The organism is Alteromonas lipotrueiana (genome assembly GCF_019249245.1).
In the GTDB taxonomy this organism is placed as follows: Bacteria; Pseudomonadota; Gammaproteobacteria; order Enterobacterales; family Alteromonadaceae; genus Alteromonas; species Alteromonas lipotrueiana.
The window spans coordinates 1-115,343 of record NZ_JAESDK010000012.1 but is presented as its reverse complement, the minus strand read 5'-3'; the positions used below and the strand labels follow the sequence as shown (position 1 = coordinate 115,343).

At 46.6% G+C, this 115,343-nt stretch carries 102 protein-coding genes, 1 other RNA gene, 3 pseudogenes and 1 riboswitch (1 of these 107 running past the window's edge); of the genes and pseudogenes, 62 read left to right on the top strand and 44 right to left on the bottom strand.

Features of this window, described 5'->3' with window-relative positions; translation table 11 throughout:
- The 5 genes from JK130_RS09795 to ung form a co-directional block, all read left to right on the top strand.
- A protein-coding gene (locus tag JK130_RS09795) for an ATP-binding protein (protein ID WP_218354137.1) crosses the window boundary here: on the top strand, positions 1–78 show its end. 3,321 nt of this gene lie to the left of the window's left edge; 78 of the gene's 3,399 nt are visible here — the last part of the coding sequence; its start codon lies beyond the left edge, outside the window; it ends in the stop codon at positions 76–78.
- Positions 79–462: 384 nt separating this feature from the next.
- Positions 463–2,928: a bifunctional aspartate kinase/homoserine dehydrogenase I gene (gene thrA / locus JK130_RS09790; RefSeq protein WP_218354136.1), complete on the top strand. Its 2,466-nt coding sequence runs from the start codon at positions 463–465 to the stop codon at positions 2,926–2,928.
- A 16-nt stretch (positions 2,929–2,944) separates the two neighbouring features.
- Positions 2,945–3,880 (top strand): homoserine kinase, encoded by a 936-nt coding sequence (thrB, locus tag JK130_RS09785; RefSeq protein ID WP_218354135.1) that lies wholly within the window; start codon positions 2,945–2,947, stop codon positions 3,878–3,880.
- A 17-nt stretch (positions 3,881–3,897) separates the two neighbouring features.
- On the top strand, positions 3,898–5,190 hold the full coding sequence (thrC, locus tag JK130_RS09780; protein WP_218354134.1) for a threonine synthase: 1,293 nt from the start codon (positions 3,898–3,900) through the stop codon (positions 5,188–5,190).
- Positions 5,187–5,843: a uracil-DNA glycosylase gene (ung, locus tag JK130_RS09775; protein ID WP_218354133.1), complete on the top strand. Its 657-nt coding sequence runs from the start codon at positions 5,187–5,189 to the stop codon at positions 5,841–5,843. Before thrC ends, ung begins: the two co-directional genes overlap by 4 nt.
- A 130-nt stretch (positions 5,844–5,973) precedes the next feature.
- Here ung and JK130_RS09770 read toward each other — a convergent pair whose 3' ends face one another.
- The 3 genes from JK130_RS09770 to tal all read right to left on the bottom strand — a co-directional run bounded on the left by JK130_RS09770 (position 5,974) and on the right by tal (position 9,067).
- Complete coding sequence (locus JK130_RS09770) at positions 5,974–6,150, bottom strand: DUF3545 family protein (protein ID WP_218354132.1); 177 nt, start codon at positions 6,148–6,150, stop codon at positions 5,974–5,976.
- A 219-nt stretch (positions 6,151–6,369) separates the two neighbouring features.
- Positions 6,370–8,016 (bottom strand): glucose-6-phosphate isomerase, encoded by a 1,647-nt coding sequence (pgi, locus tag JK130_RS09765; RefSeq protein WP_218354131.1) that lies wholly within the window; start codon positions 8,014–8,016, stop codon positions 6,370–6,372.
- A gap of 91 nt (positions 8,017–8,107) precedes the next feature.
- The gene (gene tal, locus JK130_RS09760) at positions 8,108–9,067 is read right to left on the bottom strand and encodes a transaldolase (RefSeq protein WP_218354130.1); all 960 of its coding nucleotides are present in this window, start codon (positions 9,065–9,067) and stop codon (positions 8,108–8,110) included.
- Positions 9,068–9,403: 336 nt separating this feature from the next.
- On the opposite strand from tal, the gene yaaA reads away from it, so the two are divergent.
- Positions 9,404–10,180, top strand: a complete 777-nt coding sequence (yaaA, locus tag JK130_RS09755; RefSeq protein ID WP_218354129.1) for a peroxide stress protein YaaA — start codon at positions 9,404–9,406, stop codon at positions 10,178–10,180.
- Positions 10,181–10,237: 57 nt separating this feature from the next.
- Here the strand turns inward: yaaA and JK130_RS09750 are convergent, their stop codons facing one another.
- From JK130_RS09750 to JK130_RS09735, 4 genes are read right to left on the bottom strand one after another with little or no spacing between them, the layout of a single operon-like run.
- Positions 10,238–10,669 (bottom strand): DUF4426 domain-containing protein, encoded by a 432-nt coding sequence (locus JK130_RS09750; protein WP_218354128.1) that lies wholly within the window; start codon positions 10,667–10,669, stop codon positions 10,238–10,240.
- Positions 10,670–10,690: 21 nt separating this feature from the next.
- The gene (locus tag JK130_RS09745) at positions 10,691–11,233 is read right to left on the bottom strand and encodes a YggT family protein (RefSeq protein WP_218354127.1); all 543 of its coding nucleotides are present in this window, start codon (positions 11,231–11,233) and stop codon (positions 10,691–10,693) included.
- A gap of 19 nt (positions 11,234–11,252) precedes the next feature.
- Positions 11,253–12,071, bottom strand: a complete 819-nt coding sequence (gene proC, locus JK130_RS09740) for a pyrroline-5-carboxylate reductase (RefSeq protein ID WP_218354126.1) — start codon at positions 12,069–12,071, stop codon at positions 11,253–11,255.
- A gap of 43 nt (positions 12,072–12,114) precedes the next feature.
- Complete coding sequence (locus tag JK130_RS09735) at positions 12,115–12,804, bottom strand: YggS family pyridoxal phosphate-dependent enzyme (protein ID WP_218354125.1); 690 nt, start codon at positions 12,802–12,804, stop codon at positions 12,115–12,117.
- 29 nt (positions 12,805–12,833) lie between these two features.
- Here JK130_RS09735 and JK130_RS09730 point away from each other — a divergent pair, with 29 nt between their 5' ends.
- Genes JK130_RS09730 through JK130_RS09720 form a run of 3 tightly spaced genes read left to right on the top strand, consistent with a single transcriptional unit; the run spans position 12,834 to position 15,348 of the window.
- Positions 12,834–13,871, top strand: coding sequence for a type IV pilus twitching motility protein PilT (locus tag JK130_RS09730; RefSeq protein ID WP_218354124.1), 1,038 nt, complete (start codon positions 12,834–12,836; stop codon positions 13,869–13,871).
- A gap of 11 nt (positions 13,872–13,882) precedes the next feature.
- On the top strand, positions 13,883–14,989 hold the full coding sequence (locus JK130_RS09725; RefSeq protein ID WP_218354123.1) for a PilT/PilU family type 4a pilus ATPase: 1,107 nt from the start codon (positions 13,883–13,885) through the stop codon (positions 14,987–14,989).
- 2 nt (positions 14,990–14,991) lie between these two features.
- Entirely contained in the window at positions 14,992–15,348 is a 357-nt protein-coding gene (locus tag JK130_RS09720) for a putative signal transducing protein (RefSeq protein WP_218354122.1), read from the top strand.
- A gap of 8 nt (positions 15,349–15,356) precedes the next feature.
- On the opposite strand, the gene ruvX is transcribed toward JK130_RS09720, so the two are convergent.
- The 5 genes from ruvX to JK130_RS09695 all read right to left on the bottom strand — a co-directional run bounded on the left by ruvX (position 15,357) and on the right by JK130_RS09695 (position 18,460).
- Entirely contained in the window at positions 15,357–15,788 is a 432-nt protein-coding gene (ruvX, locus tag JK130_RS09715; RefSeq protein WP_218354121.1) for a Holliday junction resolvase RuvX, read from the bottom strand.
- Positions 15,781–16,347: a YqgE/AlgH family protein gene (locus JK130_RS09710; protein ID WP_218354120.1), complete on the bottom strand. Its 567-nt coding sequence runs from the start codon at positions 16,345–16,347 to the stop codon at positions 15,781–15,783. Before JK130_RS09710 ends, ruvX begins: the two co-directional genes overlap by 8 nt.
- A gap of 3 nt (positions 16,348–16,350) precedes the next feature.
- The gene (gshB, locus tag JK130_RS09705; protein WP_218354119.1) at positions 16,351–17,310 is read right to left on the bottom strand and encodes a glutathione synthase; all 960 of its coding nucleotides are present in this window, start codon (positions 17,308–17,310) and stop codon (positions 16,351–16,353) included.
- A gap of 136 nt (positions 17,311–17,446) precedes the next feature.
- The gene (locus JK130_RS09700; protein ID WP_218354118.1) at positions 17,447–18,175 is read right to left on the bottom strand and encodes a 16S rRNA (uracil(1498)-N(3))-methyltransferase; all 729 of its coding nucleotides are present in this window, start codon (positions 18,173–18,175) and stop codon (positions 17,447–17,449) included.
- 108 nt (positions 18,176–18,283) lie between these two features.
- Positions 18,284–18,460 (bottom strand): hypothetical protein, encoded by a 177-nt coding sequence (locus JK130_RS09695; protein ID WP_218354138.1) that lies wholly within the window; start codon positions 18,458–18,460, stop codon positions 18,284–18,286.
- A 431-nt stretch (positions 18,461–18,891) separates the two neighbouring features.
- On the opposite strand from JK130_RS09695, the gene JK130_RS09690 reads away from it, so the two are divergent.
- Entirely contained in the window at positions 18,892–19,764 is an 873-nt protein-coding gene (locus JK130_RS09690) for a mechanosensitive ion channel family protein (RefSeq protein ID WP_218354117.1), read from the top strand.
- Positions 19,765–19,890: 126 nt separating this feature from the next.
- Here the strand turns inward: JK130_RS09690 and JK130_RS09685 are convergent, their stop codons facing one another.
- Positions 19,891–20,691, bottom strand: a complete 801-nt coding sequence (locus JK130_RS09685) for a M48 family metallopeptidase (protein ID WP_218354116.1) — start codon at positions 20,689–20,691, stop codon at positions 19,891–19,893.
- Positions 20,692–21,223: 532 nt separating this feature from the next.
- Between JK130_RS09685 and JK130_RS09680 the strand changes: the two genes are divergently transcribed.
- The 3 genes from JK130_RS09680 to prsR are packed head-to-tail and all read left to right on the top strand — an operon-like array spanning position 21,224 to position 25,809.
- Positions 21,224–22,348: a beta-ketoacyl-ACP synthase III gene (locus JK130_RS09680; RefSeq protein ID WP_218354115.1), complete on the top strand. Its 1,125-nt coding sequence runs from the start codon at positions 21,224–21,226 to the stop codon at positions 22,346–22,348.
- Between the two features lie 37 nt (positions 22,349–22,385).
- Positions 22,386–24,410, top strand: coding sequence for an XrtA/PEP-CTERM system histidine kinase PrsK (gene prsK, locus JK130_RS09675; RefSeq protein WP_218354114.1), 2,025 nt, complete (start codon positions 22,386–22,388; stop codon positions 24,408–24,410).
- Positions 24,411–24,447: 37 nt separating this feature from the next.
- A complete protein-coding gene (gene prsR / locus JK130_RS09670) occupies positions 24,448–25,809 on the top strand; it encodes a PEP-CTERM-box response regulator transcription factor (RefSeq protein WP_218354113.1) in 1,362 nt (453 codons plus the stop codon).
- Positions 25,810–25,818: 9 nt separating this feature from the next.
- On the opposite strand, the gene JK130_RS09665 is transcribed toward prsR, so the two are convergent.
- From JK130_RS09665 to JK130_RS09655, 3 genes are all read right to left on the bottom strand, one after another.
- A complete protein-coding gene (locus JK130_RS09665) occupies positions 25,819–27,984 on the bottom strand; it encodes a tetratricopeptide repeat-containing diguanylate cyclase (RefSeq protein ID WP_218354112.1) in 2,166 nt (721 codons plus the stop codon).
- A gap of 115 nt (positions 27,985–28,099) precedes the next feature.
- Positions 28,100–28,435, bottom strand: coding sequence for a ribbon-helix-helix domain-containing protein (locus tag JK130_RS09660; RefSeq protein WP_218354111.1), 336 nt, complete (start codon positions 28,433–28,435; stop codon positions 28,100–28,102).
- Positions 28,395–29,090 carry an AAA family ATPase gene (locus JK130_RS09655; protein WP_218354110.1) on the bottom strand — a complete coding sequence of 232 codons (696 nt, stop codon included), beginning with the start codon at positions 29,088–29,090 and terminating at the stop codon, positions 28,395–28,397. The genes JK130_RS09660 and JK130_RS09655 overlap by 41 nt, the downstream gene beginning before the upstream one ends.
- Positions 29,091–29,162: 72 nt before the next feature.
- Positions 29,163–29,260: riboswitch (cyclic di-GMP riboswitch) on the bottom strand.
- A 232-nt stretch (positions 29,261–29,492) separates the two neighbouring features.
- Between JK130_RS09655 and JK130_RS09650 the strand changes: the two genes are divergently transcribed.
- A complete protein-coding gene (locus JK130_RS09650; protein WP_218354109.1) occupies positions 29,493–30,569 on the top strand; it encodes an alpha/beta hydrolase in 1,077 nt (358 codons plus the stop codon).
- A gap of 87 nt (positions 30,570–30,656) precedes the next feature.
- On the opposite strand, the gene JK130_RS09645 is transcribed toward JK130_RS09650, so the two are convergent.
- Positions 30,657–31,859: a dipeptidase gene (locus JK130_RS09645; RefSeq protein WP_218354108.1), complete on the bottom strand. Its 1,203-nt coding sequence runs from the start codon at positions 31,857–31,859 to the stop codon at positions 30,657–30,659.
- 419 nt (positions 31,860–32,278) lie between these two features.
- Between JK130_RS09645 and JK130_RS09640 the strand changes: the two genes are divergently transcribed.
- From JK130_RS09640 to mutT, 21 genes and pseudogenes are all read left to right on the top strand, one after another.
- Entirely contained in the window at positions 32,279–33,067 is a 789-nt protein-coding gene (locus tag JK130_RS09640) for a SapC family protein (RefSeq protein ID WP_218354107.1), read from the top strand.
- A 439-nt stretch (positions 33,068–33,506) separates the two neighbouring features.
- The gene (gene mraZ, locus JK130_RS09635) at positions 33,507–33,965 is read left to right on the top strand and encodes a division/cell wall cluster transcriptional repressor MraZ (protein WP_218354106.1); all 459 of its coding nucleotides are present in this window, start codon (positions 33,507–33,509) and stop codon (positions 33,963–33,965) included.
- The gene (gene rsmH, locus JK130_RS09630; RefSeq protein WP_218354105.1) at positions 33,962–34,894 is read left to right on the top strand and encodes a 16S rRNA (cytosine(1402)-N(4))-methyltransferase RsmH; all 933 of its coding nucleotides are present in this window, start codon (positions 33,962–33,964) and stop codon (positions 34,892–34,894) included. Before mraZ ends, rsmH begins: the two co-directional genes overlap by 4 nt.
- On the top strand, positions 34,891–35,232 hold the full coding sequence (ftsL, locus tag JK130_RS09625) for a cell division protein FtsL (protein WP_218354104.1): 342 nt from the start codon (positions 34,891–34,893) through the stop codon (positions 35,230–35,232). The genes rsmH and ftsL overlap by 4 nt, the downstream gene beginning before the upstream one ends.
- The gene (locus tag JK130_RS09620) at positions 35,229–37,004 is read left to right on the top strand and encodes a penicillin-binding transpeptidase domain-containing protein (protein WP_218354103.1); all 1,776 of its coding nucleotides are present in this window, start codon (positions 35,229–35,231) and stop codon (positions 37,002–37,004) included. The genes ftsL and JK130_RS09620 overlap by 4 nt, the downstream gene beginning before the upstream one ends.
- Entirely contained in the window at positions 36,994–38,523 is a 1,530-nt protein-coding gene (locus JK130_RS09615) for a UDP-N-acetylmuramoyl-L-alanyl-D-glutamate--2,6-diaminopimelate ligase (RefSeq protein ID WP_218354102.1), read from the top strand. The genes JK130_RS09620 and JK130_RS09615 overlap by 11 nt, the downstream gene beginning before the upstream one ends.
- Positions 38,520–39,923, top strand: coding sequence for a UDP-N-acetylmuramoyl-tripeptide--D-alanyl-D-alanine ligase (locus tag JK130_RS09610; protein WP_218354101.1), 1,404 nt, complete (start codon positions 38,520–38,522; stop codon positions 39,921–39,923). The genes JK130_RS09615 and JK130_RS09610 overlap by 4 nt, the downstream gene beginning before the upstream one ends.
- Positions 39,917–40,999 (top strand): phospho-N-acetylmuramoyl-pentapeptide-transferase, encoded by a 1,083-nt coding sequence (gene mraY, locus JK130_RS09605; protein WP_218354100.1) that lies wholly within the window; start codon positions 39,917–39,919, stop codon positions 40,997–40,999. The genes JK130_RS09610 and mraY overlap by 7 nt, the downstream gene beginning before the upstream one ends.
- A 5-nt stretch (positions 41,000–41,004) precedes the next feature.
- The gene (gene murD, locus JK130_RS09600; RefSeq protein WP_218354099.1) at positions 41,005–42,315 is read left to right on the top strand and encodes a UDP-N-acetylmuramoyl-L-alanine--D-glutamate ligase; all 1,311 of its coding nucleotides are present in this window, start codon (positions 41,005–41,007) and stop codon (positions 42,313–42,315) included.
- Complete coding sequence (gene ftsW, locus JK130_RS09595) at positions 42,309–43,586, top strand: cell division protein FtsW (protein WP_218354098.1); 1,278 nt, start codon at positions 42,309–42,311, stop codon at positions 43,584–43,586. The genes murD and ftsW overlap by 7 nt, the downstream gene beginning before the upstream one ends.
- Positions 43,573–44,667, top strand: a complete 1,095-nt coding sequence (murG, locus tag JK130_RS09590; RefSeq protein WP_218354097.1) for an undecaprenyldiphospho-muramoylpentapeptide beta-N-acetylglucosaminyltransferase — start codon at positions 43,573–43,575, stop codon at positions 44,665–44,667. Before ftsW ends, murG begins: the two co-directional genes overlap by 14 nt.
- Positions 44,657–46,099: a UDP-N-acetylmuramate--L-alanine ligase gene (gene murC, locus JK130_RS09585; RefSeq protein ID WP_218354096.1), complete on the top strand. Its 1,443-nt coding sequence runs from the start codon at positions 44,657–44,659 to the stop codon at positions 46,097–46,099. Before murG ends, murC begins: the two co-directional genes overlap by 11 nt.
- Before the next feature lie 2 nt (positions 46,100–46,101).
- Complete coding sequence (locus JK130_RS09580) at positions 46,102–47,049, top strand: D-alanine--D-alanine ligase (protein WP_218354095.1); 948 nt, start codon at positions 46,102–46,104, stop codon at positions 47,047–47,049.
- Positions 47,050–47,067: 18 nt separating this feature from the next.
- Complete coding sequence (locus tag JK130_RS09575; RefSeq protein WP_218354094.1) at positions 47,068–47,796, top strand: cell division protein FtsQ/DivIB; 729 nt, start codon at positions 47,068–47,070, stop codon at positions 47,794–47,796.
- A 19-nt stretch (positions 47,797–47,815) separates the two neighbouring features.
- A complete protein-coding gene (ftsA, locus tag JK130_RS09570) occupies positions 47,816–49,045 on the top strand; it encodes a cell division protein FtsA (RefSeq protein ID WP_218354093.1) in 1,230 nt (409 codons plus the stop codon).
- 111 nt (positions 49,046–49,156) lie between these two features.
- Positions 49,157–50,329 (top strand): cell division protein FtsZ, encoded by a 1,173-nt coding sequence (gene ftsZ / locus JK130_RS09565; protein ID WP_218354092.1) that lies wholly within the window; start codon positions 49,157–49,159, stop codon positions 50,327–50,329.
- A 140-nt stretch (positions 50,330–50,469) separates the two neighbouring features.
- Entirely contained in the window at positions 50,470–51,381 is a 912-nt protein-coding gene (gene lpxC / locus JK130_RS09560; protein ID WP_218354091.1) for a UDP-3-O-acyl-N-acetylglucosamine deacetylase, read from the top strand.
- 188 nt (positions 51,382–51,569) lie between these two features.
- Positions 51,570–52,445: a M23 family metallopeptidase gene (locus tag JK130_RS09555; RefSeq protein ID WP_218354090.1), complete on the top strand. Its 876-nt coding sequence runs from the start codon at positions 51,570–51,572 to the stop codon at positions 52,443–52,445.
- Positions 52,446–52,590: 145 nt separating this feature from the next.
- Positions 52,591–55,182 (top strand): annotated as a pseudogene (gene secA, locus JK130_RS09550) (preprotein translocase subunit SecA); the annotation flags it as partial.
- 60 nt (positions 55,183–55,242) lie between these two features.
- A pseudogene (locus tag JK130_RS16825) lies at positions 55,243–55,329 on the top strand (SEC-C metal-binding domain-containing protein); the annotation flags it as partial.
- A complete protein-coding gene (gene mutT, locus JK130_RS09545; RefSeq protein WP_218354088.1) occupies positions 55,329–55,721 on the top strand; it encodes an 8-oxo-dGTP diphosphatase MutT in 393 nt (130 codons plus the stop codon). The pseudogene JK130_RS16825 and the gene mutT, both read left to right, overlap by 1 nt.
- A gap of 104 nt (positions 55,722–55,825) precedes the next feature.
- Here the strand turns inward: mutT and JK130_RS09540 are convergent, their stop codons facing one another.
- From JK130_RS09540 to JK130_RS09500, 9 genes are all read right to left on the bottom strand, one after another.
- Positions 55,826–56,695 carry an aspartoacylase gene (locus JK130_RS09540; RefSeq protein ID WP_218354087.1) on the bottom strand — a complete coding sequence of 290 codons (870 nt, stop codon included), beginning with the start codon at positions 56,693–56,695 and terminating at the stop codon, positions 55,826–55,828.
- 10 nt (positions 56,696–56,705) lie between these two features.
- Positions 56,706–56,939: a DNA gyrase inhibitor YacG gene (yacG, locus tag JK130_RS09535; protein ID WP_218354086.1), complete on the bottom strand. Its 234-nt coding sequence runs from the start codon at positions 56,937–56,939 to the stop codon at positions 56,706–56,708.
- A 37-nt stretch (positions 56,940–56,976) separates the two neighbouring features.
- Positions 56,977–57,729, bottom strand: coding sequence for a cell division protein ZapD (zapD, locus tag JK130_RS09530; protein WP_218354085.1), 753 nt, complete (start codon positions 57,727–57,729; stop codon positions 56,977–56,979).
- A gap of 69 nt (positions 57,730–57,798) precedes the next feature.
- A complete protein-coding gene (gene coaE / locus JK130_RS09525) occupies positions 57,799–58,401 on the bottom strand; it encodes a dephospho-CoA kinase (protein ID WP_218354084.1) in 603 nt (200 codons plus the stop codon).
- Between the two features lie 34 nt (positions 58,402–58,435).
- Complete coding sequence (locus JK130_RS09520; protein ID WP_218354083.1) at positions 58,436–59,356, bottom strand: prepilin peptidase; 921 nt, start codon at positions 59,354–59,356, stop codon at positions 58,436–58,438.
- 198 nt (positions 59,357–59,554) lie between these two features.
- Positions 59,555–60,763, bottom strand: coding sequence for a type II secretion system F family protein (locus JK130_RS09515; protein WP_218354082.1), 1,209 nt, complete (start codon positions 60,761–60,763; stop codon positions 59,555–59,557).
- Between the two features lie 60 nt (positions 60,764–60,823).
- Positions 60,824–61,261 carry a pilin gene (locus JK130_RS09510; RefSeq protein WP_218354081.1) on the bottom strand — a complete coding sequence of 146 codons (438 nt, stop codon included), beginning with the start codon at positions 61,259–61,261 and terminating at the stop codon, positions 60,824–60,826.
- A gap of 259 nt (positions 61,262–61,520) precedes the next feature.
- A complete protein-coding gene (gene nadC / locus JK130_RS09505) occupies positions 61,521–62,378 on the bottom strand; it encodes a carboxylating nicotinate-nucleotide diphosphorylase (protein ID WP_218354080.1) in 858 nt (285 codons plus the stop codon).
- Positions 62,379–62,412: 34 nt separating this feature from the next.
- Positions 62,413–62,919 (bottom strand): retropepsin-like aspartic protease family protein, encoded by a 507-nt coding sequence (locus tag JK130_RS09500; protein ID WP_218354079.1) that lies wholly within the window; start codon positions 62,917–62,919, stop codon positions 62,413–62,415.
- Positions 62,920–63,025: 106 nt separating this feature from the next.
- Between JK130_RS09500 and ampD the strand changes: the two genes are divergently transcribed.
- From ampD to lpdA, 6 genes are all read left to right on the top strand, one after another.
- Positions 63,026–63,568: a 1,6-anhydro-N-acetylmuramyl-L-alanine amidase AmpD gene (gene ampD, locus JK130_RS09495; RefSeq protein WP_218354078.1), complete on the top strand. Its 543-nt coding sequence runs from the start codon at positions 63,026–63,028 to the stop codon at positions 63,566–63,568.
- 19 nt (positions 63,569–63,587) lie between these two features.
- Complete coding sequence (gene ampE / locus JK130_RS09490; protein WP_218354077.1) at positions 63,588–64,403, top strand: regulatory signaling modulator protein AmpE; 816 nt, start codon at positions 63,588–63,590, stop codon at positions 64,401–64,403.
- Between the two features lie 274 nt (positions 64,404–64,677).
- Positions 64,678–65,424, top strand: a complete 747-nt coding sequence (locus JK130_RS09485) for a GntR family transcriptional regulator (protein WP_218354076.1) — start codon at positions 64,678–64,680, stop codon at positions 65,422–65,424.
- Positions 65,425–65,596: 172 nt separating this feature from the next.
- Positions 65,597–68,263: a pyruvate dehydrogenase (acetyl-transferring), homodimeric type gene (gene aceE, locus JK130_RS09480; protein WP_218354075.1), complete on the top strand. Its 2,667-nt coding sequence runs from the start codon at positions 65,597–65,599 to the stop codon at positions 68,261–68,263.
- A 19-nt stretch (positions 68,264–68,282) separates the two neighbouring features.
- Positions 68,283–70,430: a dihydrolipoyllysine-residue acetyltransferase gene (gene aceF, locus JK130_RS09475; protein ID WP_218354074.1), complete on the top strand. Its 2,148-nt coding sequence runs from the start codon at positions 68,283–68,285 to the stop codon at positions 70,428–70,430.
- A 145-nt stretch (positions 70,431–70,575) separates the two neighbouring features.
- A complete protein-coding gene (lpdA, locus tag JK130_RS09470; protein WP_218354073.1) occupies positions 70,576–71,997 on the top strand; it encodes a dihydrolipoyl dehydrogenase in 1,422 nt (473 codons plus the stop codon).
- 147 nt (positions 71,998–72,144) lie between these two features.
- On the opposite strand, the gene JK130_RS09465 is transcribed toward lpdA, so the two are convergent.
- Positions 72,145–73,194 (bottom strand): LysR family transcriptional regulator, encoded by a 1,050-nt coding sequence (locus tag JK130_RS09465; RefSeq protein WP_218354072.1) that lies wholly within the window; start codon positions 73,192–73,194, stop codon positions 72,145–72,147.
- 152 nt (positions 73,195–73,346) lie between these two features.
- On the opposite strand from JK130_RS09465, the gene JK130_RS09460 reads away from it, so the two are divergent.
- From JK130_RS09460 to JK130_RS09435, 6 genes are all read left to right on the top strand, one after another.
- A complete protein-coding gene (locus JK130_RS09460; protein ID WP_218354071.1) occupies positions 73,347–74,576 on the top strand; it encodes an efflux RND transporter periplasmic adaptor subunit in 1,230 nt (409 codons plus the stop codon).
- The gene (locus JK130_RS09455) at positions 74,576–77,713 is read left to right on the top strand and encodes an efflux RND transporter permease subunit (RefSeq protein ID WP_218354070.1); all 3,138 of its coding nucleotides are present in this window, start codon (positions 74,576–74,578) and stop codon (positions 77,711–77,713) included. The genes JK130_RS09460 and JK130_RS09455 overlap by 1 nt, the downstream gene beginning before the upstream one ends.
- A 205-nt stretch (positions 77,714–77,918) precedes the next feature.
- Entirely contained in the window at positions 77,919–78,197 is a 279-nt protein-coding gene (locus JK130_RS09450; protein WP_218354069.1) for a DUF1289 domain-containing protein, read from the top strand.
- 30 nt (positions 78,198–78,227) lie between these two features.
- Positions 78,228–79,073 carry an HDOD domain-containing protein gene (locus JK130_RS09445; protein WP_218354068.1) on the top strand — a complete coding sequence of 282 codons (846 nt, stop codon included), beginning with the start codon at positions 78,228–78,230 and terminating at the stop codon, positions 79,071–79,073.
- 54 nt (positions 79,074–79,127) lie between these two features.
- Positions 79,128–79,943, top strand: a complete 816-nt coding sequence (locus tag JK130_RS09440; RefSeq protein ID WP_218354067.1) for a DUF481 domain-containing protein — start codon at positions 79,128–79,130, stop codon at positions 79,941–79,943.
- 123 nt (positions 79,944–80,066) lie between these two features.
- Positions 80,067–80,813, top strand: a complete 747-nt coding sequence (locus JK130_RS09435; protein ID WP_218354066.1) for a DUF481 domain-containing protein — start codon at positions 80,067–80,069, stop codon at positions 80,811–80,813.
- Between the two features lie 149 nt (positions 80,814–80,962).
- Here JK130_RS09435 and JK130_RS09430 read toward each other — a convergent pair whose 3' ends face one another.
- The gene (locus JK130_RS09430; RefSeq protein ID WP_218354065.1) at positions 80,963–82,789 is read right to left on the bottom strand and encodes a S8 family serine peptidase; all 1,827 of its coding nucleotides are present in this window, start codon (positions 82,787–82,789) and stop codon (positions 80,963–80,965) included.
- Positions 82,790–83,002: 213 nt separating this feature from the next.
- Here JK130_RS09430 and JK130_RS09425 point away from each other — a divergent pair, with 213 nt between their 5' ends.
- Both JK130_RS09425 and JK130_RS09420 read left to right on the top strand, forming a co-directional pair.
- Entirely contained in the window at positions 83,003–83,356 is a 354-nt protein-coding gene (locus JK130_RS09425) for a Fis family transcriptional regulator (protein WP_218354064.1), read from the top strand.
- Between the two features lie 90 nt (positions 83,357–83,446).
- A complete protein-coding gene (locus JK130_RS09420; protein WP_218354063.1) occupies positions 83,447–84,220 on the top strand; it encodes a sulfite exporter TauE/SafE family protein in 774 nt (257 codons plus the stop codon).
- A gap of 52 nt (positions 84,221–84,272) precedes the next feature.
- On the opposite strand, the gene serA is transcribed toward JK130_RS09420, so the two are convergent.
- The 7 genes from serA to ssrS form a co-directional block, all read right to left on the bottom strand.
- Positions 84,273–85,502, bottom strand: coding sequence for a phosphoglycerate dehydrogenase (gene serA / locus JK130_RS09415; protein WP_218354062.1), 1,230 nt, complete (start codon positions 85,500–85,502; stop codon positions 84,273–84,275).
- Between the two features lie 170 nt (positions 85,503–85,672).
- Positions 85,673–86,329 (bottom strand): ribose-5-phosphate isomerase RpiA, encoded by a 657-nt coding sequence (gene rpiA, locus JK130_RS09410; RefSeq protein ID WP_218354061.1) that lies wholly within the window; start codon positions 86,327–86,329, stop codon positions 85,673–85,675.
- Between the two features lie 35 nt (positions 86,330–86,364).
- A complete protein-coding gene (locus JK130_RS09405; protein WP_218354060.1) occupies positions 86,365–86,997 on the bottom strand; it encodes a 5-formyltetrahydrofolate cyclo-ligase in 633 nt (210 codons plus the stop codon).
- A 6-nt stretch (positions 86,998–87,003) separates the two neighbouring features.
- A complete protein-coding gene (locus JK130_RS09400; RefSeq protein WP_218354059.1) occupies positions 87,004–88,593 on the bottom strand; it encodes a GAF domain-containing hybrid sensor histidine kinase/response regulator in 1,590 nt (529 codons plus the stop codon).
- A gap of 381 nt (positions 88,594–88,974) precedes the next feature.
- On the bottom strand, positions 88,975–89,916 hold the full coding sequence (locus tag JK130_RS09395; protein ID WP_218354058.1) for a nucleoside hydrolase: 942 nt from the start codon (positions 89,914–89,916) through the stop codon (positions 88,975–88,977).
- Positions 89,917–89,932: 16 nt separating this feature from the next.
- Positions 89,933–90,826 carry a ribokinase gene (locus JK130_RS09390; RefSeq protein ID WP_218354057.1) on the bottom strand — a complete coding sequence of 298 codons (894 nt, stop codon included), beginning with the start codon at positions 90,824–90,826 and terminating at the stop codon, positions 89,933–89,935.
- Positions 90,827–90,849: 23 nt separating this feature from the next.
- Positions 90,850–91,032, bottom strand: a non-coding RNA gene (gene ssrS, locus JK130_RS09385) — 6S RNA.
- 386 nt (positions 91,033–91,418) lie between these two features.
- On the opposite strand from ssrS, the gene JK130_RS09380 reads away from it, so the two are divergent.
- The 5 genes from JK130_RS09380 to JK130_RS09360 all read left to right on the top strand — a co-directional run bounded on the left by JK130_RS09380 (position 91,419) and on the right by JK130_RS09360 (position 97,192).
- Positions 91,419–91,985, top strand: coding sequence for a UPF0149 family protein (locus JK130_RS09380; protein WP_218354056.1), 567 nt, complete (start codon positions 91,419–91,421; stop codon positions 91,983–91,985).
- Positions 91,986–92,000: 15 nt separating this feature from the next.
- Positions 92,001–93,311, top strand: a complete 1,311-nt coding sequence (gene pepP / locus JK130_RS09375) for a Xaa-Pro aminopeptidase (RefSeq protein ID WP_218354055.1) — start codon at positions 92,001–92,003, stop codon at positions 93,309–93,311.
- A gap of 4 nt (positions 93,312–93,315) precedes the next feature.
- Positions 93,316–94,569, top strand: a complete 1,254-nt coding sequence (locus JK130_RS09370; RefSeq protein WP_218354054.1) for an FAD-dependent monooxygenase — start codon at positions 93,316–93,318, stop codon at positions 94,567–94,569.
- A gap of 4 nt (positions 94,570–94,573) precedes the next feature.
- Positions 94,574–95,746 carry an FAD-dependent monooxygenase gene (locus JK130_RS09365; RefSeq protein ID WP_218354053.1) on the top strand — a complete coding sequence of 391 codons (1,173 nt, stop codon included), beginning with the start codon at positions 94,574–94,576 and terminating at the stop codon, positions 95,744–95,746.
- Between the two features lie 156 nt (positions 95,747–95,902).
- Entirely contained in the window at positions 95,903–97,192 is a 1,290-nt protein-coding gene (locus JK130_RS09360) for a M24 family metallopeptidase (protein WP_218354052.1), read from the top strand.
- Here the strand turns inward: JK130_RS09360 and JK130_RS09355 are convergent.
- Complete coding sequence (locus JK130_RS09355; protein ID WP_218354051.1) at positions 97,185–98,048, bottom strand: LysR family transcriptional regulator; 864 nt, start codon at positions 98,046–98,048, stop codon at positions 97,185–97,187. The genes JK130_RS09360 and JK130_RS09355 overlap by 8 nt on opposite strands.
- Positions 98,049–98,186: 138 nt before the next feature.
- Between JK130_RS09355 and gcvT the strand changes: the two genes are divergently transcribed.
- The 3 genes from gcvT (at position 98,187) to gcvP (ending at position 102,687) form a co-directional block, all read left to right on the top strand.
- The gene (gcvT, locus tag JK130_RS09350) at positions 98,187–99,266 is read left to right on the top strand and encodes a glycine cleavage system aminomethyltransferase GcvT (protein ID WP_218354050.1); all 1,080 of its coding nucleotides are present in this window, start codon (positions 98,187–98,189) and stop codon (positions 99,264–99,266) included.
- 27 nt (positions 99,267–99,293) lie between these two features.
- The gene (gene gcvH, locus JK130_RS09345; RefSeq protein WP_218354049.1) at positions 99,294–99,683 is read left to right on the top strand and encodes a glycine cleavage system protein GcvH; all 390 of its coding nucleotides are present in this window, start codon (positions 99,294–99,296) and stop codon (positions 99,681–99,683) included.
- 106 nt (positions 99,684–99,789) lie between these two features.
- A complete protein-coding gene (gcvP, locus tag JK130_RS09340) occupies positions 99,790–102,687 on the top strand; it encodes an aminomethyl-transferring glycine dehydrogenase (protein ID WP_218354048.1) in 2,898 nt (965 codons plus the stop codon).
- Positions 102,688–103,070: 383 nt separating this feature from the next.
- Here gcvP and JK130_RS09335 read toward each other — a convergent pair whose 3' ends face one another.
- The 4 genes from JK130_RS09335 to JK130_RS09320 form a co-directional block, all read right to left on the bottom strand.
- On the bottom strand, positions 103,071–104,036 hold the full coding sequence (locus tag JK130_RS09335; protein WP_218354047.1) for a S41 family peptidase: 966 nt from the start codon (positions 104,034–104,036) through the stop codon (positions 103,071–103,073).
- A 59-nt stretch (positions 104,037–104,095) separates the two neighbouring features.
- Positions 104,096–104,458, bottom strand: coding sequence for a hypothetical protein (locus JK130_RS09330; protein ID WP_218354046.1), 363 nt, complete (start codon positions 104,456–104,458; stop codon positions 104,096–104,098).
- Between the two features lie 314 nt (positions 104,459–104,772).
- Positions 104,773–105,894, bottom strand: coding sequence for a serine hydrolase domain-containing protein (locus JK130_RS09325; RefSeq protein WP_218354045.1), 1,122 nt, complete (start codon positions 105,892–105,894; stop codon positions 104,773–104,775).
- A 119-nt stretch (positions 105,895–106,013) separates the two neighbouring features.
- The gene (locus JK130_RS09320; protein ID WP_218354044.1) at positions 106,014–106,964 is read right to left on the bottom strand and encodes a GlxA family transcriptional regulator; all 951 of its coding nucleotides are present in this window, start codon (positions 106,962–106,964) and stop codon (positions 106,014–106,016) included.
- A gap of 1,298 nt (positions 106,965–108,262) precedes the next feature.
- Between JK130_RS09320 and JK130_RS09315 the strand changes: the two genes are divergently transcribed.
- The 3 genes from JK130_RS09315 to JK130_RS09305 all read left to right on the top strand — a co-directional run bounded on the left by JK130_RS09315 (position 108,263) and on the right by JK130_RS09305 (position 109,601).
- On the top strand, positions 108,263–108,562 hold the full coding sequence (locus JK130_RS09315) for a DUF6881 domain-containing protein (RefSeq protein WP_218354043.1): 300 nt from the start codon (positions 108,263–108,265) through the stop codon (positions 108,560–108,562).
- A gap of 125 nt (positions 108,563–108,687) precedes the next feature.
- The gene (locus JK130_RS09310) at positions 108,688–109,068 is read left to right on the top strand and encodes a hypothetical protein (protein WP_218354042.1); all 381 of its coding nucleotides are present in this window, start codon (positions 108,688–108,690) and stop codon (positions 109,066–109,068) included.
- Between the two features lie 110 nt (positions 109,069–109,178).
- A complete protein-coding gene (locus JK130_RS09305) occupies positions 109,179–109,601 on the top strand; it encodes a hypothetical protein (RefSeq protein WP_218354041.1) in 423 nt (140 codons plus the stop codon).
- Positions 109,602–109,733: 132 nt separating this feature from the next.
- On the opposite strand, the gene JK130_RS09300 is transcribed toward JK130_RS09305, so the two are convergent.
- The 3 genes from JK130_RS09300 to JK130_RS09290 all read right to left on the bottom strand — a co-directional run bounded on the left by JK130_RS09300 (position 109,734) and on the right by JK130_RS09290 (position 112,361).
- A complete protein-coding gene (locus JK130_RS09300) occupies positions 109,734–110,966 on the bottom strand; it encodes an IS110 family RNA-guided transposase (RefSeq protein WP_218354040.1) in 1,233 nt (410 codons plus the stop codon).
- A gap of 316 nt (positions 110,967–111,282) precedes the next feature.
- On the bottom strand, positions 111,283–111,978 hold the full coding sequence (locus JK130_RS09295) for an RES family NAD+ phosphorylase (protein WP_218354039.1): 696 nt from the start codon (positions 111,976–111,978) through the stop codon (positions 111,283–111,285).
- Positions 111,972–112,361, bottom strand: a complete 390-nt coding sequence (locus JK130_RS09290) for an antitoxin Xre-like helix-turn-helix domain-containing protein (RefSeq protein WP_218354038.1) — start codon at positions 112,359–112,361, stop codon at positions 111,972–111,974. Before JK130_RS09290 ends, JK130_RS09295 begins: the two co-directional genes overlap by 7 nt.
- 499 nt (positions 112,362–112,860) lie before the next feature.
- On the opposite strand from JK130_RS09290, the gene JK130_RS09285 reads away from it, so the two are divergent.
- Positions 112,861–113,706, top strand: coding sequence for an acyl-CoA thioester hydrolase/BAAT C-terminal domain-containing protein (locus JK130_RS09285; RefSeq protein ID WP_218354037.1), 846 nt, complete (start codon positions 112,861–112,863; stop codon positions 113,704–113,706).
- 207 nt (positions 113,707–113,913) lie between these two features.
- Complete coding sequence (locus JK130_RS09280) at positions 113,914–114,381, top strand: GNAT family N-acetyltransferase (RefSeq protein ID WP_218354036.1); 468 nt, start codon at positions 113,914–113,916, stop codon at positions 114,379–114,381.
- Positions 114,382–114,969: 588 nt separating this feature from the next.
- Here JK130_RS09280 and JK130_RS09275 read toward each other — a convergent pair.
- Positions 114,970–115,343: pseudogene (locus JK130_RS09275) on the bottom strand (hypothetical protein); the annotation flags it as partial.

Genomic DNA, 115,343 nt, shown 5'->3' with positions numbered 1-115,343 from the left:
AAAGCCGCTGGTTTTAACATACATTTTGTGAAGCCGGTTGATATTGAGGCCTTACGCACCTTTGTGAATGAAAGTTAGACGTGCAAATAAATGTTGAGTTTTTGGTCGGCGACCGCCGTCGACCAAATGAAATAGCTAACACCCATGTTACCCATTCTTTCGTGTTGCCAGATTTAAACGTAAAGCCTCACAAACCTTCGTGGTCTAGATCGCGCTTGTTAATTCTTACCCCAGATTTCCGCAATTGCGGGTTGACATATAGACGTCTATACGTCAAATTGGATTCATGAGCATAAAGATTCGCACCACCGGCATGATTATGATGACCACCCCGAAGAGGGCGGCAGTTGGTTAGTGCGCAAAAAGCACCGATACCAAAAACCCGCCCTCACCGAGAGCGGGTTTTTTTTTGCAAAAAATTTTAAACGTTATGTGGTTAACCCCCAATAAAAGGAGCAACAAATGAAAGTGTTAAAGTTTGGTGGATCTTCTCTGGCCGACGCGCAACGTTATTTACGTGTTGCCGAGATTAGCATGTCCACCCACCAAACCGACGGCGCAGCCGTTGTGCTCTCAGCGCCAAAAGGGGTGACTAATGCGTTAGCGTTGTTATGCGAGCAGGCTTCAGGTGGGGGGGAATATCAGGCGCTACTAGATAAGCTGGCGGCGTTAGTCAATGGTATTACTGAAAACTTACAAGCAACATTGCCTAATTTTGATGGCAAAAAAGTTTCGGTATTCATTGAAAGCCAACTTATGCATCTGCAAAAGCAATTGCAGGGAATTCAATTGCTTAAATGTGTCCCAGACGCTGTGGCGGCCAGTATTTTAAGCATAGGTGAATACATCAGTGTCACGTTGTTCAACGCAATCTTGAGTGCGAAGGGGGTGGCGTCTCAGATAATTGACCCTACCACCTGTATTGTGGCTGAAGGAGACTGGCTTGACAGCATCGCAAATGTGGCTGTCAGTAAACAGCGATTTTCTGATGTACGCGCAAACCCCGATACCTTACTGGTAATGCCAGGCTTTGTCGCCGCCAATGAAAAGGGCGAAAAAGTGACATTAGGACGTAATGGTTCTGATTATTCGGCCGCCATACTGGCCGCCTGTATTGATGCTACAACCTGTGAGATCTGGACCGACGTAGATGGGGTTTATAATGCTGACCCAAATCAGGTTGAAGGTGCGGTATTGCTGGACAAACTGACCTATCAGGAAGCCATGGAACTGTCATATTTTGGCGCTAAAGTCTTGCACCCCAAAACCATCGGACCTATTGCGCAGCACCACATACCCTGTCGAATCAGAAATACGCTTAATCCTGAGGCGCCCGGCACATTGATATCAAATGAGCCCAGCGAAACCTGGACTTCAGTGAAAGGGATTTCGCAGCTTGATAACATCACTATGTTTAATGTAGCCGGACCCGGATTAAAAGGCATGGTAGGTATGGCCAGCCGGGTATTTGAGGTTATGTCCAATGCCAATATTTCAATTTCACTTATTACGCAGTCTAGTTCCGAGTACAGCATCAGTTTTTGTATTCAGGACAAAGACGCCGACAAAGCATTAGCTTTATTAGAAGATGCTTTTGCTCTGGAGCTGCAAAACCAGCTATTAGATACCATCGAGCTTAGACGAGAGCTGGCGATAGTCACGCTGGTGGGCGATGGCATGCGTCATACTAAAGGCTTGGCAGCTCGGTTCTTTGTATCTCTGGCCCAGGCGCGGGTGAACAATGTTGCGATTGCTCAGGGGTCTTCTGAGCGTTCTATTTCCACGGTCATTGAAGCCCGACATGCGAAAAAGGCGGTGCGGGTGATTCATCAGAATTTTTTCTCAAACCGCCATACTATTGATGTATTTTTGGTAGGGTGTGGCAATGTAGGTAAAGAGTTGCTCAGGCAAATCGCCCGCCAGCAGCCCGCTTTGTTAAAGCGCAATGTCCAGCTGCGCGTCTATGGTATTGCCAATAGCCGGCAATTATTGCTTGACCCGCAAGGCATTGATATTAGCAATAATTGGCAACACGCTTTACAACAGTCAGCCGAACACTTTTCGGTAGAAAGGCTACATCAGTTTGTGAGCCATAATAGTTTGGTTAACCCGGTGATTGTTGACTGTACCAGTAATGCCAATATTGCCGGACAGTATGTGGATATGCTGGAACAGGGGTTTCATGTGGTAACGCCTAATAAAAAAGCCAATACCGATTCGCTTGAGTACTATCGAAAATTGCAAAAAACCGCCTTGCAGACAAATCGTCAGTATTTGTACGAAACCACGGTAGGCGCAGGGTTGCCGGTTATCGATAATCTTCAAAAGCTGTTTAGCGCAGGCGACACCCTACACCGGTTTGAAGGTATTTTATCAGGAAGCCTGTCGTATGTGTTCGGTAAGCTTGATGAGGGCATGAGCTTGTCACAAGCGACCAGTACCGCCAAACAAAATGGCTTTACCGAACCTGATCCACGGGATGATCTCAGCGGCATGGATGTAGCCCGCAAGCTATTAATTATGGCTCGCGAAGCCGACCTGGAGCTGGAGCTTAGCGATATTGAAATTGAGTCAGTACTACCAGAAGGGTTTGCCGCTGACTGTTCGGTTGACGAATTTATGTCACGCCTGCCAGAGTTAGATGATAACTTTGCCACCAAAGTCGCTCAGGCCCGTGAGCAAAACAAAGTATTGCGATACATAGGCAGCATTGATGAAAACAAATGCCGGGTTACTATTGAGGCGGTCGCTGAAGATCATCCCTTAGCGGCGGTCAAAGAAGGCGAAAATGCACTGGCAATCAGTAGTGATTATTATCAGCCTAGCCCCTATATTATAAGAGGCTACGGCGCGGGTTCAACCGTCACGGCTGCAGGGGTTTTCGCAGATATTCTGCGTACCATGCCCTGGAAACAAAACGCAGGCTAAAAGACAAGGATATATCATGACTATAACAGCGTATGCCCCAGCCTCAATAGGAAACCTCAGTTTAGGTTATGATGTTCTGGGTGCGGCAATTGAACCTATTGATGGCGCGGTATTAGGGGATGTGGTCGAAATTAACCGGGCTGAACAGTTTTCACTTACCATCGCCGGACCTTTTGCGCATAAATTGCCTGCCGACGAAAACGCCAATATCGTTACTCACTGCTACGAACATTTTATCGAAGCAATGGTAAAGTACGGTCAGCCTACTCACCCGGTAGCGCTGACGTTGCAAAAAAATCTGCCGATAGGCAGTGGTCTGGGCTCAAGTGCCAGCTCTATAGTGGCGGCCTTGCACGCGTTAAATGTCTATTTTGAACATCCTTTTACCAAAAATGAGCTGTTGCACATGATGGGTGAGCTGGAAGGACAGATAAGCGGTAGTGTTCATTACGACAACGTGGCCCCATGCTATTTAGGTGGCATTACGTTAATGACCGGCCAAAAAGCGCCTTTAACCGTGTCATTGCCGGCAATAAACAGCTGGTACTGGGTGGTTTGTTATTCAGGTATCACCGTATCGACTGCGCAGGCCAGAGACATCCTGCCTGCCTCGGTGCCTTTGTCTACCGGACTGACATTTGGTCGCCAGCTTGGGGTTTTTGTGCATGCATTGCATACTCAGGACGAAACTTTGGCCGGGGTGGTAATGAACGATGTTATCGCCGAGCCTTATCGTAAAGCCTTGCTACCCGGGTTTGATGAAGCAAGAAGTTACTGCATTGATGCCGGCGCGTTAGCGTTTGGTATTTCCGGGTCAGGCCCCACAGTTTTTGCTGTGTGCCAGAAGCTACAACAAGCGCGTGATATGGCTGCATGGCTTGATAAAAATTACATTCAAAACAGTGACGGTTTTAGCCATGTTTGTCGCATTCCCGCTAAAGGCGTTAAGTAACTGTAAAGGTATTTATTGTGAAATTAGAAAATTTAAAAGACCTCAGTGATACCGTATCGTTTTCGCAAGCGGTGACCAAGGGTTTAGGAAAACACCAGGGGCTGTATTTTCCCACTGATATTCCCAAAGTTGATAACATTGAAGCCGTCTTACAGATGCCGTTTGTAGAACGCAGTATCTTTTTGTTGCAGCAACTTATTGGCGATGAGCTGGGTGAAGGAGTACTGGATGACATAGTACAAAGTGCCTTTAACTTCAGTGCGCCGGTTACGCAGGTAAGCGACAACATCTTTACTTTAGAGCTGTTTCATGGACCCACTCTGGCCTTTAAAGACTTTGGTGGCCGTTTTATGGCCCAGTGTTTATCGCGGATTGCCAAAAACAAACCCGTTACTATATTAACGGCCACCTCGGGCGATACCGGCGCTGCCGTTGCTCATGCTTTTCATGGCATACAAAACATTGATGTGGTTATTTTATTTCCTAAAGGCAAAATCAGCCCGCTGCAGGAAAAGCTTTTCTCTACTTTGGGTGACAATATTCATACTGTAGCGGTTGAAGGCGATTTTGATAGTTGCCAGGCGCTGGTGAAAAAGGCTTTTGATGATCCTGAGGTACGCGACGATCTGCATCTTAACTCGGCCAATTCAATTAATATCAGTCGTCTGCTAGCACAGGTTTGCTATTATTTTGAAGCGGTTAGCCAGCTTTCGGCCAAGCAACGTGAAGCACTGGTAGTGTCTGTGCCCAGCGGAAATTTCGGTAATTTGACCGCGGGCCTTATCGCCAAAGCAATGGGTTTACCCGTAAAACGTTTTATTGCGGCAACAAACAGCAACGACACGGTTCCACGTTTTTTAAAAACGGGAAAATGGGATCCTAAAACTACCGTAGCGACAATTTCAAATGCCATGGATGTAAGCCAACCTAATAACTGGCCGCGCATTGAAGCATTGATAGAAAAAGGCTATATCGATAAGGACATAGTTCACGGTGAAGCCGTAGATGAGCAATACACGCAAATGGCGATGCGTCAGTTAGCACAGGCGGGTTATACCAGCGAACCGCATGCCGCCGTTGCCTATCGGGTGTTAAGTCACTCATTGGAGCAAGGCGAAACCGGCTTGTTTTTGGGTACCGCACATCCCGCGAAGTTTCGTGAAACCGTAGAAAACGTATTAGGACAGCCAATTAGCTTACCTCGTGAACTTGCTGCGGTGGTGGGTGAAGATAGTCTGTCTGTGGATTTAAGCGCAAGTTACGACGACTTGAAAGCGCATATGCAGCAACTATTAAAAGATAAAAAATGAACTGGCACGACGTACTGGGCGAAGAAAAAACCAAGCCGTATTTTAACACTTTGATGAACCGGGTAGAGCAGGAGCGGGCCACGGATAAAAATATCTACCCGCCGCGAGAAGATGTTTTTGCTGCGCTTAAAGTTACCGAGCTTGATAACGTAAAGGTGGTTATTTTAGGGCAAGACCCTTATCACGGTCCTGACCAGGCGCATGGGTTAAGCTTTTCGGTATTGCCTGGGGTTAAAACACCGCCCTCACTGGGCAATATTTATAAAGAATTAGCCAGTGATATTGATGGATTTACTGTTCCTTCCCACGGCACGCTAACGTCGTGGGCTGAACAGGGCGTTTTATTGCTTAATACCGTGCTTACGGTAGAGCAGGGTAAAGCCCATAGCCATGCAAAGTTTGGCTGGGAAACATTTACCGATGCCGTCATTGATGCCGTTAATACACACTGCAAGGGTGTGGTATTTTTGCTTTGGGGCAGCCATGCCAAAAAGAAGGGAGCAGCCATTGATACGCAGCGGCATCATGTATTGACTGCACCGCATCCATCGCCGTTGTCTGCACATCGGGGCTTTTTAGGGTCGCGGCACTTTTCTCAAGCCAATTCGTTACTTGAGGCGCAAGACAAAACGCCCATTCATTGGCAGATATAACGTGGCAATACTCACCCGCGCGTTATTGGCAAAGCTTTATAACTAAACAATTCGTTCAGACATGCCAGGCAAGCGAAGTTGCACTCTTTAAACAAAAACGACCACCGGTTAAAAGGTGGTCGTAGTGTTTTCAGCGTTCCATCGTTTCAAGTTCATACTCAAAACTATAATCTAAATCGGCAAGTTCTTTTTCTAATGCGAAGCGGTCTTGCAATGCTTCAATTTCTCGCCATTTGCGTTTTTTGCTTTTAGTTTTCGCTGGCGTTGCTTCTATATTTAGCATGGTAAATAGATCTGACTTGTCCACGAGGATCTCCTTAATGTTACCACTTACAACAATTACTAAGTATACGCATTATCCTTTAGACTAATTTTTAGCACAGCTACGCAAGAATTAAAATAAATATTTACCTTCTGTTAACACTCTTTCTCGTTTATTTAATTATTCCAACGATTTATGCGCAAAAAAAACGACCTGTTAAGGTCGTTTTAGCGGGTTATGTTGTTATCTGATAGTTTGGCTGAACTAATCTATTGAGTTAGCCCGTCGAAACTTGTCAATTAACTGAGACGTAGATAAATCAAACTGGTCAGGCTGTGCGTTGCCCTGAATGCCGTCTAATACTTCATTCCCTAATTGTTTTCCTAACTCAACGCCCCATTGATCAAACGAATTCACGTCCCAGATTACGCCCTGAACAAATACTTTATGCTCGTATAATGCTACTAAAGCACCCAGTGTTTCTGGGTCTAGTTCATTAAATAGCAGCGTATTGCTGGGCTTATTGCCCGGCATTGTTTTATGCGCAGCTAGTTCTGAACGACGCTCTTCGTCGGTTTCATTTGCAAGGTCGGCATAACATTCATCAAAGGTTTTGCCCTGCATTAAAGCCTGGGTCTGCCCAAAGCAGTTTGATGCCAGCATTGCATGGTGAGTGTCATTTTGATTAGGTACGTTTAAAGGCAACATAAAGTCAGCCGGAATTATTGACGTGCCCTGATGAATCAATTGATGAAAACTATGTTGACCATTAGTGCCTTCACTGCCCCAGATAATTGGACCGGTTTCATAGTTAACCGTTTCACCTGCTAAGGTTGTACGTTTGCCATTACTTTCCATATCGAGCTGTTGAACATACGCTGGCAACCCTCTTAAATAATGATAGTAAGGCAACAGAACATGCGACTGAGCGTCGAAAAAGTTGCGATACCACACACCCAGCATTGCCATAATTACCGGCAGATTTTGCTCTAGTGGTGCCGATGAAAAATGCTCGTCCATCTGATGAGCACCTTTTAACAACCGATGAAAATTATCGTAGCCCAGGGCCAGACAAATAGGCAAACCAATTGCTGACCAAAGTGAATAGCGGCCACCTACCCAGTCCCACATAGGAAAAATATTGTCTTCTGTAATACCAAATTCTGTAGCCGCGGAGACATTTGATGATACGGCCACAAAATGCTGGGCAATATCAGACTGACTTCCTCCTGCCGCTAAAAACCATTGCTTGGCAGACACGGTATTTTGTAATGTTTCCTGGGTAGAAAAAGACTTTGAAGACATAACTATCAATGTCTCTTCATGATCCAGAGCGCTTAATACATCGTGAATATGGCAACCATCAACATTGGCCACAAAGTGTACCTGTACCGCTTCACTGCGATAGGGTTTAAGCGCCTCAGTCATAATCTTTGGTCCCAGAAATGAGCCGCCAATACCAATTGCCACTACGTGCTTTATCGGTTTGCCGGTATAGCCGGTATGCGTTTGATTATGAATAGACTGGGTAAAATCACGCATTTTGTCTAATGTTGCCTGAATCTCAGGCATAACATCTTCGCCATCTAACTTAACCGGACGATTAGAAAGATTACGTAATGCGGTATGTAAAACACTGCGCTGCTCGGTTTTATTGATAGGCGCACCTGAAAACATACGCTCACGCGCCTCTTCTAACCCCTGGGCACGCGCTAAATCAAATAGAGAGGTCATTACCTCATCGGTTACCCGGTTTTTAGAATAATCTAAAAAAATACCACAGGCTTCAGCTTGCATAGACTCAGCGCGCTGAGAATCGTTAGCGAATAAATCACGCATATGCGTTTGTTTAACCGATTTTGCTAATTCGGTAAGCTGCTGCCATTGAGGCTGACCGGTCAAAGTGGTCATGTAACACTCCTTTATCTGGTTTTCTTAAAAGCAAAAGGTTATGCAATAAACATAACCTTACTTAAACATAGCGATTTGCGTCCTAGACGAATTACATATCAAGCTTTTCTTTCAAAGTGACTTCAAGTTTGACCTGGTCAGCAGCAAAATTACGAATACCTTCGGCCAGTTTCTGGGTGGCCATAGCATCTTCATTCATATCCCAACGAAATTCACTTTCACTTAACTCTGTAGACGGTGTCTCACTGGCGCCCTTGTCTTTTAACACAGTTTCAAGCGGCGCTGTTTCATTGGCCAGTTCTTCAAGTAACGCCGGGCTAATGGTAAGACGATCGCACCCTGCCAGAGCTTGTATTTCGCCGATATTGCGAAAGCTAGCACCCATGACAATGGTTTCGTAACCATATTGCTTGTAATAATCGTAAATTTGAGTCACCGACTGTACGCCCGGATCTTCATGCGGCGCATAATCCTTTTTGTCACTGTTCGCTTTGTGCCAGTCTAAAATACGGCCAACGAATGGCGATATAAGAAACGCACCGGCTTCGGCGCAGGCCCGAGCCTGGGCAAAGCTAAATAACAATGTCAGGTTACAGTTGATGCCCTTTTTTTCTAATACTTCAGCAGCGCGTATTCCTTCCCAGGTTGAAGCAATTTTTATTAAGATACGTGATTTATCAATACCTTCATCGGCATAAAGTTCAACCAGCCGTTCTGCCTTAGCAATGGTCGCTTCGGTATCAAACGATAAACGTGCGTCTACCTCTGTAGAAATGCGACCCGGTACTGAACCTGAAATTTCTTTACCAATCAGAACCGAAAGTTTATCGGCGGCATCGGTAAGTTGTTGCTCATGATCTTTTGATTGTAGCTTCGCCCACGCAACGGCATCGTCAACAATCTGTGCGTAGTGAGGAAGGCTGGCGGCTTTCAAAAGCAAAGAGGGATTGGTGGTTGCATCGACAGGCTGATACTTCTTAATCGCTTCAATATCGCCGGTGTCAGCCACTACTGTGGTTATCTCGCGTAATGCTTCTAACTGATTAGTCATATATCTCTCTGAATTTTTAATTAATAAAGCGTATGTTAACCGGTTATCCGGGAAAACCCTTCACCAACCGGTTAAAAGAAAATAGGGGCGGCAACAATAATCTTGCAAACTAAGGCGATTAATAAACGCCAATACTGCGGCCCAAAGGAGAGGGTTTACCTCTATTGCATTGCCTTGACCACTGTATGAAAAACCGCGATACATTGCCACTAGTAATCATTGGGGTGGTTTGTCATTATTCAATCGATATATTGATTAAGCTGATGCAGTTATTCAATTTGCCAATGAGCAGCAGTTCTATACACTTGCGTTATTCGTTTTCTTGTTGGAGCTATTATGTTGGTTGTTGTTTCCCCCGCAAAAAACCTTGATTTTGAGTCGCCACTTCCTACCGACTCTTATACTCAACCTGAACTGCTTGATGAAGCCAAAAAGCTGATTGAGCGGTGTCGCGAATTATCTCCTGCGCAGGTGGGGTCATTAATGAATATCAGCGATAAACTGGCAATGTTAAATGCCCAACGCTTTAACGAATTTGCTACCCCTTTTACCCCCTCTAATTCGCGTCCGGCGATGTATGCGTTTAATGGCGATGTATATACCGGTTTAGATGCCTACAACCTAAGCCCCAAGGCGGTAGATTATGCGCAGCAGCATTTTCGTATATTATCGGGGCTTTATGGGGTTTTACGACCGTTAGATTTAATGCAAGCGTACCGACTTGAAATGGGCACCAAACTGGATAATAGTCAGGGCAAAGACCTTTATCAGTTTTGGGGCAGTCTTATTACCAGTAAGCTTAATAAGGCGATGGCAGATCAAGGCGATAATGTTTTGGTTAATCTGGCGTCAAATGAATACTTTAAAGCCGTGAAGAAAAAAGAGCTGGATGGTGCAATTGTTACCCCACAATTTAAAGACAAAAAAAATGGCACCTATAAAGTCATCAGTTTTTATGCCAAAAAAGCCCGCGGCATGATGGCGCGCTTCATACTGGAAAATCAGATTGATGAGGTGGAAGGATTACACAAATTCGATGTAGCGGGATATTACTTTAGTGAAGAACAAAGTAGCGGAAACGATTTAGTGTTTTTACGCGAAGAGCAAAGCTAGCTCAGATTTGCTAACGTAAACATCAAAAAATAGCCGGGTATAAACCCGGCTATTTTTTTATTCTGTATACAACTTTTGCTGAAATTTCAGAGTATGGCGTGCGTCACCCTGACGAATATCTATGGCAAAGCGGAAGGTTTCTAAGTTATCAAACGACAACACCGCCAGGTAATAAATTGCCTCACCATCTTCAATGCGCCTAAACGTTAGCTTATGTTTTGTACCTAACAGGTTAGTAGCGCTGCCGGTCACATCTGCCAGTTGCGCCTTTTGATTATCTTTGTTTAGCACTGAAATATTAACCAGCGCAGAATATTTGCTTCTGACAATATCATAAGCGTTAGCCACATCGGGCGTTAAAAAAGCAGTGTTCACTACCATGTAGTGAACATCCCAGTTGCCCAGGGTTTTCTTTTGCTCAGCACTGGCAAAAAAGGTGGCCATTACCATAAGCAAAAAACCGGTTACTGTCTGCTTTACGCTAATCATCGTCTGCCTTTTAAATGACGCTCAATACAAACCAAAGGTGTCTTGCAATAACAGCTGAATAAACTGCAAGGCAACAATGGCGACCAAAATAGAGAGATCTAATCCGCCAATAGGAGGAATGATTTTTCTGATAGGTGCCAAAAATGGCTCGGTTAGCTGGTGTAATACGTATTCTATAGGGTTATTGCCTTGCGACACCCAACTTAAGATGGCTCGTAGAATCAATACCCAGAATACGAGAGAAAAGGCTTCTTTAAACACGTCTATCACAGCAACAAAGAACATAACCAAAGGGTTAAGTATTCCTGAGCCAAAAATCAGCGATATAGTGGCCAATTTGGCAAAAGAAACAATTACCGCCAGCACAAAAGTGGCGGTGTCAAACCGACCCAATGAAGGAATAACCCGACGCATCGGACCCACAATAGGGTGGGTGGCTTTTACAACAAACTGGCTCAGAGGATTATAAAAATCGGCCCGAACCAGTTGCAGCCACAAACGTAAAATCACTACCATTAAATAAAGATTGAACAGTGTAGAGATTAAAAATACCGATGCGTTCATCTAAATCTTTCCTGCTGGTTTAAAATTCTTTGGCCATTTCTTCGGCTCGTGATACGGCCGCTCGCATAGCTTTGGCTACGGTATCTTCTAAGCCTTCATCAATAAGAGTATTGACCGCAGCGGCAGTGGTTCCGCCTTTTGAAGTAACTTGTGCACGTAATTCACTTAATTCAAGGTCTGGATTTTGACAGACCATTTCTGCGGCCCCCAGCATGGATTGCTGCACCATAATACGCGCGGCTTTTTTGTCAAAGCCCATCTTAATCGCTTCTTCTTGCATTGCCTGTAAAAATAAGAAGAAATACGCCGGGCTACTACCTGCAGCGGCAATAACACCATTTATTTCATCTTCTTTTTCGGTCCAGACTGTAGCGCCGACGCCGTTCATCATGTCTTCGACAAACTGACGGTTTTCGCTGGAAATATTTTCTTCAGCAAACAAACCCGACATGCCTTTACCCAAAAGACTTGGGGTATTTGGCATAACGCGTACTAATGCGACGTCGCCGCCCAGCATTTCTTTAAGACGACTTACCGTAAGACCGGCAGCAATAGAGATAAACAATTTATTTTCAAAACCGTCTTTGTTCAGGGCGTCGCACATTTTACCCATAATCTGAGGTTTTACAGACAGCACCACGGCATCAGCAAAGGCGCAAGCTTCATCATTAGACTGTGAGGTCTTAATGCCAAATTCCTGCTCCATTGCGTCCAGTTCTTCTGTGGTTGGATTACTGGTCATAATCAGGTTTTTGTCATAGCCTGACTGAATAAGTCCGCTGATAATGCTCCGGCACATATTGCCGGCACCGATAAAGGCGAGTTTTTTCTGTTGCATGAGTGTCCTATTAGTTTTATTTAAAAAAATAAGCGGTAAAAGGTTACGGATTTCGGGCGCCAAAAATAGCCGTACCAACACGGACCATATGTGAGCCGTGAGCAATGGCTACTTCTAAATCGCCGCTCATACCTACGGACAGGGTATCAAAATTGCTCAGCTTTGTATGGTATTGGCTAAATAATTCTGCCAGTTGAGTTAGTGTCTGGTGTTGCTGAGCGGTATCTGTGGTCGCTTTGGGAATAGCCATAAGTCCGCGTAAACATAGCCGATCATAGCCCTCAATCGCCTCGACAAGCTCAGGTAGCTGTGCCGCTGTAACCCCAGATTTAGACGACTCGTCATCAATATTTACTTGTATGCAGACATTAAGAGGAGGCAGTTCGTCGGGGCGCTGCTCATGCAGGCGACGGGCAATTTTGATGCGGTCGAGCGATTGCACCCAGGCAAAATTTTGAGCAACCAGGCGGGTTTTATTAGATTGCACGGGGCCAATCATATGCCACTCAATATCGGCAAGCTCACACAGTGCCTGAACTTTCTCTACGCCTTCCTGAATGTAATTTTCGCCAAACAAACGTTGTCCGGCTTCATACGCTAGCCTGATATCAGATACCGGTTTTGTCTTTGATACCGCTAGTATTTGGACAGATTTTAAAGGACGATTAGCCTGCGCAGTCGCCTGATCTATACGTGCATAGGTGGTTTTCAGTCGTTCTGCTATTGTTTGCATAGAGCACCTAACGATATGGAGATATTTTCGTGGATATTACCGAACTTTTGGCTTTCAGTGTTAAGAATAACGCATCAGATTTACACCTTTCAGCAGGCTTACCGCCAATTATTCGGGTCGACGGCCAAATGCGCCGGCTGAATATCCCTGAGCTTAATCATGAGCAAGTTCATGCGTTAATCTATGAGATCATGAATGACAGCCAGCGTAAGGAATACGAAGAAAATCTGGAACTCGATTTTTCTTTTGAAGTAAAAGATTTGTCACGGTTTCGGGTTAACGCATTTGTTCAAAATCGCGGCGCGGCGGCGGTGCTCAGAACCATTCCTTCCCGGGTACTGACGTTAGATGAACTGGGTGCGCCTGAAATATTTAAAGATATTATCAATCAGCCCACCGGGCTGGTATTGGTTACCGGTGCCACCGGCTCGGGTAAAAGTACCACATTGGCGGCAATGGTAGACCATATCAACTCGCAAAAACGCGACCATATTTTAACCATCGAAGACCCTATTGAGTTTGTACACCAGAATAAAACCAGTGTGATTAATCAGCGTGAGGTGCATCGTGACACGCATAGCTTTAATAACGCGCTACGCTCAGCACTGCGTGAAGACCCTGACGTAATTTTGGTGGGCGAGCTGCGCGACTTAGAAACCATTCGCCTGGCCATGTCAGCTGCTGAAACCGGCCATTTAGTTTTTGGTACACTACACACAAACTCTGCCCCAAAAACCATTGACCGGATTGTCGATGTATTTCCGGCCGCTGAAAAATCGATGATTCGTTCTATGCTATCCGAGTCGTTAAGAGCCGTAATTTCGCAGGCTCTACTTAAAAAGATTGGCGGCGGGCGTGTTGCTGCTCACGAGATTATGCTTGGGGTGCCGGCTATCAGAAACCTGATACGCGAAGACAAAGTACCGCAAATGTACTCTGTTATTCAGACCGGACAAGCCATTGGTATGCAAACCATGGATCAGTGTTTGCAGCGTTTGGTTGCAAAAGGAATTGTCTCTCAACAAGATGCTGCCGCTAAGTCGGTAGACAAACAAAATACCTTTTAAGGACTTCGCTCGTGTTAATTGACTTTTTACGCCAGGCTACTGATAAAGGCGCTTCTGATGTTTTTATAACCGCTGGTTTTCCGATTAGTGCCAAAATTAATGGTGAGCTGACCAGCCTGGGCGGCGACAAATTGTCTGCGTTTCAGGCCAAAGAACTGGTTCATAGCATTATGGAGTCGCGTTATATTGAAGAACTGAACTCGCTGAAAGAGGCCAACTTTGCAGTGGGCATTAGCGGTCTGGGCCGGTTCAGGTGCTCGGCCTTCTGGCAGCGCGACTCGGTAGGAATGGTAATACGGCGCATTGTTACCGAAATTCCTAAAGTTGATGACCTGGGACTGCCGGCGGTGCTTAAAGATGTGATTATGAGCAAAAGAGGGCTCATATTAATGGTGGGCGCTACCGGTACAGGTAAATCAACCTCGCTGGCCGCTCTAATTGACCATCGAAATCATAATTCTTCAGGCCATATTTTAACCATTGAAGACCCGGTAGAGTTTATCCATCGTCATGGTAAGTGCGTGGTAACCCAACGTGAAGTGGGTATTGATACACACTCATTTGAAGATGCCCTTAAAAGCTCGCTGCGTCAGGCTCCCGATGTCATTTTGTTAGGCGAGATACGCTCTATGCAAACCATGGAATACGCCATGTCTTTTGCTGATACCGGCCACTTGTGCGTGGCTACCCTGCATGCAAACAACGCCAACCAGGCTATCGAACGTATTATGCATTTAGCGCCAAAAGAGCTGCATAAAAAATTACTGTTTGATTTGAGCCTGAACTTACGTGCCATCGTGGCCCAACAGTTAGTGCCTACTCAGGATGGCTCCCGAACGGCTGCTATTGAAGTATTGTTAAATACGCCTTTTGTCAGTGAGTTGATTCAAAACAATCGCATTGGCGAGTTAAAAGAGGCCATGAACAAAAGCCGCGAGTCTGGCATGCAGACCTTCGACAGAGCGTTGTATGACTTGTATAAGCGCGGAGATATTGACCTGGAGCAGGCATTGCATCATGCTGACTCTCCAAATGACTTACGCTTGATGGTCAAACTTGATGCAAGTGAGGGTACCGATCTGGGCTCACTAACTAATGTATCTATTGATATGGATTAATTATGGAAAAACTGTTTGGCAGTGACGATCGATTTCTAATTCAGCGGCTGCGTAGCGAGTTAGAAACGGCGGGTATCCCATATTTAATGAAGAACGAATATGTAGCCGGGGCGGTTGGCGAATTACCCTGGCAGGATGTTCAGCAACAGGTATGGTTACTTGATGAAAGCTGGTCACAACAAGCAGGTAAACTGGTGCATACTTTACAAGAAGATGACCGCAACAGCGGTGAAAAGACAGACTGGCAGTGTCAGCAATGTGGTGAAGCAAACGAAGGTGAATTTGCCATTTGCTGGCAATGTCAGGCACCTAAGCCTGAATCTGACTGCCCGCAGTGTTCACCCCTGCCTACGCCCTGAATCAGGCGTTATTGATATTGGTTTTCAGCCCAGCTGGTAAAAATGACACAGGCAGAAACACTATCAACTTTTTCTTTTGTCAGCTTTTTAAAGCCGCCCAGTTCAAATAACATCGATTTAGCATCGACGGTAGACAACCGTTCATCCCATGTATCGACCACGACTTTAAACCGCCCGTTTAGCCGATTGGCAAATTTTCGGGCGCGCTTGGTGACTTCCTGTTCAGTACCATCCATATTTAAGGGCAGCCCGACTACAGCCAGGTCGGGCGCCCAGTCGGTAAATAGCTGGCCGACTTTTTCCCAGTCCGGAATGCCATCGTTGGCTTTTAGCGCCGCTAAAGGCGAGGCGGTGCCGGTAATTTCCTGACCCACAGCCACCCCAATACTTTTTGTACCAAAATCAAACGCCAGCACAGTACGCTGGCCAGCTTCACGCATGGCCAACATCCGGGGTTAATTGCCACACATCAATACCAAGTTTGTTTACCGCCGCTTGCCATTTTTCGCCGATAGGGGTGTTAAACAATATATCGGGGTCAGCTTCAATGGTGAGCCAGGTATTATCCTGCAGCTCTTTTTCTAACTGACCGGCGGTCCAGCCTGCGTACCCAAGAGCAATCAATGATTTATCCGGCCCCGCGTTGGTACCAATGGCAGACAAAATGTCTTTTGATGTGGTAATAACAATATTGTCAGCCAGCGTCAGGCTTGAGCTCCACTGGCCCTGATCAGAGTGCAACACAAAGCCACGCTCCTGATTTACCGGGCCCCCGGTCAGCACAATCTGTTCTTGTTTATTTTCAGCAACGGCCAGGTCTTTATCAGTTTGTTCTAGCAATTGCTGCAAATTCATTGACGAAGGCTGGTTTATTACAATGCCCATAGCGCCTTCGTCGTTGTGCTCACAAATGTAGGTAAGCGAACGCTCAAAAAACGGGTCATCAAGTGACGGCATCGCAATGAGCAAATGATTTTGTAAGCTTTTTAGCTCGGTCATGCATTACTCCGGTGTAGACTTCAAACGACGCTCTATCGCATCAAATAGCATCGCCATAATATTAATATCGTAACTGGCTTCTATCTCTCTTACGCAGGTGGGACTGGTAACGTTTATTTCTGTGATTTTATCGCCGATAACATCTAAACCCACAAACAAAAGCCCGTGGTCTTTTAAAACCGGGGCAATAGCACGGGCGATGTTGTGGTCGGACTCACTTAATGGTTGCGGGCGACCGGTACCACCTACGGCAAGATTACCCCGGGTTTCGCCTTTGCCGGGCAAACGTGCTAATGCGTAAGGCACCACTTCGCCATCAACAATTAAAATGCGTTTATCGCCGTCTTTAATCTGCGGCATGTAGCGCTGCGCCATCATAAAACGCCGGCCATGCTGGGTAAGGGTTTCTATAACCACTCCCAGATTATTGCCATCTTCTTTAATTCTGAAAATTGACGCACCGCCCATACCATCGAGCGGTTTACAAATAATGTCTTTGTGGGTTGCGTGAAACTCTTTAACTTTAGCGGCATTGCTAGTTACCAGCGTATCCGGGATTAAGTCGCCGAACCAGGCGGTAAATAGCTTTTCATTATAATCGCGCAGCGCCTGCGGATTGTTGACGACTAATGCGCCGTCTCGCTGGGCTAAAGAGAGCACCTGCGTTGAATATAAAAATTCGCTGTCAAAGGGTGGATCTTTGCGCATCAGCAGCACATCAATCTGCCCTAAAGCCACGGTATAACGTTCACCTAGCTGATAAAAGTCTGTGTTAGTGTCTTGTACCGTAATGTTACGTGCCAACCCCATTGGCTTACCGTTGTCCAGGTATAGATCGCCAGGTTCAAAATAAACCACAGTAGCGCCACGGCGTTGAGCCTCAAGCATCATGGCAAAGCTGGTGTCTTTGTGCGGTTTGATATTGGCGATGGGGTCCATCACCACGCCCACGGTATAGGTCATGGCAGTCTACTTTTATCTGATAAGAGTGTTTTTTGAATATGGCGCCCGGCCGCCATTTTTCAAGGTCGGTTTGGCTAATTTATCAATCTGTACGCGCAGTTATGAATATTCAGTAATACCGCGCAGCCAACAACTTTTAGATATCGCCGTGGATACCCTGAAGTAAGCTCAAGCTGGCAATAGCTGCGGTTTCAGTGCGTAAAATACGTGGGCCCATACTGACCGCCTCATAGCCTGACTCGGTTGCCTGTCGAATTTCACTGGCAGACAGCCCTCCTTCAGGGCCTATCAACAAACGATACCCGTGGGTGCAATACGCGGTACGGCTGAAAATACTGCTGGCGCCGGGGGCCAAAACCAGCCGCTGTTGTCGGGTAGAGCCGGCCAGCAATTGATGTAACGTCTGTACCCGGTGAAGGGTAGGCAGGGTGTTACGGCCGCTTTGTTCACAGGCGCCGATAATAATTTTTTGCCACTGCTGAAACTTTTTCTCCCAGCGTTTTTCGTCCAGCTTTACCGTACAGCGCTCAGTAATAACCGGCGTAATTTCGGTGACTCCCAGCTCGACACTTTTTTGCAACACTGTGTCCATTCGATCGCCTTTAGAGACCCCCTGAGCAAGGTGTAGAGTCAGCGCCGATTCGACATTCAGCGACAAGCAGGCATCCATCTCAACCGTGACCTCTCGTTTGGCCACGCTGATAATCTGACCGCTGTATTCGTTGCCGTCACCATTAAATAAAACAATCGGCTGATTGGCTTTTACTCTTAATACAGTGCTGGCATGATGCGCTGCTTCAGAAGTTAAAGAAAACTCAGTGTCGGTGGCGATAGGGCCGTTATGGTAAAAGCGAGGAATGCGCATGCAACATACTTCTTGTTTAGAGTAAGTATAATGATAACGAGTTTAGCCCGGCAGAAGCAATGCCTGTCAGCCCTTCAAAAACCAACCTCAACCCCGGTAGCGACCGGATTAAGAACTGATGGATACCACCTTGGGTGAGGATTTCTTCGATATACGGCTTAGTGAACGAGGAGCAGGGGACGGCGCGTTACGACGCGCATGAATGGTGTTTTTGCCTTTGTCTGAAGCTAGTGCATAGGCAAACAACACTACTACAATGACAAAAAGCACTGTAAGAAATAACATTGTCTGATCCTTGGTTTCGTCAGGTTAAAGCCAACCGCTTAGAGACACTTGAAAGTCAGAAGTCTAAGGGTTACTGAGATCTTCCCCGAGGCGTGATACAGCTTGATCCGTTAGCATTCGGAGCAGGGAAGCATCCATGATAGTAAGTTTGGACAGGCCATGTCACCTTAAATAAGCACGTATTTGGTTTTATTTTCTAAATAATATTGAAAACAGCTACTTGCATTAAGCGTAATTTGTAACAATATGACAGTGCCCACCGTCCTGAGTGGTTGGATACGTTAAATAAATCGATTCTGGTCAATCAGTGGTATAACCCTCTGAGCTTTTTGCACACCGGGGTTGTGCGCCAGAATCATTGCATCGGCCCAAGCTAACCTGTTAGCGTATAATTATCAGTGAGTTGTCAAACCATACTGCGGGAGTGAAAAATGGAAAATATAGACCTGGTATCTACCGAAGATATTCAGATGTACTTCAACGAATATGCGGTGCCATGGGCTATCAATGTTGCCATGGCCATTATCATCTTCGTTATTGGTCGTATTGTTGTTAGCTTTATAATGTCGATGTTTCGTCGCCTTATGGCGAAATCAAAACATGACGAAATGCTGATAAACTTTTTAGAATCGATCATCAGCGCCATATTAATGTTGTTTGTTATAGTGGCTTCGTTAAATGAGTTAGGGGTAGACACGACTTCTCTGGTCGCTATCGTCGGTGCTGCGGGTCTGGCAATTGGTTTGTCATTGCAGGATTCTTTGAAAAACTTTGCTGCCGGTGTAATGCTGCTGGTCTTCAAACCGTTTAAATCCGGTAACTTTGTCGAAGCGGCTGGCACTACGGGTATCGTCCAGAAAATCGGTATCTTTCATACCATCATGACCTCCCTGGATAACAAAGAAATCACAATCCCGAATGGTAAAATCTATAATGACAATATCACTAACTATTCGGCCAAAGAGACACGTCGTTGCGATATGGTATTTGGTATCGGCTACGACGATGACTTACTTAAAGCCAAAAGAATTCTGGAAGAATTGGTGCACGCTGACGAGCGGGTGCTAAAAGAGCCAGCGCCGCTTGTTGCAGTATCTGAGCTAGGTGAGAACAGCGTTAACTTTATTGTTCGTCCGTGGGTGAGCACGGCAGACAACTTTGCGCTGCGACTCGATTTCACCGAAAAAGTGAAACTTCGTTTTGACGAAGAAGGCATTACGATACCTTATCCACAAATGGATGTTCATTTTTACAAAGAAGATAACGGTGACAAAGACGCAACCGCCAAAGAGGCCAGAGCGTAATAAGTTTGTTGTAACAATAAAAAAAAGCGCCTTTGTGGCGCTTTTTTTATACCTGATGACCCAGGTTAAATAATGTTGGTCTGAACCAACCTAAATCTGTGACCGGTATACCAGCACATGGCATGCTTATGACTTACACGAAGGTCGCTGTGACGTATTTTGGTAATCAGCTAATGCAGGGCCCATATTAGCCTGTAATTCTTCAATACGCGTTTGCGGGGCCGGGTGAGTAGATAAGAATTCCATCGGGCGTTCGCCCGAGCTGGCCGCATCCATGTTTTTCCAAAGCTGAATAGAAGAGCGAGGATTAAAACCAGCCTGAGCCATCAACTGAAGACCAATGACGTCTGCTTCAGACTCGTGAGTGCGGCTAAAGGGCAACTGAACACCTACCTGAACCCCCAAACCAATTGCCGCCATAATAGGGCCGGTCTGACTGACTTCGTTTGCTGCCAATACCTGACCAACAGCTTGCGAGCCCATATTTATAAGGGTGCCTTGCGACATGCGCTCATTACCGTGCTCGGCAATAACATGAGCAATCTCATGGCCAATAACCGCCGCCAGCTGGTCCTGGTTTTCAGCAACATTCAGCAGGCCGGTATAAACCCCTATTTTTCCACCGGGTAAGGCAAATGCGTTTACCTGTTCATCATCAAACACCACAACTTCCCACTGTCCAGCATAAACAGACTGCGGTACATGAGGGGTAATGGCGTTAGCAATACATTCAACATAAGAATTTTGCACCCGCTTGTTGGAGACTTTCAGCTCTTCTTTCATGCTCGAAAATGCTTGGTCACCCATTTGTTCAAGTTGATCAGAAGAATACAGCAGTACCTGATTACGGCCTGTGGGGGATGTAGCGCAGCCGCTTAGTACCACGGTGAGGCCCAAAGCAAGCAGAGGTTTTATCCACGCAGACATATAAAAATCCTTATTGGTTATTTTTAACAATGATTGTAGCAGTTCGAGTACCCGTATTGATGCTCAGTTTACTGGTTCGCGAATATGAGTACCAGCGGTTTACAGTATGCTCCAAATTTGTTTCATAAAGAGTAAGTTGCATTAACACTACGTCAGCCTTTAGCCGGTTTTGTAAGTGCTATTTGTTTGTTAACGCACCGCGCTCGTAAAAAGATGCACTCCCAGACAAATACTTTTAACAAGGTCCCGGTTTTACAAAAATCACAGACAATAAAGTTACGTATAGCGGGTGTTTTAGTTTGTTTTCTTTTGCTAGTCATGCCGGGGATAGCCCAACGTGAACCTAAAGAATAACCAGGCCAATTGTATCCAACGTTGTAGCGGGCTTTTTTGTGCCATGACAAGGTCGAAATAACGCGATAAGCTACACTGGTATATCATTTATGTTAATAACCGTGTGTAAAAGCAGCAGTACGCTGCAATAGCAGATAAGACGCCGGTAAGTATTAACTCACTAACCAAAGAGATAACAATGGCACAACAGATTGTAGTAAGTGGTGTAGGTGTCTGGAACCCAGAGTTTATTGTCACCAACGAAGAGCTGGTAGCAAGCTATAATGCTTATGCAGATGCTTTTAACGCCCAGCATAATGAAGAGATTGAGGCAGGCACGGTAGCGGCTAAACCTCACTCAAGCGCCGAATTCATTGAAAAAGCTTCTGGCATTAAGCAACGTTATATTTATTGTAAAGAGGGCGCGCTGGAGGTAGAGCGGATGCGACCCAGCATTCCAGAACGCTCAGAAACCGAGTTGTCTGATCAGGCCGAGATAGCTCTGCATGCCGCCAAAAAGGCCCTTGCCGAAGCCAACAAACAGGCCAGCGATGTCGACGCTGTGATTGTTTCGTGCGCTTATACCCAACGCTCGTATCCGGCCATTGCCATCGAGGTTCAGGAGCAGCTGGGCATTGAGGGCTTTGGCTTTGATATGTTGGTGGCTTGCTCTGCTGCCACGTTTGGTATGCACCGGGCGTATGAAATGATTGCAGCGGGTAATGCTAAATGTGTACTGGTGATTAATCCTGAGCTGGTTTCTCCGCAAATTAACTACACCGATCGAGACAGCCACTTTATTTTTGGGGATGTTGCCACAGCTACTGTGCTCGAAACTGCTGAAACAGCGAATGCTGAGCATGTTTATGATGTATTGAGTACCCAGGCGCTGACTAAATATTCAAATAATATTCGCTCAAACTTCGGCTATATGAGCCGCGCAAATGATGTTGACCCGTATGGTCCCGATAAGTTGTTTCATCAGGCAGGGCGTAAGGTCTTCAAAGAAGTTTGCCCCATGGCAGCTGATCATATCGAGCAGCATTTAGCCCGCCATTCTTTAGTTGCGGCTGATGTCACGCGCTGGTGGCTGCATCAGGCCAATATTAATATGAACACCCTGATTTGTAAGCGGCTGTTAGGACGTGAAGCTAATGCTCAGGAAGCGCCGATAGTGCTGGACGAGTACGCCAATACCGCGTCAGCCGGTTCGGTTATTGCCTTTGGGTTGCACCACAAAGATTTAACCCAGGGCGACTATGGCGTTTTATGCTCATTTGGTGCGGGCTATTCTATAGGTAGTCTGGTGTTGCAAAAGCGCTAAGCGCAATGGCCTGTTTTTTTATTTATTAGGGAAGATAATGCTGGCAGATATCGGCTATACCCTGAACGCACTGGGCCATCTGGGCTTATTGCTGCTGCTGTTCACAGTTCGTAAAGCCGGTCTGGCTAAATATCTGTTAATGCTGGCCACCCTGGTCAGCTTTGGCTGGTCAGTCGGTTATATTACGTATTTAACCGGTCCGGTGAGTCTGCATTTTTTGCTGACCGCCGATGCCACCAAGCTCCTGGTTTGGCTACTTTTTTTAGCCAGCTGCTTACGAAATGACTTCACCACCATATGGGATGTACTACGCCGGCCGGTGACCATGTTTATCCTATTACCCGGTCTGGTCACATTAATTGCGCCCTGGTTTTTTCGGTTCGAGCTGTCGACACTCTTTTTAATGATGACGATATTGTCATTAGAAGTGTTGTTATTGCTTGAAGTGTTGTACCGACAAGTTGATAAAGACCGGTGGGCTTATAAACCGCTGGTAATTTCGTTAGGCGCAGTACACCTATTTGAATTTGTTACCTATGTAAATGCGACTATGGTGAACATTGTCGACCCCGGGTTTATTGCCGCCCGCGGCTTTTTCTACTTTTTAATCCTACCTTTTTTGGTGGTGGCCATACGCCGTATTAAACACTGGGGCGTAGATATATTTATATCGCGTCAGGTGGTGCTGCACAGCTCTATTATGCTGGTGGCCGGGGGCTTTTTGTTTGTTGTGGCTATGGCAGGCTACGCCGTTAATTACTTTGGCGGTAACTGGGGTACAACCTTTCAAATTATCACACTGGGGTTATCGTTAACCTTGCTGGCCGCGGTTATCACCTCGAATAGCCTGCGTAATCGCACCAAAGTGTTTATCACCAAACACTTTTTTGCTAATCAATTTGATTACCGGGTTGAATGGGTCAAACTCACCAAAGCGCTGACCTCGCAAACCACCGGTATGCATGAAGTGTACGGCCATGCACTAAAAGGCACCTGCGAGGCTATTAATTATGACAACGGGGTGCTGGCCAAAATTGTGGGTAACAATGTTGAACTGGTCAGTGAGTGTGGGGACGTAGAGTTTAATGAAGCTGAACGGTGCGTATTACGTCAGCTTATTCCGTTTTGTGCCAGTACCAACTGGCTGATTGATTTACCCGAATACCAGGTGAATCCTTTTAAATACGAAGGGTTGCAGCTAGACCGGGCTATGGTTAAAGCAATGAACTTTGAACTGGTAGTACCTTTGTTTAACCAGGAAAAAGTATGGGGTTTTGCGCTGCTACATAATTCTGGTCAAAGCGTTTCGCTAAACTGGGAGGTACGTGACTATTTGCATGCCGTAAGTGAGCAGGTTGCCACCTATATTTTGCACAGTGAAGCAGCCAATGCCGTAGCAGAAAATGCGCAATTTGCGGCGTTTAACCGCATGTCAGCCTTTGTCTTGCACGACCTTAAAAATGTGATGGCTCAGGTCGATCTGATTTTATGTAACGCCGAGCAACACAAGAATAATCCTGAATTTATTGAAGATACGTTTGAAACATTGCATTACACCAAAGCCAGAATGGATAAGATGTTGCGGCAGCTGACCGAAAAAAATGTAGATGACAAAGGTATAGACCAGGCACAGCTGTTATCACCACTGATACAGCATGTATTGCAAAACCGGTGTCATAATTTGCTTCCTGTACCACAGCTTATCTGTTCACAGGAGAGTACCGTGGTGGTTGATGCCGAGAAATTTTCTAATGTTATTTACCATTTGGTAAGCAATGCGCAGCAGGCAACCGCAGAAAACGGCTATGTGACCATTACCTTAGAGGTAGACGAAGCTGAAAAGCAGCAACGTGTGCTGATTGAAGATAATGGCAGTGGTATGGATAAACAATTTATAGAACAACGCTTATTTAAACCTTTTGACACCACCAAAGGTAATGCAGGAATGGGCATAGGTGCCTACGATGCAAAACATTACATGGAGTCGGTCAAAGGGTATTTGACCGTACGCAGTCAACCAGGCGAGGGAAGCTGCTTTACCCTGGCTTTTCCACTTGACTGATAAGTTACATCAATAATTTACACAGGATAACCAGCACATGACGGATACCATACTAGTTGTCGATGACGATTTGGGGATCCAAAAACAATTAAAATGGAGTTTTACAGATTACTCGGTGGTTTTTGCCGATGATCGTACTTCAACCATTGCTCAGTTGCGTCGTCACGAACCAAAAGTGGTGACCCTGGATTTAGGCTTGCCACCTGATCCCGCTAATGCCTCTGAAGGGCTAGCAACGCTGGAAGAAATTATGGCGCTGGCACCGCGTACCAAAGTTATTGTGGTGACGGGCAACAACGACAAAGAAAACGCCCTAAAAGCCATTGAGCTTGGCGCTTATGATTTTTATCAAAAGCCCATAGACTCAGACACGATAAAGCTTCTGGTTAACCGTGCCACCAACTTAGCTAAACTAGAAAATGAAAACCGCATTCTGGCAAAAACCCGCCCCGGTATGGGTCGTATCATTGGTAACAGTGAGGCAATTCAGGCTGTGGTGAGACGGGCTGAAAAAATTGCCGGTACCGACATCAGCACCTTATTGCTGGGAGAAAGCGGCACGGGTAAAGAGGTGTTTGCACGCAGTATTCATGAACACAGCCCGCGAAAAGATCAACCTTTTGTAGCCATCAACTGTGCCTCAATTCCTGAAAACCTTTTAGAAAGTGAACTTTTTGGATATGAAAAGGGGGCATTTACCGGGGCCAATAAAACCACGTTAGGTAAAATTGAAACCGCTCAGGGCGGCACTTTATTTCTGGATGAAATCGGTGACATGCCTCTTGGGTTACAGGCTAAAATGCTGCGCTTTTTGCAAGAGCGAATTATCGAGCGTGTGGGTGGACGTGCAGAAATATCCGTGGACATACGGGTCATTTGTGCAACCCACCGTAATTTGCAAACTATGGTGGCTGAAGAGACCTTTCGGGAAGATTTGTATTATCGTATCGGTGAAATACCGATTATGATCCCGCCGCTACGAGACCGCGACCAGGATATTGTGTTACTCGCTCGTACCTTTTTAGGCCAGTATCGCGAAGAATTTGGGGCCAAAGCAAAAAGTTTTTCTGAAGGCGCGATTCAAGCCTTATTGGCGCATCGCTGGCCTGGCAATATTCGCGAGCTGCAAAATAAGTTGAAGTCTGCGGTAATTATGGCTGAAGGTCAGGTGGTGCAAGCTGAAGATTTGGGCTTGATTGCGCCTGACAAACCGGCTGAAACCGAAACGCTAAATTTACGCGAAGTTCGGGAAATAGCCGAAGGCAAAGCCATACGGCGGGCGTATTTAACCGCTGACAAAAATATGTCAAAAACCGCAGAGTTGTTGGGAGTAACCCGGCCAACCCTTTACTCATTGATTGACAAATACCATATGGAAGACCTGAAAACCGGCGTATAAAACCGCAAGTCAGTTATCATCTGGCCACCGGATACTGGCACTGTTGTTCAGTGAGGTGGCCAATCTTATTTTTGCTAAATTAAACTTTTTCGACAGTACTGATGTGGCATCGTCATTCGCGATTGATGCATCTTGCGACTGCATCTGCAATTCACGAGCCTCGCGCACGCCCACCCAACAGTTTTTACCCGATAGCTTTGCTGCATACAGGCAATAATCAATCAGCGCAAAGGTGGTAGACCATGAAGTATTAAAAGGCCCGTGAGGATTCAGCGGTAATACGCTAAAGCCAATACAGCAGGTGACTTTTAACGGTCGTGCGTCGGCCAGAATAAAAACATTGGACGCGACCGTTTGCCGGAATCGCTCAGCCAGCTCTTCTGTACTGCTGCGGCTTGCATGTCGGCAAATAACAAGAAATTCTTCACCCCCCCAGCGAATTTGCAGATCGGTTTCTCTAAACACATCCTGAATCAGGGCCGCAAACTGAACCAGTACCCGATCGCCCGACAAGTGCCCGTACTCATCGTTTATTTGTTTAAAATTATCGATGTCCATTAAAAAGCAGAGCAAGTCGGTATCGGTGGCAGTATTGTTTTTTGCCGCCTGCACACAGGCGTACTGTGCGCGCCGAAACTCGCCCGGTAACCGGGTATCTAAATAATAGCGATTGTACAGTCCGGTTAGAGGGTCGCGTAAACTGGCCTGTTCAAGCGATTTAAAGGCTTCTTGTAACTGTTTGTTTTTGCTTTCTAATTCTATGGTTCGCGCTTTAACCTGTTGTCTAAGCCACATGTTCTGGCGCTGATGGGTGTAGCGGCTAAACAGTAAAAATAGTAACAACATCAAAGTAATAACAGAGCCAAGAACAAGCATATTTCGCAGGTTTCTTTGTTCAGCCTGGGCAAGTTCGGTGGCTTTGCTGTGCTTAAGTAACTCGATAGACTGCGCCTGGCGCTGGACTTGCAATAAGGCACTTTGTTGAATAATAGGTAACAGCCGGGCCTGATTGGCTAAAGATGCCGTCATGGCGTAGCTTTGTTGCTGTACTTCGTACGCCTGTTGATACTTTTGTTGGTCGAATAATAATTGCGCTTTAAGTTTTAAAAATTCTGAATGCAGCCCGGCACGTTGCTGGGAAATGGCCATACGCTCGCCTTTATCCACATGTGCCAGCGCTTGCTCAGGATTTTTGGCCAGCCATAAACCTTTGGCCATATAAAGATGAAGGTAAGCTTCTAGCTTGGGTGTGGGTTGTGTTTGGGCAAACGCCATTGCTGAGTTTAGTCGTTCTTGTCCCTGAGCCAGCTGACCTGCGCTGATTTCAGTAAGCCCCAACAAGCTTTGCGCTTTGTGTAACATGAAAGGCGCGTTTATCTGGCCAAACAGTATCAACGCTTTATTAAGGTGCAAACGGGCGGTCACGGTATCACTGAGCTGAAAATTCAGCTCGCCCAGCCTAAAGTAAGTTGAGGCCAGATAAAACGTATCTGGGCTATGGCTAAAATGAGTTTGCGCATCTGCTAAATACTGCCCCGCCAGCTCAAAGTGCTGTAAGCGTAAGTAAGTTACGCCGATAAAGTAAAATACCTGTCCGGTGAGTGCGTTGTCTTGTTGCTCTTGGTTATTTTTGGCGACCTGTTGCAGGACTGCCAGGGCAGGTTCGTACTGGCCCCGGGCCAGCAAAATACTTCCCAGGGTAACCTGCTGCCAGGCAACGCCCGCTAAATTTTGCTTCTTCTGATAAAGCTGCAGCGCCCGGTATGCATGATCCAGGGCAGCCTGTAAATTGCCCTGCAGCTGATGAACTTTTGCAATTTCACCCAAAATAAATGCTTTTACTATCGCTTGGCTGGGATCTTCGCAAAAGCGTAAAGCTTCTACAAAAGCCTTGTGCGCATTATCATATTGACTATCGGCGCGGGCAAAAAGCCCTTGGTAAAAATGCGCCGCGGCCAGATCGTCCGGGTTATCAAGGTTTTTTAGTGAGCCAATCAGTTGACTCAGGTTTTGTCGGGCTTGTTCAGAAAGCCCATTGTCAAAGTCGTGGTTAAGCTGTGATAGCTGTCTGCAAACATCGGGCGAGCAGGAAAGAAACTGACTTGGGGAAGCCAGTCCAAACTTTGCAAACGAAAATAGCAGCACTGCACAAACAAGCCGACAAAAATATTGCATCGTACCAAACCAAAGTGGCGTGTGTAGCAATGTATTACCTTACCACATGCGATTAAGCTAATGAAAGAAGGTGATAAGACTCAATTACCTATTTATTGTAAGCTTTGGTAAAAAGCTAATAAAGCAGCTCCTGACGTAAAACCTCCTGGGTTGTTTCTACCATCGCTTGCTCAACCCACAATCGAATAAGCTTAGAGCGCGCAGTACCGGTTTGTTCACTTAGCAACGTAAATTTTTCAATGGTTTTTTCGTCAAGAGTGAAGGTGGCTCTGCGCATTTTCTTATGGGGGCCACCCGGTGTTTTGTCGGGCATTCTGACAACATTGGATAATGTCGTGTCTATGCGCTCACCATTTGCGTAACTCACTGCCTGGTCAATAAAAGATTCGACACTAACCGGCGCTTTGTTACTAACCGACGGCTTGGATTTTTTGAGGCTGGAAAGACTCATAGCTTTCTCCGTTTTCCCGGGTCAGAAGCTCTTCGATAATACTGCGTATTTCAATCGCGGCTTTTCCTTTAGGTTCGCTTTCCATAACCGACATTCCAGACTCTTCAGAATCATCGTACATGTTACGGCTGAAAGTGACCGAATTAAGAACCGGTACCTCAAAAGAACGACACACCTCTTTGGCCTCTAAAATTCGACCCGCTAACGAAGGTAATGATGGACATTGCGTAATGACAAACGCTGCATTCATTCGTGGGTTCACCATTTTGCAGGTAGAAAGAATATCTTCCATATGGGGAACCGTTTTCAGGTCACGGCGTTTGGGCCTTAACGGAATAAGAATATGGTCTGCCACCGCCATTGACGAGCGCAGAGCAAGGTTGTCCTGGCCGCCGCAGTCAATAACTACATAATCATAATGCTGACGCAGACTCAGCAAATCGTTGCGAATCTTGCCGTACAGCTGAACACAATTTATGGAGAGCAGGGCCTCGTTAGCATTGCGCTCCTGAATCCAGTCAGAGGTCGTTCGCTGTGGATCGCAGTCCACCATCAATACGCTGGCTTGTTTTTCATTACGAAGATATACAGCGATATTTTGAGCCAGACAGCTTTTGCCGCTGCCTCCTTTCTCGCCGCCTATTAAAATGATCATGGTATTGTTCCTTATCCGCATGTAAATTGCCGACAGAAAAAGCGAATCAGACTAATAACCTGTATCAGAATGTTCGGTAACCCCGCTGTCATTTACCAAAATAAAATGTTGGTAACAAAGACCGGTGGCTTTGCGTCACGCGCTTTCGCCTCGTTTTGCCTTTTTCGTCTGTTTCGCCGTACTAAAAAAGTACTACTTCGCGATTAAGCATAGCGGATTCTGGGGCTTTTCAGTCATTGCGACAAACCTAAAGATATGGAGTTGAATACTGACAGGGACATATCCCATGAACGTAATAGCCGTTGTTCTGGTATTACCTCGTGCTAAAATAAAAAGCTGAACTTTTGTTAACCGTAACCGGAGCAATTTCCCTTGAGATGGACCCTAGTATCTGCAGGCATCATGTTATTTTTTTCTTCGGCTGCGTTTGCTGCGCCGGTTCAGCAGGTGTTTAATAATTTTAGTCAGCTTTACCAAGATGAACTTGAGACGACTCGACGGTGTCGCGAAGCTGAGGTAAACCACTTCAGAGTCTGTTCAGATAAGCTGAGAAACGAAGGTAATGGCCCCTTTATCTTGCATCATGGTAAGCCTACAGACAACGTGGCAATTTTGTTTCACGGGCTGAGCGACTCACCATATTTTATGCGGGCTATTGCCGGCGTATTACACGACCGGGGGTTTACCGTGGTGGTCCCTTTGCTCCCAGGGCACGGTTTACGCAGCGCCGATTCTGATATGGAAGATAAAAAACTGGCAGAACGCTGGCAACAACATGTCGAAACTATCGTCAATATCAGCCAGCCTTTAGGAAAACAGTTTTTTATCGGAGGGTTTTCCACAGGTGGGGCACTGGCGGTCGACTATTACCTTGAAAAGCCTGATAACATAGCCGGGCTGCTGTTGTTTTCAGGCGCCATGGCGTTAACAGATAACGCCGAAATTATGTGGAAAATCTGGGGCATAAAAGCTTTGTCCAGAATCATTGATGGCGATTACGAAACAAACGGCCCAAATCCGTATAAGTATCCTACCGTGGCGGGCCATGCGGGGTTGGAATTGATGGACATTATTAGTTCAATTCGTCAGCGCTTAGATAACGGTCAGCGTATAAAAGTACCGGTGTTTGCGGCGCATTCGCAAGCCGACCATACCACGCCTATAAAAGGGGTGAAGCGTCTTTTAGAGTTTGCCGATAACACCAACACCTTTTTTGAAATCGACAAAGACTATGATCTTTGCCATGCCGACCTGCCTTTAAACCGCAAACTGGTTGCTGACATGCATTTTAAAACCAGCATGGTGAATCCACAGGAGCGGTGTGCAGTGCCTGAGCCTAACCCGCTGTACCGGCAAATGGTGTTTATGCTTAACGCTTTTATTAATGCTAATACCGACTCAGTTCCTACCCTGCTAGATGCAAATCGGCCCAAGCCTTATATTAGTTACGACGACTTTAAACAAGCGACCGAAAAATAACAGGTACGTGACGTTACCCTGACGATGGCCAATTGCGCGCAATAAGTATCGTCAGGGAACGTAACTCGTTTTTTTATGCTATCTAAACTAATGCTTGTCAGCGTATTGTTCAACCTGCTCCCAGACGCGTAAAAAATTTGCGCCCAGAATTTTTGTAATATCAGCCTTTTTATAGCCGCGGTCCATCAGACCCTGTATCAGATTAGGAAATGCTGCAACGTCTTTGAGGCCGGTAGGTAGGGTGTCGCCCACACCATCGTAATCTGAACCAATACCTACATGCTCAATACCGATTAATTTCACCACGTAATCAATATGATCCAATACTTCAGATAAGTCTGAATAAGGATAAGGCTTCAGCTCACGATAGCTGCTTTCTGCGTTAATGACCTCATCGCTATCTTTGCCATACTTGGTGACCAGTTTGCGAGTATGCTTACTTAAACCATCCCGCCACTTGCGCGCTTCTTTGGTCACAAATCCAGAACCAAAGTTTATCATCACAATGCCGCCATTTTTGCCCAGTTTTTTGAGCATATCGTCGCTCATATTACGCTCAAAGCCCGGGGTAAAGTGACGTAATGAAGAATGCGATGCAATAACGGGCGTATTGGTTAGTTCAATCACCTGATAAAACGCATCATCAGACACGTGAGAGATATCAATAAGCATACCTATGTTATTCATCTCTTTAATCAGCTTTTTACCAAACGGGCTCAGGCCTTTCCATTTTCGACGTAAGTCATACGAGGAGTCACTAATATGATTTGCCTGCGAATGGGCCAGCGTAATATAGCGGATACCGCGTTCGTAAAAGGTGTGTAAATTGGCTATGTCACCCTGAATAGGTGAGCCATTCTCCATACCCATGGGCAGCGAAATTAGGCCTTTATCAAACTGATCTTTTACTTCTTTAACACTGGTTGCAATAGCAAATTTGTCTGGGGCACGGTATGCAATGGCTTCAACCGAGTCTATTAGCCGATGCGCCAACTGCGTCGACTCTGACGAATTATCCAAAGAGGCCGGTACATAAATAGACATAAAAGGGGCATTCAAACCGCCTTGCTTAGCGCGCGGATAGTCAAAATCGCCATCATCAGTGGCCTGGGTTACATCGGCCCACACATCGTGGATACGATAAGGAACATCAATGTGGCCATCCACAATGATGCTTTTTTGAGCAAGGTCTTTGGCTTGAGACGATACCTCGGCGGCGAGAGCAGGGGCGGCCAGGGTACAACTTACGCCACAAAACAAAGCGGCGCGCAAAGAAGATTTTGCAAACATAAAACAAGGTTCCTTTTATATGAAATTCAACAAGTTAATTTTGTTTGGAACGAACAGAAGAACAATCTGTAGCCAGTGTGCCATGACCAGTGCGGCGATACCAGTTTGGTTACCGATTAAAAAAAACTGTTAATCGGTTGTCATAAAATCTTAAAACTTGATATGGTGCATGCGCGTGACTTACGCCCGTAAATACGGGATACTGCCCCCACTCCCTGCTGTTTAGGAGCACGCGCAAGAACGTGCAACAGGGCAGGGCATTTGTTGAAGTAAATATCGTGGTAATACTTTTCCATGCATTTTTAACCTTGGCATCTTACGCCGGTTTACAGTGTGGAACGCATGAAACAATCCGCTTGTGGCGTTGTCTTCTGATCCATGTATTCATTACCACCCCTAACTGTTACGAGAAGTAGATTATGGCTATTAATTACATTCCGCTAGATAAAGAAAAACACAAAGACACCAAAGTAGCGGTGAACAACAGCTTCGCCTTTGCAAAGAAAACCCACCTTGCTGCAGCATCGATTAAAGAATTTGCACAGCTGGCATCGTCTATGCCAATTGTTTTTATTAAAGATCCAAAAGCAGATCGCTACCATGTAGTGGCTATGCTGGGCATGGAACAAAATCAAAACCTGTTTTTGGCTTCAGATCGTTGGAAAGGTCCGCACGTTCCTATGAACGTATTGCGTTACCCGTTTGATGTTCGCCCAGACGGCGAAAAACTGGGTGTATATATTGACGATAACAGCGAGCTGTTAGGTGACGAAGGACAACCTTTGTTTACCGAAAGCGGAGAACCGTCTGAGTACCTTCAAAACCGCCAGCAATTTTTGGGCGACCTGGCCAACAGTGAAATGATGACTCAACGCTTTGTAAAACAAGTTATCGAACTTGAGTTATTGGAAGAGATTCAGATTCGTCTTTTATACAAAGACGGTCAGCAGCGCAATGTCACTGGCATGCTTAGCATTAACGAAAAGAAAATGCTGGAACTTCCTGAAGAAAAAGTACTTGAGTTACACAAATCAGGATTTTTAGGCGCAATGTATGCGGTCATGATGTCGTTAGGTCAGTTAAACCGCCTGGTAGAGCTGTCTAAAGAAACTGACAACCCAATTCAAACCATGCAACTGAGCTCGGTAAATGCCCAGGAACAGAAGCAGGAACAGAAGCAACAACAAAACGACGCTAACAACCAGTAAGTTTTGACCCCCATCTTTTAAAAAAGCCGGCTTTGGTTTAAATATCGCAGCCGGCTTTTTTATTCGTACGATTCTGATTTTTGCTTTGGACAGCACTGAATGTTTTTCGCCGGGTCGCTCTTAAAACCCACCATACGGTTATACAACCCCCCGTTTGCGCTTTTCTATAAATAAAATTTAAAAAAATTAGTCCGTCCGCCTCGGTTTTTTCTGTTCAATTATCAGCCACTTCAGCGCTTCACTGTATATAGATACAGGTCAAAGTCAATGGCCACGCGGCTTGCAGCCAGGTTTTTTGCTTGACAGTGACCGCGCAACCTACCTACACTGTCAAGCAGTGGGTAAATGTGGCGAATTGTGGATCGAAAGACATCGTTTTTGCAGAGCAGCATCCATAAAACAAGAAAAATACAAACAAAAATAAAAAAAGGCTAGGGGAATGTTCCGCGGCGCTAACGCAATCAATCTAGACGCAAAGGGAAGGTTGGCCATACCAACAAAATATCGTCAACCTTTGTTGGATGATTGCAACGGTCAGCTGGTCTGCACCGCCGATACACAACAATGTTGTTTGCTACTTTACCCACTTCCCGAATGGGAAGAAATTGAATTAAAACTTAGTAAGTTCTCCAGTACTATTCCTGCTGAACGTCGTTTGCAACGCTTGCTACTTGGTTATGCAACCGAGGGCGAAATGGATAAAAGCGGACGTTTTCTGTTGTCTTCTCCTCTACGCGAACGCGCAAATCTGAACAAAGAAATTATGTTAGTAGGTCAGCTTAATAAACTTGAGATATGGGATGCCGATATTTGGGCCCGTCAGGTTGAAGCAGATATGGATATTGAGCGTGAAGGAAACTTTGAACTTACCGAACGTTTACAGGATTTTTCTTTATGAGCAACTTTGCTCACATCTCTGTTTTACTTAACGAATGTATGGACGGTCTGGCGATTAAACCAGATGGTGTCTATGTTGATGCCACTTTCGGCCGTGGCGGGCACTCTCGTAAAATTCTTGAACAACTATCAGAACAGGGTCGTTTGATTGCTTTTGACCGCGATCCTCAGGCTATTGAAGCAGCTCAACCGTTGTTGAGCGATCCGCGCTTTTCAATTATTCATGAACCCTTTGGCACTTTGGCTGAGCAGCTCGAACAACAAGGGCTGGGCGGTAAAGTTGACGGTGTATTGATGGATCTGGGTGTTTCATCACCTCAGCTGGACGATGCTGACCGCGGGTTTAGTTTTTTACGCGACGGCCCTTTAGATATGCGTATGGATACCAGCCGTGGTATCAGTGCCGCTGACTGGCTAAACAAAGCAGAGCTTCAGGATATCACCCAGGTTATTAAAGAATTTGGTGAAGAAAAGTTTGGTAAGCGTATAGCTCACGCGGTGGTGGAACGTCGTCAAACTCAACCGCTTAGCCGTACCCTTGAATTTGCTGAACTGATTGATCAGGCGGTTCCGGTAAAAGACAAATACAAACATCCGGCCACCCGGGCTTTTCAGGGTATCCGCATTTATATAAATGCAGAGCTTGAGCAATTACGGGTGGGTCTGAAAGCGGCAACTAAGGTGTTAAAGCCTGGTGGTCGTCTGGCGGTTATCTCCTTTCATTCGTTAGAAGACCGCCTGGTAAAGCGATTTATCAAAGAACAAAGTAAAGGCAAGGTTGTACCTCATAATCTGCCGGTTACGCAGGCAGAGATAGACGCAGATAAAGTACTCAAACCTATTGGCAAGGCTATAAAGCCGAGCGCCAAAGAGATTGAAGTGAATGTTCGCTCGCGAAGCTCGGTATTGAGGGTGGCTGAAAAGCTATGAGTCCGGCGGCCAGTGAAGACCGACAGGCGGCCACGAAATTCAGCCTCATCGGCATTCTGGTCCACGATTTAGCCCGCAACAAGTTGCGGGTTTTGTTGTATTTGATGGTGATTGTTTCAAGCATAGCGGTGGTACTGGCCAGCCACCACAATCGGCAACAAAATATCGAGCTTGAAAGTCTTATGCAGCAACGTGATGAGTTAGATGTGCAGTGGCGTAACCTGGTATTAGAGCAGCGCGCGCTCACAGAACACAACCGAATTGAAGCTATGGTAGAAAAGCAGCTGGATATGCATCGTCCCAGTGCTGATCAGGAAGTGGTAATAAAAATAAAATGACAAAGTCACCGCACAAAGGAAAAAAACAGAACCGCGGCGCCCGGCAAAATGTGAAGCCGAGCCTGGTTCAGTGGCGCTTTGTTGTAGTGCTATTGGCGGTGGCGTTAGTATTTAGCGCGATTGCAGTACGTGCCGCTTATATTCAGGTTATCGCTCCTGACAGTTTAATTGAGCAAGGGGATTACCGTACATTACGTACCCGGGATATGCCCACCTATCGTGGTCTTATTGCTGATCGTAATGGGGTTGAGTTAGCGGTAAGCGTTCCGGTAAGAGCCATTTACGCCGACCCTAAAATTGTTCATCAAAAAAATGGCCTGTCTCGTACCCGGCGGTGGGAGGCTTTGGCTGATGTTCTGGGGCGCGATGTGCAGGAACTCAAAGACAAAGTAAAAAACCCGGAACGCCGGTTTGTGTATTTACAGCGTCAGGTGTCTCCGGCCATGGCAGACTATGTCAGTCAACTTGATATTCCAGGTATTTATCTGCGTCGCGAAAGTCGCCGTTATTATCCAAACGGTGAGGTGACCGCCCAGCTCATTGGCATTACCAACGTGGACGACTCGGGTATTGAAGGGCTTGAGCGTCTTTATGATGACTGGCTAACGGGTACTGCGGGCTCAAAGATTATCCGACGCGATGCCAAAGGCCGCCAGGTCGAAATTCTGGAGTCAAAAGACGGCGAAGCGGCAGGCAACTTAACGCTGACTATCGACCAGCGTATTCAGGCTTTGGCGTACCGTGAAATAAAAGAAGCCATGCTGTATTACCAGGCTACTTCGGCTTCGGCCATTGTAGCCGATGTACATACCGGTGAAATTCTGGCCATGGTTAACGCGCCTTCGTTTAACCCTAACGATCGCAGCGATGTATCGCCGCGCAGAATGCGCAACCGGGTTTTAACGGATGCTTTTGAGCCAGGTTCGGCAATGAAGCCGCTTGCGGTTCTTTCGGCTCTTGAGTTTGGTAATGTTGAAATAAATGACAGTGTGGACACCCACCCCGGCTGGATGCGCTTAGGCGGCAGTCTGGTTAAAGATCACCGCAATTATGGTGAGTTAACTCTTGAAGAGATTATTCAGCATTCCAGCAACATGGGAACTTCGCGGCTGGCCCTGGGCGTGCCCAAAAACTTTTTGCTTGATACTTATTACAACATGGGGCTGATGACTGATACCGGTACCAATATGCCCGGTGAAAGCGACGGTATATTTCATGAGCGAAACCGCTGGTCAAAATTTGAGTTAGCCACGTTATCTTTTGGCTATGGTATTTCAGTCACCACCGCTCAACTTGCCAGAATGTACGCCACTATTGCCAATGGGGGAATTAAGCATCCTCTGAAGATTGTTAAGCGTCCTGAATCAAAAGGGTGGAAACCCCAGGACGAACGGGTACTTAGTGAGAAAAACGCTAATGCTGTAATGAATATGCTTGAGTCGGTTGTACAACGTGGCGGAACTGCCACTAAGGCAGCTATAGCCGGCTACCGGGTGGGTGGCAAAACTGGAACCAGTCGAAAAGCGGTGGCCGGAGGATATGGCGAAGAGTACGTCAATATTTTTGCTGGAATTGCGCCATTGTCTGACCCGAGATTGGTTACGGTAGTGCTTATTAACGAGCCCGGCGGCGACTTGTATCATGCCGGCGATACCGCGGCCCCCGCTTTTTCAGCGATTATGGGCGGGGCATTACAATTATTGAATATTCCGCCTGATGATAAACAGGTTACGTCCACCCAATGGTTAACCGGAGGCCAGCATGGTAGCTAACGCATTTACTCAAAGTGTGCGGCCACTGTTGGCGAAATTTGGCATCGAAGCGCCCGATATTCGTATTGAAGGACTGGCGTTAGACAGTCGCCAGGTGGCTCCCCGACAGGCTTTTATCGCCTTGAAAGGTCACGAATTAGATGGCCGCGAATTTATACCCCAGGCAATTAGTTTAGGTGCAAAAGTCATTCTGGCGCAAACTGACGACAGCGGCGCCCACGGGGCAATGGAGATGCGGGCGGGCACGGTCATCGTGCACCTGTTCGATTTACCCGCCATGCTCTCGTCGCTGGCCGCAGCCTTTTACGATTATCCGGCATCAAAATTAGATTCAATCGCTGTGACCGGCACTAACGGTAAAACCTCTGTGGTGCAGCTTATCAGCCAGTTAACGTCTTTGGCTGGGACACGCTGTGCTGCGATTGGGACCCTGGGTAGCGGCGTGTATGAAGGTACCTCGACCCAATGGGCCCCGTCGCCTGCGAACAACACCACCCCTGATGCCATTGCTATACAGGCATTATTGGCAGACTTTGTGCTTCATGAGGTGCGGCAGGTTGCTTTTGAAGCCTCTTCCCATGCCATTGTGCAAGGGCGTTTGAGTCAGGTAAAAACCGATATTGCGGTGTTTACTAATTTAAGCCGCGACCATCTTGATTACCATCACACCATGGAAGACTACGCTAAGGCCAAGCGAGGCTTGTTGGCTCAGCCGGGTTTAAAAACCTTAGTAGTGAATGCCGATGATGCCGAGTCGGCGAATTGGATAAACAATGCTCCAGCGCACATCGAGCCGGTTTTAACCAGTATGGATAAATCATGCTTACGGTTAAACGAGTATCGTTATTGTCTGGCTGGCGATGTTCAGTATCATCAGGCGGGTGTGCAATTTATGTTGCAATCGAGCTGGGGTAATCACCAGGTTAATGTGCCTTTGTTAGGTACATTTAATGTACGTAACATCCTTAGCGCCGTGGCGGTAACACTGACCCTGGGAGAGCCGTTCGATAATATCATCAGGCTACTGCCGCTATTAAAACCCGTCGACGGGCGCATGGAAGTGTTTGAGTTTAAACACCACGCTAATGTGGTGGTCGATTATGCCCATACTCCTGATGCCTTAATTAAAGTACTGCAAAGTGCCCGGGTTCATACCCAGGGGCAGCTATGGTGTGTATTTGGCTGTGGCGGTGACCGGGATAAGGGCAAACGCCCGTTAATGGGGAATGCTGGCGAGCAATACGCCGATCATATAGTTATTACCAATGACAATAGCCGTTCAGAAGCCCCTCAGGCTATTGCGGATGATATCTGTAGCGGACTGGCTAACCCCGAAAATGCTGTGTTTATAGAACAGCGCGAGGCGGCAATTCGTTATTGTCTGGATAATGCCGGCCCGCAGGACATGATTATCGTGGCGGGTAAAGGTCACGAGGAATACCAGATAATCGGAAATACCAAAAACAATTATAACGAGCGCGCCGTTATTGCACGGCTGCAGATGGAGTACAACACATGATAACCACCACGCTGTCCTGGATAGCGCAGAATGTGGGCGGTCAGCTGTCTGGTGATGACCTCACCGTGGCTGGGGTCAGTACCGACACCCGAAGTCTTCAGGCAGGTGACGTATTTATTGCCCTAACCGGGCCCAACTTTGATGGTCACAAATTCGTTGCTCAGGCCGAGGCCGGTGGCGCCAGTGCAATTATCGCCAGCGCAAATGTTTGCACCCGGTTACCTGTTATACACGTGGCTGACACCCGAGAGGCTTTAGGCCAGCTTGGGGCCGCCGTAAAAGCGTTTGTTGCACCCAAAACAGTTGCCATTACCGGCAGCAGCGGCAAAACCACAGTGAAAGAAATGACGGCCTCAATTTTGTCACGCCGAGGCAATGTGCTGGCGACTCAAGGCAATTTTAACAACGAAATTGGGGTGCCATTATCGTTGCTGCGCTTACAAGAAGACCACGACTTTGCGGTTATGGAGCTTGGTGCCAATCATTTGGGCGAAATTGCCTATACCACCGCTTTGGTGAAACCCGACGTGGCCACTATTGTAAATGCTGCGGCTTCACACCTTGAAGGGTTTGGAAGTTTATTTGGCGTGGCGCGTGCAAAAAGCGAAATATTTCGCGGCCTTAGCGCACAAGGGATGGCGATCATAAACATAGATAGCCAGTTCGCTGACTTTTGGCTTGGTAAAGTGCAGGACAAACAGGTTCAGACCTTTTCCCCTGACCAAAAAAATCCGGCAGATTTTTGCGCGCGGGATATCTCGGTTGGGCTTGACGGCTGTGCTGAATTCGACATGGTTACGCCGGCTGGCACTACCGCCATTCAGCTGGCAATCCCCGGTGTGCATAATGTAGGAAACGCGTTGGTGGCGGCGTCTTTGGCTATGCAGGTTGGCGCAACGCTGGAAGATATCAGTGAAGGATTGCGTGAAATGCAGCAGGTGAAGGGCCGGTTAAACGTGAAAACCCTGACCAGTCAGGTGCGACTGCTGGATGATACCTACAATGCGAATGTGGCGTCGGTGAATGCCGCAATTGATACTTTGTCGTCTTTTAGCGGCGTAAGAATTATGGTGCTTGGCGATATGGCCGAACTTGGCGAGCAGGCGCGTTTTTACCATGAGCAGGTTGGCCAATACGCCAGGCGCAAAGGCATCGACTACCTACTGACGCTAGGCGTACTGAGTCAAAGCGCGAGTACCGTGTTTGACCACCAGGGTCAGCATTTTTACGAAGTCGACAATCTGGTAAATAACTTATTGAGTCGGGTTGAACAAGAGCAGCGTGATATTTCAATCTTAATTAAAGGGTCGCGCAGTTCACGAATGGAAAGAGTCGTACAGGCTATTGAGGCATCTCGCCTGGGAAAGCTTGATCGCCGTCGGGAGCGTATTGCATGTTAATTTGGCTGGCTGAGTGGTTAACCCAGTTCGAAACAGGATTTAATGTTTTCTCGTATCTGACGATGCGCGCAATCTTGAGCACCCTGACGGCGTTACTTATCGCCATTATTATCGGCCCTAAAATGATTCGTGCGCTGCAACGCATGCAAATTGGCCAGACCGTACGCGACGACGGTCCGCAAAGTCATTTATCGAAAGCCGGGACACCCACCATGGGTGGCTTGTTAATACTGGCAGCCGTGATTATCAGTATTTTGCTGTGGGCCGACTTAACCAATCGCTACGTATTGGTCACGCTGTTCGTGATTGTCGGCTATGGCATTATTGGTTTTGTCGATGATTATCGAAAAGTGATTCGCAAAGACTCCAATGGCCTGATTGCCCGCTGGAAATACTTTTGGCAGTCAGCCATTGCTATTGGTGTGGCCGGATATTTATACAGTAGCGCCAGCTCACCGGCAGAAACTGCGCTATTGGTTCCATTTTTTAAAGAGGTCTTCCCGCAGCTGGGGCTGGCCTACATGATGATTGTGTACTTTGCATTAGTCGGAACCAGCAATGCCGTTAACCTGACTGATGGCCTGGACGGTTTAGCTATTGTACCCACCATATTAGTGGCCGGCGCCCTGGCCATTTTTGCGTATGTCACCGGCAATACCAATTTTGCCGAATACCTTAATATACCGTATATCCCGCTTACCGGGGAACTGGTGATTGTGTGCACCGCTATCGTAGGCGCTGGTCTGGGATTTTTGTGGTTTAACACTTACCCGGCACAGGTGTTTATGGGCGATGTAGGCTCACTTGCACTAGGCGGTACCCTGGGCGTACTGGCCGTTTTAGTCCGTCAGGAAATTGTGCTGATTATTATGGGTGGCGTATTTGTGGCAGAAACTTTGTCAGTAATACTGCAGGTCGGGTCGTACAAATTAAGAGGTCAGCGAATCTTCAGAATGGCGCCTATTCATCATCATTACGAGCTAAAAGGTTGGCCTGAACCCCGGGTTATTGTTCGTTTTTGGATAATTTCGTTGATTTTGGTGCTGGTGGGCTTAGCCACCCTCAAGTTGCGGTAAGTGAAATGACTAACCAATTAAATGCAAAACATGTAGTGGTTGCCGGGCTTGGTCTCAGCGGTCAGGCATGTCTGCGTTTTTTAATGGGTCAGCCGGTAACGCTAAGCGCCTGGGATACCCGGGCTGAGCAAACGCTGCCTGAGGGCATCGATATACCTTTGACTAATGGCGAGCCACCAAAAAATTACTGGGATAACGTTGACTTGCTGGTGGTAAGTCCGGGTTTGGCTCTTGACCACCCCCAATTACAAAGAGCCTCACAGCAAAATGTTGAGATTATTGGTGAAATAGAATTATTTGCCCGCTTTAATCAGGCGTCGGTACTGGGTATTACCGGGTCAAACGGTAAAACCACCGTGACACTGTTAACTACCCATATTTTAAAAGCGTGTGGCATAAATGCGGTGGCAGCCGGTAATGTGGGTTTGCCTGCCCTTGATGCGATGAGCCTGAACCCTGAAGCCATAGTGCTTGAGCTTTCCAGTTTTCAGCTTGAAACAACCCACTCATTAGCATTGGTAGGCGCCACCATTTTAAATATCAGTGATGATCATCTTGATCGTCATAAAACACTGGCCGCGTATAGTGATGCCAAACAGCGCATTTATAATCATGCCCAAAGCGCCTTGTGCTGGCGCGATCAGCAATTAACCTATCCCCTGCCATTGATGGTAGATGTGATTGAATTTGGTCAGCAAGCCGAGCTGCATGATTTTGGGCTGAAAAATCACTGGATTACCTGGCAGGGCGAGCCGTTGGTCAATCTGGCAGAAGTAAAACTAGTAGGTTTACATAACGTACTTAATATACAGGCAGCGCTGGGGCTAGCTATGCTGCTGGGTGTCGATGTGCGCCAGGCAGTAGCGGCTGTGTACACATTTGAAGCGGTTGCTCACCGGTGTGTACCGGTATCTGATAAAGGCGGCATCACCTGGATTGATGACTCCAAAGCAACCAACGTGGGCGCTACCATAGCTGCGTTGCAAGGTCTGGGGGCTGAGCGTCGCGGTAAACTTGTTCTTATCGCTGGCGGTGATGCGAAAGGGGCCGCTGTTAAAGCGTTACAGCCTTATTTTGAGCAGTACGTTGACGAACTGATTACGTTAGGTCGTGATGGCAAACAAATCGGCCGCTTAAAGCAAGGCAGCGTGCATACTGAGTCTATGCAGGCCGCGGTGATTCAGGCTCATCAATTTGCCCGCCCGGGCGACATCGTATTGTTATCACCAGCGTGTGCCAGCTTAGATATGTTCAAAAATTACGAACATCGGGCGCACGCTTTTATCGAAGCTATTGCAAGTGGTGACGTATGTTGACCACGGCAACTGGAAAACTCAGCGAGCTGTTTACGGCCCGACACGGTCAGGTAAGTAGTCAGCGTGCGTATGATTTATCTTTGGTTTTAGTGTCTCTGGCGCTGATGTCTATTGGACTTATTGTGGTGACATCCGCCTCTATGCCCGTGGCCGAGCGTGAATATGGCAACCCCTTTTATTTTTCAGCGCGCCATATTATCTATCTGGTCACGGCGCTGGTTGCCGCCGGTATAGTGCTGACAGTTCCTATGCGCTTTTGGAAAATAACCAATCCGTATTTATTGATTCTTGCCATTGTGCTGTTGGTAGCAGTATTAGTGGTAGGGCGCAGCATCAATGGCAGTACCCGCTGGATTGTACTAGGGCCACTGACCCTACAGCCGGCCGAGCCTGCAAAATTATTCTTTTTTACCTATCTGGCGGGTTACTTAGTCAGACGCTACGAAGAAGTAACCGAAAACATCAAGGGGTTTATAAAACCGTTGGCCGTGCTGTTTGTACTGGCCACCATGCTACTGCTGCAACCCGACTTTGGTACCGCGGTGGTTATGCTTACCACCACCATGGGGCTGCTTTTTCTGGCCGGCGCGCCATTGTGGCAATTTTTCGGGGTTGTGTTTGTCGGACTTGCTGCGGTGGTGTCGCTGATTGTTTTTGAAGAATACCGAATGCGCCGTGTGACCTCTTTTCTGGACCCCTGGGCAGACCCCTTTGGCAGCGGGTATCAGCTTACGCAATCGCTAATGGCTTATGGCCGGGGTAGCTGGTTTGGACAAGGCTTGGGAAACAGCTATCAGAAGCTTGAATTTTTAACTCAGGCGCATTCCGATTTTATCATGGCAATTTTAGCCGAAGAGCTGGGTTTTGTAGGCGTTCTCACCGTGCTGGGACTGATCTTTTTTATGGTCGTGCGCACCTTAAAAATTGGTAATCGGGCATTAGCGCACGAACGGCCTTTTGAAGGATATTTGGCCTATGCTATCGGTATTTGGTTTAGCTTTCAGACCGCGGTAAATATTGGCGCCAGTGTGGGTATTCTACCCACGAAAGGTCTCACGTTGCCCTTAATCAGCTACGGGGGCACGAGCTTGATTGTAATGATGGTGTCCATTGCTTTGTTATTGCGTATTGATTTTGAACTAAGGGTTGATGGCGTACAGGCACTCAATCGGGGCGACAAACCACGACGTTTAAAAAAACCTCCGGTTAAAAGTCGGGCACAAGAAGTGCACAGTGATGTTGAGCAGGAGGCGAACAATGCCAAAGCTTAAACCAAAGCGCTGTGTGATTATGGCTGGTGGTACCGGTGGTCATGTTTTCCCGGCGCTGGCAGTGGCAATTGCACTTCGTGAGCGCGGTTGGGATGTGCAGTGGCTGGGCACCGCCGAGCGTATGGAAGCACACGTGGTTCCGGCCAACCAGTTTGATATTCATTTTTTACCGGTAAAAGGCCTGCGCGGTAAAGGCTTGAAGGTCCGCCTTCAGGGCATTATGGCCCTGACAAAGAGCCTGTGGCATGCGCGCCAGATTTTGCAAAAACTACGGCCTGATTTGGTGATAGGCTTTGGTGGCTATGCCAGTGGACCAGGCGGCGCGGCGGCTTACAGTTTGCGAATACCTTTGGTTATTCATGAGCAAAACGCGGCTATTGGTATGACCAATAAGCTACTGGGCCGATTAGCCCGTAAAATTTTGTTAGGCTTTAATGCGGCACAAGACCAATTTGGCCATGCCGCCAGTCGGTGTGTTACCGTCGGCAACCCAATACGTCATGACATAGCCTTGCTGCAACAAAAAGTAAGTGTTCACATACCCTTGCGAATTTTAGTGGTGGGGGGCAGTTTGGGATCAGCGCCTCTGAACACGGCCATTCCGGCAGTGGTAGGAAATTATGACCAGGTGTCGATATGGCATCAGTGCGGAAAAAACAATGCTGAAGCGGTAGAGCAGGCTTATGCGCCAGCGAAGTGTCAGTGGCAGGTAAGCGAATTTATAGAAAAAATGCACGAAGCGTATCACTGGGCTGATGTAATTATTTGCCGGGCAGGAGCGCTGACGGTTTCTGAAGTCGCAGCAGCGGGTCTGACCGCGGTCTTTGTACCTTTACCTCATGCGGTAGATGATCATCAGACCAAAAATGCCCAGGCGCTGGTAGATGACGACGCGGCTGTATTGATTCCTCAACAGCAGCTGGCTGTACAACTACCAGAAGTCATAGAAAATTGGCTGGCCGATCCGCAGCAATGTTTAGAAATGGGTAAAAATGCCCGTAAGCAAGCGCAGATAAACGCCACCGACAATGTAATTAACCAGTGCATAGCGCTGACAGGAGAAACGGCTGATGGTGTTTGAAACGCCGTTCCAAAGTCCGCAAATGCGGAGAGTAGAAACCATATTTTTCATTGGTATTGGTGGCGCCGGAATGGGCGGCATTGCCGAAGTATTGCTCAATGAAGGCTATAAAATTACTGGCTCAGATCAACAGCCCGGCGCGATGACCAAACGTTTGAGCGCCAAGGGGGCCACCGTGTGTATTGGTCATGCTGCCGAAAACGTAAAAACGGCTGATGTAGTCGTAGTTTCCAGTGCAATAAACGAGCAAAACCCTGAGGTTGTTTATGCACGCGAACACCGTATTCCTATAATACGACGCGCCGAAATGCTGGCCGAACTTATGCGGTTTCGCCACGGCATTGCAGTGGCCGGCACTCACGGTAAAACGACTACGACCAGTTTAATTGCCACTATTTTCGCCGAAGGTGACCTGGATCCTACGTTTGTTATCGGCGGTTTGCTTAACAGTGCCGGTACCAATGCCCGTCTGGGTCGCAGTCGTTATTTGATTGCAGAAGCTGATGAAAGCGATGCCTCGTTTTTGCACCTGCAACCAATGGTGGCGGTGGTCACCAATATTGAAGCCGATCACATGGATACCTACGACGGTGACTTTGGGCGCATGAAAGACACCTACGTAGACTTTCTTCATAACTTGCCCTTTTATGGTCAGGCCATAATGTGCGGCGATGATAAAAATATTCAGGCCATCCGCGAACGTGTTGGACGAAGTATCACCACCTATGGTTTTGAAGAGCACAATGATGTGATAGCCCGTGATGTTACTCTGGGTTTCGGTCAGGCGCAGTTTACAGTAGTGCGCCGCGAACATAACGAGTTGTCGGTAACGCTGAATCTTACCGGTAATCACAATGTGCTTAATGCGCTGGCTGCCATTGCCGTGGCCACCGACGAAGGTGTGGAAGACGAAGCAATTACCCGGGCACTGGCGGGTTTTAGCGGAATTGGCCGACGTTTTGAAGTACTTGGGAATTTTGATACCAGTATCGGGCCGCTAACCCTGGTAGACGATTACGGTCATCACCCTACCGAAGTGGCCGCCACTATAGCCGCAGCTCGGGCTAACTGGCCTGGTCGGCGTTTGGTTATGGTGTATCAGCCGCACCGCTTTAGCCGTACGCGCGACCTATACGAAGATTTTGTTGAAACCCTGTCCAAGGTAGATGTGTTGTTAATGCTCGATGTTTTTGCGGCCAGCGAAGCCCCAATAGAAGGCGCCGATAGCAAATCTTTGTGCCGGTCAATTCGAATGCGCGGACAACTTGAGCCTGTTTATGTGGGTGATAAGGAAAATTTGCAAAGCTTATTGTCGAACCTTCTACGCACCGATGATGTCATAATGACTCAGGGCGCAGGAAATATCGGGCAAATCGCCAGTGAGCTAGCGTCAAAAAAGTGCGAGCCGAAAATTTTTTTGGATGAGAAATAATAATGCAAAAACAATATCAGGCATCTGATTTCGGCCGTGTTGCCGTGCTGCTTGGTGGCGACTCTGCCGAGCGTGAAGTGTCGTTGCGCTCAGGGACTGCGGTTCTTAATGCGCTGCATCGTATGGGTGTAGATGCTATAGCTTTTGATCCCGCGCACAGGCAAATTGTTGATTTAATTGAAGAAGGTATAGATAGAGCCGTCATTATGCTGCATGGCCGTGGCGGTGAAGACGGGTCGATGCAAGGGGCGTTGCAGCTGCTTAACATCCCGTTTACCGGCAGTGGTGTATTGGGCTCGGCGCTGGCAATGGACAAGATTCACAGTAAGCAAATTTGGGAAAGTCTGGGCTTGCCCACCGCTAAATACCAAATTGTTGATAAAACAAGCTTTGAAGCTGGATCGTGCAGCGTTATAATGAAAAAATTGGGGAATAAAGTCATGGTCAAACCCGCTCGGGAAGGTTCGAGCATCGGTATGGCGAAAGTGACTAGCGCTAAACAACTCGAAACTGCCATACACGCAGCTTTTCATTACGATGATCAGGTGCTATTAGAGCAGTTCATTGATGGGCAGGAGTATACGGTAGCGTTGCTACAAGGCAAGGCGTTACCGTCAATCCGAATGTCTACCCCCCATACATTTTACGATTATGCGGCAAAATACCAGGACAATACCACTGAGTACTTTTGCCCCAGCGGGCTTTCGGCTGAAGACGAAACATGTCTTGCCGAACTATCGAGCAAAGCATTTCATGCCCTCTCTGGTAGTGGCTGGGGGCGTATTGATGTAATGCGTGATGAAGCCAGCGGTACGTTTTTCTTGCTGGAGTCTAACACCGTGCCGGGAATGACTGAAAAGAGCCTGGTTCCTAAAGCGGCTGCCGTAGCGGGTATTGATTTTGACACGTTGTCTTTGACAATTTTAGGCACCAGCATGGCTCAAGGCTAAATAAAAAGTGACCAGAACATGCAGGTTTTAACACATACACGAATACGCCTTATTGGCGGCCTGGTATTTTTGCTGTGTGTTATTGGTAGTTTGCTTTATGGCGCGTTAATTGTTCGCGACTGGCTTAAAGACGAACAACGAATGCCTGTGCAGGTTATTGAATTTTCAGGCGACTTTGACCATGTTAGTCTGACCCGGATAGAACGGCTGATTCGAAAAAGCCAACCGGGCAGTTTTTTCGAGCTCGATGTGAATGAGGTATTCAGGCTGGTCGAGATGCAGCCCTGGGTTTACCGGGCCTCTGTGCGAAAGCAGTGGCCTAACACATTAAAAATTTATTTGGTTGAGCAACAACCCGTGGCGCAATGGAACGAGGATATGTTGCTTAATCCTTATGGCGATACCTTTGAAGCCAGTGCTAAAGAGCTTGCTTTACCCCGTTTATACGGCCCGGGTGGCAGTGAAAAAACCGCGCTGGAGGGGTACAACGCCATGAAGTTACTGTTAGCCACCTCGTCAATGGCGATTGCAGAATTATCACTTAGTGAGCGTTTTGCCTGGCATATGCAACTTAAAAACGGCGTCGAGCTAAACTTGGGTCGTCAAAAATTTATTGATAGATTACAGCGGTTTATTGATGTATATCCGCTGTTAACTAAAGAAGAAAAACCAGTTCGGTACGTTGATTTGCGGTACGACACAGGGTTTGCTGTGGGCTGGCACAACGACGATAACAATCAAAGTTAGTGAGAGAGTTTAAATTACTATGTCAAAACCCGCTGAACGCAATTTGATCGTCGGCCTGGATATTGGAACCAGCCAGGTGAAAGCCGTGGTTGGTGAAGTGCTAAATGATAGTCAGATCAGTATTGTTGGTGTTGGAACCTATGCTGCAAAAGGCATGGACAAGGGCGGGGTAAACGACTTAAACCTGGTGGTTAAGTCTGTACAAAATGCGGTAAACGAAATGGAGCTGATGGCCGACTGCAGAGTTTCGTCGGTATTTATGTCTATTTCGGGCCGTCATGTGAAATGTCAGAACGAAAACGGCATGGTGCCCATTAACAACCAGGAAGTAACCCAGGAAGACGTAGATAACGTAATTCATGCAGCCCGCTCGGTGCCCATTGCAGCAGAGCGCCGCTTGTTGCACGTTTTGCCACAGGAATACACCATTGATGTTCAGGAAGGCATAAAAAACCCGATTGGCATGTCAGGGGTCAGAATGGAAGCTGATGCGCATATTATTACCTGCGCCGACGATATGGCGAAAAATCTGACCAAGTGCATAGAGCGTTGTGAGCTTAATGCTGACCAGCTGATTTTCTCAGCGCTGGCGTCAAGTTATGCAGTGCTTACCGATGATGAAAAAGAGCTGGGTGTGTGCGTGGTGGATATTGGCGGCGGTACTATGGATATCGTTATATACACCGATGGTGCTATACGCCATACGGCAGTAATACCCGTGGCGGGTAATCAGATTACCAGCGATATAGCCAAAATATTTCGCACGCCTATTAGCAACGCCGAAGAGATAAAAATGAATTATGCCTGCGCACTGAAAGACATGGTGAGTATGGAAGATAACATTGAAGTGCCCAGTGTAGGCGGCCGTCCCGCACGGGCAATGTCAAGACATACGTTAGCTGAGGTGATCGAACCTCGCTATCAGGAACTATTTGAATTAGTGCACGACGAGATTCGTGCCAGTGGGCTGGAAGAACAAATAGCAGCAGGGTTAGTACTAACCGGCGGTACCGCCAAAATGGAGGGTGCTGTTGAATTTGCTGAGGAACTGTTCCAAATGCCTGTGCGCGTGGGCAAACCAATTAATATAAAAGGTTTGTCTGAATATACTGATGATGCGGGTTTTGCCACGGTTGTGGGTTTACTGCAATATGGCAAAATGCAATCAGAGAATAAGAAAGTCAGCAAACACAAACCGGTCGAAAGTTTTATTAACCGGGTGCAAAGCTGGTTCAAAGGTGAATTTTAAGTTTTTTTATTTTGGGGGCGCTATCGTCGGTTCATAAGGTTGTCAGGGATGTGAATAACCTGCTGATAATGTTCTGGCGTAGTGTTGAAGACGTACAACCGGAGAGTAAGTATGTTTGAATTAATGGATAGCCACGGCGAAGAAGCCGTAATCAAAGTCATCGGCGTCGGTGGCGGCGGTGGCAACGCTGTAGAACACATGGTGTCGCACAGTATCGAAGGTGTTGAGTTTATTGCAATAAACACCGACGCTCAGGTGCTACGTAGCTCAAATGCTGATGTTACGTTACAAATTGGCTCAAGTGTAACCAAAGGCCTGGGTGCAGGCGCCGATCCGAATGTGGGTCGTGATGCTGCTCAAGAAGATCGTGAAACCATTCGACAGTCGTTAGATGGTGCCGATATGGTGTTTATCACTGCAGGCATGGGTGGTGGCACAGGTACCGGGGCAGCGCCCGAGGTAGCTAAAATTGCGCGTGAAATGGGTATACTTACGGTTGCAGTAGTGACTAAACCTTTCCCATTCGAAGGTAAAAAGCGCACAACATTTGCAGAACAGGGCATTATCGAGCTAGCAAACAATGTTGACTCACTAATCACTATTCCAAATGAAAAATTATTAAAGGTAATGGGTCCGGGTACGCCATTGCTGCAGGCTTTCAGTGCTGCTAACGATGTATTACGCGGCGCAGTGCAGGGTATTGCCGAGCTTATTACCCGTCCAGGTTTGATTAACGTGGATTTTGCTGACGTACGTACGGTTATGTCAGAAATGGGTAAAGCAATGATGGGATCTGGCGCAGCCAGCGGCCCGGATCGCGCTGAAGAAGCCGCCGAGTCTGCTATTGCCAGTCCGTTGCTAGAAGATATAGACCTGTCTGGCGCTCGTGGCATTCTGGTTAATATTACCGCTGGCCCCGATTTTGCAATAGATGAGTTTGAGACCGTCGGTAATGCTGTAAAAGCATTTGCCAGCGAAAACGCCACTGTAGTAGTGGGTACCGTTATCGATATGGAAATGACCGACGAATTGCGTGTAACAGTGGTCGCAACAGGTATTGGCGCAGAGAAAAAACCAGATATTTCACTGGTAAGTTCTGAAGGTTCGCGCCTGTCATCCTCAGCTCGGGAGTTTGGTGGAAACACCCCTTCAAATGCTGAAAGCCGCAGTAATGTAGGCGGTACCGATGGCAACCAAGCGCTTAAAGCTGATGATGATGTACAGCCTAACAATGATTTAGAGTATTTGGATATACCAGCGTTTTTGCGTAAGCAGGCCGACTGATATTTTCAGGCTTTAAAAATTGGGCGCATAGCTGACGCTGACAAAGCGTCGGCGCTTAACGTTAAAAGTTCCGATTTTTGACACAGGTAAATAGTGCCTGTATAATATGCGACCGCTTTTTGAATAGGTAAAAGCATAACATGATTAAACAACGTACAATCAAACATCCGGTTCAAGAAACCGGCATTGGTTTACATAAAGGGGAAAAGGTCACTATGACTCTCCGGCCTGCGCCAGCAAACACGGGTATCGTGTTTCGGCGGATTGACCTGGAACCTTTTGTGGATATTCCTGCGCGTGCAAATGCTGTGGGTGACACCGTGTTGTGTACGTGTGTTAATAATGAAGACGGTGTGAGCATTCACACGGTTGAGCATTTGGCTTCTGCACTGGCAGGGTTAGGCATTGACAATATTATTGTTGAAGTAGACAGCAATGAGCTGCCTATCATGGATGGTAGCGCCAGCCCGTTTATTTTTCTGCTGCAGTCTGCGGGTATTGAAGAGCTAAATGCGCCAAAACGCTTTTTACGCATCAAAAAGCCGGTTCGTGTTGAAGACGGTGATAAGTGGGCCGAGCTGCTTCCTCATGATGGGTTTCGCGTTGACTTTGAAATTGATTTCGACCATCCGGTGATCAGTCAGACCCGCCAAAAAATGGTGATGGACTTTGACAGTTGCTCGTATGTCAACGAAGTCAGTCGAGCTCGTACCTTTGGTTTTATGCGTGATGTCGAGTACATGAATGCAAATAACCTAGCGCTAGGTGCCAGCATGGAAAATGCGGTGGCATTGGATGAGTTCAGAATTTTGAATCCTGAAGGCCTTCGTTATGACGACGAATTCTTAAAGCATAAAATTCTTGATGCAGTAGGCGACCTTTACTTAGGCGGTCACAGCATTGTTGGCGAACTAAGAGCTTATAAAACAGGTCACGGTTTGAACAACAAACTGCTTAATGCAGTCTTATCAAATGCCGATGCCTGGGAATTTGTAACTTACGACAATCAGGAAGAAGTGCCAATTCGCTACGCCGAACCCGTACTTGCCTGATATAACAAATACTTGTTAAAAACCGCCCTCTGATTGGCGGTTTTTTTATATCTGCTGCTATGCTTTTGTTATCTGATTTGTCTTCCTTTTCGAGAATATAGCGCTGTTATCGCCAGAATCATTAATCCTATTTGTTCATCGTGGCGAACAGCGGTACACTATTGCTCGATTTTTATAAGAGTTGTGAAATGAAATTAACCATAAACCTGACAGGCAAAACCCTTAGTTACCGCCGCACCTTTAGTGTGCGTACGCTGGTAAGTCTTACGGTGCTGTCGTCTTTGTTTATGCTGGTCTCTAGTCGCTCGACCGATTCGGTAAATGAAGATTTGGCCCGTATTGCGTTGGCGCAACAGGCCAATGATGCGGATCATAAAGAGCTGGATGAACTGACCCTGGGCACCGAAGCCCAACTTCAGGTTTTAATAGAACAACTGGCGCGACTAAACAGCAAAATGTCTCAGTTAGACAACCGCGGCCAGCAAATAGCAGAAAAGTTGGGGATGCAAGCTCAGGATCTTGAGGTTTTTGTATTGCCCGAACCAACAGAATCACTGGATAATGAGCCACTGATCAAACAGTTGCACGCCATGAAAACCTCACTGGATTCTAAATCGCGACAAATCGCGATGCTTGAAAGTCTGGTTTCTGGCCACCATATCCAAGAACAAAGCCAATTGTCGGGAAGGCCTGTAGAGGCAGGATGGTTGTCTTCTTATTTCGGAACGCGTACAGATCCATTTGACGGAAAGCCAGCCATGCATAAAGGTCTGGATTTTGCCGGTGCAGAAGGTGATAACGTTATTGCTACCGCCGCAGGTATTGTCACCTGGGCCTCAGAACGCTATGGCTACGGTAATTTGGTCGAGATTGAGCACAAAGATGGGTATATTACTCGTTATGGGCACAACAAGTCGGTTGAAGTTGCGGTAGGCGATGTCGTTACCAAAGGTCAGAATATCGCGATTATGGGCAATACCGGTCGTTCAACCGGTGCTCATGTGCATTACGAAGTAATAAGAAATGGCCAGCCAATCGATCCGCTTCCCTTTACCCGCAATTGACAAATAATTAATGCTTGCACCAAAAAGTGTCAGCGCAAAAACTTAGGGTGATTAGAGCTGCATAACGACAGTTCAAAGTCATTTTTCTAAACCCAAGGCAAGGTCTGCAAAAGGCTGCCTTATCAGTAGTGGAAATTGCAACGTAATGTTTTCAAACGTCCTGAGAAAAGTATTCGGTAGCCGTAATGACCGACTAATAAAAAAATTAAAAAAATCTGTCGATGCCATTAACGGCTTAGAAAAGGAATTTGAAGCGCTTTCTGATGAACAACTGAAAGCCAAAACCGAAGAATTCAGAAAGCGTCTGTCAGAAGGCAGCACTCTGGACGAGTTGTTAACCGAAGCGTTTGCTACGGTACGTGAAGCCAGCAAACGCGTATACGGCATGCGTCATTTTGACGTGCAGATGTTGGGTGGTCAGGTATTACACAATGGTCAGATAGCTGAGATGCGCACCGGTGAAGGTAAAACGCTCACCGCTACCTTGCCTACCTATTTAAATGCGTTGTCGGGTAAAGGCGTACATGTGGTCACGGTGAACGACTACCTGGCAAAGCGGGATGCTGACTGGGCACGCGAATTGTTTGCTTATTTGGGGATGTCAGTAGGCTGTAATATTCCTGGTATGCCCCCACAAATGAAGCGTGAAGCGTACGAGTCAGATATTACCTATGGTACCAACAATGAGTTTGGTTTTGATTACCTGCGCGACAACATGGCATTTAGCCCTCAGGATCGGGTTCAGCGCGAGCTGAACTTTGCAGTCGTGGACGAAGTTGACTCTATTTTAATTGACGAAGCCCGTACACCATTAATTATTTCAGGCGCAGCAGAAGACAGCTCAGCGTTGTATCGCAGCATCAATACTGTTATCCCCGAGTTGGTGAAACAGGATAAAGAAGACGAAGAAGGGGCCCACGGCGATGGCGATTACACCGTTGATGAAAAAGCCAAACAAATCCATCTTACCGAAAACGGCCAGTTGCATGTAGAAGAAATTTTGCATCGAAATGGCATTTTACCTGAAGGCGAAAGCCTGTTCGATGCCGCAAATATTTCGTTACTTCACCACATTAATGCGGCTTTGCGTGCACACAAGCTGTTTCAAAAAGATGTCGATTACCTCGTAAAAGATGATCAGATTGTTATTGTTGATGAACATACCGGCCGTACGATGGAAGGTCGCCGTTGGTCTGAAGGTTTACATCAGGCGGTGGAAGCCAAAGAAGGCGTTAAAATTCAAAACGAAAACCAGACGCTGGCATCAATTACCTTTCAAAACTATTTCAGACTGTACAACACTCTGTCGGGGATGACCGGTACTGCCGACACCGAAGCGTTCGAGTTTAATCATATCTACAGCCTTGAAACCGTGGTTATTCCTACGAACAAGCCAATGATTCGTAAAGATAAAGCCGATCTTATCTACATGACCGCTGAAGAAAAGTACGATGCGATTGTGGCTGATATCCAGGAGTGCGTAAAACGGGGGCAGCCTTCGTTGGTCGGGACTATCTCTATTGAAAACTCTGAACTACTGTCACGGGTTTTGAAAAAAGAAGGGATTAAGCACAAAGTACTTAATGCTAAGTTTCACGAACACGAAGCCGATATTATCTCAGAAGCAGGGCGTCCGGGGGCAGTGACCATTGCCACTAATATGGCGGGTCGTGGTACTGACATTGTGCTAGGCGGAAGCTGGCAAAGCGAAATTGAAAAGCTTGATAACCCTTCCGATGCAGATATCGAAAGAATTAAAGCAGAGTGGAAAATCCGTCATGATGCGGTATTAGAGTCCGGTGGCCTGCATATTATCGGTACTGAACGTCACGAGTCACGCCGTATCGATAACCAGCTACGAGGGCGCTCGGGTCGTCAGGGTGACGCCGGTTCAAGCCGTTTTTACTTGTCGCTGGACGATGCATTAATGCGTATCTTTGCTTCTGAAAAAATGGCCGGCATGATGAAGCGCCTGGGTATGGAAAAAGGCGAGGCGATAGAGCACCCGTGGGTTTCCCGGGCTATTGAAAATGCTCAGCGTAAAGTAGAAGGCCGTAACTTCGATATTCGTAAGCAGCTTCTTGAATATGATGATGTCGCCAATGACCAGCGTAAAGTCATCTACGAGCAGCGTAACGAGCTGCTGGATGAAGGGGATATCAGCGAAACCATTCAGGCGATTCGCACCGATGTGGTTGCTGGGGTGATAGATGAGTATATTCCGCCCCAGTCGCTGGAAGAAATGTGGGACGTTGGGGGCCTGCAAGAGCGCCTTAAAGCAGACTTTGCCGTTGACCTGCCTTTGCAGGAATGGCTCGACAGCGATGAGAAGCTGTACGAAGAAAAGTTACGCGAGCGTATTTTAGAAGAAGTTGAAGCAGCCTATAAAGCCAAAGAAGAGATGGTCGGTGAGCAGGTTCTTCGTCAGTTTGAAAAAGCGGTGATGCTGCAAAACCTGGATAGCCACTGGAAAGAACATTTGGCGGCAATGGATCACCTGCGTCAGGGTATTCATTTGCGTGGTTATGCTCAGAAAAACCCTAAGCAGGAATACAAGCGCGAGTCATTCGAATTATTTTCGCAGATGCTTGAGGCATTAAAACTTGAGGTCATTACGGTATTAAGCCGGGTGCAGGTAAAAGAAGAGTCTGATGTAGAAAAAGTCGAAGCACAGCGTCGACAGGCCGATGATGTTCCTAAAAGCTTTGAACATGAAAAAACCACACCGAAACCGGAGCCAGCGCAGGCTGAACCACCGGTACCTGGACAAAGTGGGAACCGTGTACAAAGTACCATGCGCGATGGCCCGAAAGTGGGGCGTAACGACCCGTGTCCTTGTGGTTCGGGCAAAAAGTATAAACAGTGTCATGGTAAATTGAGTTAATGAAACAGGTGCTGGTGGCGGTTGGAATTATCCTTCGCCACAATCAGACTTTTGTAACACTGCGCTCTGACGATAAGCATCAGGGCGGCAAGTGGGAGTTTCCCGGCGGTAAGGTTGAGGCCGGTGAAACTCTGCTAACCGCATTAAGGCGTGAACTTAACGAAGAAGTTGGTATTACGGTTAACCAGACTAAACCATTGATGACAATAGAGCATGACTATGGCGATAAAAAGGTTTGTCTAGAGGTGCAAATTGTCGAAGACTTTGACGGCGAACCGTTTGGACGTGAACATCAGCAGAGTAAGTGGCTGGAGGTCACGGCCCTTAACATCAGTGAGTTTCCGGCGGCGAATAAACCGATTATAGAGGCATTACAGGCCCGGGTTAAGTAACCTTTTACTCAGCTAAATAAAAAAACCAGCGTTGACGCTGGTTTTTTTGTGTCTTAAAAGTCGCTTTTTCTCAGCAAAGCGAATGTATCGCCATACTTCCCCTGCTACAGGGTAGTGACACTGGCTGTAGCAAACGCAACATGTTGGGTAGCGTAGGCGGCTTCGTTGATAAAATGAGGGTAGGTAGGCGATTCGCCTTCCCAGACTATTTCGCTGCCATCAAAACATTTAAAAATTGGTTGTCCGGCCAGCAAGGGCGCAAAGTCTGCATCCTGTAACTGATAATGCACCATTGCTTCACGCTCGCCACTCTCTGACAGCGGAAAATACACTTCGTGGCCAAGCTGATAGACCTCGCATGCGGGAAGATCGTCGGTTTGACCTTGCTGGTAGGCCAGACAAAAATCAAGCACAGCCAGGGTTAATGCTTCGGTAAGCTGAAACACCTCTTGCTTTAATACTCCCTGGGGCTGACCGCCAATCTCAAGCATGACACCATATTTGCCCGTCGTACAAAGGTAACCGTGTTCACTGACTGGTTTTTCATTTTCCAGCAAGACATTGGCTTCGGGCATCTTTTGTTTTACAAACCGGGCCATTTGAATATAAAACTCACTGGCTTCTAAAATAATGAGGGTTGCGCCCATGGCGCTGGTGGTATTGTGAATATCGATAACCAAATCGGTATTGGCATTACCTTTTGGTCCGAACTGAGCATTAATTTTTTGTGCCAGCCGGGCTTCTTTTGAATCACCTTCAGCCTTTAACGCTGACTCGCTAAACTGTCGGTTAAGATCTTGCTCAACAAACCTGACATTGGCCTTTAACGCTTCTTGGTTGGCTAAATGCAGCGACATCGATAGCGCGTTATCGTATTGCGCTGGAATTCCTGACTTAAGCCAGTTTTTTATCAGCTGGATACCGCTGGTTTCATTACCATGGGTGGCGCCGACCAAAGCGACAGACTGCAACATAATACGTTCCTTAATGTTTAAAAAAGTCGTCTGATTGCTGACTCAGCATAGCTTCAATTTCTTCAATATCAATCGCATCGGGACTGGCCTCTGGCGATTGTTTGGCCGCCGCAATAGTGCGTTCTTCGCTTGCCCATTCGCCCAAATCAATAAGTTGGCATTTTTTTGAGCAAAAGGGCCGAAATGGACTTTGTTCTGCTGACCATTCAACTTGTCTGGCACAGATAGGACATTTAACAAACATAGTTTTCCGTAATAATAAAAGCGTGTATTAAAAAGGGTTAACAGGCAGCTACTGAAAAAGTAATGTCGTCTTCAACTGAGACATTGGTTTTGCCGGCCGGTTCAAACCACATAAAACGTACGGCATAGCGATATTTGTTACCGCTTAAGTTAGGATAATAGCCATTGTCTGTATTACAACGCACCCGAATCAGCTCGTTTTTATCCTCAGCCACACCCTGATAAAAACCATTGCTGGCTGTGATGGGACGAAACTGTCCGCGTTCGCGTAAAAAAGATAAGCAAATACCGATGGCTTTATCTACATTTTTTAAGGTTGCCAGCCACGAATTCATAATTTGTGAACGTTGAGATTCGGGTTGCGCCAGCCAATAATGCAGGTTTGGCAAATCAAAGCTACAGGCGCCCCCTGGTATGGCAAAACGCTGGCGGATACTGCTTAAAAATTTGTCCTCTTTTAGCTCAGTACCAAATTTCTTACAGGTTTTCAGACTGTTGCGTAAGCTAACAATAGAGTCGAGTGTTTGCTCTAGTGCGCTGCTGTCGATATTAGGATGTTGCGACCAATACATCAGGTTTTTTTCGTGACTATCTAAATCTTTAATAATATCGGTACGAATATCAATACGCTCAAACAAATCTAAAAGCGTAAAAAGCTGGTCAAAGAAATACATTTGCAACTGAGCAGAGGGAGCTGAAGCGCCGCTTTTCAGTTGCGCAATAAGTTGCTCAATGCGCAGATAATTTCGCACTTTTTCTTTCAGTGGAAATTCGTAAACGGTGTCAGACATGCATTTCCTCGTTATCACTACTTGTAAGCACTAAAACGTAAAAACACAAAAATTTCAAGTAAAATGGCGTTATGAAGCCTGTGAAAGGGTGAGGTACTGGTGGTGAAGACGGGTAACCTGAGAAGCTAGCTGGTCTATCGAGCCACTATTATCAATAACATCGTCTGCCGCCGACAGCCGCTGTTCGCGACTTGCCTGTGACTTTATAATATTTTTGATGATTCGCTCGTCGCTGCCATCACGTTTTATCGCCCGGGCCAGCTGCATAGATTCGGGGCAATCGACAACGACTACACGTCGACACATGCCGGTGAGGTTGTTTTCAATAAGCAATGGCACCGCTAAAATACAGTAAGGCCCGGGCGCGTGTGTAATTTGCTGCTGCATAAGGGTGCGAATTGCCGGATGTAACAGCTGGTTAAGCCAGGTTTTGTGCTCATCGTTATCAAACACTGCATTTCTTAGCGCACTTCGGTCAAGCTCGCCATCGGCGCTCAGTACTTCTTCACCAAAATACGCGACAATACGGGCCAGGGCCTCAGTGCCCGGTTCTACCACCTGACGAGCCACTACATCGGCATCGACAACCGTAACCCCTAGTTTTTCAAACTTTTGGGTGGCCGCACTTTTACCGCTGCCAATACCGCCGGTAAGGCCGACAACAAAGGTCATAACCGCCGAGGCTGTTTAAATACAATGGCTGATATCATGACAAAACCCAGTTTATGTATGTGTCGATAATAGGCTGTTTATACATCAGAGTAATAAGGCCTGCAACGGCTAAATACGGACCGAAAGGGATGGCGATGCTGCCATTGCTTTGTTTTTTAAACATTAAGGCAATGCCCACCACGGCGCCTACCAGCGAAGACATAATAATGATTACCGGCAACCCTTGCCAGCCAACCAGTGCGCCTAAAGCGGCCAGTAATTTAAAATCGCCATAGCCCATGCCTTCTTTGCCTGTGAAGAGTTTAAACAGCCAGTATACCGACCATAGACAAAGGTAGCCGGCAGCGGCGCCGATTATTGCTGTGGTAGGGTCAACAAAAACCTGTTGGGTGCTGGCGATCAAGGCAATCCATAACAGGGGCAGGGTAAGCTGGTCGGGCAGTAGCATACGATCAAAGTCAATCAACACCATGGGGATTAAAAACCAACAGGTTAGTATGGCAAGTGCGCCTTGACCGGTAGCACCGAAATGCCATGCTACCCCCAGACATACTAACGCCGTAGTCAGTTCGACTATTGGGTAGCGCGGCGAAATAGCGGTTTTACAACTGGCGCAGCGACCTTTTAAAAATAAATAGCTGATGACCGGAATATTTTCCCAGGCTCTTATGCGATGACCGCATGCGGGGCAGGTACTGTCGGGCTTTATTAAATTAAACACCGCCGGCGGGGGCGGTGATGGTTGCGTATTACTGTTCGTATTCTCGTCGTTTGGAAAAACCTGGGCGTCTGCTTCGTAATACGCATGGTACTCGGCGGTAAACTCGCGCTCCATCATTATCGGCAATCGATACACCACCACATTTAAAAAGCTGCCTACAAGTAAGCTAACAATAAATACCAGGCTTAAAAAGAATACCGGGCTGGTTTGGCAAAGCTCAATAATGGCAGTCATAATTTGAGGTATCGTGTTGTCGCTATAAAAAATGAAAGTGTGCCAGAGCTAAGACAGCGGTACAAATCTTAGCGCTGGTACTATGAAAAGGTGTAGCGAATATTATCGCGCTAAAAACAGGGCAGCGTATGTTCGCTGGAACGCTACCCTGCGAAAGGCGTTTTTCATGGTTTATAAAATGCCTGGAGCTGAGGTAACTTACACCACATTACCCATTTGGAAGATAGGCAAGTACATAGCTACAATAAGACCCCCAATAACAACCCCTAACACCGCCATAATCATAGGTTCAAGCAAGCTGGTCAGACCGTCGACCATATCGTCTACTTCGGCTTCATAAATGGTGGCCACTTTGCTTAGCATTTCATCCACCGCACCCGATTCTTCACCAATTGCTACCATCTGGTTCACCATATCCGGAAACACATTGGTTGCGCGCATAGCGGTGTTCATTTGCATGCCGCCCGCCACTTCTTTTTTGATATACAAAATAGCATCACGAAAAACGGCATTGCCTGACGCACCAGCGGCAGAGTCAAGAGCACCAATTAAAGGCACACCCGCTGAAAAAGTAGTCGACAGGGTACGAGTAAAACGGGCAATGGCGCCTTTTTTCAAAATTTCGCCAATCACCGGAATTTTCAGAGTGAGTTTATCAACATTGTCACGTAGGTTTTTAGACTTTCGGTGAGCCCGAATAAACAGGTAAATACCGCCAGCCACCGCCATACCAATGTACAGCCCATATTCTTGCATACCTCGGGATATCGCCAGTACAAACTGGGTAAAGGCCGGCAGTTCGGCGCCAAAACTGGAGAAAATCTCTTCAAACTGGGGCACAACAAAAATCAGCAATACCGTGGTTACAATAAAAGCAACGACCAGTACCGCAGCAGGGTAAAACATGGCTTTTTTGATTTTACTTTTTAGTGCTTCGGCTTTTTCTTTGTAAGTTGCAAGACGGTCGAAGATAAGCTCCAGGGCACCAGACTGTTCACCGGTGTGCACCAAATCGCAATACAAATCGTCAAATTGTAAGGGATATTTGCGTAGTGCTTTTGAAAGGGGCGTGCCGGCGCTTACATCATCTCCGATGGCGGTAAGCATTTTGCGCATATCAGGTTTACCATGGCCCTGGGCAATCATTTGAATAGATTGGAGTAAGGTAACCCCAGCGCCTAACATGGTGGCAATTTGCCGGGTAACAACGGAAATGTCGGCGGCATTAATTTTTTTGCCGCCGCCAAACAAAGACTTTTGCTGTTTTTTAACTTTATTGGCAGAGATACCCTGACGACGCAGCAGGTTTTTCGCCTCGCTAATGCTTAAGGCTGAAATTTCCCCTTTGCGTTTACCACCTTGCCGGTCCTTGCCTTGCCATTCAAATACCGCTGCTGCTTTTGCCATAATGGTGTTCTCTGGTAGTAAAAAGCCCAGCAGGTGCTGGGCTCGTATAGTATATTTAGCTTAGCAAAGCGCTGAATCAGAACACTCTTCGGCCCACGTAATTTGACCATTATCTTCAACTGTTGCTTCGAGCGTGTAGGTCTCTCCAGCCAAGCCGCCATCACTTGTAGCAGCAGCAACTAAAGTAGCTGGCGATGCGGTTTCAGTCCAGGTAACAGTATCGATTAACCCTTTACCTTCACCAGTAGCGATGTTAGCAGGAACGCCATTAGTACCGTTTGTACAGCTCGTTATTGCACCTTCAGTTTGGAAACATACCTCAATGGCCGTTTTGAAGCTCTGAGTAGCCATAATAACTTCAGAAAAACGCGCTTTCTTTGTATAATTCTGATAAGCCGGTAACGCGACCGCGGCCAAAATACCGATAATCGCCACCACGATCATCAATTCGATTAAGGTAAAGCCGTCTTGTTTGTTTGCAGGTGTAAATTTTTTCATGGTAGTTCTCCGGGTGCGTATTAGACGCTAATTTAAAAAGTTGCTAGTTACGTTAGTTGACTAATCAAAGTTAGGTTTATACCTGGTTTGTTCCTTGTAACGCCCCCGGTACTTGAAGCCAAGTATAGGGAGGATCGTCATGTTGACAAGTATTTGAAAGTATACTTATGTGTAGGTTCTGCCGGAGTAACAGGAGAAGGGCGGCACATTTATCCAAAAGTATAAAATATGCCAAATTGCTATTAAAAACAGTTGGTTGCTATTGTTTTATGGTAACCCGTAACGACAAATCAATGGCCTGGACATGCTTGGTTAAAGCACCAGAAGAGATGAAGTCAACCCCTATTTGAGCCAGCGATCGCAACCTTTCATCAGTTACATTCCCAGACACTTCCAGTTTACTTTGCCCGTTATTTTGCGCTACTGCGCTTTCGATCTGTTCGTTGGTAAAATTATCCAGCATGACAATGTCAGCCTTAGCGGTAAGTGCCTGTTGTAATTCTTCCAGGCTCTCTACTTCTACCTCAACCAGTTTGTCGGGATGGGTGGCTTTGGCTGTTGCCACCGCCTGTTGTATAGAGCCACACGCAAAGATGTGGTTTTCTTTTATCAGGTACGCATCAAAAAGACCGATTCGGTGGTTGGTCCCTCCGCCGCATTTAACCGCGTACTTTTGGGCCATACGTAACCCCGGTAAGGTTTTGCGGGTATCTAAAATGCGGGTGGGCGAACCTTGTAATAAACTGGCGTAATGGGCTGTTACTGTGGCGGTGCCTGACAAGGTTTGCAAAAAATTTAAGGCTGTGCGCTCGGCAGTTAATATACTGCGGGCATTACCTTCTATACTTACCAGTGCAGTGTCAGGCTCTACCGAATCGCCATCTTGCACGTGCCAGTTCAGCTTAACGGTGTTATCGACCAACGCAAAAGCCTGTTCAACCCATTGTATTCCGCAAACAACAGCGTGTTCGCGGGTAATAATGGTGGCCGAGGCCTGCTGCTGCGCAGCAATTAAATTAGCCGTAATATCATTAGCCGGGGTCAGACTGCCGCCTAAATCTTCGGTTAGCGCGTTAGTGACCTGAGCGGTAATATCATGAGTTGAAACATAAGACATAGGGCGAAGGGGCTCCAGACAACAAAGTAATAAATTACAGGGTGCGCAATATTAACCAATCCTGACGCTGAGTAAACTCTAACTGTCGTAAAACACTCATACCCAGCAAAATTTGACCCTCAGGCAGACCCGGATTCAGGTTTGCTTTTACATTATGTAATTTAATATCGCCAATGGTCAGGGTGTCGATGGTAGTGCGGGCGACCCGTACTGTGCCGTTGGCAGTGTGGGCCAGGGCGGTGCGTCCTGCATTTAGTCCCAGTTTGCGCTGCATACTGGCGGGTATGGCCACGTCGGTGGCCCCGGTATCCACCAAAAAAGTGACCGGTGTATTGTTTATGGTGCCGTCGGTAACATAGTGGCCCTGGCGGTTTTGTTTTAGCCTGACTTCAGTTTGCCCGTCTATTCGCATTGATTCTGGTTCGCGGTTAGGGTTTTGCTGGCTGTCCAAAACATCCGTAAAAAGTAATGTAAGAAGCCCCAGACCGCATACCCAGGCCAGAACAAACATCCATTTTCCCATTGATTTTTCGTTGCTCATCGTCACCTGCTGTCGTAATAATTTTACCTGTTAGGGACAGGGCTTGTGCCCGGGTCGCCACAGTGTCAGTATTTAATTAGTCTGACGCTTAAATAGGGTATGTATTGTGGAGTATTACCCCCACGCAATTCAAAAAAAATCACCATTTTATGATGAGCGCCCTGCAAATGAGCCGGTATCGTTGTTAGTCATTCATAATATTTCATTGCCGCCCGGGCAGTTTAACACAAAGGGAATCGAGCAGTTATTCACCGGTACGCTAAACCCGGACGAACATTCGTTTTACACACAAATTGCCGGATTAAAAGTGTCAGCGCATTGTGTGATTTATCGTGACGGGCGTATTGAACAGTTTGTGCCTTTTACCCAACGGGCCTGGCATGCCGGGGTATCAAACTTTCAGGGGCGCAGCCGATGCAACGATTTTGCCATCGGCATAGAGCTGGAGGGCACCGACACTCAGCCTTATACCAACGCGCAGTATCATAGCTTAATTAGGTTAAGTGATTCTCTGCTGTCTGCTTTTCCACTTATTTCATGTGGGCGTATTGTCGGTCATAACGACATTGCGGCTGGTCGCAAAACTGATCCTGGCCCGGCCTTTGACTGGGGCTATTTTCGGCATACACTGTTTTCTAAAACCCGTTAATGCAACCGGATACCTTATTATGCTTATAAGTTTACTGCTGGCCCTGGCTATTGACCGTTATTTTACGCGGCCCAAAACCGCTTTTATTGACTTTTACTTTGCTCGCACTGCCGGTTTGCTAAGCAAGGGGTTATCGGGCCCGGCCAGTAAACACTGGCTGCGAGCGGCAATCATGATTTTGCCTCTGCTTATTATCAGCGGTGGGCTGTTTATCGCAGACAGCTCACTGTTGAGCTGGATAGCACAAACCGTGCTGCTGACACTGTGTATCGGCAGTGTTATGTTAAGGCGTAATGTAGAGTGTTTTGAGTCGGCATTAGCCCGGGGCGACGAAGAAGCCGCCGGTCGCTATTTAGATGGTATGAGTCAGGATACCTACCGGGTTGCCAGTCAAAATGACCTGGCCTGTTCTTTGTTGTGGATAAACTATCGATATTATGTAGCGGTGGTTTTAATTACCGCAATATTAGGCATACCAGGTCTCATAATTTACTGCAGCGCAAGATGGTTGCAGTTAAATGTACCGGGGGAGCATCAGCGCAGTGTGCCAGAAGAGTTTATTCGTATTATCGATATTATCGGCGTGCGATTAACCGGCTTAACGTACTTACTGGTAGGACACTTTAGCCGGGCAGCTACCCCCTGGGTTAAAAATCTGTTTACTGTTGCCCCATCGCCGCGTTTGTTTCTTACCCGGGTAGGTCAACAGGCCGGCGAATTTGAGGTGGGTCAGGCCAAAGCCTCTGCCAGTAGTGCTGCCGTTCTGGCTAAACGTAGTCTGGGTTGTTTGGTGGTTATTATCGCCGTACTCACCCTGGCCGGTGTATTACATTAAGTACAACTTTCGGCGGTATTATTGCAAAAATGTTAAAAATATAGTGTTGGTTTAGCTTATCCGACCAGTGGGAAATGTTCATAATAGTATTAAATATCAAGGGTATCTGGTTATTTTAAGCAACCTGAAGATAAGGTAATTTGGCAAGGTATTTACCTTGGTTTTAAACTACCCTAAACTATATAGGTAAATTGGTATTACCAATTGGCGGCATTGACACCAAGGTGTTTACAAAATGACCGCCTTTTTTCTGTCATAACGTTAAAGGAAACGAATGCAGCAGGGGCGTAAAAAGTTGTCAGACGTCATCACCGAACAACTGGAATCTATGATTCTGGAAGGGGCGTTGCTGGCCGGGCAAAAGCTACCTCCTGAGCGCGAACTGGCAACACAGTTTGACGTATCGCGGCCGTCGCTTCGTGAAGCAATTGGAAATTTGCAGGCCAGAGGTTTGGTCGAACGTAAGCAGGGCGGAGGCACCTTTGTTAGCAAAAGCCTGAATGCGGCGATGCTAGACCCGCTGATGGCGCTTATTAGCCGGCGTCCTGAAACACAATTTGATTTGCTTGAGTTTCGCCATGCGCTTGAAGGTATGTCTGCGTATTACGCGGCCTTACGGGGTCAGCCTGAAGATTATCAGGCACTGCAACAGGCACTTGATAATTTGCCTGCCCCCGAGGGCAAGCAATGTCAGCGGCCCCTGGCCGAAGCGCTGGGCCAGTTTTATGTGGTTATGGCGCGGGCCTCGCACAATATGGTGCTGCTGCATGTCATGAGCACTATGCAGGTCATGCTGATAGAAAATATTGAACGAAATCTGGAAATGCTGGCTCAGCATTCTGACGTGGCAACCGATTTGTCGCGCCAGCGCGCTGAAATAGTAGCGGCTATTGCTAACCGCGATCCTGAAAGTGCCCGGCAAGCATGTAATGCGCACCTGGCCTTCATTGAAAAAACCCTGTTATCGATTAATCAACGCGACAGCAGGGTACAGCGCGCGCTTCGGCGTCTGGAAATATAACGGCGAAAGCCAAAAAGTATACGCGTACTTAAGCTTGTATTAGTAAAAACGCGCAAATAAGAGGTGGGCTGTTACAGCCTGCTGCAAGTACAACATAATTTAGCGATGCCATCCTCTTCCAAATACGGTGCAGCGGATGGTTTTCTATATTAAGCAAAAATAGGATGGCACCATGACTGATATGATGCACCAAGATGTGGATCCACAAGAAACACAAGAATGGCTGGAGTCAATAGAGTCAGTTTTAGAAGAAGAAGGTATTGAAAGGGCTCACTTCTTATTAGAATCACTAATTGAGAAAGCACGCAGAAATGGTGCCCACTTACCCTATGATGCAACAACCGCTTATCTGAACACCATACCGCCAGGGCAAGAGCCTACCATGCCGGGCGACCAAACCATTGAAGGCAAAATTCGCAACGCGTTACGTTGGAATGCCTTGATGATGGTATTACGTGCCTCTAAAAAAGACTTAGAGCTGGGCGGTCATATCTCAAGCTTTGCTTCATCGGCAATGCTGTACGATGTGGGTTTTAACCACTTTTTCCGTGCGCCAAATGACAAAGACGGCGGCGATTTCCTGTTTATTCAGGGCCATGTGGCACCGGGTATCTATTCGCGTGCCTACATTGAAGGCCGGTTATCAGAAGATCAGCTTGATATGTTCCGCCAGGAAGTGGACGGCGAAGGGCTTTCATCGTATCCGCATCCGAAACTGATGCCTGACTTCTGGCAGTTTCCTACGGTATCTATGGGTCTGGGTCCGATGCAGGCTATTTATTTAGCCCGATATCTGAAGTATCTGACCAACCGCGGCTTAAAAGACTGTTCTGAACAGCGCGTCTGGTGTTTCCTGGGCGACGGCGAGATTGATGAGCCTGAAAGCCTGGGCGCTATTGGCCTGGCCTCACGTGAAGGGCTGGATAACCTGACGTTTGTGGTTAACTGTAACCTTCAGCGTCTTGACGGCCCGGTACGCGGTAATGGCAAGATTATCCAGGAACTGGAAGGCACATTCCGCGGAGCTGGATGGGAAGTTATCAAGGTTATCTGGGGCCGTTACTGGGATCCACTATTGGCTCGTGACAGTTCAGGTAAACTGCTTGATCTGATGAACGAAACCGTGGACGGCGAGTATCAGAACTTTAAAGCAAAAGGCGGGGCATATACCCGCGAAAAATTCTTTGGCAAGTACCCAGAGCTTAAAGAGATGGTGTCCAATATGTCTGATGAAGACATTTGGCGTCTGAACCGTGGTGGTCATGATCCGGTAAAAGTCTATGCGGCATACGATCGCGCGACTAAAACTGAAGGCCGCCCTCAGGTTATACTGGCGAAAACGGTCAAAGGTTACGGAATGGGCGAGGCCGGTGAAGGCAAAAATATTGCCCACCAAGTCAAAAAGATGGACATGGAAGCTGTAAAAGCATATCGCGATCGCTTTAAGATTCCTGTGTCTGACGAAAGCCTGTCTGACCTGCCGTATTACAAGTTTGACGATGACTCACAAGAGATGAAATATCTTAAAGAGCGTCGTGATGCGCTGCACGGCTTTATGCCGCGTCGGTTAGCAAAAAGCACCGAAGACCTGCCAGCGCCTGATTTAAAAGTTTTTGAATCAGTAACTAAAGGCTCGGGCGATCGTGAAATTTCAACCACGATGGCGTTTGTGCGGGTGCTTACCGCCATGCTCAAAGATAAGAAAATTGGCAAGCGGGTAGTGCCGATTATTCCTGATGAAGCCCGTACCTTTGGTATGGAAGGCTTGTTCCGTCAGGTCGGTATTTATTCATCGCAAGGTCAAAAGTACGAACCACAAGACTCTGATCAGGTGGCGTATTACCGTGAAGACACCAAAGGTCAGGTGTTGCAGGAAGGTATTAATGAACTGGGCGCCATGGCTTCGTGGCTGGCTGCAGGTACCTCTTATAGCACCAACGATCTGCCAATGATCCCGGTATACATTTACTACTCAATGTTTGGTTTCCAGCGTGTAGGCGACCTGGCCTGGGCAGCAGGCGATTCACAGGCACGGGGATTCTTAGTGGGCGGTACCGCGGGTCGTACCACACTAAACGGTGAAGGTTTGCAGCATCAGGATGGTCACAGCCATACCCAGGCAGCTCTGATTCCAAACTGTATTTCTTACGATCCAACTTACGGCTTTGAAATTGCGGTTATTATGCAAGACGGTATGCGCCGGATGTTCGAAGAGCAGGAAGATGTATTTTATTATCTGACCGTGATGAACGAGAACTACAAGCAGCCGCAAATGCCAAAAGATGTTCAAGAAGGCATTGTAAAAGGTATTTATTTGCTTGATACCGTGGGCGAAAGCGACAAAAAAGTGAAGCTTTTGGGCTCGGGTACGATCTTAGAGCAAGTACGTGAGGCAGCAAAACTGCTGGCCGACAATTACAACGTTGAGTCTCAGGTGTACAGTGTAACGTCGTTTAACGAGCTTACCCGTGACGGTATGGCTGTTGATCGCCACAATATGTTGCACCCAGACGCTGATGCGCGTACCGCGTACATCACAGACGTATTAAACAACGGCAACGATGGCCCCACCGTGGCAGCCACCGATTACATCAAAAACTATGCTGATCAGGTACGCAACTTTGTACCTGGTAGTTATCGTGTACTGGGAACTGACGGCTTTGGCCGCTCTGACAGTCGTGCAAATCTGCGTCGTCACTTTGAGGTTGACGCTGCCTATGTCGCTTATGCTGCACTTTATGAGCTTTATAAGGCTGGCGATTTAGAGGCGAAGACGCTGTCAAAAGCGATGAAAGATCTGAATATTGATTCAGACAAAGTTAACCCACTGTACGCGTAAGCACAGGAGAGACAACAACATGGCAGATATTAAAGACGTTCTCGTACCCGACCTAGGTGAAGACGAAGTAGAAGTCATTGAAGTGTTGGTGGCAGAGGGCGATGACATTGAAGCGGAAGACTCACTGGTTACTGTTGAAAGTGACAAAGCCAGTATGGATATTCCGGCGCCCTTTGGCGGTAAAGTCAGTACTTTAAAAGTAAGCGTTGGCGACAAGATTTCTGAAGGCGATTTGTTGATGCAATTAGAAGCTGCTGGCGATGGCAACAGCGACGATGATGCCGAAAGCTCTGAAAGCTCTGAAAGTGACTCTGACTCGGAGTCTGAGTCAGACGATCAGAGTAAGGCTTCTGCTGAAAACGCTGAGCAAGACAAGTCAGACAAAGAGGCTAAGTCAGCATCTGAGCAAAATGAATCAAAAGCCGACAACTCTTCAAAAGGGGGCAGCAGTTCGACCATTGAAGTTACCGTGCCCGATATTGGTGATGCCGAAGAAGTTGAGATTATTGAGGTTTTGGTAAGCGAAGGCGACACCGTTGAAGCAGAAGATGGCCTGATTACCCTTGAAACCGACAAAGCCACTATGGATGTGCCTTCTCCTAAAGGCGGTAAAGTGGTTAGCCTGAAGGTTAAAGAAGGCGATAAAGTCAGTGAAGGCTCGCTGATTTTGATGCTTGAGGTCGAGGGTGAAAGCGGCGCTGATGAGGCTGGTGAAGACAGTAGTCAGAACCAAAACTCCGGCAGCGACAATAGTCAGTCTGATAAATCAGATGATTCGCAAGCATCAAAAGATGAAGATGAGAGCAGCCAGGCTGACTCATCAGATGATGGCGCAGAAGAAGAAATTGAAGTTACGGTTCCTGATATTGGCGACGCCTCAGACGTTGAGGTTATCGAAGTATTGGTGAACGAAGGCGATACCATTGACGCTGAAGACGGGTTAATTACCCTGGAAACTGATAAAGCCACCATGGATGTACCTGCACCCAAAGCCGGTACAATTACCAAAATGCTGGTTAAACAGGGCGACAAAGTGTCCAAAGGCTCTCAGGTTCTGATGCTTAAGGTTAAGGGAAGCGGCAGTAAGCCGGCGACTAAAACCGAAGATAAACCCGCTGAAAAAGAACCAAAATCGTCAGATAAAGACGCTGGTCAGGACAACAAGTCTCAAGACAGTGATCGTCCTAAACCGCCACCGGTCCCGCATCATCCATCGGCAGGCGAAAAGCAGAAGTCGGGCAAGGTGCATGCATCGCCATCGGTACGACGCCTTGCGCGCGAATTTGGCGTAAACCTCTCAGAAGTGTCGGGCAGCGGCCGTAAAGACCGGATATTGAAAGAAGACGTTCAGTCTTACGTAAAATATGAGTTGTCACGTCCTAAGGCTACTGCGGGCTCTGTGGGCAAAGGCGAAGGCGGTGGTTTACAGGTTATTCCACAACCTAAAGTTGATTTTTCTAAATTTGGTGAAGTCGAAGAAGTTCCGTTAACACGTATTCAAAAACTGTCAGGACCAAACCTGCATCGTAACTGGGTGACTATTCCCCATGTAACACAGTTTGAAGAAGCGGATATCACCGACGTAGAAACGTTCCGTAAAGAACAAAACCAGGTTGCTGAAAAGCGCAAGTTGGGCTTTAAAATCACACCTTTGGTGTTCATGATTAAAGCGGTAGCCGATGCGCTCAAAGCCTATCCAATTTTTAATACTTCACTTTCTGAGTCAGGCGAGTCTTTAATTCAGAAAAAGTATTACCATATTGGTATAGCAGTAGACACACCGAATGGTCTGGTTGTTCCGGTGGTTCGTGATGTCGATCAAAAAGGCATTCATGAGCTATCAAAAGAGCTGATGGACATTAGTGTGAAAGCTCGCGATGGTAAGCTGAAGTCTGCAGATATGCAGGGCAGCTGTTTTACTATCTCAAGCTTAGGCGGTATTGGCGGTACGGCTTTTACCCCCATAGTAAATGCGCCTGATGTTGCCATTTTGGGTGTGTCTAAAAGCGAAATGAAGCCGAAGTGGAATGGTAAGGACTTTGAACCTCGCCTGATGTTGCCACTGTCATTGTCTTATGACCACCGGGTTATAGATGGTGCGGTTGCTGCGCGGTTTGCAGTGCATTTGAAAGCGGTGTTAGAAGACCTGCGCCAAATGCTGCTATAGACAAACTATCAATAAGGGGAGCAAAACATGCTCCCCTTAATGCTTTTTTGCGGGTAAATAGCCCGCTTAGCTTTACAGGGCTCACTTGCCCTAGTTAAACTTATTAACGCATTATTTTCAGATATTTGACAACTTTGAGGTCAAGATGAGCGAAATTAAAACTCAGCTAGTAGTATTAGGCGCGGGACCAGGTGGTTACTCTGCGGCGTTCCGTGCTGCCGACATGGGCGTAGAAACCGTTATTGTTGACGCCCGAGAAACACTGGGTGGGGTATGTTTGAATGTTGGGTGTATCCCTTCAAAAGCCCTGCTGCATGTCGCCAAGGTAATGAAAGAAGCCAAGCAAATGGCTTCTCACGGCGTAAGCTTTGGCGAACCAGAAATTGATTTAGACAAACTGCGTGATTATAAAGACTCTGTAGTTGGCCAGCTGACAAAAGGTTTGTCAGGAATGACCAAAATGCGCAAAGTTAAACACGTACGTGGTACAGGTAAATTTACCGGCGCCAACACCTTAGAAGTTGAAGGTGAAGACGGGACTACCACTATCAATTTTGAAAATGCGATTATTGCTGCAGGTTCTGAACCGGTTAAATTGCCGTTTATTCCTGAAGACGATCGGGTTATCGACTCTACCGGCGCTTTGGAAATGAAAGACATTCCAGAGAAAATGCTGGTATTGGGCGGTGGTATTATTGGTCTGGAAATGGGCACCGTCTACGACGCATTAGGCTCAAACATTGATGTGGTCGAATTTTTAGATCAGCTGATTCCGGCTGCTGATAAAGACATCATGAAAGTATTCATGAAAGAATACAAAAACCGTTTCAACATTATGCTTGAAACTAAAGTAACCGATGTTGAAGCTAAAGACGACGGCTTGTATGTAACATTTGAAGGCAAAAATGCGCCTTCAGAAAAAGTACGTTACGACAAAGTATTGGTAGCGGTCGGCCGTACACCAAATGGCAAAAAAGTCGGCGCCGATAAAGCCGGTGTTGAAGTAGACGATCGTGGTTTTATTAACGTGAATAAGCAAATGCAAACTAACGTTAAAAATATCTACGCCATTGGTGATTTAGTCGGACAACCGATGCTGGCGCATAAAGCAGTACATGAAGGTCATGCGGCTGCTGAGGTGATTGCGGGTAAGAATCATTACTTTGATCCGCGTTGTATTCCTTCCGTTGCGTATACCGAGCCAGAAGTTGCCTGGGTTGGATTGACCGAAAAAGAAGCCAAAGAACAAGATGTGAACTACGAAACTGCGTCGTTCCCATGGGCTGCGTCAGGACGTGCTATTGCCTCTGATGCAACCAACGGCTTGACCAAAATGATTTTTGACAAAGACTCAGGTCGGGTTATCGGTGGTGCTATTATAGGTACCAACGCCGGCGAAATGCTGGGTGAAATTGGTCTTGCTATTGAAATGGGTGCAGATGCTGAAGATGTCGCATTAACTATTCATGCGCACCCCACGCTGAATGAGTCAATTGGCCTGGCCAGTGAAATCTTTGAAGGCACCATTACTGATATGCCTAACCCGAAGGCAAAGAAGAAAAAGTAAACAATGATGATGTTGGTATAAACACCAATATTGCCTGATAAAAACCCGTTGTGCTCAGGCGCAACGGGTTTTTTTATGGCTAATGATTTATTGCAAAATATTTCAAAAACCAAGGTGCTTTAGCCACAGGTGGCTACCCACAATAGGTTAGCGAGCGGGGCTTGCCACATCAGGCACGGTATCGAGCTGTTCACAGACTTGCGAAATGCAATCGTAATGATGCTGGGCTTTGGCATCGCGCACTGCCTGCTCACAATAGCTTTTACGACAATGTTGATTTAGCAATTGCTGGTGCTGCTCGACACGCTGATGAACAATTTTGGCCACGTGACGACGAAGCCATTGTAAACCCGGATCGTGATCTTGGCGTTTATGCCATAACAATGAAACCGGCGTAGGCGACACCTCAATCGGGCTTTCAAACACCGCCAGCTGCTTTGAAAATATTTCGCGTTCAAGCACCATTGATGGGGCGGCGCAAATCAGATCGGTTTGTTTTAGCAAGCCAGGTACATTGAAAAAGTTGTTGACCGACATAGCAACCCGACGCTTTTTACCCAGGCTCTGTAAGGCAACGTCGGTAGGGCCTGTTGCATCACCGGTTAATGACACCAGCAGATGATCGGCTTCGATAAATTTTTCTAAGGTTAACTGCTGTTGCGCCAGCGGATGACCGGGACGCATAACCACTACATAGCCTGGGTCTAACAGGTGTTCTGAACGAATCACACTTTCTGACTGTGTATATTTAGAGATAGCCAGCTCGGCTTCGGCGGCTTTTAATATATCGGCAGAGCCAATAGAGGGGTTAGGCACCGCGTAAATATTAATCCCCGGTGCTTCGCGCTCGATAACCTGGCGCAGCGGGCCCCAAATCATATCGACAAATGTGTCGGTAGCGGCAATACGAAAGGTGCGTGATGCGGTTGCAGGGTCAAACTGACTGGGATTAACCGCATCTTCCAAAGCACTTAACGGCGTTTGAATCTGGCTCCACATGTTTTTTGCAAATGCCGTAGGCTGGATACCACGCCCATCTTTAACAAACAGCTCATCGCCCCATACCGCACGCATCCGTGACAATGCATTAGACACCGCAGGCTGAGTCATAGACAGCCGGTCAGCAGCACGTGTAATGGCACCTTCTGTCATAATTGCATCAAAAATCATCAGTAAATTTAATTCTTGCGGACGCATCAGATGTAGCTCCTGGTGTAGCGGTAGTGTAAACAAAATATATATTACACCAGATGATGTGTTGCATTCAAAAATATAATTATTTTTATTGTATAAGTGGGTTCATAATCCTCAGCTTATATTTTCCCGGACTCTACAGGTATTAAATCGTTATGCTATTAATCAAGCGTTTAAGTCTACTTATTATAGGGCTTTCGTTAGTGACCGCCTGTTCACAGGACAAGGTAACCGAACAAGCTGGCCCGAGTGCCCCGGCCGGCGTGCCCGTTGATGTGGCGCCCGTTGTCGCTCAGCGTATCACCGAGTGGGACAGCTTTACCGGACGTTTGGAAGCCCCTCAGCAAGTGTCGCTGCGTCCGCGGGTATCGGGCTATATTGATTATGTCGCATTTGAAGAGGGCGAATATGTTGAACAAGGCGATACGCTGTTTTTGATTGACAACCGCCAGTTTAAAGCTGAGGTCGAGCGTTTAGAGGCACAGTTGCGATCGGCGCGTAGTCAGTTGCGCCTGGCTACCCAGGATAAAACCCGCGCACAAAGCCTGCGCCAAAGCCAGTCAGTCTCTCAGGAAGTTCTGGACACCCGTACCAGTGGCGTAGAGCAGGCTCAGGCGCAGGTGGCACAAACCGAAGCCGCGCTAGAACTGGCGCGGTTAAATCGTGGCTTTGCACGGGTCGACGCGCCTATTTCGGGGCGTGTTTCAAGGGCCAATATTACTAAAGGTAACTATGTTACCGCTGGCCAGTCAGTATTAACTTCCATAGTCTCGACACAAAAACTCTACGCTTACTTTGATATTGATGAGACCACCTGGCTGAACTATCAGCAGCAAAAGAGCAGCGAAGCCGTGGCGGCACAGCCGGTGGCAATGCGCCTGGCCAATGAAAGTGATTACAAGCACTGGGGAAAGATTAACTTTGTTGATAATCAGGTTAACAACGACACCGGTACACTGCGGGTGCGCGCAGTATTTGAAAATGAAGACAATTCATTAATCCCTGGACTGTTTGCACACCTTAAGCTGGCCGGAGCTAAACCTATAGACGGTATTTTAGTGGCTGAGAAAGCCATTGGTACCGACCTGAACAATAAGTACGTGATGGTGGTTAATAAAGACAATAAAGTAGAGTATCGCGCTGTGACCATGGGCGATAAAGTGAGCGGTTCATTACGTATTATCAAAAGTGGTCTGAAGGCACAAGACACCATTGTGGTTAACGGATTACAGCGGGTACGCCCCGGTGCCACGGTTAAACCTAACCAAATTTCGATGGCTAATGACAAAACCCTGAAGCAGTTACAGGTTTGGCAGCAGCGTGTAGATAACGCCCAGGATATTGCCCGTCACAGTAACACCACAGCGCCGGCTGGAGTCCAGTAATGAATTTTTCGCGCTTTTTTATTCACCGGCCTATTTTTGCGGCGGTCTTGTCGTTACTGATTTTTATAGGTGGCGCTATTGCTGTCTGGAAACTTCCCATTACTGAGTACCCAGACGTGGTACCCCCTACGGTCGTGGTTACCGCAAGCTATCCGGGCGCTAATCCTAAAGTTATTGGCGAAACGGTGGCCACGCCTATCGAGCAGGAAATTAACGGGGTGCAGGATATGTTGTACATGTCTTCGCAAGCCACCTCTGATGGCACCATGACCCTTACGGTAACCTTTGCCATTGGAACCGATCCCGATGAAGCTACCACGCTGGTGCAAAACCGGGTAAACCGGGCGCTGCCGCGGCTGCCCGAAGAGGTGCAGCGATTAGGTGTTGTCACTGAAAAGTCATCGCCCAATTTGACGATGGTGGTGCATTTAACCTCACCAGATAACCGCTACGACATGTTGTATCTGTCTAACTATGGCGATCAGTATGTTAAAGACGAGTTGAATCGCATTGACGGAGTAGGGCAGGTTCGTTTGTTTGGCGCCGGCGAATACAGTATGCGGGTGTGGCTGAACCCCAATAAATTAGCGGCCCTTAAAATGAACCCCGGTGATGTGGTGCAAGCCATTCGTTCGCAAAACCAGCAGGCAGCAGCAGGCAGTTTGGGGGCTCAGCCAACCGGTACCAGCGAGTTTCAGTGGCTGATTAATGTTCGTGGGCGCTTGATAGAACAAGATGAGTTTGACGACATTATTGTTAAAACCGGTGACAATGGCGAAATTACCCGGCTCAAAGATGTTGCGCGCACAGAACTGGGCGCAAACAACTATGCTCTGCGTTCGCTGCTAAATAATCGGCCGGCAGCCGCTATTCCGGTGTTTCAGGCGCCTGGGTCAAATGCCATTCAAATTTCTGACGACGTGCGGGCGCGCATGGCCGAACTTGAAAAGGCGTTTCCGCAAGGGCTTGAATACGAAATTGTGTATGACCCCACGGTTTTTGTACGAGGTTCGATTGAAGCGGTAGTGAATACGCTGCTTGAAGCTGTGCTGCTGGTGGTGCTGGTGGTGGTGCTGTTTTTACAAACGTGGCGTGCCTCTATTATTCCGCTGGTTGCCGTGCCTATTTCATTGGTGGGTACCTTCGCATTCATGCACCTTATGGGCTTTTCGCTCAACGCCCTGTCGTTATTCGGGCTGGTCCTGGCTATTGGTATTGTGGTCGACGACGCCATTGTGGTGGTAGAAAATGTCGAGCGAAATATTGCCGAAGGCCTGTCGCCGGTGGCCGCGACTACCCAGGCCATGAAGGAAGTGACCGGGCCGATCGTGGCGACCACATTGGTACTGGCCGCGGTATTCGTACCTACAGCCTTTATGAGTGGTTTGACCGGGCAATTTTATAAGCAGTTTGCACTGACCATCACTATTTCTACGGTGATCTCAGCCATAAACTCGCTCACCTTAAGTCCGGCGCTATCAGCGTTGCTGCTAAAACCACATGGCGCCAAAAAGGACTGGCTAACCAAAACCATGGACAAAGGCCTAGGGCGCTGGCTGTTTAATCCGTTTAACCGCTTTTTTGATAAAGCGTCGGCAAAGTACACAAGTGGAGTGGGTACTCTGGTACGCAAAGGCGGTATTGTGATGGTGCTATACGCCGGCATGTTGGCGTTAACCTGGCAGCAGTTTGCCAGTACGCCTACCGGCTATGTTCCTCCACAGGACAAAATGTACTTAGTGGCTTTTGCGCAATTGCCTAACGGCGCCTCATTAGACAGAACCGAGCAGGTGATTCGCGATATGTCAGCCATTGCTATGGAACACCCTGGTGTGTCTGATGCCGTGGGCTTCCCGGGTTTAAACATCAATGGTTTCACCAATAGCCCCAGTTCGGGCATTTTGTTCACCCCGCTGAAACCTTTTGACGAGCGGCAGTCGCCAGAACTGTCTGCTGCCGCTATTGCTGCTGATTTAAACCAGGCGTTCGGGTCAATTAAAGGCGCTTATGTGGCAATATTTCCACCTCCTCCGGTGCAAGGATTAGGCACCATTGGTGGCTTCAGGTTACAACTACAAGACCGAGGCTCCCTGGGTTTTGCCGAGCTTGAAAAAGTATCGAATGAGGTGATTCAAAAAGCCTGGGCCGACCCTGCGCTCACCGATGCTTTTACCAGCTTTACGGTAAATGTGCCACAGCTTGATGTTGACGTGGATCGCGAAAAAGCCATTACCCAGGGTGTTGATATTGATACGTTATTTAACACGATGCAGGGCTACCTGGGGGCTATTTATGTAAATGACTTCAACCTGTTCGGACGTACCTATCAGGTTAATGTGCAGGCAGATGCCCCTTACCGCCAAGATGTCGAACAAATTCAGCAAATGAAAGTGCGCAACAATGCCGGGGAAATGATTCCGCTGGGCTCTATGCTTAATATCGACTATAGCGCAGGCCCTGATCGGGTGATGCATTACAACGGTTATGTTACCGCTGAAATAAACGGCGCGCCGGCAGCAGGGTATAGCTCAGATCAGGCTAAAGCCGCTATTGAGAAAATTTTGGCTGACACCCTGCCTATTGGCATGAGCTACGAATGGACCGAGCTGACCTACCAGCAAATTCTGGCTGGCGATACCGCGATATATGTATTTCCGCTGGTGGTGCTACTGGTATTTTTAGTCTTAGCTGCGCAATACGAAAGTTTGCGTTTGCCATTGGCCATTATTTTGATTGTGCCAATGACCTTGCTAAGTGCGTTAATAGGTGTGGGTTTGTTTGAAGGTGACAACAATATCTTTACCCAGATCGGGTTAATTGTACTGGTAGGTCTGGCGACTAAAAATGCCATTCTTATTGTTGAGTTTGCCAAAGAGCTCGAAGAAGAAGGGCACAGTACTTTTAGTGCTATCAAAGAAGCGTCCCGGTTGCGACTACGCCCCATTTTAATGACCTCTATTGCCTTTATTATGGGCGTGCTGCCTATGGTGTTGTCTACTGGCGCCGGGGCTGAAATGCGCCAGGCTATGGGCGTGGCGGTGTTTTCAGGCATGATTGGCGTGACCCTCTTCGGGCTTATTTTAACGCCGGTATTCTACTACCTGCTGCAACGTAAAAAAGCCGACGAAACGACCTGACCAACCCAAGTGTTGCCCCTCTCTTTAACAGGGGCCTTTATACCGCCTTTCGGGGCGGTTTTTTTTGAGCATCGATAACCCCTTCAGCTGCCATTTAATCCTGTAGTTTAGCGATACCTAAGTATCAGTCGCGAATAGCTCACTGACGATGAATACTGCTATACTGGCAGTCAGTAAGTATTGACGGTAAAACAGGAATTTCCTGATGACAGATTCTTCGTCTTCAATACCTTCACAACTTGAATTTTTTGAAGTGCCCAGCCCGTGTATCGGAGTGTGCGAGTCAGGCCCTCGTGGGTATTGTAGAGGTTGCTTTCGAAGCCGCGAAGAGCGTCGATATTGGTTTGACGTCGATGATGCTACCCGCCGGCATATAGTTGCAGCGTGTCACAAGCGTAAAAAAGCGGCGCAGCGGCGGGCTCAGCAAACAGATACGCCAACACAAGTCATACCCACGCAAATTGATATGTTCAGTGATGAATAAATGTTTAGGTAAAATCGAGTCTTATTTACGATGACAAAAAATAACACAACGGCTAGTTCTTTAAAAAAATATGCTTCACTGGCGACTCAGTCGTTTACGCTGCCCGACATTTGTCTGCGTATACGGGAGATTCTGGATGATCACCGCTCTGATAGTGAAGATATAGCGCGATTGATTGCCGTAGATCCGTCGCTAAGCGGTAAAATTTTAAAGCTGGCAAATAGTGCGTTGTTTCGTTTTCCTTCACAGATAGACTCTATCAGTAAAGCCGTGAGTGTAATAGGCGGCGAAGCTTTGTACAATCTGGTGGTAGCCGAAACCGCGACTACCGCGTTTAAGGCTTACGATACCCCCCTTATAAATCTGGAGGAGCACTGGCAAAGCTCAGTATATACCGGTGTTATTGCAAAATATCTGGCTAAGCAAATGGGTGTTCGCGGCAGTGACCGCTTTTTTGTGAATGGTATCTTGCTTAATTTAAGTGAGTTAGTGGTCGCAAAGTTTAACCCCAAGCTATATCGCAACTATACATTATTGTCTGAAGGCACCCCATGGGCCAGGCAGCAGGCCATATTTGGTTTCGACTTTGCACACTTAAGCGGGCTGATTATGGAAAAGTGGCAACTGCCGTTGCCTTTGTATTATCCGGTACAGCATGTAAACAATACAGAAAAACAGTATCACGAAAAGGATATTGCTTTATTAGCGTGTGCTCTGCGGGTTACAATTTGTCAGGCACGGCCAGAAGCGTCAAAGGATATTGACCTTTTTTCGCCTGCAACGAACATCATGTCAGCGATATCACCTGACAGCCTTGAAAATATCACGGCGTATGCGAACAATGAAGCCAAGAAAATTTCTTCGCTTATTTATTAATAACCATTCCACGGACCGGTTTACCAAAGCGCTAAAATAATCGAATCAACATGTATGCAAAACCAATCCAGATGCTGTTTGCTGGTTCTGGCTATCTGTCTGATAGGCAGTGTTCCATCTTATGCCGCCGATAAAAACCTGATTCAAACGTTGTATCATACCGACTTCACGTATCGCCAGGATGAAAATGAGGAATTGTTTTCACTAGATGGTGAGCTGGGTATTCTTAATTCTACCGGCAATACAGATGCGGTGTCGTTAAAAGCAGGGATTGCGGCAGAACATGAGACGTTTCACTGGGATAACAACTATTCGGCTGAATTATTGTATAAGCAGATTGAGGTGAAAAAAAACGGCGTCACCCGCGATCAGGTCAGTGCACAGCGATTTTTTGGCGCGGCTCAGTTCGATTACAAGCTACAGACACCCGGCCGCCGTTTGTTTATTTACGCAGACTACGAAAATGACCAGTTTAATGGCTACAATTATCGGGCGACACTGGCCAGCGGTTGGTCACAGCGGGTATGGAATACCGATGAAAGTATGCTTCGGTATAGTGTGGGACCGGGCTATGGGTTAGTGTCAGCGGAAGACGGAACCCAAACAAACATCAATAATGGCTTTATATTGCGTGCCTCTGGGGAATATCATTTTCAATGGCATACAGGTTCACGATTCAGACAGTTTCTTAGCGCCGAAATCGGACCTGACAATATTAAAACGCGTTCTGAAACCGCGCTGTCGGCGAACTTATTTGACTCGTTGGCAATGAAGTTATCATTTACTGCTTCTTTTGAAACCCAGCCACTGCCAAATGTTCCAAATCTGAACACCGAAACGTCACTGACTGTCGTGTATCGGTTTTTTTAAAGGCACTGAGCATTTATGGAACAAAAGCAGTACAAGCACAGCAATCCTTAATTTCGATTTTTCACTGGCAGTATCAGCCGGTGTATACAAAACTTTAATTTGATAATAAATATGGGGATATACATGAATAAAACAGTATTGGCGGCAACGGTTATCGGTGCGCTTTTCTCTGGTACAGCTATGGCTCAAATCAAACAAAAGCCTTTCACTCTGGAAGGCGGTTTAGGCTTCATCTTTACTACCGGTAACACAGACACCACTTCTGTTAATGCTTCTTTAGAGTCACATCATGAATTCGATAGATGGAGCAACGACTACAGTGTGAGCGGTTTGTACAAGCAGGAGTCGGTAGAAAACGATGAGGGGGTTGAAGAAGACCGTACCTCAGCGCAAAAGTTTGACGCTCAGGCGCAGGCGAACTACAAACTGCAAAACCCGGATAAGCGTTTGTTCGGCTTTGCTTCTTACGAAGACGATCGCTTTAGCTCATACAACTATCAGTCTACTATTGCTGCGGGTTGGAACCAAAAGCTTTGGCAAAACGATACTACATCTTTAGAGTATTCAATCGGTCCGGGTTATGCCTTCAATGAAACCCAGGATGGCGAGTCTCAAAACAGCTTTATTGTTCGTGCATCAACCGGTTTTCAGTGGTTAATTTCTGATACTTCTAAGTTTACCCAAACTTTGAGTACCGAAGTGGGTAGTGACAACACCAAATCGTCCGCCGAAACCGCGCTGACTGCTTCAATCAATGGTAGCTTGTCGTTAAAAGTATCGGTTTCTTTTGACCACAATACCAATGTAGAGCCGGACAAAGATAAGTTGGATACCGAAACGGCAGTGACTTTGGTTTACAACTTTCTTTAATAGCTCTAAACCCATTATAAAAGTTTAAAAACTTTTATAATAAAAAGCCCCCCATAGTTAGTCAGTGTGCTACGGGGGGCTTTATATACTAGTGTAATCAGACACTATTTTTGGTAATGATTGTCTTTAGTTTTTACTATGAGTAATTATCAGAATATCACTGACATAGATGTTGAACATGTCGTGGTACTGCTTTCGCACACCTGGTAACTATAATTACCGCTACCTTTGGTATTTAAGCTGTCAGTATAGGCTCCATCATTGGCAGTTGTAGTGATTATGCTGCCATTACGAAATATATCTACGCTTGAACCCGTTGCATTTGTCCAATTCAGGTCGACGGCCTGAAGCCCTTTAGATTTGTAACCGTTGACAGTTAAAGAGATATCATCCGCAGTCCCTCCTGGGGTAGAGCCTCCCGCACAACTATTGGTTGCAAGATAGGCGCTCGCATCTGCAGCCTGAACAATGCCGTACCCAAAATACACATCTTTACCGGCTGCACCTGAATCCCGGGCAGTAGCCTTGAGTGCAGCCCGAATATCTTCTCCTGAACATGCAGTATGATTCGACCAAACCAGTGCAGCTACGCCTGCTACAGCTGGGGTAGCCATTGAAGTTCCGCTCATATACCCGTAATCACTTGCACCGATACTTATATCGATGGTCGTAGCATTCAATAGCTGGGTGCGATCTTCTTGCGCTGCGCCTACAGCGGGAATAGTCGTGTCGTTGGCCGTTCCTAGTGTGCCGTAAAGCATGCCAGGTTCATTGTTAACCAATACCGCCCCGACACCGCCGGATAACTCACAATTGTTCACTTTATCGTAAAAGGATATGGTACCCCGATCTATAAGGCAGATTTTCCCAGTAGCATTATTGTCAACGCTATCGCCTATACCCATATAATAAGCGTTGGCTGAAGCAGACCCTGTGTTTTCCATTGCAGAGGTAGGCAGTCCTTGCCCATCGGCAGACATTGAAGCTAAGGTGGCACCATTGGCAGGATACGTAGAAAGCGTATCAACACCCCCTGCGGTGACCTCTACGCAGGTGGTTTCATCAGTGGTTACATTTTTCCCGCGGCCAGTAGTACAAGAAGGATATTGAGAAAAATCGGCAATATTGTCGTCACCATCATTAGCACCAATCATCATTACCGCCGGATAGCCTGCAGGGTAAGAACGGACACTATTACCGTCATTCCCGGCTGCGGCAACCACCAAACCTCCGGCATTAACAAAATCTTTGAATGCATTTTCTTCAGTGCTATTAGCACCTCCGCCCCCAAGACTCATATTGATGATATTGGCACCTGCCTGGGTACATTTTTGCGCAGCATACGCCAAATCAGATGAATATCCCCAGCCCTGCGCATTGAAAACTTTGATGATATGCATGTTCACACCCGGAGCCATCCCTACAACGCCATAGGTGTTATCTGCAGCGCCGATAGTTCCAGCCACGTGAGTACCGTGAGGCCCTCCATTGTCGAACCAATTACCAGTACCTGAATCATTATCGCCAGTAATGTTCGCCCACACAAAATCGGGGTTTGAATCATCCAACCCCGAGTCTATAACGCAAACTTTCATGCCGGCATTGGGATTAAAATTAACCTGCTTAGCCTGAGATTGATAAACTGCATAAGGTGTAATTTGGGTGGTATCAGGATTGCCACCATCGTCGTTATAAATCGCCATAGGGCGGCGTTCGAGATCCTGTTCAATAAGCTTAACGTGCGGATTGTTCATAAGACCTTTGACTTGCGATAAGGTTTTATTGTCAAACGTCGCGGCAATAAACCCATGGGCGTCTACGTGTATCTCGGCTCCGGACTGTTTAGCCAAAGCTTTCACAATACCTTTGCTTTTGTTGTCGACCTGTATGATATAGCGATCGTTTGCGTATGCTGAGGCAGCTGTTATTGAAAGTAGAACTGCTGCAAGAGTAGGCTTAAGCGTTGTTTTGAACATTATTTAATTTCCACCTGTTGGTTTATGGCCCGCTCGCTGGCTTTTACCAGTCTAGACACTCCCTTGAGGGCTCTACAAATTATCCCGCTACAACGTTAACTTAACTTGCAATTAAATAACATTAATTTAACAAATTAATTTATGCCTCTATCAGCAGGCCATTAGTGTCGACTGTGTTATTGTGAGAACCCGAAATTTTTGTTTATTAGATGCATGAATAAAACCACCAAAAAGCTCGACAACAATGTGGTAACAGCACTTACCCTGGCATGTGAGACAGCCAAACAATGGCATATTGGATTTGAATGGCTGACACATACCGCCCGGTACAATCATTTTCCGGGTAGCCTGATGATTACCTGTGTATTTCACGATGATGAACAGGTAGAACGCGCGGTAGCAGCAGGTACAGATAAAAAGCTACGGCAGCTGATTCAGGGGCATTTATTAAGGGCAGGGATAAAGGTAAAAGATATACGCAGACATGTTCGACTGGACAGCGAGCAGCGCTGTATTGAGCAACATCACGGGGACTGGCAGGCCAGAATTGCCCAGTTTGAAGTCTGAGTTTTTTAAACGATTTCAGATGATGCAATGCGATTCAGTGTAATGTGGGCAACCAGGAACTTACTTTTTTGCGTGTCATAGAGGTTAGTGATGAGCATTGACTGGTTTTGGCTTTTAGCTGCCGGGTTTTTTGGCGGGGTGCTCAATAGTATTGCAGGCGGAGGCAGTTTCATTACTTTTCCGGCTTTACTTATGGCAGGCGTACCGGTGATCAGTGCCAACGCCACCAATACGTTTGCCTCGTGTGCAGGTTATTTAAGTGGCGCTTATGCCTTTTCAGATGAGCTGCGTAGATACCGTAAAAATCTTTATCTGATTATTTTTATCAGCGCACTTGGCGGTGTGGTAGGCGCCTGGCTGCTATTACAAACACCAGAAGCATTATTTCGTGATGCTATTCCATGGCTGTTACTTTTTGCTACCGTACTGTTTATTTTCGGCGCACGGATCAATCAAACTTTACGTCGCCTGACTGTTAATCAAGCCCGTATGGCGGGAGTGGGGGCGGTATTCTTAATACTGTTGCTATTAGGGATTAGTATTTATGGTGGCTTTTTTAATGCAGGTTTGGGCATTATTTCGTTGAGCTATCTTGCGTTGGCCGGCTATAGCAATATCAACGTAATGAACGCAATTAAACTGTTAATTTCGTGCGTGGTGTCTGTTATTGCTATCGCAATTTTCGCAGTCCAGGATCAGATAGCCTGGTATGAGGGCACGGTGGTAATGGCCGGTACGTTAAGTGGCGGCTATGTTGCGGCACGAATATCAAAAGTTATTCAACAACATCATATTCGGTATTTTGTGATTGTCACCAGTGTGACCATCACCGGTATATTTTTTGTGAAAACCTATGCCGGGTAAATAGATAAAGCAGCAGGGCAACATTTGCTGCCCCTTTTGAATGGTTCAGTCGTTAATGCAAAAGCCGGGCTTTAATAGTGCCGTCAATTTGCAATAACTGACTCAACCCGTCATAGGCATTATCGGATGAAACATCAATAACAACATAACCGATGTCGGCAGTGGTTTGCAGATACTGAGCTTCAATATTAATTTCTTGTTCAGCAAACATGCTGTTTATTTTCATAATAATACCCGGACGGTTTTCATGGATATGCAATAACCGTGAACGGCCAGGATGCCCGGGCAAAGACACCTCAGGAAAGTTAACCGCCGACAAGGTTGAGCCGTTGTCACTGTACTTAGCCAGTTTGCCGGCGACCTCAATTCCGATGTTTTCTTGTGCTTCCTGAGTGCTGCCGCCCACATGAGGCGTTAGAATCACATTATCAAATTCACACAATGGCGATTCGAACTTTTCATTGTTTGACTTAGGTTCCACCGGAAATACATCAACAGCGGCGCCACTGAGTTTGCCTTGTTTAAGGGCCTCGACCAGAGCGTCTATATCTACCACTGTGCCGCGGGACGCGTTAATAAAAATACTGCCCTGTTTCATCTTTGCCAGGGTATCTGCATTTATCATGTTTTGGGTAGAGTCGGTTTCAGGTACATGCAGTGACACCACATCAGAGGTTTCAAGTAAGGTATCTAAACGACTTATCTGAGTGGCATTACCAAGAACCAGCTTATCTTCAATATCGAAGAACTGAACTTTCATACCCAGGTGCTCAGCCAATATACTCAGCTGCGTCCCTATATGACCATAGCCAATAATGCCCAATGTTTTGCCACGCGCTTCAAACGATCCGTTAGCCGACTTGTCCCACTCGCCACGATGCGCTCTTGCATTTTTCGCAGGTACGCCGCGCAGTAGTAATATAAGTTGTCCAAGTACCAGTTCGGCGACCGAACGAGTGTTTGAAAACGGAGCATTAAAAACCGGAATACCACGACGCTGGGTGGCCTGTAAATTGACCTGATTGGTACCAATACAAAAGCAGCCCACTGCAACCAGCTTTTGCGCTGCATCAATAACGGCTTCGGTAAGCTGGGTGCGCGAGCGTATACCAATAAAATGAACATCTTTTATCTTTTCGATAAGCTCATCTTCAGGTAATGAACCTTTAAGATATTCAATATTGCTATAACCACTGTTTTTAAGTGTCTCTACGGCGCTGGAATGCACGCCTTCCAATAACAGAATGCGAATTTTTTCTTTAGGTAATGACACTTTACTCATAGCTTGATATCTCAGCGTTGGTGGATTATTAAAAGACATCTGGACGTCTAAATGTAAACGTACCAGATGTCGAAGGGTGTGCAAAGAAAATTATCAAACAATCTGAAGCTATCTTGAATAAAGTGGGTAAAAGACTCAGTAATTAACGCTACTATCAGATAATTAGCGACTTATTTAAAGGTTTTTACGCCCTGGTCGGTAGCACTAAGCACTATATCGGCGCCGCGCATGGCAAATATGCCATTGGTTACAACACCGACAATATTGTTTATTGCTGCTTCAAGTTCGCGGGGATTCAAAATCTCTAAATTGTGTACATCCAGAATCACATTGCCATTGTCGGTCACGACGCCCTGACGGTATACCGGATCGCCGCCAAGTTTGACCAGCTCGCGGGCCACATAAGAGCGGGCCATAGGTATCACTTCCACAGGTAATGGAAAATTACCCAGCATAGGTACCTGTTTTGAATCATCGACAATACATACAAATGTGTCAGCCACTGCGGCTACAATTTTTTCGCGGGTTAACGCTGCGCCGCCCCCTTTTATCATATGTTTGTGTTCGGTGACTTCATCAGCGCCATCCACATAAATACCCAGGTTATCAACATTATTGAGTTCAAATACTTCGATTCCAGCGGCCTCAAGACGTTCTGTAGAGGCTTGCGAGCTTGAGACCGCGCCAACTATTTTATCTTTGATGGTGGCCAGCGCATCAATAAAATAATTTACCGTAGAGCCAGTACCAACACCCACTACAGTGTCTGACTGCACATATTTTAGTGCGGCTTCGGCCACCGCTTTTTTCTTCTCGTTCTGATCCATGATTGTTCCTGTTCGGTTTGAATGAAAAGTGTACCCTATTGCGCAGACTTATGCAGATGACTTTCGGGCGTAGCACAGCCAGGATTGCGCTGTACCATAGATGGGGTAACGATATAATCGCACGGAATATCCCAGCTTGCGGTGGGCAGAGTGTCTACCTTCTGACAATCGTGCGCGATGCCTATAAGTACAGGCCGGTGATTAGGGTCGAGCGCACTTAACGTCCGATCATAAAAGCCGCCGCCCATGCCTAATCGATTGCCCTGAACATCAAAACCTACCAAAGGCATCAAGATGATATCGTGCTGATTTAACAAACATATGTCAGTTGCCGACAGTACAGGCTCGGCAATATTAAAACGGTTAAACTGCATGGGGGTGGTTGCGCAGTATCGCAGAAACAATAAGTGTTTTTTTGAAAAAGGGTGCAATACGGGTAGGGTGGTCTGCTTTTTGTTCTGCCAGCATTGTGCGATGGTTTCGGTTAGCTCAGGTTCGCCATCATTAGCAAGATACCCGGCAACGGTTTTTGCGTGCTGGTAAAATGTTAAATTTTCAAGTTGCCGGGCTATCGCCTTCGCGGCGTGCTGCTGCTGAGAATGCGTCAGAGCTTTACGCGCGGCGCGAAGGTGCTTTCGTAATTCTATGCGACAAAGCGTTGCTGGCATACCATATTATTCTTCAGCTAAATAATGGTTTAGCATACGGATGAGCTGATTCAATGCAATGGGTTTTGTCAAAATAGCGTCAAGTCCGCTTAGCATCATGGTTTCACGATCAGTGACCGCGTCGGCGGTTAAAGCCACGATCGGTAGGGTAGGTTTATGTTGTTTGATGAATTCGGTGGCTTGCAAGCCTGAAATACCCGGTAGCCCAATGTCCATAATAATCAAATCGAAGGTATCGTTACATGCAGCGGTTACCGCTTCTTCTCCCGTAGCCACCATTGCATGCGCGACCGCAAGCTCGCCCATCAACGAACTGATCACTATTTGATTAATCTCGTTATCTTCTACAATTAAAATTCGGGTATCTGATTTTATATGTAGTGTTTCTGGCGACTGAGGCTTTGCGGAGGAAGCACACTTAACAATGGGCAAGTTAAGTTGCACAGTTTGCCCATCGATAACATCAATGTCTCCGCCCAATAATGCGATAAGGTGTTTACCAATACTTAAATCTTTAAAGTTTTCGCTGATATAAAATTGATCGCCAAAACAGAGTTGGCGGGCATTTAAAAAATCTTGTTCTGGTTCGGTAACCAGTGGGTATTTTCCGGTAAATACACACTGCATTTGAGTAGCGGCAAAATCTATCTGACACACAAGCTGTTTGTTTGCTGGCAGACGCCCTGCAAAGTGATTTACCAATGTACTAATAATTTGACTGACTTTGGTATCGTCAATAGTAATGGTGTCTGGTACAGCTGAACCCACAGACCAGCCTAATTTCAGTTGTTCGTTAACGGTTTGCAACAGCCCAAATAAACTTGTCAGATAATCGTTTGGACGAACGCTTCTGGGTAACGGCTTTAAGCTTTTGGCACTGTCGTGTTCAACATTTAATACTGAATCAACGATATCTAAAAGACGATGACCGCTGGTTTGAATGTGGTCTAGTGCCTTGTCGAAAGACTCAGGTAAATCATACTTAGTGGTTTGCTGGCGCAGTTGCCGGCTGAACATAGATATGGCATTAAGTGGCGTGCGCACCTCATGACTTAAGTAGGCAAGATAATGGTCTTTGTACTGAATAGCCTGACGCAATTCGCGACTGTTACGACGTAACTCTAGTTGTGCGATGACGGCTGCGCCCAATGTAGTCAGCGCTTTTCTTTGACTTTCATCAAGCACCTTGGGTTGATCATCCAGCGTACACAAGGTCCCTAAGGCAAAGCCTCGAGGCGATACCAAAGGCGTACCGGCATAAAAACGAATTTTTGGATAGCCGGTAACCAAAGGGTTATCAAAAAAGCGCGGATCCTGAAGCGCGTCATTTACCTCAAATAAACTGTCTTCCAAAATAGCATGAGCACAAAAAGCCACGTTACGATGAGTTTCCTGAGCATCTAAGCCTATTCGAGATTTAAACCATTGCCGGTCTTGATCAATAAGACTGATAAGAGCGATAGGCGTACCACATATTTGCGAGGCCAGAGTCGTTAGCTGGTCAAAGACATCTTCGCTTTCGCTGTCTAATATTTCGTAGCTAAGCAATTCTGCCAGGCGCTGATGCTCATTCTCAGGGGGTAATGGTGTTTGCAAAAGGCTTGTCTCTTATCAGTTTTTTCAGGCAAATATAAAAATTATTTACCTGTAATGCACAAGGCAAGTTTTTAATCTTTGCTCAAAAGCATAGAAGATTATTTTAATATCGCCAGTATCAAAAGGTGTAAAATTACAAGAAATCAGGGTGCCAAATAGCCAAATTTGCCTTAAATAACACGGTATTAAATCAGTTACTACGAAAGTTTAAGTAAAACTTAAGCCTGTAGCGAGACTAAAAACGTGCCTCACGATAAGGCATATTGAGTAATGGTTTGATTAGCTTTTTCGCATATATTGAGGCAAGTTACAATATAAAAAAAGCCCGTAGAGCGGTAAAGCGCTACGGGCTTATCAATAACCTGTAAATAATTTTGATGGTTACAGCGCGTAGGTATCTATAAACAACTGTTCTAAGGCATCACGGTCGACCTGGGTAGCCACTTTTATAGATTGTGCCTCAAGCCATAACGGGCTGGCGGTAGTTCCCGCTGGTGCCACCATGGTCTGGCCTCGATTAAGCGGGTCGGTAGCCACCCGGGCATGGCCTTCGGTAAACCCAAACAGCTCAGGTTTGATCAGGTGCGCCAGCGGAAAAGCATCGTGAAAACAACATACCCGTTCATCGTCTTCGCGTGTGTAAAAATCGATATAAAACTGCGCAGCGTCTTTTACAAAACCGCCCAGTTTAGAATTTTTCTCGGCCAGCGTTTCGACAAACTGAGCTTTAAAGCGACACGCATTGGTAACATCTAAACCAAACATGGTCACTTCCCAGTCGGCACCAAAGACAATTTCAGCGGCGTGGGCATCGTTCCAGATATTGGCTTCTGCCACCGGAGTAACATTGCCCGGCACAAACGCGGCGCCGCCCATAATGCTTACACCCTTTACCAGCTTAGGTAGCTCAGGTTCCAATCGCAAAGCCAGCGCCAGGTTACCCAGCGGCCCAATCGCTACCAGGGTAATTTCGCCCGGATGCTGACGTGCCATATCAACAATAAACTGCGCAGAACTACGTGGGTCCAGTTCACCTTCGATTGCCGGAAAGTTGATATTGCCAAAACCATCGTCGCCGTGAACAAAATGGGCATAAGAAGACTCTGGGCCCACCCAGGGCATACCTACACCTTTGGTAACAGGAATATCTTTTTCGGCAAGCTTACAGAGGGTCACTGCGTTTTTGGCAGCCATATCAACCGGTACATTACCAAAAACGGTAGTTAGACCAAGTACATCAATATCAGGCGACTGGAAAGCAAAAAAGATTGCCATGGCATCATCAATGCCCGGATCAGTGTCTAAAATAATCTTGTGTGTCATAGTGTTCTCTGTGTGACTAACCGTGTTTAGCTAAAAAACGGTCGACTTCTTCTTTGGATGGAATTGATTGCGCGGCGCCTTTTCGGGTAACGGCTATGGCCGAGGCGGCACATCCGCGTATCAACGCATCCTTTACGGGAGTATGATTGCTGTAGGCTGACAAAAAATAACCAATAAAGGTATCGCCGGCGGCAGTGGTATCTTCAGCTTCAACCAAAAAAGCGGGCACTTTTTCGACACCTTGCTGCGTGATCATCAATACCCCGTCTTTGCCCAACGTAATAAGCACCTCAGCGTGAGACCATTGTTGTTGAAATACTTCAACAATGTCGTCAAGCTTTTCTGCGTTGGTTATGGCTGCGGCTTCGGTTTCATTAACGATTAGCAAATCCACACACTCTAAGGGAAGCGCTTTTACCGATTCGCTCATGGGGGCAGGATTAAAGGCTACCCGCAGTCCTTTTTCTTTGGCCTGCTTTAGCACTTCATCTATACAACTGGTTTCGTTTTGCGTCAGCACCCAGTCCATATCGCCGGTATCCAGCAATGCTTTTTGAACCGTTTCTGGGGCTAGAGTAAGGTTGGCGCCGCCAAATAATACAATGGCATTTTCGCCACCCGGTGTGACCTGAATAATGGCATGGCCCGAAGGTACGTCGAAACATTTTACATAACGACAGTCTACACCATGTTTTATCAGAGTTTGTTTGAAACAGGCATCAGACTCGTGAATGCTGCCAACGTGCTTAACATCAGCGCCCGCCTGGGCCAAAGCAATAGACTGGTTGGCACCTTTGCCACCTAGTAATTGCTGATAGTTTGATGAGGCAATGGTCTCACCAGGTCTGACAAAATGATCAACCGAATATACGTGGTCGATATTAATAGACCCAAAATTAATTACAGCCATTTCTTCTTCTCGTCGAAAAGAGGGCGTCTCCCAGAATGCCGCTGCCCATCGTTCGCCCGTGAGCCGAAAGGTTCACGGCGGAAGAATCATCATAACCGTAGGCTTCTCGATACGAGCCGAGCTTGCACAGTAGTTATAAGTTCAACTTCCTTTTAAAAAAGCATCGGCCAGGGACATGAATGAGCTGGCGCACATCCCAGGAGACATTGATTAAATAACAAGCGCAACAGGGTATATCAAACGTACACTCTCGTGAAGAGCTGATTAATTCAGTACGCCGATATTCGTGTTGCTCTGGTCGAAGGATACTGAGCGGTTAGATGCATTGTGTTGCTTAATGCAGCAATTTGTCAGAAGCGATGACCCGATTATGTTATCAGACAAAAAAATTTCAACCAAAAGTTAACCATTTGGTCAAAAGAAATAGCCTACAAACAAATGATAAAACATCTGGGCCGCTTTCGAAAGCGTAGAACGTAAAAATAAGTAATTGTTGAACAGTTGCTGACCCGACGCTGTATGCTGGGTTTTATAGCCGGTTTTTGCTAGCATAATGTGTTAATAGACTGGCAATACATTAAAGGTTGTTCGCGTGGACAAACAGTTAGATTACGACAGCGTTACCAATGTTCTGTTTCAGGGGTCGGTAAATGCCGATGCGGCTGAGGTTCATGGCATTATGTGTGGCATGTTAAGTGGAGGGATGTCACTAACCGACCGCAAGTGGCAGGCGGTGTTGGCCGATACCACCAACGAAGGTGAAGCTTTTCCACAACTGGTCAGTTTTAAGCTTGAACAGCTATTTACCCAAACTATTGAACAATTGCTTGAAGGCGAGTTTAGTTTGCAAATGATGCTGCCAGACGACCAGGCGCCTATCAATGACCGAGGCGCGGCTTTGATAAACTGGGTGCAGGGGTTTTTGCTAGGCTTTGGATTGCACCAACAAAATTTGGATCAATGTTCAGCGGACGTAAAAGAAGCCATTCAGGACTTTTCAGATATTTCGCGTATGGAAGAACCCATGGACGCCGACGAAGAGTCTGAACGTGCCTTAAACGAAGTTGTTGAATATGTGAAAATTTCTTCGCTATTATGTTTTAGTGAATTAGGTCGCTCGTTGCTTGATGATCAACAAGAAAAACCATCCGTTCATTAACCTTACAGGGCCTTTATGATTAGCCAACAGGAATTCTTTGCCCGCCGTCAACGACTGTTGGCCCAGTGTGAGCCAAACAGTGTGTGTCTGATTCCGGCTGCAACGCTGGTTACCCGCAGTCGGGATACTGAATACACCTTTCGACAAAATAGCGACTTTTGGTATTTAACTGGGTTTAATGAACCCGATACCTGGCTTTTGTTATCTAATCATGAGCGCCATGGCGGCAGCTTTGTGGCGATGGTGTGCCAGCCTAAAGACAAAAATAGCGAAATTTGGCATGGTCGTCGGTTGGGTGCTGAAGATGCGCTGGGTCGTTTTGATCTGGATGAAGCTTATGAGCTTGATGAACTGCCCGAAGTATTGATGCACTGGCTCATGGGCCACACTCATGTTTACTTTGGCCAAGGTCAAAACACCGCCGCCGATGCGCTGGTTAATGCAGCGATGCAAAGCTTGCGCACCGCGCCTAAAGAATACAGCGCTCCCAAAGCAATGGTAGATATACAACCTACGCTGCATGAAATGCGCCTGTTTAAATCTGCCAGTGAAGTGGCGGTGATGAAGGCCGCTTGTCAGATAAGCGCCAGCGCGCATCGACGCGCTATGCAATTTGCCCGCGCGGGGGTATTTGAGTATCAGCTTGAAGCCGAGCTGCATCATGAGTTTGCAATGGCAGGGGCGCGTTCGCCGGCCTATTCAACCATTGTTGGCAGCGGTGATAATGCCTGCATATTACACTACACCGAAAATACCAAAGCGCTGGCTGAACATGAGCTGGTACTGATAGATGCCGGTGCTGAATTTATGGGATATGCAGCAGACATCACCCGTACTTTTCCGGTGTCAGGTACATTTAGTAAGCCGCAAAAAGACATCTACAACCTGGTGTTAAAAGCGCAACAAAAAGCATTAGATATGCTGGCGCCGGGCGTGACGTTGCGCTCAGTTACCGAGCGGGTGATTGAAACCCTCACCGAGGGTCTGGTGGCATTAAAGCTATTGCCGGGCACGGTGGCACAAAATCTTGAAACCGAGGGTTGGCGACAGTTTTTTATGCATGGTTTGGGTCATTTTATTGGTTTAGATGTGCACGATGTGGGTGACTATCGTATGGATGGCGAAGATCGACCCCTACAACCGGGTATGGTGCTTACGGTAGAGCCTGGTTTGTATATTGCGCCAGATGCGCCGGTAGATGAACAATATCAGGGCATAGGCGTACGTATAGAAGATAACGTGGTGGTTACCGCAACCGGCATCGACATATTGACCAACGATGTGCCTAAAACGGTACCCGAAATAGAAGCCCTGTTGCAGAGATAAATTTTTGGATACAACCGATATTGCTATTGTTGGCGGGGGGGCCGTTGGTCATGTATTGGCGGCCGGGCTGCTGGCACACACTCCATTTAGCGTAACTCTGCTTGATGCCAATCCTGCGCAGCCTGGTTCGGTGCCCGCGCATGTTCATAACCCTTCACAAGCAGGCAACGCACCTGATACGCCCTCTACTCACCCAGGGTTTGACGCCCGGGTTATTGCGCTGGCACGCCGCACGGTAGAAAGTCTGACGGCGATGGGTGTGCCTTTACATACGGCCCACACCGAGCTTATCGAGCACATTCAGGTGACCGATCAAGGCAGCTTTGGTTTTTGTCAGCTTGAGGCAAAAGATTTCAAACTGTCCTCGTTTGGAGAAGTTATTTCACTGCAAGAGTTAGGGCGGCTGCTAACCGCCCACAATGTGGATAAGGGCCTGAAATATCTTGTAGACGAGCCGGTTAGCCAGGTTCAGCAATATCAAAATGAGATAACATTGTCACTGGAACAGGGCAATAAGCTGAGCAGCAAACTGCTGATACTGGCCGATGGCGGACGTTCGGGCTTGTCTGAACAAGTGGGTATCAAACGCGAGCATGCGCCGTATGAACAGGTGGCGATTACGTGTAATGTATTGACCAGCGAGTCGCATTATCAGCGTGCCTACGAGCGCTTTACGCCCGACGGGCCACTGGCGTTTTTACCGTTTAATTCTGGTGATAACCATGCCGGGCATAGTTTTTCAGTGGTATGGACCGTAGCGGCCCACAAAGCCCAGGATTTACAGCAGTTATCTGACGCCGGCTTTTTGCAGGCCTTACAAAAGGTATTTGGATATCGTCAGGGCCGGATTTATGCAACGAGCCCCCGCCATGGTTATCCGCTGTCACTTGAACAAGCCAGCCAGCTTACCAGCCATCGGGTTGCGCTGGCCGGTAATGCTGCGCAAACTTTGCATCCTATCGCTGGGCAGGGGTTTAACTTAGGTTTGCGCGATACGTTAGATTTAGTCAATGTATTAAAACAACACCCAGACCCAGGCGGCTATCGTACTTTAAGAGAGTTTGCGCATGCGCGAAGCGCAGATCGACATCAAACTATTTGGCTGACCGACGCGCTGGTACGCGGATTTTCAAACCGTTATGCTGGTCTGGCCCCGCTCAGAAATGCCGGTTTAATTGCGCTGGATAATTTATCGGCGTTACAACAGGCGTTTGTGGCGCGAACCACTGGTTACGGGCCGGCTACACGCAGGAGATAACAGCATGCAAAAAATGGATGTCGTGATAATTGGAGGCGGTATGGTAGGTCTTACATTGGCCGCCGCATTAGGACAAACTACCCTGCGCGTGGCGGTAATCAGCCATACTGCTTTTTCTCAGCCGTTATCTGCAGCGCCGTCGTTGCGGGTCAGTACCATTAATGAAGCCAATCATCATGCCCTGGCTAAGTTGCAGGTGTGGCAACAATTACCCGAAGATCGTATTGCTGCTTATCAGCACATGCATGTATGGGACAAAGACAGTTTTGGTCACATACATTTTGATGCCCGTGATACGCAAAGCCCTCAGTTGGGCCACATTATCGAAAATCAGGTGCTGACTAATGCCCTGGTAGCACAGATTCAGCACTTGCGAAATGTCACCTTAATTGAAGCCAGCGTAGATAAAATTTTATCTGGCGATCAGGAAACCATGCTGATGCTCAATAACGACGAAGTGGTATCGTGCCAGTTATTAGTGGGCGCTGATGGCGCTAACTCGATGGTACGTCGGCATGCCGGATTTCCTGAAACCTTTAAAGATTACGATCACCGCGCCATTGTGGCGACTATCAGAACCCCACAACCTCACCAGACTTGTGCGCGCCAGGTATTTACCCCCGACGGCCCGCTGGCGCTGCTGCCTTTAAAAGACCCACATTTATGTTCGGTAGTATGGTCTCAGCAAACCGACAAAGCCGAGGCGCTTATCGCGTTATCAGACACCGACTTTGCGCACGCCATGACCGCGGCCTGTAATAGCGAGTTAGGCGCCATAACCCTTGAAAGTGAGCGCCGTGCTTTTACTCTTACCATGCGTTATGCGCGCCAATGGGCAGACAACGGCATTGCGATTATTGGTGATGCTGCCCATACCATTCATCCGCTGGCGGGGCAGGGTGCTAATTTAGGCATGCAGGATGCGTTGGATCTGGCTGAACACCTGGTAAAGGTTCATGAAGCAGGCCAGCCTTTGGGTCGCTATAAAGATTTACGTGCTTTTGAGCGAGCCCGTAAAACTGAAGCCATGAAAATGATTGCCGCCATGGATGGGTTTAAAGCATTGTTTGCCGGCGACAATCCGTTAAAAAAACTGATTCGCGGTACGGGTTTGGCCCTCACCAACGAAGTACCGCTGGTTAAGCGAAAATTAATCGAACAGGCAATGGGTTTTTAGGCTCACGCTATAGCGGTTGTATAAAAATATCCAAGTGCATTTATGGCCCGCTTAAATTTGCAAAGCGTCAGCGACCCGAGCATGATGGTTTTTTATTATTAGTACCATTATCACAATGATAACTATAACCCTTGTCACTATCACGGAGTGAAAACCATGGATAAACGCGCTTTTTTAAAATTTACCGGTGCGGGTCTGGCCGCTGCGCCTATGCTTTCCTTTGCCCAGCAAGATACCGCCAAAAAGCCGTTTTATACCGACACAAAAATTGCCAATATTACCGCCTCGGTTGACCCTATCTCTGCAAAAGAGCGTTCAGAGCGTATTGCTAAGGCGCAGCAATTGATGGTCAAAAATGATATGGCGGCGATTATATTAGAGCCCGGTGCGGCCATGGATTATTTTACCGGTATCCAGTGGTGGCGTAGTGAGCGTCTTACCGCTGTGGTCATTCCCCAGGAAGGGGATATTGCGGTAGTAACCCCATTTTTTGAAGAACCCAGCGTAAAAGAGTCGTTGCAGGTGGGTAAAGATATTCGGGTTTGGCAAGAGCACGAAAGCCCGTTTAAACAAGTTCAGCAAATACTAAAAGATCGCGGTGTGGCTAAAGGTCGTTTAGGTTTTGAAGCCAGCGTTCGCTATTTTGTATTAAACGGCCTGATGCCACTATTACCTAAGATGCAGAATGTGTCTGCCGAGCCAGTTACCTTAGGCTGTCGCATGTTCAAAAGCGACCATGAACTGCGCCTGATGCACAAAGCAAACGAAGTTACGCTAAAAGCTTACACCCACGTTTACGAACGACTTGAGGCAGGTATGTCACAAGCCGATGTTAAAGATTTAATGCAGCAGGCGCAGCAAAAGCTGGGTGGCAGCGATTTATGGGCTATGGCGCTGTTTAACGAAGGCAGTGCGTATCCGCATGGCACCCGTAAAGAACAAATTTTAGAAAAAGGCTCGGTGGTATTGATGGACTGCGGCTGTGCGGTACATGGGTACCAGTCTGACATCAGTCGCACCTTTGTATTTGGCGAGCCAACTGCCAAACAACAAAAAGTGTGGAAAAGCGTTCGCGAAGGTCAGCAGGTGGCGTTTGAACAGGCGCAGTTAGGCAATACTGCGGGCAGTGTGGATGACGCCGTTCGCAGCTTGTACAAAAAACAGGGTTACGGGCCTGATTATCAGCTGCCCGGGTTGTCGCATCGTACCGGCCACGGTATTGGTATGCAGGGCCATGAACGGGTGAACTTTGTGCATGGTGAAAAAACCACATTGCAGCCGGGTATGTGTTTTTCAAACGAGCCGGGCATTTATATACCCGGTGAGTTTGGTGTACGTTTAGAAGACTGCATTTATATGAACAGCAAAGGGCCGCAGTGGTTTACTCGTCCGCCCAAAAGCCTGGCCGAACCGCTAGGCGAGCTGGCCCCTTTGCAACTTAGCTAACCGGCGCGCCGGTGGTCAGCCGGGATTTTATAAAATCTGCCAGCGTTTTACTGACCACCGGATGCTGCGTATCTAAATTAAACAAACAAATGTTAATCTGGCCTAACGTGGGCAAGTTAGCATGATTTAAAACCATAAGATTACCCGGCATGCTAGAGCGGGCCAGGGCAGTAACACCTAACCCCTGCCCAATTGCGGCCACCAGCCCCGACAAATCTGCGTTGGTGTAGGTAATCTTCCAGGCTTTGGTTTGTTGTTTTAACTGCTCGATAACACGGCTACGATATACACAGCCATCGGGCGCCAGTACTAACGAAATTGTATCGCCGCTAAAACCACGGGTAATGTCACCTGCCCATACTATCTCGTCCTGAAGCAGCACTTCGCCGTCAGTTTGTTCGTGTGGATTCGCCAGCGCCAGAATCAAATCGAAGCTATCACGGCGGGTATGATGCAGTAAGTCCCGGCTTAGGGCAGAGGTTACCTCGAGTGATACATCCGGGTAGCGTTTTGAAAATTCGCCAATTAAACCAGGCAGTAAGGTTGAGGCAAATTCGCTGGGAATGCCCAGGCGCAAACGGCCACTAAGCGGTGCCGGGTTAAGCTCGCGAAATATGTCATCGTTGAGGGTAAGCATTTCGCGCGCCCTGGCATACAGCCAGTTGCCATCAGCGCTGGGCATATGGCGTTGGCCCACCTTAATAAACAGTTTGCGGCTTAATTGTGTTTCAAGTTTTTTAACCTGCAAGCTCACCGCAGGTTGCGAACGACCAAGCCATTCGCCCGCTTTAGCGTAACCCCCTTGTTCAATAACGGTGACAAAGGTGCGCAGATTATCCAGTGAAAGCTGTTTCATATAGATTTAAGATTCTGATGTGCGATGAACATTAGATAACAATTTTAAATGTATTGATAATAAATTCCAATTTGTTGTGTTTATAGTGCCATCCTATACTGCTGTTCACACTTACATAACAAAACAAGGTTGTATTGTATGACCAGCAAAACTGCTCTACACGCAAAGCATCTGGAAGCCGGTGCCAAAATGGTAGATTTTTTCGGTTGGGAAATGCCCATCAGCTACGGCTCACAAATGGAAGAACACCATGCGGTACGCCAGGACGCGGGCATGTTTGATGTGTCGCATATGACCATTGTTGATGTAACAGGCAAACAGGCTCAAGCTTACTTGCGCTATTTGCTGGCCAACGATGTTGCCAAACTCAAAGATAAAGGCAAAGCGCTGTACAGCGGCATGCTAAATGAAGAAGGTGGCGTGGTAGATGATCTTATTGTGTATCATTTTGATGATACCAATTACCGCTTGGTAGTGAATTCAGCTACCCGCGAAAAAGACATGAACTGGCTACTGGCTAAAGCCGAAGGTTTTGCAGTTACTATTACCGAAAAGTCTGATTTTGCGATGATTGCAGTACAAGGGCCTAAAGCTAAAGAAAAAGCCGCTACCTTGTTCAGCGCCGCACAAAAAGAAGCCGTGGAAGGCATGAAGCCGTTCTTTGGCGTACAGGCTGAAGATTTGTTTATCGCCACTACCGGCTATACCGGCGAAGCCGGATATGAAATTATGGTACCTAAAGCACGTGCGGGTCAGTTTTGGCAGGAACTGCTGGAGGCCGGTGTTAAACCGTGTGGTCTGGGCGCTCGTGATACATTACGTTTAGAAGCTGGTATGAACCTTTACGGGCAGGATATGGACGAAACCGTATCACCGTTGGCGGCAAATATGGGCTGGACCATTACCTGGGAACCCGCCGACCGTGATTTTGTCGGCCGCGGTGCGCTGGAACAGCAAAAAGAGCAGGGCACCGATAAGCTGGTGGGTCTGGTTATGAAAGAAAAAGGCGTATTGCGCGCGGGTCAAAAAGTGAAAACCGAGAATGGCGAAGGTATTACTACGTCAGGTACTTTCTCGCCAACTCTGGGTCATGCCATTGCGATGGCACGTATTCCGGCTGGTTCACCAGACACCGTAGAGGTGGAAATGCGCAAAAAGTGGGTTACAGTAGATGTGGTCAAACCTAGCTTTGTTCGCAATGGTAAAAGTGTCTTATAACTAACAATTTACACGTCAGGATATACTATGAGCAACATTCCAAACGATTTACGCTATGCCGCCACTCACGAATGGGTACGCCCCGAAAGTGACGGTGTTTTCACTGTAGGCATCTCAGAGCATGCTCAGGAGCTACTGGGTGACATGGTTTTTGTCGACTTGCCTGATGAAGGCGACAAGGTCAGCACCGGCGACGATGTTGCCGTGGCCGAGTCGGTAAAAGCGGCTTCTGATGTTTATACGCCGCTTACCGGCGAAATTATTGCCGTAAACGAAGAATTAGAAGACTCGCCAGAGCTGGTTAACTCTGACCCATATGGCGATGGCTGGTTATTCAAAATTAAAGCCGATGATCCCAACGAAGTCGAAAGCCTGATGAATGCAGAAGGCTACAAGGCGTCAATTGACGAAGAATAAGTCTTCGCCAGAATTCGCGTAGTCATTATTAATATGAAGTAAAAGGGGCCGACACAAGCGCCCCTTTTTTCTTTCACTCACCAGTGGACATGCTTAAGTAATTGTTATGACAGACACCTCTATTACGCTGGCTCAGCTAGAGCAAAAAGATGCCTTTGTACGTCGCCACATTGGCCCGGGCGAAGATGAAATTAACGAAATGCTGCAAAGCATCAATGCCGAATCGCTGGAAGACTTAACCCAGCAAACCGTACCTGCCGGAATTGAGCTGGATAAGCCAATTGAAACCGGTGCAGGCGCAACTGAAGTTGATGCCCTGAGCGAACTAAAAAAAGTTGCGGCTAAAAATAAAATCAATCGTTCGTTTATTGGTATGGGTTATTACGACACCCATGTTCCCAACGTTATTTTGCGCAATGTGCTGGAAAATCCAGGTTGGTATACTGCCTACACCCCGTATCAGCCAGAAATTGCTCAGGGGCGTTTAGAAGCGATTCTGAACTTTCAGCAGGTGACTATCGATTTGACCGGGCTTGAGCTGGCCTCGGCGTCTCTGTTAGACGAAGGCACAGCCGCTGCTGAAGCTATGGCTTTGGCCAAGCGCGTATCGAAAAACAAAAAAGCGAACCTGTTCTTTATCGCCGATGATGTGCATCCGCAAACCCGTGATGTGGTAGAAACCCGCGCCGAGATGTTTGGTTTTGGTATTGTCAGTGGACCTGCAGCAGAAGCAGCCGATCACGATGTGTTTGGTGCATTGTTACAGTATCCGTCAAGCACGGGTGAAGTCACCGATATCCGCGATATCGTCAGCGCGGTACAGGCTAAAAAAGGCATTGTGGCGGTAGCAGCCGATTTAATGAGTCTGGTGATGTTGAAGTCGCCCGGCGAGTTGGGTGCTGATGTGGCCTTAGGCAGTGCCCAGCGTTTTGGGGTGCCTATGGGTTATGGCGGTCCACACGCTGCCTTTTTTGCCACCCGCGACAGCTACAAGCGTTCGTTACCGGGCCGTATTATCGGGGTAAGTAAAGACACCCGCGGGCGTCCGGCACTGCGCATGGCGCTGCAAACTCGTGAGCAGCACATTCGTCGTGAAAAAGCGAACTCGAATATCTGTACAGCACAGGTATTGCTGGCCAATATGGCCTCGTTTTATGCGGTGTATCATGGTCCAAAAGGGCTTAAAACCATCGCTGGGCGTATTCATCGTTTAGCCGATATCACTGCCACTGGCTTAAAGCAAAAAGGCATGGCACTTAAGCATGCTACCTGGTTTGATACCCTTACCGTATTAACCGATGAGAAAGACCAGATTTTACAACGGGCCTACGACAAAGGTCTTAATTTGCGTGCTGATTTAGACAATGCGGTAGGTATCGCCTTTGACGAAACCACCACCCGTGACGATGTTCAGGCATTGTTTGATGTATTGCTGGGGGAAGGGCATGGTCTGCAGGTCGAGAAGCTTGACAGCGAAGTGACCACTAACAATATGCAGTCTATTCCAGCTGAATTAGTACGTACCAGTGATATTTTAACCCACGAAGTGTTTAATCAGTATCATTCAGAAACTGAAATGCTGCGTTATATAAAATCTTTAGAAAATAAAGATTTGGCGCTTAATCATTCAATGATTTCGTTAGGTTCGTGCACGATGAAACTTAACGCCACCGCCGAGATGATTCCGGTTACCTGGCCAGAGTTTGGGCAGTTGCACCCGTTTGCGCCTCTGGATCAGGCTAAAGGTTATCATGAAATGATTTCTGAGCTGGCCGAATGGCTTATCAGCATCACCGGCTATGATGCCATGTCGATGCAGCCAAACTCGGGAGCCCAGGGCGAATACGCCGGATTGCTGGCGATTCAGCGCTATCATGAAAGCCGCGGTGAAGGACACCGCAATGTGTGCCTTATTCCAAGCTCTGCCCACGGCACCAACCCCGCCTCAGCGCAAATGGTTAGCTTAAAAGTGGTGGTGGTCAATTGTGATAAGAACGGCAACGTCGATCTTAAAGATTTGCGCGCCAAAGCCGAAGAGGTTGGCGATAATTTATCCTGCGCCATGATCACGTACCCGTCTACCCACGGCGTTTACGAAGAAACCGCACGCGAAATGTGCGAGATTGTGCATCAGTATGGCGGTCAGGTGTATATGGATGGCGCCAATATGAACGCACAGGTCGGTGTTACCGCTCCTGGCTTTATCGGTTCAGATGTATCGCATCTTAACCTGCACAAAACCTTTTGTATCCCGCATGGCGGTGGTGGTCCGGGCATGGGACCCATTGGCGTGAAATCTCACCTGGCACCATTTTTACCCAACCACACCGTCATCGATATTGAAAATGCAGGTAAGGATTGCGGCGCGGTATCGGCTGCACCATGGGGCAGTGCATCTATTCTGCCAATTAGCTACATGTACATTAAAATGATGGGCGCCGCAGGCTTACGCAAAGCTACGCAGGTCGCTATCTTGAATGCCAACTATGTTGCCAAACAGCTCGAAGGTCACTTTGATGTGTTATACAAAGGCCGCAATGGCCGCGTAGCACACGAATGTATTATCGATCTGCGTCCGTTAAAAGATGGCAGTGGTGTGAGTGAAATGGATATTGCTAAACGCCTGAACGACTACGGCTTCCATGCACCAACCATGAGCTTCCCGGTGGCTGGTACGCTGATGATCGAACCTACTGAGTCAGAAGCCAAGTACGAGCTTGACCGTTTTGTAGAGGCCATGATCAGCATTCGCCAAGAAATCGCAAAGGTAGAAAGTGGCGAGTGGGATGCGACCGACAATCCACTGCACAATGCACCGCATACCCTGGCCGATATTTGCGACAGCGACTGGAACCGCAGCTACGACCGTCAATTAGCCGCGTACCCGGTAGCCGCTGTAGCCCGCAATAAGTTCTGGCCCAGCGTAAACCGTATCGATGATGTCTACGGCGACCGCAATCTCATGTGTTCTTGCCCCGCGATAGATATGTATCGGGAAGAATGAGGTTAATGGTGTTCCCATGAAATACGCCGTTTAAAACCGAAGGCCCACTATATAGTGGGCTTTTTTATTTCTCTTCCAGGAAATTCGATGAAAGGGTACAGTTTATATGCAGGCACGATACTATGACCCAAGCAACGCTTTCCCTTGAAGTTCTGGGGTTCGGCAGGGGCCGTTGCATGTCGATAGCGGCGGCTCACGTCTCAACCTTTCAACGGCTGTTACGTACGTATACCGGACATTAGCACCATGAAAAAATGATGGTAGCAATGAGTAATTTGTTAACGGTCTAGTCAAAAGCTTTTAACGAATGATGTTGAATGTATTACAGACTTTAATTCGGACATTAAATAGCCCAAGAGAATCTCTTGGGCTATTGTAAAAATCTATCTGGCTCTTATTGCATCAAGTAAAGCGATATCAAACGCATCCACATATTCAACCTCAATATCAGGTTTTATACCGACTTTTTCCCAGTTCTCACTGGAATTTGGTAGTAAAGGTTTAGCCAATGAAATCCGAAAAGTAAGCTCATCGGTTATTCTCCTTACGCCGACGTAATATCCGGCACCAGCGGTCACACTTCCAATTACTTTTGCTTTTCCATAGTCTTGTAAAACCCCTGCGAACAGTTCTGATGCGCTAGCTGTTGAATTGCTAGTTAGCAGCCAAACCGGATAATCGTTGAGGAAACGCTTGTGGATAGGTGTAGTATCAACTTTAATGACTTCATTATGACTTTGGTCATTTGTCTCTACTGACCAAAGCACTGTGCCACTTTCAATAAAATAGCTCAGCATATGCCGAACGAGATAAGGTGAGCCTCCAACAGTGTCCCGCATATCTATAATTAACCCGTCACTACTGCGCAGAAATGCGAAGGCAGTATCAGCGGTTTTAAGTGCTTCATCCGAAGAGTGGAATTTATTAAATTTCAGATATCCGATATTATTGTGAAGGTACTTCACTTCTTCAAAAGCATGGTTATATGAAAGTCGCCCGTCTTTTGGAGGAAGGATATGGGTTAGTGGCTCATTAGGGTTTTGCAACATAAGGCTCAAGTGAACATCACCAGAGATGTTGCGTATATCACGTCCAATTACTTTTGCAAAATCCTTCAGTGTAGTGACTTCTTTATACGCTCCTTGCTTTAACCGTTCATTGATTACTGAAACTACGTAAGGGGTAGCAGCAACATCAATATAGTTTGCTGAAAATACCGCTAAAGTTTGATTTATCAATCCCGTTACATCTTTTTCGGATAGCTTGTTAGCGCTAAGGGGTAGGGAGCTAAATAAAAGAAAGCAAAAGCTGACAGCCATCAGAGACCATCGAAAAACAACATTGTTCATAATATTTCTCTTGTAATAAAAATCTAGATTTGGATTTAAAGCGATTTTTAAAAGAGAAACTAATCCGCAATAGCAAGTTGGCGATACTGGCTGTTACTTTCCTTCCATTGGCTTACTCTATAACTTGAGATAGTTAACAATTCAAACCAATGATACTTAATAGGCTCACAATAAAAATTAGCGTCAGCTTTGCGCGAGGCAAGATATTCACCGATTATAAGAAAACTAATCCACAGGGGTTGTTGAAGCAGATGACGGAAAAGACTAGCCTGAGACGTTTGTACTATAAACCCTTCGACCTCTACCTGCACATCTTCAAGCTGATATACTGATTGCTGAGTACTCAATTCAATCCTATCTGCGAAGACCAAGCTGGAAAAAAGCACAATTGAAGTGAAAAAAACAACTGTCAAAAACTGCACGAACTCCCTAAGCACCATACCTGTCTTCCATCACATTCCTTCAACGTCAGGCTTAATAATCCCACAGTTTCTCTCACTATAAAAGCTCAATGCTGGCATGTTCTCTCGCAATGGTAATTAAGCTGAGTTACTTCGAATTACATAAATTACAACTCGAGTTAAAGCAGATGGTCTTATCTTGGACCGTTCGCTGCTTGTCTATAAGAGCTGGAGGGATATAGTCCATATTTACTGACTAACGATCTGAGAGAGGGACCACGCACAATGCAAATTCAGCAAGTATTGTAATTAAACACTGGTTTTATTAAGATTCTTTATTGCAACGACGCTTTGTTATCAAGCAAATGACTCATTATCTTTCTTGCTAGCAACACAAATTCTTTCCCTCCGCTGGAGGTTAAAAGCACAATTCCAACATCAGCATCAGGGGCGAAAATATACTCACACCCATAGCCATCCAGATCGCCCCCATGCCACATCACAGTCTCAGGGTATAAACCTAGCTCTTCTGTTGCTTCAAACATTCCATAGCCATAATTGAGGCCTGGATAAAGCTGGGTTGCATAGCTTGTTTGAGTAGAAACTAATGGCGAGGCCTGGCCATTGTTAAGAAAATCATCGTACGCCGCCATTTGTAATTTCATTAGTTGTAACAGCGCATCTGTAGAAGCATATAAGCCGCCATGCGGGCTAAGTAGCCCCATATTCCAAGGCCTCGTAGCAATTATCCGGTTGTCTTTCCTGTAAGGCGTTATAAGGTCAGCATTTCCAGCTGCAATCTGTGTATAGATGTCGCTTATACCAAGTTCATCGTGGACATATTCTGAGACCAGGGTATCGAATGTTTTACCTGTTTTTTTAGTGAGTATGTAGCCAAGAAGGGCGTAGTTAAAATTGGAATATGAAAAATTACTTCCAGGCGTAAAGCTCAAAGTCATCGACTTAAGCGCAGTCAGAAACTCTGTCTCGCTGTAGCCTCCTTCCATAGCGTCACCGTCAGTTCGCGAAACGTTGGCAGGGTAGTTAGGAAGTCCCGAGCGGTGACTTAATAGCGAGTCAATTTTAATTGATTTTAATGCTTCTTTATCGATAGATAAGAATAGCCCGGGAAGTAAAGCATCCAAATTATCATCCAGTCCTACAATCTCTTTTTCCACAGCAGCGAGAGTAATATAACTGGTTAATACCTTCGATTGAGAGCCTATCTGAAACAAGCTATCCAGTGACATAGGTCGAGGATCTTTTCTGCTGTACGTGCCAAATGCACGCTTATACTGTATCTCATTATCCATAATGACCCCCACGGTGAGGGCCGGAATGTCGTTTTCCTCTATAAACGCTTTAATCTCATTGTTTACATAGGTAAACCTTTTGACCGCACTAACATTTGCAGATAGAAAACAGGTGACTACAAGGGATACTTTTAGAAGGTTCACGATTCGTCCTTGAGGTTGTATGATGCGGCCGCTTCGCCGCAGAAGTTGATATATTCATTGAACAGCGCTGGTTGCTCCATGAAGATAAGCCATATTGGCATGGTTTACTGCACTTAATTTTAAGCGAAAAAAGATTGCCGATACTTTAAAGGTGAAACTGCAAAGCTTCTTTCAAATGCGCGCGCAAAGCCGTTGTAGGTCTTAAAACCAAGCGCAAGAGCAATGGACTTAACTTCTTTTTCTGTCGTGGCTAACAAGTCACTGGCTAACTGCATTCGGTATTTTTCGACAAATCGGGCGGGCGTCATGGCCGTTTCTTTCAGAAAAAGGCGGTGGCATTGCCTTTCACTTAGGCAAGCAACCTCGGACAGCTGCTTAACAGTAATCGTCTCACTGACATGCTCCTTTACCCAGTTGGTAATGATAGCAATGCGATTTGATTTTGGTGTTTGAATATCTAACACATTGGAATACTGTTTTTGGCTGCCGGACCGTTTTGAATAAACTACCAAGTGTTTAGCGACGTGATGAGCCACTGTCGGGCCGCAGTCAATTTCTATGAGACGCAAGGTTAAATCGATACCAGATGTTATCCCTGCTGAAGACCAGTATTTGCCGTCCTGTACGAAGATGCTCTCACTATCTACCGCTAAGCTTGAGTATTGTTTTTTTAAGTCGGGCGCAAAAGCCCAATGTGTAGCGACTCGTGTATTGTCCGGTAACCCTATTTCTGCCGCAAGATATACCCCTGTGCAGATTGTTACCAGCCGCTCGCACCGTGACATTAATGATTTCAGTCGCATCATCTGGACTGAAGGTAATGCTATTCTGCGAGCTCCACGCCCCCCTGGGATTATCAAAGTATGGCACTGCTTTACTTCATCGATACCAATTGCGGGGACTATCTGAAGCCCGGCTTCGCATTGAACTGGCGCTTTGCTAAATCCGATAACCTTCAGTTCATAGCTATCACTACATACTTGTGCAGCTTCGTGAAGAGCGGATTGTGGGCCGGCAAAATCCAAAAGCTCCATGCCGTCATATGCAAGCAAGCAGATAGGTTTAGTCATGCATCATTCTTATAAAAAACCAGTGTAGCTCCAATAATACACCCAAAACATGTGGCAGTTATGACAGTCAATCATACAGTTCTGACATTTTGCGTATCAGTCAAATTAATCTATCACCCGGTACAGGTTAGGAATTTACCGTTTCATTTAAAATATTTTTTATTTGGAGAAAATACAGGAGTACTCCCCAAAGCAAAATATGACTGAAACGAGCGAGCCGGTTTGGATTTTTATTACGTCACTTGCCGCTGCCGAAGAATCTTACTTTGATGGGGCCTGCCTTAGGCTGATTGAGTATGCTTTCGAGTAGAAAATATTGCCAGCTGATGTAATGGGGTGAAAGTATGATAGACCGGCCACGTTATCGATTATGCCATTTTCAAACCGTCCCATTTCGAAGGCGAGGGTCTCCAAAGTGCCAGAAGCGGACGGGGATACAACATCGCGCGGGGGGCAGCTCTGTACGTATAACGGTCGTTGGCTCATTGCATTTAAGTGACATAACGAGTGAGCAACGACATGAGCGTATTAGTAAGCGAGGCTAATTATTTATCACAATAAGCTGCGTCGCTCCCATATTCAGGAAAACGACCCAATCGCTCGTTTTTCTCTTTAGCACTTTATCTAGGTTGCCTGCTTTCCTTTATATAGCAATATGATAGCTAGTTTGGTATTAATAGTGGAAGTATCAAAACGAGCGAAGCGTTGGCAGAAAAACGCGCAAACCGCGCTATATTAAATTGTTATGTTTCTTATTGAATTCAGAGGCTTTATTGAGTGATGAAATACCCAACGGATTTGGAAATACTAAAATTTATTCACGACGAATACTTTGATGAATTCTGCCGCTATGATCTCCATGAAAATATTAGATCTAGCAAAATTTACATTTCTATAGATTGCCGCAAAGTTGCTGAAAATTTCGATACTAACGGAGACATTATATTCGGTCGATTGTATTACGATATTGGCAATAGATACTCTTATGAAACTTCAGATAAATCAAAGGTATCCCTCTTTGCATTAAAGGTAGGTGGGGATATGCATTGCATACACTTTCCATATCTAAGCTCGGTTGTTTCAGATTTAAGGCATCAAAACAATAAAACGCGATTTACACTAATAGCATCTTTTGCTGCAGTTACTATTTCCTTGGCATCTCTAATAGTGGCAGTATTAGATAAATTGTGAAAAACATAACAAAAACTTTAAAACGCGCGCAGTGCCGCGCTGGGACAGTAACACTGCGGCGGCTTCGCCATTTTCGCCGCTGTGTTACTGCCCTTTAAGTAGAAGTTATGAGCCGCAATAAAATGAGATACATCGACGTTAATTGGTTACATGATTTAAAAGATGAGCCTTATAGGCTTGTATCCGAAATAGGTTCAGATGACTTTGAAACTAGAAAGTTGGAATTCTTTCCAAGTGGTGAAGTCGGTATTGCATCTGATAAAATGAACTCAGATAAAACGATCTTAGGTATTGCTGAAGTTCCTTCTATAGAGGCAATTAATTCTCAAGAAGAATTCCAGGGTAAAATAATTACTCAGCAAGAATTTGAGATTTTATGGGAACAGTATGCATCAAAAAGCTCATAACAAACGCTTGCAGTCTGACACCAAAACCTCCGCGTTTTTGTGTCACTCGCTGCGCTCAAACATTAACACAAAAACACTCCTGTTTCGGCGCAGCTGAAGCGGGCGTTATATTTCATCGAGTACGTATGTTTATTCCTAGCCAGAACGAGTTAACCAGAAAGCTATCTCCCCGCACAGCAAAGGTTGCAGGCTCGCTTGGACTTGTTTTTTCTATCGCTGTTTTGGCTTTATCTATTTTATCAGGTGACAAAATTGCAATCGGGTTTAGTGCGGTTTTTTGCACCTTGTTGGGAATGTTCTCTGTTTCACTTTTATTCGGTAAAGGGGCACATGGTGCGGGTATACTTTCACCTATAGTCTTATACGTGCTCGGGGTAATATTGATCGCAGGTGATGTTTTAGTGAGTATAGGTAATAGTCAAATCCCCTATGCAGGTATATTACTTGGCTTAGGTTGTTTCGCATTAGCTAAAAAACGCAAATCGAGTCAGAAGCATGAAATATAACAAGCAAATTAAGCTCACTCCCTGTGGTCGCTGGGACAATTACTCGTTGGAGGCTGCGCCATTTTCGCCAACGAATAATTGCCCCTTATTAGGGTGTTAGGTAACCACAGATGTTTTACCGAGAAATAGTAATTGGCATCACAACCATCTTTGCTTGGTTACCCGCTCTTATACTTACTTTTCTATCCGCATTTGTATTTCTTATGGGGTTCGCGGCTATAAGCGAAGGTAATTATCTTGTTGCTATTGTTTGCACACTTCTTAGCTGTGGTGGTCTTCTGGGTTTTATTGCTCTTACATCTCTCTGCTGGGGGCTTTATATTTCTTTCGTTAAACGGCTTCTTTTTCTCCTAGCAGGCGTATTGTCTTTGGCAACAATCATCTATCTTGGAACAGCAGATCCAACCTCAGCAATTTACCTAAGCTCTCATCCATTGGTTGTATATTTATTCTACTCACCACTTGTTATTGCTATTTTCCATATTGTGCTTCACTGCTATTTTTGGGTAAGGTTACCTAACAAACCGCTGTAGTCGATCGCAAGCTCCCTCGGACAATAACACGTGGGCTCAGTCGCTTCGCTCCAAATTTTAGCCCTCGTGTTATTGCCCCTAAGCGGGGCGTTAAACGTCCGTTTAATGCCCTGAGCCACTCGTCAACCATTTTTATCCAAGTAAAGGCGAATTTCTCTCCTTTAACGCTTTTAGATATTGTGTTTCATTATAAGGCGTCTTGGTCTTCCAACAGCGGTATAATATTCTTATCCACTTAAATGCGAGCGAGCGCACTGCTTGATGATGAGTACTTCCCTTTTTCTTTTGCTGCTCGTAATACAGCTGTGCCCAGTATGAGTACAGAATGGACTTTGCCGACCATTCGGTAAACGTTTGGCGAATAAATTTCGAACATCCCCATCGCCAGTGTACCCAGGCGGATTTGCCACTGCGCTCGGTGACAGGCGCAATGCCCGCATATTTTTGTACTTCTTGAGCGCTTCCGAATCTGTTTCGGTCTGAACCAAGTGCAACTAATAATCTTGGACCAAGGCATTTTCCGACACCAGGTAAGGATTCAAACAATGGCGCATCAGCCATGTCATTGTAGATAGCTTTTATTTCCTGCTCGAATGTTTTAATTGCCGTAATTAAAGGAAGTAGCTGATTAGACAGCGTTAGCACTAGCAATTTGTTAAATTCGATAATGACACTATCATGCGTTAACGGTTTGGCATCTTTTATAGCCTCTAAACGAGGTGCGACTAATTTGGCAAAGCTTCCACGGGAGGTGAGAAAGCGAGCGATGGTATCGGGCTTTGCGCGTTTTATTTTATCCAATGACGGCCATCGAATAATGAATTCGACGAATAACTGTGAATCTCTGTGTGTGAACCACTCAAGCGGTTGCGGGTAGTATTGCTTGAGCGCATTGATAAGTCGATTAACATATCGTTTCTTTTCATCCACTAAACGACGACGCTCCTCGACTAAGAAGGCTAATTTCCTAACGTTATCGTCAGTCATTTTAAGAGGTGTGATTTTATCGGGATAGCGAATCAGCAACTCAAGCGCGATAGAGGCGTCAGTTGGATCATCCTTAGCCCCACTCGTTGATAATGCTCTTCGGTACCGGCACAGCATCGTCGGATTAATTGGAAACAAGGTAACGAAATGATACTTCTGCAACGCATATACAATTGGGCCTTTTGTCAGCTCTAGCGCAATTGCAATTCGACCCGAGTGTTGTTGATGAAGTTTGGTTATCCACTGCTCGATGGCCTCAGCAGAATGCTTGATAACAGCGAACTCTCTCGTACCGTCCGAATATTGCATACAGACATCATGCTTTGCATCTGCCCAGTCTAAACCAATAAGAACGCTAAACTCATTTGCTCTCGACATAGTCTATTCTCCCAACAGTTTTAGTGTTGGATATGCCAGCTCAGTCTTTCGAAGAAAATATAGCGGCATTACAAATGCAACCCCTGAGTATTCGTTTTAGACTAAGCGTACTCGAAACATCGAAAAAAAAGCGGTAAACATCAAATGTTATTGTCTGAGATTCGTATGAACCGAGCACATATCCTAAAAACCAATTATCATTTTTTAGAATCCGAGTGACTATAGATTGTCTGAAGCGGACCACCGTGAGAACGGTGGTGACGGTCGGGTATTCGCTTATGGCTGACTGTTATTCTTTAAGCGATAATTCTTTAGTTTAGCTAGGTTGAATCAGTTGGTTTACCTGCAGCGCCCCCTCACGATAAACCATTTCATAATGCTTAGCTTGTACGACTCTCTTGACAGTCTTTGGGGTGAACAGCCCGTAGCATTGCCCCCCTTCAAATCTTACTGAAGGGTAACGAAGCCCCTCAATGCCAGATTGTCGTAGTTCTCGACCCAGTTGTTGTGACTGAGAATAATCGTCAGGCGCCAATACACCTTTTGTTTCATCATTCACTTCAATGCATTTATACTTTTCAGTGACAAAGTCGCAGCAAAGTTCACGAAATACAAATCTATCGTAAGCCAGGTCTTCAACTTTCTCCCAATATGTTTGCTGGTGGTGTGTCACTTCAGCAAGCGCTGTCTTTGAACTGTCGGCAATGTACATGACACCGAAGTCACCGGTTGCGAAACGCGAGCCATTCGGGTTTACGTGTGTAAATGAGGCTACCGCATAGGGAAGGCCATCAATACCGAAAGGGATTTGGTCACGGGGCAGCAAGTTCAGGTTTCCAATCTCATTTTGCAGGCGAGGATTGGTCAGCCTTTGAATTTCGTATACCGCGTCGAGCTCATCTGCATCAGCCACATCATCAAACAGCGCAATAGGGGGGAACTTTGAATTGACCAATCGGTAACCCGTTACCGGATGCAAAGCTAAATCACCCAATGACTCTACCGTTACCATTGAGCGCCCCTTAGTCCGTCAACACGCTTAAAGACTTCATAAAGGTTAGCCAAAGAGCCTTGTACCATTAAATCAAACGGCGTGGCACCGTTGAAAAAGGGATTATAGTTTCGTTTTTTGACAAACCCATACACGTTCTCTGGATTATCAAAGACCGTGCGCAGCGCGGCGTGCATATTAAGGATATAACTCACCCGGTCCAGTTGGTCACGAGAGAGGCTCACGTTACCCTTACGCTTCGCTCGATTAATACTGGCTGTGGACACGCCGAGAATTGTCGCCATTTGCTCTGTGGTGGCTTTCCATTTGCTCAAAATGTTGACCGCTACATGTAATGACTTTGATGCAGCATTAGAACTTGCTAATTCAGTCACGGCTTGCATGTGTATCTCCAGACAGTGAATCATAAAAATGTTATCCGATATCTATATTAGTATCTGTGGATTCAAACCACAAGTTTCAATATCTGGAGATTAGTGCGGGTTATAGTCGACTTTATCTGATTTATTGACCTTATTGTCGTGCTCCCATAAGAGCACATCATGTTGCCTTGACCCACTCAACAATGATCGGCTACAGGCACTCATAAGCACTGAATTACCAACTATGGCCGAAATAGTAACCATTAACCGAATGCGCGTATCGCGAAGCAGAGCGGGAACCAGTATTGCGACTTAAGCTCTTTTAAAGCGTAAGGATACGTTCGGGAAGTGTTCAAATAATTTAATGGCAATCGATGTATATTTAGCAGTAAGCTACTGATATTAAGCAAGGATGTAGAGTTTGGCTACATGAAGTATATGGCGGGTTTCTGTGACTTTTGCATAATAGGATGTTGGCCGTAATAAATACACATTTACTTACAAGGGAAAATTAAAAGGGATGTTAAAGAAAATCATTAAAGTCACTTTAGTTGGTTCATTGTTAATTAGTTCTGTCGTTAGTGCCTCTACAAAAGTTTTAAATACAGAGAACGACGGTTTTGTCGGAATATACTATCCTTCCGAATCGATTGAGCAACAGGTTGGTGTGTTGATCTTAGGCGGAGCTGAAGGAGGACTACCTGAAAAGCTTGCACAACCTGTTGTAGACGCTGGATATCCCACTTTAGCTTTAGCCTATTTTAATGCCGACGGTTTGCCTGACGAATTAGAAAAGATCCCGCTCGAATATTTTACTCAGGCTAAATTGTGGCTGAAAAGCCAGAATAATGTAAAAACAGATGAGTTAATTGTGGTTGGCTGGTCTAAGGGCGCAGAATTAGCAATGCTGTTGGCCTCAAAAGATGAACAGATTTCAAGAGTTGTGGCAATAGCACCCAGTTCAGTAGTGTGGGCGGGTATTTTAAAAGATTGGACGAAAGAGCCCGCATCCAGCTGGACAGAAAATGGACAAGAGTTACCCCATGTTCGTTTTAAGCCATCGGGGCCAGTAAATGGTTTACGGGATTTGTATACTCAGTCTTTGTCGAATCGGGAAGATGACAATAAAGCGGATATTCCTGTTAATGAAATAAGTGCACACGTGGTGTTGATGTCAGGTGAGAATGATGAGATTTGGCCTGCATCTATGATGGCAAACGACATTTGCACGCAAATGAACGCAAAGCAAGAGAACCAATGTGAGCACCTTTATTATGAAGGCTTTGATCACTTGTTAAATTATAAGTTTTTAGACAAAAATACCACTGAAAATCAGACCTTTATTAATAAGCTCAAAGGCGGTTAATAACCAAAAGCAACTCCCGGATACCATGCCGGGTCTTTGGATTTTAGCTCTATTCTGATAATGGCGAAAGTGATAGCTAACCCTGCGCTAATGGATCACCTTTCAGTTGCCCAAAGGTCTATCCAGGGCAGACGAGGGACTTTTGCCATTGTTACCACCTGGCATTCACCCTTACCAGGTTTAATAGACTTAAAAAGGATTTATAAGATGCTTCGTAATTTTCGCATGGAAGACGCAAAGAGTTTAGTCCGATTGCTGAACGATAGTGACGTATCAAAGTGGACATCTAATATCCCTTACCCTTACACAGAAAATGACGCGATATCTTGGTTAGAAAACCTGCATTCAACAGTTAGAAAGCCGCATGCTATCGAGATTAATAATAAGCTGGTGGGCTGTGTTTCATTTTGGGAATACGATTCAGAATCAATAGAAATCGGGTATTGGATTGGTAAAGAGTTTTGGGGGAAAGGTATCGCTACAAAAGCGTTGCAAAATTTGTTTATTCAACCTTCATTTCCCAAAAATAAAAATATAGTGGCAAAAGTTGCCACTCAAAACATTGCTTCGCAACGTGTACTAGAAAAGTGTAGATTTGAAATTAGCAAAAAAAGCCTAGTATACAGGCAAGAATTAGCGTTGAGCGCGTTTGTATACCGTCGGGTATTTGCCTGATACGCGAGATAATACGCACAAATTATAACGGGCTGTGCGGCTCGTTTTTAATTTGTGGGTGGTGCGTACGTTATACACAATTACCCAAAACGTTTTTTCACATTTCGGTAAATTTTTTATGAGATTCTAGCGCAATCAACGTTAATGATACGGCGCTATTTTTATAACTATAACCCTGCTATGAAAGTTACTTTATTATCTTGAAGCTATCTTGTATTTTTACGCTATATAAAAAATAAATCATCTTTTTTGCTACTCTCAGTAGCGGATATTCAATAAATTCCTTCATCGCTTAGCAAAGCGTGGCGCGCTTATTATTTTAATTCGCGGCTAATGAGCAGAAAAGAATAGATAATGAAGCTATGGATGAAAATTCTTATGCACGATATAAACTGGTTAAGCCAATAAAAGCGAACACTGTGGTGGCTCAACGACATCGTAAATCAGGTTTGGTATGGTGAGTAATGCAAATAAATTTGTGCGAGCCCCCAGGGTTTACCCTTTTTTATTTATGAAATTTAAACCCAAGTCTTATTCTTAAAGGGCAGCGAGGGGGGAAGAAAGCCCAAATCAATGGGCTTGCAGCTACTAAATTGGGAGATGTGGATAAGCCTGTTGGCGGCGTTGATAAGCCAGAATATCTGGTTTTTGAATAACGCCGTTATCAATATTGATGGCCCGGCGTATGGTTTCATTTTTCTGCCAACCCTCCGGTCCTGCGGCTATGGCCGGTAAATGAAAAACTAATGCGGCAGAAATTGAGCGTGAGGCACTTTCCCAAAAATAGCTGGGCGTATGGTCAACGGCATAGTAATCCACTTTTTCGACCTGAAACATAGGATTTTTAAAAGTGGTTGGCCTGGCAAAATAGAAACCCATACCTTCGCCCGAATTCAGATAATAAGTGCACCACTCATGGTTAAACGGTGAGAAGAGATCAACTGCCTGTTGGTGGTACTCTG

Excerpts from the sequence above, each read along its gene's own strand:
- thrA (WP_218354136.1), top strand. The coding sequence starts at position 463 with ATGAAAGTGTTAAAGTTTGGTGGATCTTCTCTGGCCGACGCGCAACGT.
- thrB (WP_218354135.1), top strand. The coding sequence starts at position 2,945 with ATGACTATAACAGCGTATGCCCCAGCCTCAATAGGAAACCTCAGTTTA.
- ung (WP_218354133.1), top strand. The coding sequence starts at position 5,187 with ATGAACTGGCACGACGTACTGGGCGAAGAAAAAACCAAGCCGTATTTT.
- pgi (WP_218354131.1), bottom strand. The coding sequence starts at position 8,016 with ATGACCACTTTGACCGGTCAGCCTCAATGGCAGCAGCTTACCGAATTA.
- tal (WP_218354130.1), bottom strand. The coding sequence starts at position 9,067 with ATGACTAATCAGTTAGAAGCATTACGCGAGATAACCACAGTAGTGGCT.
- yaaA (WP_218354129.1), top strand. The coding sequence starts at position 9,404 with ATGTTGGTTGTTGTTTCCCCCGCAAAAAACCTTGATTTTGAGTCGCCA.
- JK130_RS09750 (WP_218354128.1), bottom strand. The coding sequence starts at position 10,669 with ATGATTAGCGTAAAGCAGACAGTAACCGGTTTTTTGCTTATGGTAATG.
- JK130_RS09745 (WP_218354127.1), bottom strand. The coding sequence starts at position 11,233 with ATGAACGCATCGGTATTTTTAATCTCTACACTGTTCAATCTTTATTTA.
- proC (WP_218354126.1), bottom strand. The coding sequence starts at position 12,071 with ATGCAACAGAAAAAACTCGCCTTTATCGGTGCCGGCAATATGTGCCGG.
- JK130_RS09735 (WP_218354125.1), bottom strand. The coding sequence starts at position 12,804 with ATGCAAACAATAGCAGAACGACTGAAAACCACCTATGCACGTATAGAT.
- JK130_RS09720 (WP_218354122.1), top strand. The coding sequence starts at position 14,992 with ATGGAAAAACTGTTTGGCAGTGACGATCGATTTCTAATTCAGCGGCTG.
- ruvX (WP_218354121.1), bottom strand. The coding sequence starts at position 15,788 with ATGCGTGAAGCTGGCCAGCGTACTGTGCTGGCGTTTGATTTTGGTACA.
- JK130_RS09710 (WP_218354120.1), bottom strand. The coding sequence starts at position 16,347 with ATGACCGAGCTAAAAAGCTTACAAAATCATTTGCTCATTGCGATGCCG.
- gshB (WP_218354119.1), bottom strand. The coding sequence starts at position 17,310 with ATGACCTATACCGTGGGCGTGGTGATGGACCCCATCGCCAATATCAAA.
- JK130_RS09700 (WP_218354118.1), bottom strand. The coding sequence starts at position 18,175 with ATGCGCATTCCTCGCTTTTACCATAACGGCCCTATCGCCACCGACACT.
- JK130_RS09695 (WP_218354138.1), bottom strand. The coding sequence starts at position 18,460 with ATGTTATTTCTTACAGTGCTTTTTGTCATTGTAGTAGTGTTGTTTGCC.
- JK130_RS09690 (WP_218354117.1), top strand. The coding sequence starts at position 18,892 with ATGGAAAATATAGACCTGGTATCTACCGAAGATATTCAGATGTACTTC.
- JK130_RS09685 (WP_218354116.1), bottom strand. The coding sequence starts at position 20,691 with ATGTCTGCGTGGATAAAACCTCTGCTTGCTTTGGGCCTCACCGTGGTA.
- JK130_RS09680 (WP_218354115.1), top strand. The coding sequence starts at position 21,224 with ATGGCACAACAGATTGTAGTAAGTGGTGTAGGTGTCTGGAACCCAGAG.
- prsK (WP_218354114.1), top strand. The coding sequence starts at position 22,386 with ATGCTGGCAGATATCGGCTATACCCTGAACGCACTGGGCCATCTGGGC.
- prsR (WP_218354113.1), top strand. The coding sequence starts at position 24,448 with ATGACGGATACCATACTAGTTGTCGATGACGATTTGGGGATCCAAAAA.
- JK130_RS09665 (WP_218354112.1), bottom strand. The coding sequence starts at position 27,984 with ATGCAATATTTTTGTCGGCTTGTTTGTGCAGTGCTGCTATTTTCGTTT.
- JK130_RS09660 (WP_218354111.1), bottom strand. The coding sequence starts at position 28,435 with ATGAGTCTTTCCAGCCTCAAAAAATCCAAGCCGTCGGTTAGTAACAAA.
- JK130_RS09655 (WP_218354110.1), bottom strand. The coding sequence starts at position 29,090 with ATGATCATTTTAATAGGCGGCGAGAAAGGAGGCAGCGGCAAAAGCTGT.
- JK130_RS09650 (WP_218354109.1), top strand. The coding sequence starts at position 29,493 with ATGTTATTTTTTTCTTCGGCTGCGTTTGCTGCGCCGGTTCAGCAGGTG.
- JK130_RS09645 (WP_218354108.1), bottom strand. The coding sequence starts at position 31,859 with ATGTTTGCAAAATCTTCTTTGCGCGCCGCTTTGTTTTGTGGCGTAAGT.
- JK130_RS09640 (WP_218354107.1), top strand. The coding sequence starts at position 32,279 with ATGGCTATTAATTACATTCCGCTAGATAAAGAAAAACACAAAGACACC.
- mraZ (WP_218354106.1), top strand. The coding sequence starts at position 33,507 with ATGTTCCGCGGCGCTAACGCAATCAATCTAGACGCAAAGGGAAGGTTG.
- rsmH (WP_218354105.1), top strand. The coding sequence starts at position 33,962 with ATGAGCAACTTTGCTCACATCTCTGTTTTACTTAACGAATGTATGGAC.
- ftsL (WP_218354104.1), top strand. The coding sequence starts at position 34,891 with ATGAGTCCGGCGGCCAGTGAAGACCGACAGGCGGCCACGAAATTCAGC.
- JK130_RS09620 (WP_218354103.1), top strand. The coding sequence starts at position 35,229 with ATGACAAAGTCACCGCACAAAGGAAAAAAACAGAACCGCGGCGCCCGG.
- JK130_RS09615 (WP_218354102.1), top strand. The coding sequence starts at position 36,994 with ATGGTAGCTAACGCATTTACTCAAAGTGTGCGGCCACTGTTGGCGAAA.
- JK130_RS09610 (WP_218354101.1), top strand. The coding sequence starts at position 38,520 with ATGATAACCACCACGCTGTCCTGGATAGCGCAGAATGTGGGCGGTCAG.
- mraY (WP_218354100.1), top strand. The coding sequence starts at position 39,917 with ATGTTAATTTGGCTGGCTGAGTGGTTAACCCAGTTCGAAACAGGATTT.
- murD (WP_218354099.1), top strand. The coding sequence starts at position 41,005 with ATGACTAACCAATTAAATGCAAAACATGTAGTGGTTGCCGGGCTTGGT.
- ftsW (WP_218354098.1), top strand. The coding sequence starts at position 42,309 with ATGTTGACCACGGCAACTGGAAAACTCAGCGAGCTGTTTACGGCCCGA.
- murG (WP_218354097.1), top strand. The coding sequence starts at position 43,573 with ATGCCAAAGCTTAAACCAAAGCGCTGTGTGATTATGGCTGGTGGTACC.
- murC (WP_218354096.1), top strand. The coding sequence starts at position 44,657 with ATGGTGTTTGAAACGCCGTTCCAAAGTCCGCAAATGCGGAGAGTAGAA.
- JK130_RS09580 (WP_218354095.1), top strand. The coding sequence starts at position 46,102 with ATGCAAAAACAATATCAGGCATCTGATTTCGGCCGTGTTGCCGTGCTG.
- JK130_RS09575 (WP_218354094.1), top strand. The coding sequence starts at position 47,068 with ATGCAGGTTTTAACACATACACGAATACGCCTTATTGGCGGCCTGGTA.
- ftsA (WP_218354093.1), top strand. The coding sequence starts at position 47,816 with ATGTCAAAACCCGCTGAACGCAATTTGATCGTCGGCCTGGATATTGGA.
- ftsZ (WP_218354092.1), top strand. The coding sequence starts at position 49,157 with ATGTTTGAATTAATGGATAGCCACGGCGAAGAAGCCGTAATCAAAGTC.
- lpxC (WP_218354091.1), top strand. The coding sequence starts at position 50,470 with ATGATTAAACAACGTACAATCAAACATCCGGTTCAAGAAACCGGCATT.
- JK130_RS09555 (WP_218354090.1), top strand. The coding sequence starts at position 51,570 with ATGAAATTAACCATAAACCTGACAGGCAAAACCCTTAGTTACCGCCGC.
- mutT (WP_218354088.1), top strand. The coding sequence starts at position 55,329 with ATGAAACAGGTGCTGGTGGCGGTTGGAATTATCCTTCGCCACAATCAG.
- JK130_RS09540 (WP_218354087.1), bottom strand. The coding sequence starts at position 56,695 with ATGTTGCAGTCTGTCGCTTTGGTCGGCGCCACCCATGGTAATGAAACC.
- yacG (WP_218354086.1), bottom strand. The coding sequence starts at position 56,939 with ATGTTTGTTAAATGTCCTATCTGTGCCAGACAAGTTGAATGGTCAGCA.
- zapD (WP_218354085.1), bottom strand. The coding sequence starts at position 57,729 with ATGTCTGACACCGTTTACGAATTTCCACTGAAAGAAAAAGTGCGAAAT.
- coaE (WP_218354084.1), bottom strand. The coding sequence starts at position 58,401 with ATGACCTTTGTTGTCGGCCTTACCGGCGGTATTGGCAGCGGTAAAAGT.
- JK130_RS09520 (WP_218354083.1), bottom strand. The coding sequence starts at position 59,356 with ATGACTGCCATTATTGAGCTTTGCCAAACCAGCCCGGTATTCTTTTTA.
- JK130_RS09515 (WP_218354082.1), bottom strand. The coding sequence starts at position 60,763 with ATGGCAAAAGCAGCAGCGGTATTTGAATGGCAAGGCAAGGACCGGCAA.
- JK130_RS09510 (WP_218354081.1), bottom strand. The coding sequence starts at position 61,261 with ATGAAAAAATTTACACCTGCAAACAAACAAGACGGCTTTACCTTAATC.
- nadC (WP_218354080.1), bottom strand. The coding sequence starts at position 62,378 with ATGTCTTATGTTTCAACTCATGATATTACCGCTCAGGTCACTAACGCG.
- JK130_RS09500 (WP_218354079.1), bottom strand. The coding sequence starts at position 62,919 with ATGAGCAACGAAAAATCAATGGGAAAATGGATGTTTGTTCTGGCCTGG.
- ampE (WP_218354077.1), top strand. The coding sequence starts at position 63,588 with ATGCTTATAAGTTTACTGCTGGCCCTGGCTATTGACCGTTATTTTACG.
- JK130_RS09485 (WP_218354076.1), top strand. The coding sequence starts at position 64,678 with ATGCAGCAGGGGCGTAAAAAGTTGTCAGACGTCATCACCGAACAACTG.
- aceE (WP_218354075.1), top strand. The coding sequence starts at position 65,597 with ATGACTGATATGATGCACCAAGATGTGGATCCACAAGAAACACAAGAA.
- aceF (WP_218354074.1), top strand. The coding sequence starts at position 68,283 with ATGGCAGATATTAAAGACGTTCTCGTACCCGACCTAGGTGAAGACGAA.
- lpdA (WP_218354073.1), top strand. The coding sequence starts at position 70,576 with ATGAGCGAAATTAAAACTCAGCTAGTAGTATTAGGCGCGGGACCAGGT.
- JK130_RS09465 (WP_218354072.1), bottom strand. The coding sequence starts at position 73,194 with ATGCGTCCGCAAGAATTAAATTTACTGATGATTTTTGATGCAATTATG.
- JK130_RS09460 (WP_218354071.1), top strand. The coding sequence starts at position 73,347 with ATGCTATTAATCAAGCGTTTAAGTCTACTTATTATAGGGCTTTCGTTA.
- JK130_RS09455 (WP_218354070.1), top strand. The coding sequence starts at position 74,576 with ATGAATTTTTCGCGCTTTTTTATTCACCGGCCTATTTTTGCGGCGGTC.
- JK130_RS09450 (WP_218354069.1), top strand. The coding sequence starts at position 77,919 with ATGACAGATTCTTCGTCTTCAATACCTTCACAACTTGAATTTTTTGAA.
- JK130_RS09445 (WP_218354068.1), top strand. The coding sequence starts at position 78,228 with ATGACAAAAAATAACACAACGGCTAGTTCTTTAAAAAAATATGCTTCA.
- JK130_RS09440 (WP_218354067.1), top strand. The coding sequence starts at position 79,128 with ATGCAAAACCAATCCAGATGCTGTTTGCTGGTTCTGGCTATCTGTCTG.
- JK130_RS09435 (WP_218354066.1), top strand. The coding sequence starts at position 80,067 with ATGAATAAAACAGTATTGGCGGCAACGGTTATCGGTGCGCTTTTCTCT.
- JK130_RS09430 (WP_218354065.1), bottom strand. The coding sequence starts at position 82,789 with ATGTTCAAAACAACGCTTAAGCCTACTCTTGCAGCAGTTCTACTTTCA.
- JK130_RS09425 (WP_218354064.1), top strand. The coding sequence starts at position 83,003 with ATGAATAAAACCACCAAAAAGCTCGACAACAATGTGGTAACAGCACTT.
- JK130_RS09420 (WP_218354063.1), top strand. The coding sequence starts at position 83,447 with ATGAGCATTGACTGGTTTTGGCTTTTAGCTGCCGGGTTTTTTGGCGGG.
- serA (WP_218354062.1), bottom strand. The coding sequence starts at position 85,502 with ATGAGTAAAGTGTCATTACCTAAAGAAAAAATTCGCATTCTGTTATTG.
- rpiA (WP_218354061.1), bottom strand. The coding sequence starts at position 86,329 with ATGGATCAGAACGAGAAGAAAAAAGCGGTGGCCGAAGCCGCACTAAAA.
- JK130_RS09405 (WP_218354060.1), bottom strand. The coding sequence starts at position 86,997 with ATGCCAGCAACGCTTTGTCGCATAGAATTACGAAAGCACCTTCGCGCC.
- JK130_RS09395 (WP_218354058.1), bottom strand. The coding sequence starts at position 89,916 with ATGACACACAAGATTATTTTAGACACTGATCCGGGCATTGATGATGCC.
- JK130_RS09390 (WP_218354057.1), bottom strand. The coding sequence starts at position 90,826 with ATGGCTGTAATTAATTTTGGGTCTATTAATATCGACCACGTATATTCG.
- pepP (WP_218354055.1), top strand. The coding sequence starts at position 92,001 with ATGATTAGCCAACAGGAATTCTTTGCCCGCCGTCAACGACTGTTGGCC.
- JK130_RS09365 (WP_218354053.1), top strand. The coding sequence starts at position 94,574 with ATGCAAAAAATGGATGTCGTGATAATTGGAGGCGGTATGGTAGGTCTT.
- JK130_RS09360 (WP_218354052.1), top strand. The coding sequence starts at position 95,903 with ATGGATAAACGCGCTTTTTTAAAATTTACCGGTGCGGGTCTGGCCGCT.
- JK130_RS09355 (WP_218354051.1), bottom strand. The coding sequence starts at position 98,048 with ATGAAACAGCTTTCACTGGATAATCTGCGCACCTTTGTCACCGTTATT.
- gcvT (WP_218354050.1), top strand. The coding sequence starts at position 98,187 with ATGACCAGCAAAACTGCTCTACACGCAAAGCATCTGGAAGCCGGTGCC.
- gcvH (WP_218354049.1), top strand. The coding sequence starts at position 99,294 with ATGAGCAACATTCCAAACGATTTACGCTATGCCGCCACTCACGAATGG.
- gcvP (WP_218354048.1), top strand. The coding sequence starts at position 99,790 with ATGACAGACACCTCTATTACGCTGGCTCAGCTAGAGCAAAAAGATGCC.
- JK130_RS09335 (WP_218354047.1), bottom strand. The coding sequence starts at position 104,036 with ATGAACAATGTTGTTTTTCGATGGTCTCTGATGGCTGTCAGCTTTTGC.
- JK130_RS09320 (WP_218354044.1), bottom strand. The coding sequence starts at position 106,964 with ATGACTAAACCTATCTGCTTGCTTGCATATGACGGCATGGAGCTTTTG.
- JK130_RS09315 (WP_218354043.1), top strand. The coding sequence starts at position 108,263 with ATGAGCCGCAATAAAATGAGATACATCGACGTTAATTGGTTACATGAT.
- JK130_RS09310 (WP_218354042.1), top strand. The coding sequence starts at position 108,688 with ATGTTTATTCCTAGCCAGAACGAGTTAACCAGAAAGCTATCTCCCCGC.
- JK130_RS09305 (WP_218354041.1), top strand. The coding sequence starts at position 109,179 with ATGTTTTACCGAGAAATAGTAATTGGCATCACAACCATCTTTGCTTGG.
- JK130_RS09300 (WP_218354040.1), bottom strand. The coding sequence starts at position 110,966 with ATGTCGAGAGCAAATGAGTTTAGCGTTCTTATTGGTTTAGACTGGGCA.
- JK130_RS09295 (WP_218354039.1), bottom strand. The coding sequence starts at position 111,978 with ATGGTAACGGTAGAGTCATTGGGTGATTTAGCTTTGCATCCGGTAACG.
- JK130_RS09290 (WP_218354038.1), bottom strand. The coding sequence starts at position 112,361 with ATGCAAGCCGTGACTGAATTAGCAAGTTCTAATGCTGCATCAAAGTCA.
- JK130_RS09285 (WP_218354037.1), top strand. The coding sequence starts at position 112,861 with ATGTTAAAGAAAATCATTAAAGTCACTTTAGTTGGTTCATTGTTAATT.
- JK130_RS09280 (WP_218354036.1), top strand. The coding sequence starts at position 113,914 with ATGCTTCGTAATTTTCGCATGGAAGACGCAAAGAGTTTAGTCCGATTG.